Consider the following 111,791-nt stretch of genomic DNA (forward strand, 5'->3'; position numbering starts at 1 on the left):
GGAGCTGCTTCTGAACACCCCGCAACACGCCACCCTCGTTCATTGAAACCCAGGGTGTTGCACTTCACTTTTGAACCTTCCGCGGCCAGTCACGTCCTGCCTCCGCAGGCAGCTTACCTCGAACGTTCGCCGTCACAGGGAAACACGGACGCTGCTCGGCGCGTATGATCTTTACTCACTCCCTGGGGGAACGCTATGCCCGATCTGGTTGCCGAACTCGCCGAACAAGCTCGCACTCTCGCGCCGGGAGAACGCTCCCGTCTCGTCGACCTGCTGCTGGAATCACTCCACGAGTCGCCACTCGCTGAAATTGAGGCAGCTTGGGCTACAGAAATCGAACGTCGCGTTGCAGCATATGGCCGTGGCGAAGTCGAGACTTTCGCCGCCGAAGACGTCTTCGCCGAAGCTCGTCGTATCGCGCCGTGACGCGGGCTCGCTTCAGCCGAGAAGCTCGTTCGGAGTTGTTGGCGCAGACCGCTTACTACGAAACCATACGCCAGGGCCTTGGCGCTCGGTTCCGGCATGAGGTTGAAGTAGCCGCGAAGTTGGCCGCAGCGTTCCCTCGTCACGGCAAACCCGCTGCAGGTGGTACCCGCCGACGCCTTGTCGTCGACTTCCCGTTCAAGCTGTTCTACACAGAGACCGACTACGGAATCCTAATTCACGCCGTCGCTGGCAATCACCAGTTTCCAGAGTACTGGCTGGGCCGAGTGCCGAGTGACGGCACACCCTTCCACCGAGGGGACGCTTTCCGGCCTACGGCCTCCAAGCGCCCCTCATGTGAAACGTTAGATGTCTACTGACACCAACACTCATCCGCATGATCGAGGCGAGTGAGCTTTGAACTTAAAACAACCCACTTTTACGAATACAAAAAAAACCACGCTGCGCACTTGCATGCGCAGCGTGGTTCAGAGCCGGATCAGATCGGGATCAGATCGGGATCAGTCGCGGTGTGCCACCGCCATGAACTCGTCCACGTTGCCGCGCGTGGAGGTGAACAGGCTGACCAGATACATCGACAAGAAGGCCACCGGCACGCCGTACAGCGCCGGGTTGCCCAGCACCCGGATGCCAAAGATGTCGGGCACGTTGAGGAAGCGGGCGAAGGTGAAGGTCAAAGACACCACCAGGCCGATCACCATGCCGGCGATGATGCCTTCCTTGGTCAGGCCGCGCCACCACAGCGAGAGCAGAATGGCCGGTGCAAAGGTGCTGGCGGCAATGCCGAAGCACATCGCCACCAAAATCGCGACGTTCTGGTCTTTCAGCCAGAGCGAGGCCAGGATGGCGATCACGGTCAGCACGACCGCGCCAATCTTGGCAAACGCCACGCGCTCTTTGTCGCTGCTGTTGGGCCGGAACACACCGGCATAGGCGTCGTGCGACAGGCTGGTGGTCATGGAGATCAGCAGGCCAACGGCGGTGCTGAGCATGGCTGCCATGGCACCGGCGGCAACAACGCCCAGCAAGGGTTCGCCGGCGATCTTTATCGACAGCAGCGGAACCGCCATATTGGTGGCCATGCCGCGTTGGCCTTCGACCAAGTAGCCCACCAGCGCCGGGTACAAGACCATCATGATCGCCAGACCGACGAAGATCACCGCCAAGTAAAAGATCGCCAGACCCCAGATCGTGATTACCGCGCCTTTTTGGGCCGCCCGGGCGTCTTTGACGGTGTAGAAGCGGATCAGGATGTGCGGCAGACCGGCCACACCCAGCAGCAGGCCCAGCACCAGACTGATCTGGCTCCACATGTCAGGCGTTGCAGCGCCAGCCGTCATGCCGGAGGGCGCATCTGGTGCGGCGGCCCGGATTTCAGCCGACTGGGCAAACACCGCTTCATGCGGCTCTGCGCGGGCGGCTTCCAGCGCCACCCGGGTGGCAGCGGCATCGGCGGCCCTGGCGGCGGCTTCCGAATCTGCCGGCGTGCCGGGTGCGGCTTCGGCGGCTGCCAAGGCTTCTGGCGTCAGCTTGCGCTGCTCCCACTGCGCTTTCACGCTGTCTATGCGGGCCGCAGCCGTGGGGGCGACGGTTTCGCCGGCTTGCGAGATGATGTTGAACGGGTTGCCGCCGAAATACATCACCGAAGCGGCGATCATCAGGATGATCATGGCCGCCAGCAGCATGACGCCTTGCACCGCCTGGTTCCAGGTCGTTCCCAGCATGCCGCCAACCACCACCATCAGGCCCATGAAGATGCCCGAGACCAGAACGGTGATCGTGTAGTCCCAGCCCAGCAGCAACTGGAACAGGTGGCCAGCGCCCACCAACTGTGGCACCAGGTACAGCACGCCGAGGACGATGGTGATGGACATGGCCAGCAGTTTGACGCCGCGGCCGCCGACACGGGCGACCAGAATATCACCCACCGTGTATTTGCCGGCATTCTTGAGTGGGCCGGCCATCACCAGCAAGACGGTGATCCAGGCGCCGAAAAAGCCGAGCGCGATCCACCAACTGTCGACGCCGGCCAGCGCAATCGCGCCGGCGACGCCCAGGAAGCTGGCGGCGCTACAGTAGTCGCCGAACATGGCCACCCCATTCAGACGCCACGATACCTTGCCGCCAGCGACATAAAAGTCCTCCGTGGTGGCGGTGGCGTGGCGGGCCATGTAACTGATGACGAACGAGAGCACGATGCTCAGTACGACGATGCCAAAAGCAATTGGATTGTCCATGGTTTATTTACCTCCGCTTTTTTTGTCACTTTGCGCCAGGTGTACGTGCGTGACCACCAGGCCCACGATGAACACCAGCACACCCAGATGAAACGCCAGCGGCAGGCCCAGTATCTGGGTGCCGGCAACGTGTTTGAACTCTGCGGTGTTGATGATCGCCGCGATAAAGTAGACGGCGGCAAAAATGAAGAGCAGCACGAATGACATGATCGACCTTTTGCGCAGGGCGGCGGGGTCAATCTTTGATTTCTGAAGTTCCATATTCAGTCCTTTGGGGAACACAAACGTTGCAATTGGGATGACTCGGTTTAAACGGCATTACTCATCGAAATCAGTCCTTGACGGAGCCTCCAGTTCCGCCTGACGGCCGCGGGACAGATTGCTGACCAGCCTTGTGAGCGAGTCAAAGTTCCACCCGGCGCGCGTGTCAGAATGTAAACTGTAGTGCGCGTCGGGCCATTCTGTCAATCCATCTTACGATTGACTGACAAAATTCAAAATCGGTGCCTGGGTACGATGTAAACCCTATTGGGGTTTACCCTTGTTCATCTTTTTTAGATCGCTAGAATGCATCAAGCCTGTGCATCGTGGATGAAAACATGAGCCCTTCACTCTTTGAGTTGAGCGACCTGCCCGAAGCCTTGCGCCAGCATCGGATTTTTGGTTTGTTGCCGCAGGCGTCGCGGGCGCGGCTGGCAGAGAGCCTGCAGGTGCGCGCGCTGGCGCCGCAGATCGAGGTGTGCTCGGCCGAAGATTTGCAGCAACGCTTGCACTGGCTGCTCGCGGGCGAGGTGGCGCTGCTGGACGGACAGGCGCAGCCGGTGCTGGTGCTGCAGCCGGGCGAATGCTTTGGTCTGGGCTTGGGAGCGCAGGCCGACGTGCAGCACGCCGTGACGCGAACCCAGGCCTGGCTGGCCAGTCTGGATGCGGCAACGCTCGAGTCCTTGCAGCTCGAGCTGCCGGCGCTGGCCTATTTCCTGCCCGCAGTCAAGCGTGCGCCCCGGGGTGTCGAACCTGCGGCCGGTGACGCAGAAGCTGGCCGCAACCTGATGAGCATGCTGGTGCGCCACCTGATCCGGCGCGAGCCCGTCACGCTGGCGCCGCAGGCCAGCATTCGGCAGGCGGCTGAACTCATGAGCAAGCAAGGCGTCTCCTCGGTGTTGCTGGTCGAGCAGGGGCGCTTGCTGGGTCTGATCACCGACCGCGATTTGCGCAACCGCGTGCTCGCTGTTGGCCTGGACAGCGAACGGCCGGTGGCCGACATTGCTACTTTGGCGCCGCTGACGATTGACGTACATAAACCGGTTTTCGACGCCTTGCTGCTGATGGCGCGGCAGCATATTCACCATCTTCCGGTGCTCGACGGCGAGCGCCTGGTCGGCATGATCACCGCCTCCGACCTGAACGAGCAGCACAGCACGTCAGCGGTCTGTCTGAGCGGAGAAATTTACAAGCACAACAGCCTGGCTGGCTTGCAACAGGCCGCTGCCAAAGTGCAGCGCTTGCAGCAAAGCCTGGCTCTAGCCAAAGTGTCGGCCTACAGCAGTGGCCACATCGTCACCTCCATCACCGACGCTATCACCAGCCGCTTGCTGCAACTCGGTCAAGACAAGCTGGGGCCGGCGCCGGTCGACTATGTCTGGGTGGCAGCCGGTTCCCAGGCGCGCAACGAGCAGAGCGCGCGCACCGATCAGGACAACTGCATGGTGCTGGGCGACGCCTACGACCCGCTGCTGCACGGTGCATATTTCAAGGCCCTGTCGCAATTCGTCTGCGATGGCTTGAACGCCTGCGGCTACGTGTATTGCCCGGGGGAAATGATGGCCATGAACGACGCCTGGCGCTTGCCGCGTTGGCGCTGGGCTGAACTCTTTGAGCACTGGGTGCATGAGCCAGATCCGACCGCGCTGATGTTGACCTGCGTATTTTTCGATCAGCGTGCGGTGCATGGAAATGCCGCCCTGCTCGACGAGTTGCGCCGCGGCGTGTTGCAGAAAACCAAGGCCAGCAGCGTTTTTCTGGCCTTCATGGTCGGCAACGCGCTGCAGCACGTGCCGCCGCTGGGCTTGTTTGGCGGCATCTCCACCCTTCGCAAGGGCGAACACCGGGGCTGCGTAGACCTCAAACACAACGGCGTGGTGCCTATCGTAGACCTGGCGCGGGTGTTTGCGCTGGCCGGCGCTTTGCCGGCCGTCAACACCAGCGATCGTTTGCAAGGCGTGGTGGGTAGCCACGTCATCAGCGAACAAAGTGCCCGAGACCTGCGCCATGCGCTGGAGTTTTTGGCCTTCATGCGCTTGCAGCACCAAGGGCGTCAATGCCAGCGCCAGCAGCCACCCGACAATTTTCTGCATCTGGATGAAATTTCCAACTTCGAACGCAGCCAGCTCAAAGACGCCTTCACGGTGGTCAAAGAGGTGCAGCATCTGCTGGGCCAGCGTTACCAGGTCGGCCGGCTTTGAGAAGACGCCTGCCGGGCGCTGAAAGTGGCGTGCAGGATGCGGGCGCAGAGCGGTAAAATCAGCTCCTCTCGCACCCACTGCGCCTGCCGCATCGACCGCCATGTCCATCTTCGCCCGCCCGCACTACAGCTCTGAAGCCACGCAGTTCATCGAGCGGCTCAAGCTCGAGCAGCCGCAACTGGAGCAAGCCCAGCGCGATGGCCGCGCGCGGCTGTGGGATCGTCAGATTGACCGAGCCTTTCAGTGCGAAGCCGACACCGCTTGCGTGCCGCAGCAACCCTACGTGTACCAGACCCGCCCCGAGCAGGTCTGAACCCGTCAGGCCGGCGCGACGCAGCCACTGCGCCGCGCCGGCCCCCTTGCCATGAGCCAACAGGCCGTCACACCGGCTGGCGCCACGCCAGAGCGCAGCGCCTCGGCATCGATCGACCCCGTTGCGCTGGCCCGGCTGTATGGCGAGCCGCTGTTTGCGCTGCCGCGCGACCTCTACATACCGCCCGACGCCTTGCGGATTTTGCTCGAGGCGTTCGAAGGCCCGCTAGACCTGCTGCTCTACCTGATACGCAAGCAAAACTTCAATATTCTCGACATCCCGATGGCGGCACTGACGCGTCAGTACCTGAGTTACGTGGATGACATATGCGCTTGCAATCTGGAGCTGGCCGGCGAATACCTGCTGATGGCGGCCACGCTGATCGAGATCAAGTCGCGCCTGTTGCTGCCGCCCAAAAAAAGCCTGGCGACCACAGAGCAAGTCGAAGACCCACGCGTCGAACTGGTGCGCCGTCTGCTCGAGTACGAGCAACTCAAGCGGGCCGCGCAACGACTGGCCGAGTGCCCGCAGCTCGGGCGCGACTTCTTGCGTGCCCAGGCGCCAGACTTGCCCGCGCCAGCGCCGCGCTGGCCGGCGGTGTGCGGCGCCGATTTGCAAAGCGCCTGGCGCGACATTTGCGCGCGCGCGCGGCTGGTGCAGCACCACAGCATCAGCCGCGAACCGCTCTCGGTGCGTGAGCACATGAGTCGGTTGCTGCGTCGGCTGCGCGATCGGCGTTGCGTTGAATTCGGTGAGTTGTTCGATCCGGTCCAGGGCACAGCGGTGCTGGTGGTGACCTTCATTGCCATGCTGGAATTGGCCAAGGAAACGCTGATCGAGCTGACCCAGGCCGAAGCCTTTGCCCCTATTTACGTGCGGCTGGCCTGCCGGCCGCAATGAACCCCATGAACGACCGCTACGACTTTGACGTGCTGATCATCGGCAGTGGCCTGGCCGGACTGACCGCCGCATTGAACCTGGCGCCCGGCCTGCGCGTGGCGCTGGTGACCAAGCGCAGCTTGAGCGACGGTTCCAGCCACTGGGCCCAGGGCGGCATTGCCGCCGTGCTGTCCGAGCAGGACAGTTTTGCCTCGCACGTGCAGGACACGCTGCAGGCGGGCGCCGGTCTGTGCGACCTGGACGCCACCCGCTTTGCGGTCGAACACGCGCCAGCGGCCATTGCCTGGCTGCAAGAGCTGGGGGTGCCGTTCTCGCAGGAAAACGGCGGCTTGCACCTGACGCGCGAGGGCGGCCACAGCCACCGCCGCATCGTGCACGCCACCGACGCCACCGGCGCAGCGGTACAGAGCACCTTGCTCGATCGGTTGCGGCGCACGCCCAGCATTCAGGTGTTCGAAGACCACATGCTGGTCGACCTGATCACCGACCGCAAGCTGGCGCGCACCCCGGCCCACGCCGCAGCGACGCGCTGCCACGGCGCCTACGTGCTGGACGTGGCGCGCGATCGGGTCGTGACCTTCAGCGCCTCGCACACCGTGCTGGCCACCGGCGGCGCCGGCAAGGTCTACCTCTACACCAGCAACCCCGACACCGCCACCGGAGACGGCATCGCCGCCGCCTGGCGCGCCGGCTGCCGGGTCGGCAACATGGAGTTCATTCAGTTCCACCCCACCTGCCTGTACCACCCGCACGCCAAGAGCTTTCTCATCAGTGAGGCGGTGCGCGGCGAAGGAGGGCGGCTCTTATTGCCGGCGCATCTGGGCCGGCACCGCTTCATGCCCGACCACGACCCGCGCGCCGAACTCGCGCCGCGCGACGTGGTGGCGCGCGCGATCGACTTCGAGATGAAGAAGCACGGCCTGGACTGTGTGCACCTGGACATCTCGCACCAGAGCCCGGCGTTTTTGCAGGAGCACTTTCCCAACATACTGGCCCGTTGCGCCGAGCTCGGCATCGACATCACGCGCGAGCCGATTCCGGTCGTGCCGGCAGCGCACTACACCTGCGGCGGCGTGGTGACCGACTTGGCTGGCCGCACCGACATCGCCGGCCTGTACGCGGTCGGCGAGACCGCCTGCACCGGGCTGCACGGCGCCAACCGCTTGGCCAGCAACTCGCTGGTTGAGTGCATGGTGTTTGCGCAGGGCGCGGTGGCGGCGATCCGCGCTGCGCCGCTGGTGGCTGCGCCGGCCATGCCGCAGTGGGACGAGAGCCGCGTCACCGATGCCGATGAGCAAGTCGTGATCTCGCACAACTGGGCCGAGCTGCGCCGCTGCATGTGGGACTACGTCGGCATCGTGCGCACCAACAAGCGGCTGGAGCGAGCGGCGCACCGCATAGCGCTGCTGCAAGACGAAATTCACGAGTTCTATGCGCTCTTTCACGTCTCGCGCGATCTGCTGGAGCTGCGCAACCTGGTGCAGGTGGCCGATCTGATCGTCATGTCGGCGCTGCTGCGCCACGAGAGCCGCGGCCTGCACTACAGCCGCGACTACCCCGACTTGCTGGCGCAGGCCAGACCGACACTGCTGTCGCCCACCCTGGCTGCCGCATGAGCTACAGCGTCAAGGAAATCTTCTACACCTTGCAAGGTGAGGGCGCGCAAGCGGGCCTGGCGGCGGTGTTTTGCCGCTTGGCCGGCTGCAACCTCTGGAGCGGGCGCGAGGCCGACCGTGCCAGCGCCGTCTGCCGCTTTTGCGACACCGACTTCGTCGGCACCGACGGCAGCCACGGCGGCAAATACACGAGCGCCGACGCCCTGGCCGATGGCATCGAGGCGCACTGGCCGACCCCATCGCACGCGCAGCGCCTGTGCGTGCTGACCGGCGGTGAACCGCTGTTGCAGCTCGATGCGGCCTTGCTCGACGCCTTGCACCGGCGCGGATTCCGCGTCGCTGTCGAGAGCAACGGCACGCTGGCTGCGCCGCCCGGCATTGACTGGCTGTGCATCAGCCCCAAGGCCGGCGCCGACTGGGTGCAGCACAGCGGGCAAGAGCTCAAACTGGTCTGGCCGCAAGCGGGGTTCGATCTGGCACGGCTGGCGCAGACGGGCGACTTTGCGCACCGCTTCCTGCAGCCCATGGACGGGCCGCAACAGGGCGCCCACACCGCCCTGTGCATCGACGCTTGTCTGCGTGACCCGCGCTGGCGCCTGAGCCTGCAAAGCCACAAAATCTGTGGCATTCGCTGAATTTGAAATCCGCTACTGCCATGAAGCTCACCATCAGTCAACGTTTCTTTTTCGACGCCGCGCACACACTCCAACGCGAAATCGAAGCCGAAGGCAGCCGCCGCATCCACGGCCACAGCTACAAGGCCGAAGTCAGCCTCAGTGCCGCACTCGATGCCCGCAGCGGCATGGTGCTGGACCTGGGCCTGCTGCGCCAGCGGCTCGAGCAGGTGCGCTTGCAACTCGATCACCACTTTCTGGACGAAGTGCCCGGGTTGGGACCGGCCACGCTGGAAAACCTCTGCCTGTTCATTGCCCGAGCCTTGCCCGAACTGGCGCCGCAACTCACGCGCGTGCGGGTCTGGCGCGAAGCGGTGGGCGACGCCTGCGTGCTCGATCTGCGGCCGTACGCACCAGCGCCAGCAGATCGGTCGGTCTGAATCCGCGCGACCCATGATGTGCTGCGACACGGCGCTGGCCAGGGGTTGAGCCCGAGCAACGGGGGTGAATCTTCATCTGGGGGCGGTGTGTGCGGGTGGGGCTTCGACAGGCTCAGCCCGAACGGAGGTGAAATCAGCCCGAACGGGGGTGAAATCAACCCGAACGGAGGTGAAATCAGTCTGAACGGATGCGAAATTTCATTCAGGCTTGGCGCCTACGCATTCGGCCGCCAGCCAGCCGCGCAAGCTGTTGATCCAGGCCCAGGCCTGCACGCGCGGCAGATCGTCCAAGTGCACCACCGCTTCGACCAGCCGCCCCTGGCGCAGCCAGTGCGCGCGGCCAACGCCGTCGAGCAAGCCGCAGTGCAGCGCCGGCGTGACCCAACGGCCGTCGATCAGCAGCGCGAGGTTGGCGCGCGTGCATTCGGTCAGTTCGCCGCGCGGGTTCCACAGCACGGTGTCAAACAGCGTCGGGTCGGTTGATGCGGCGGCGGCGTCGTAGTGGGCGCGGCGGGTGGTTTTGAAGCGCACGAATTCGCTGCTCGCTGCCTCGAAAGCGCTGGCCGCCAATTGCAGCCGCACCGGCGTCGGGGTGGCTTCGAGGGGGAACGCCTCGGCGTGCACCTGCGCCTGCGCGTCAAGCCGCAAGCGCAGGCGCCAAGCGCCTTGCGGGTGCTGCACGGCCAAGGCGTGCAGGGCGGCGCGCACAGCGGCGTCGGGCCAGGGGTAGCCGAAATGCGCGGCGGCGCGCGCCATGCGCTCCAGGTGGGCGGGGGCGTGGTCGTATGCGCCGTCCTGCAGCGCCAGGGTTTGCAGCAGCTCGAACGGCGCGCTGGCGCGCTCCAGAAAGGCGCGCTTATGCTGCCATTCGGCCCACTCGCCGCTGGCGCTGGCGTCGGCCGTGATGCCGCTGCCAATGCCGCAGCGCAGCCGTCCGGCGCGCGCACTGACGCTGCGGATGGCGACGTTGAAGGTGGCCGCGCCGCCGGGCCGTAGCACGCCGATGGCGCCGCAGTACACGCCGCGCGGCTGCGGCTCGAGTGCGTGGATCATGCGCATGGCTTGCACCTTGGGCGCGCCGGTGACCGAGCCGCAGGGAAACAGCGCTGCAAACACGTCGGCCAAGGTGGTGCCTGCGCGGGTGCGCGCGCGCACGTCAGAGCTCATCTGCCAGACCGTCGGCAGCGCCGTCAGGCCAAACAGGTGCGGTACCGCCACCGAGTGCGGCAGCGCCAGGCGCGAGACGTCGTTGCGGATCAGGTCGACGATCATCACGTTTTCGGCCCGCTCCTTGGGCGATGCGCGCAAGCGCTCGGCCTGCCTTGCATCGTCGCTCGGGTCTGCGCCGCGCGCAGCCGTGCCCTTGATCGGACGCATCAGCAACTGATTGTCCTGCCAGTGAAAAAACAGCTCGGGCGAAACCGACAGCAATTGCTCGTCGCCGCTGTCGATATAAGCGGCGTAGCCGCCCGGTTGTGCGCGTTGCAGCGCTTGGAACAGCGCCAGCGCGTCGCCTTGCAGCTCGCCGTGCAGCGAGGCGGTGTAATTGACCTGATAGAGCTCGCCGGCTTCGATGGCGCGCGCGATGCGCTCCAGTTGCCGGTCAAAATCGGCGCGCGCCAGGCCGCTGCTCCACTGCGCCCGCGCGGCCGCTCCGGGCTCTATGGCCGGCCAGGGCAGTGCCGCCGCGTAGACGCCAAACCAGGCCAGCGGGCCATCGGGCGCATGCACCTCAAACGCGCTGTCGAACGCCGCCGCCGCTTCATAGCGCAGGTAGCCGACGCACCAGCAGCCCTGCTGTGCGGCCCGCTCAACCTGCGCCAGCAGCGGGCGCACCTGCTCGGGCTGGTGCGCCACCAGCGTGTGCAGCGCCGGCCCGAAGGCGCAGCGCAGGGCGGCGCCGGGGTCGGTGGCGTCGGGGGCGGCAAAGTCGATCAGCGTCGCCACGGTGGCCCACGTCAAGCCGCGCCGATGCGCGGCACCAGCGCGCCCGCGTCCTGCCCGCCGCGCTGCGCGGCGGTGAAGGCCAGCATGCGGTCTATGGGCAGCCGGGCGCGCTCAATCAGTGCCGCATCGACCTCGATCTGGTTCGTTCCCTGCTCCAGCGCCTGGGCCACGCCGGCCAGGCTGTTCATCGCCATCCAGGGGCAGTGCGCGCAGCTTTTGCAGGTGGCGCTGTCGCCGGCGGTGGGTGCTTCCACGAAGCGCTTGCCGGGGTTTTGTTGGCGCAGCATGTGCAACATGCCGCGGTCGGTGGCGACGATGAATTCCCTTGCATCCAGCGTGCGCGCAGCGTGCAACAGGGCCGAGGTCGAGCCGACCGCATCAGCCAGCGCGACCACTTCGGCCGGGCTCTCGGGGTGTACCAGCACTTTGGCAGCCGGACGTTCTTTTTTCAGCGCCGCCAGCTCGTGCGCCTTGAACTCGTCGTGCACGATGCACGAGCCGCCCCACAGCAGCATGTCGGCACCGGTTTCGCGTTGGATATAGCCGCCCAAATGCTTGTCGGGCGCCCACAAGATGGCGTGGCCCCGGTCTTTGAGCGCGCGCACGATGTCGAGTGCGCAGCTCGACGTCACCAGCCAGTCGGCGCGCGCCTTGACCGCCGCGCTGGTGTTGGCGTAGACCACCACCGTGCGCTGCGGGTGGGCGTCGCAAAAGGCGTTGAACTGCTCGATCGGGCAGCCCAGGTCGAGCGAGCAGGTGGCGTCCAGGTCGGGCATCAGCACGGTTTTGTGCGGGCTCAGAATTTTGGCGGTCTCACCCATGAAGCGCACGCCCGAGACCAGCAGCGTCTGCGCGGCGTGGTCGCGGCCAAAGCGCGCCATCTCCAGCGAATCGCTGACGATGCCACCGGTGGCGAGCGCCAGGTCTTGCAAATCGGGGTGTACGTAATAGTGCGACACCATGACCGCGTTGCGCTGCTGCAGCAAGCGGCGAATGCGCGCCATGAGCTCGGTGCGCTGCTGCGGGCTCGGTTCGGGCGGCACACGTGCCCAGGCGTGCTGCGTCGGGCAGCTCGGTCGTTCGTATTCGACGTCGATCATGGTGCTGCGGGGGCTGCTGTTCATGGCGGTCTGACCTGCGGTTGTGGCTGCGGATGCCTGGGGTTTCAGAGCGTATCAAAGCGCATGGAAAAATCGACCGCCTGCACGTCTTTGGTCAGGCTGCCGATCGAGATGCGGTCCACCCCGGTTTGCGCCAGCGCGCGCACCGTTTGCAGCTTGACGCCACCCGAGATTTCCAGCACCGCGCGCCCGGCGTTGCGGCGTACCGCTTCATGCAGCGTGGGCAGGTCCATGTTGTCGAGCAGCACCATGCGCGCGCCGCAGGCCAGCGCCTGTTCGAGCTGCGCCAGTGTTTCGACCTCGATCTCGACAAAACGTGCCTGCGGCGCGGTTTCCTGCACCCGCTGCAACACGGCCGCTACGCCGCCGGCGGCGGCAATGTGATTTTCCTTGATCAGCACCGCGTCGTACAGGCCGATGCGGTGGTTGACGCCGCCGCCGGTCTTGACGGCGTATTTCTGCGCCAGCCGCAGGCCGGGCAGGGTCTTGCGGGTGTCGACGATCTGCGCTTGGGTGCCCGCTACGGCGGCGACGAAGGTCGCTGTTTTGCTGGCTACGGCCGAGAGTAGCTGCAAAAAATTGAGCGCGGTGCGCTCGGCACTCAGCAGCGCTTGCGCCTGGCCTTGCAGCTCCAGCACCACCTGGTTGGCGGCGCAGCGCTGGCCTTCGGCCACCTGCCAGTTCAGGCGCGCGTGCGGATCGCAGGCCAGCAGTGCGGCTTGTACCCACGGGGTGCCGCAAAGCAGCGCCGATTCGCGCGCCACAATAAATGCACGCGCCTGGCGCGAGCCGTCCACCAGCGCCGCCGTCAGGTCGCCGCTGCCGATGTCTTCGGCCAGCGCACGCGCCACGTCGGCGCGCGCCAGTTCGGCCAGATCGGCGGCGCAGAATTCAGAAAAGTGTTTCATGGGGCGCAAGCATAATCTCAGACGCCAGTGGCGCTCATCTTTGCCTGCAGCAGCATGAAACCGCTGCCTTGGCCGGCGCGCCCCAATCGAGCGCCAGATCGAATATAGTGCGCCCCAATCGCAGCTCCCACCGATCGGCAAGTCCCCATGAACCCCAGCACCACCGACACCGGCCACGCCAGCGGAACGCCCTACGGCACGCTGCCGGCGGCTTCTCCGCTGCCGCAGCGCAAGCCGGTGAGTTTGCCGCGCTTGCAGGAAATGCGCGCGCGCAGCGAGAAAATCACCATGCTGACCGCCTACGACGCCACCTTCGCCGCCGTGGCCGACGCCGCCGGCGTGGAATGCATCCTGGTTGGCGACTCGCTAGGCATGGTGTGTCAGGGGCTCTCCAGCACGGTTGGCGTCACGCTGCAGACCATGCGCTACCACACCGAAAGCGTCATGCGCGGCCTGCGGCGGGTCCAGGCCACCGCCTGGGTAATTGCCGACCTGCCGTTCGGCAGCTACCACGAGAGCCGCGAGCAAGCCTTGCAAAGTGCAGCGGTGCTGATGCGAGCGGGCGCCCACATGGTCAAGCTCGAAGGCGGCGGTTGGACTGCCGAGACCGTGCGTTTCCTGGTCGAACGCGGTTTTCCGGTCTGCGCCCACCTGGGCTTGACGCCCCAAACCGTGCACGCGCTCGGCGGCTACCGGGTGCAGGGCCGCGACGACGAAGCCGCCCACGCGCTGCAGCGCCACGCGATCGAACTGCAAGACGCGGGTGCAGCCATGCTGGTGCTGGAGATGGTGCCGGCCGCCCTGGCGAGCGCCATCACGCAGCGGCTGCAGAGCTGCCACACCATCGGCATAGGCGCTGGCAAGGGCACGGCCGGCCAGGTGCTGGTGCTGCACGACATGCTGGGCATCAACCTGGGCAAGAACCCGAAATTCGTGCGCAACTTCATGGATGGCGCGCCCAGCGTGCGCGCGGCTATGGCCGCTTATGTGGCAGCCGTGAAAGACGGCAGCTTTCCCGACGACCACCTGCACGCCTGGTGAGTACGGCCTGCGCCGAATTCTGTATGAAAATCGTTCACAGCATCGAACAGTTGCGCCAGGCCCTGCGGCCTTATGACGCCCCTGCGTTCGTTCCGACCATGGGCAATTTGCACGCCGGCCACCTGGAGCTGGTGCGCCGCGCCAAGCCGCTGGGCGACGTGACGCTGGCCAGCATCTTCGTCAACCGCTTGCAGTTCGCGCCACACGAAGACTTCGACCGCTACCCGCGCACCTTGCAGGCCGACGCCGAGCGGCTGGCCGGTGTCGGCTGCGACCTGCTGTTTGCGCCGTCGGAACAAGACCTGTACCCCGAGCCGCAAGGCTTCAAGGTGCAGCCGCCGGCCGAGCTGGCCGACATCCTGGAAGGCCAGTTCCGCCCCGGCTTCTTCACCGGAGTCTGCACGGTGGTGATGAAGCTGTTTCAGTGCGTCTTTGCGCAGGCCAAAGGCCCGTGCCACGCGGTTTTTGGCCAGAAAGACTATCAGCAGTTGCTGCTGATTCGGTGCCTGGTGCGGCAGTTCGCGCTGCCGATCGAGATCGTTGGCGTGGCTACGCAGCGCACGCCCGACGGTCTGGCGCTGAGTTCGCGCAACGGCTACTTGAGTGCAGCCGAGCGTGCCGAAGCGGTGCAACTGGCGCTGGCGCTGCGCGCGCTGGCGCGCGGCGCGCAAGACAGCGCCGATCTGCCCGCCGAGCGCGAACACTTGGAGGCGCGCGCCATGCAAGCGCTGGCCGCACGCGGCTGGCAACCCGACTACCTGAGCGTGCGCCGCCGCGCCGACCTGCAGCCGCCACAGGGCGGTGAGCCGCTGGTGGTGCTGGGCGCGGCACGCCTGGGCCAGACGCGCCTGATCGACAGCTTTGAGGTCTGAACGTCCACGCCGCTCGGCTACAGCGTTTCTTCTTTCGGGTCGCGCTCCATCAGCGTGGCCAGTGCCTCGGCCGGGCGCAGCCGGCCTTCGAGCAGCGCCAGCACGGCCTGGCTGATCGGCATATCCACCCCCAGTTGCTGCGCCCGCAGCACCACCGTGCGTGCGCTGGTGACGCCTTCGGCCACGTGGCCGAGTGAAGCCACCGCCTGCGGCAGGCTCAGGCCCTGCGCCAGCAACAGGCCCACCGTGCGGTTGCGCGAGAGGTCGCCGGTGGCGGTGAGAACCAGATCGCCCAGGCCGGACAAGCCCATGAAGGTCTCGGCGCGCGCACCCAAGGCCAGCCCCAGGCGCGTCATTTCGGCCAGGCCGCGCGTGATCAGTGCGGCACGCGCGTTCAGACCCAGGTGCAGGCCATCGCACAGGCCGGTGGCTATGGCCAGCACGTTCTTGACCGCGCCGCCGACTTCGACGCCAACCATGTCATCGTTCGCATAGACGCGCAGCGTGGGCCCGTGAAACGCCGCCACCAACAGCTCGCGCACGCAGGCGTGCTCGCTGGCGGCCACCAGCGCGGTCGGCTGACCCTGCGCCACCTCTTGCGCGAAGCTCGGGCCGCTGAGCGCGCCCGCTTGCAGATGCGGTGCAACCTGCGCCAGCACCTCGTGGCCGAGCAGGCCCACGTCTGGCGCGCCCGGGCGCGCTGTCTCAAAACCCTTGCACAGCCAGGCCAGCGTTGCGCGCTGCGCGGCCAGCACCTGCAACATGTCACGCAGGCCAGCCATGGGCGTGGCAACGACCAGCAGATCGGCGCTGTCGAGCAGCGCGGACGCGCCGTGCAGCGCGCCGCTGGCGATCTGCAAGCCCGGTGGCAGCGCCAGGCCCGGCAGGTAGCGCCGGTTTTCGCGTTGCAGGCGCAGTAGGTCGGCCTGCTGCGCATCGCGCGCCCACAGCGTGATGCGGTGCCGAGCGTCGCCGTGGGCGGCGGCGCTGATGGCCAGCGCCGTGCCCCAGGCGCCGGCGCCGAGCACGACCACGTTCAACCCCGAACCGGTGCTTTTGTTTGCTTGCATGAGCACGATTATCCGGGATGGCTGCGGGCACTTCCATAAATTCCCCCGAGTCCTCGGACTGCGAGAACTACAAGTGCGGCGGTAAAAAATCTGCTGTCACCCTGGTAATCAAAACAGTCAAAACAGTCAAAACAGCCTCTTTGACCTGGATGATCACTGCGCCAGTCTGAGCCAGGCGGGGGATCCGCTGGAGCGGCTGAATGCCAGCATCGAATGGGAGATGTTTTGTTCCATCTTGGAGCGCATCGACAACAAAGCACGTAAAAGCACAGCCGCACGCCAGCCGACCTGTCGCGTGCTCATGCGCTTGGTTACCATCAAGTTCGATTTTGGTTGATCAACCTGCCCATGCTGCTGAATGAGCCCTCATTTCTTCGAACAACCCATCCTCAACTCGCCCTACCTGTACCCCAACAGGCACTGGGAGCTGGACTCATCGGGCCAACCCACCCAGCACATAGCCGACGCTCGCCGCACAGCCGAGTTCATCACCCCGATCCCTCAGCCCAAGAAGCGCAAGGGCAAGGCCGAACAGGCTGAACTCGACATCGCCGACGAGGTGTCGGACGAAGAGCAGAAGTACCACTGCGCCATCATCAACGGCGTGCGTGCCGAAGTGGACAAGTGGCGCAGCATCCCCAACCCGAACGACTGGGGCGTCACGCCCGAAACGGCCAGGCTCCTGCAGCACTGGCGCCACCACCACTTCAGTGGTGTGCGCCCCTTCTTCTGTCAGGTCGAAGCGGTTGAAACCGCCATCTGGCTGACCGAGGTGGCCCCAACGCGGGGGCGCATGGCCAAGACTTTTCTGGACCACCTGCAGCGTTCCAACGAAGAAGCCAACCCCGGCCTGATGCGCCTGGCGCTCAAGCTGGCCACCGGTGCGGGAAAAACCACCGTCATGGCCATGCTCATCGCCTGGCAAACCATCAATGCCGTGCGCCACCCCGCCAGCAAGCGCTTCACCCGTGGCTTCCTGCTGGTGGCTCCGGGCCTGACCATCAAAGACCGGCTGCGCGTGCTGCTGCCCAACGACGCCGACAGCTATTACAAAACCCGCGAACTGGTGCCCACCGACATGGTGGCCGAGCTGGATCGCTGCAAGATCGTCATCACCAACTACCACGGCTTCAGGCTGCGCGAGCGGTTGGATGTGGCCAAAGGCACCCGGCTGCTGCTGCAAGGCCGTGGCAACAACGCCTTGGACACGCTGGAAACCGAAGGCCAGATGATCCAGCGCGTCATGCCCGAGCTCATGGGCATGAAGAACGTCATGGTCATCAACGACGAGGCGCACCACTGCTACCAGGAAAAGCCGCTGAAGGTGCAAGACACCGACCTCAAAGGCGACGACAGACAAGAAGCCGAAGAAAACAACGAAGCCGCCCGCTTGTGGATCAACGGCATCAAGGCCGTGCAACGCCAACTGGGCCTGAGCCAGGTGATCGACCTCTCCGCCACACCGTTCTTCCTGCGCGGCTCCGGCTATGCCGAAGGCACCCTCTTTCCCTGGACCATGAGCGACTTCTCGCTCATGGACGCCATCGAATGCGGCATCGTCAAGCTGCCCCGCGTGCCGGTGGCCGACAACATCCCCGGCACCGAGGCCCCCATCTTCCGCAAGCTGTGGGAGAACATCAGCAAAGACATGCCCAAGAAAGGCCGGGGCAAAGCAGAAGGGCTGGACCCGCTCAAGCTGCCCACCAAGCTGCAAACGGCCCTGTCGGCGCTGTACGGCCACTTTGAGAAAACCTACCAGGTCTGGCAAGACGCTGGCATTCACGTGCCGCCCTGCTTCATCGTGGTGTGCAACAACACCTCCACCTCCAAGCTGGTGTACGACTACATCTCCGGCTTCATGCGCCGCAACGTTGACGGCACCGAACAGCTCGAAAACGGCCGCCTCGCCCTGTTCCGCAACTTCGATGAAAACGGCCAGCCCCTGGCCCGCCCGCGCACCCTGTTGATCGACAGCGAGCAGTTGGAAAGCGGCGAAGCGCTGGACGACAACTTCCGCAGCATGGCCGGGCCGGAGATTGAACAGTTTCGCCGCGAGATCATCGAGCGCACGGGCGACCGCCAGGCCGCCGACAAGATCACCGACGCCGAGCTGCTGCGCGAAGTCATGAACACCGTGGGCAAGCCCGGCCGCCTGGGCGAATCCATCCACTGCGTCGTCTCCGTCTCCATGCTCACCGAAGGCTGGGACGCCAACACCGTCACCCACGTGCTGGGCGTGCGCGCCTTCGGCACCCAGTTGCTGTGCGAGCAGGTCATTGGCCGCGCACTGCGCCGCCAGTCGTATGAGCTGAACGCCGATGGCCTGTTCGACGTGGAATACGCCGACGTGCTGGGCATCCCGTTCGACTTCAACGCCGAACCCGCCATTGCCAAACCCCTCAAGCCGCGCGTCAGCGTCACCGTCAAGGCCGTCAAGCCCGAACGCGATGCGCACGAAATCCGCTTTCCCCGCGTGCAGGGCTACCGCGTCGTGCTGCCCGAAGAAGCCATTGGCGCCGAGTTCAACGCCGACTCCAGGCTCGTGCTCACGCCCGAGCTGGTTGGCCCGTCCATCACCCGGCAAGAAGGGATCATTGGCGAGGGCGTCAACCTCACCCTGGCCCACACGCGCGACATGCGCACCTCCACCCTGCTGATGCAACTGACCAAGCACCTGCTGTACAGCAAGTTCCGCGACCCCGGCGAAGAACCCAAGCTGCACCTGTTCGGCCAGCTCAAGCGCATCGTCAAGCAGTGGCTGGACGAGCACCTCGACTGCAAAGGCGAGACCTACCCCGCCCAGCTCTGCTACCTGGAGCTGGCCGACCGCGCCTGCGAACGCATCAAGCAGGCCATCGACCGCGCCAGCATCGAAAAAGGCAGCAGCCAGATACAGGCCGTGCTCGACCCCTACAACCCGGTCGGCACCACCGCCCATGTGAAATTCACCACCACCAAGACCGACCGCTGGGAAGCCAGCAGCGAACACTGCCACCTCAACTGGCTGATCATGGACAGCGACTGGGAAGCCGAGTTCTGCCGCGCGGCCGAATCGCACCCCCAGGTGCGCAGCTACGTGAAGAACCACAACCTCGGCTTTGAGGTGCCCTACCTCGTGGGCGCTGAAACCCGCCGCTACCGGCCCGACTTCATCTTGCGCATCGACGACGGGCGCGGCGCGGACGACCTGCTCAACCTCGTGGTGGAAATCAAGGGCTACCGGGGCGAAGACGCCAAAGACAAAAAGGCCGCCATGCAAACCCGCTGGCTGCCCGGCGTCAATGCCCTGCAGACCCATGGCCGCTGGGCCTTCGCCGAGTTCACCGACGTGTACGCCATGCAGGCCGACTTTGCCGACAAGGTGGCCGAGGTCTTCAAGGCCACGCTCGAAAAAACAACGCAGGAGGAACAGACATGAAGACAGAACAGGTGCAGGTGCTGACCGAGACCTTTGAAGGGCATGCACAGCAAACCGAGAGCGGCGTGGAGTACTGGCTGGCGCGCGATGTGCAGCACCTGCTGGGCTACAGCGAATGGCGCAACTTCGGCCAAGTCATCAGCAAGGCCAAGACCGCTTGTGAAGTCAGTGGCCACCAGGTCGCAGACCATTTTGTTGACGTCAACAAAATGGTCCAGCTCGGCTCCGGCAGCGAGCGCGAGATCGACGACATCATGCTCACGCGCTACGCCTGCTACCTCATCGCCCAGAACGGCGACCCGCGCAAGCCCGAAATCGCCTTCGCACAGACCTACTTCGCGGTCCAGACCCGGCGCGCCGAACTGATCGAACAGCGCCTGCTCGCACTGGAGCGCGTGCAGGCGCGGCGCAAGCTCAGCGAAACCGAAAAAGAACTCTCGCAAGTGATCTACGAACAGAGCGGCGGCAACCAGGACTTTGCCCTGATCCGCAGCAAGGGCGACCACGCCCTGTTTGGCAAAAGCACCCAGGCCATGAAGGCGCAATGGAAGGTGCCCGACAACCGACCGCTGGCCGACTTTGCGCCCACCATCCTGCTCAAGGCCAAAGACTTCGCCACCGAAATCACCATCTTCAACGCCCGCCAGCACCAGATGGACAGCGAACGCGCCATCTCCAGCGAGCACATCAGCAACAACCAAGCCGTGCGCAACACCCTGCTGGAGCGGGGCATTCGCCCCGAAAGCCTGCCGCCGGCAGAAGACGTCAAGAAGGTCGAGCGTCGCCTGGCGTCAGAAGACAAGAAGGCCCTGGACAAGCCCGCCCGGCTGGACGACTGAACGCGGGACACCAGCACCGGTTCAACACATCAGGGAGACAAAATGCGCAGACGATCCACAGCAACATGTACGCTTAAACGGCTATACAATGCGAGTCACATCCGCCCCTTGGCAGTACGCCCTCCCTTCTATCCCGGGAGTGTGCCGACCCCCTGGGGCTTTCTCATTTCTGGCCTTCAACCGCAGGAGGCCCAATGAGCAACGATCAAATTGCTGTCCTGATCGACGGGGGCTTCTTCCTCAAACGCATCCAGCGCTTGTTGCCAGAAGACAAAATCGACTCCCCAGAGAAGATCGCGCGCTGTGTGCGCAACCTGTGTTTCACCCACGTCATGCGACTCAAGGGCGGTAGCGGCAGGTTGTGGCAACAGCACATGTACCGGGCGTTCTTCTACGACGCCAACCCCTACGACGGCAAAGCCCACCACCCGGTGGACAACAAGTCGATCGACTTTGCCAAGTCGGATGTGGCACATCAACGACTGGCCCTGTTCCAGCAGTTGCGCAAGGAACGCAAGCTGGCCCTGCGCCTGGGCAAGGTCAACCGTGATTCGGACTGGACCCTGTCTCCCCGTCTGACCAAGACGGCACTCAAAACACGTCAACAACTGGCGCCGTTGCAAGCTCTGCAAGCCCTGATTCAGGCGGCTGGAGCAGACCCCATCAACCTCACGCTCAGCACGGCACAGGCGCAGCAACTGCAACTGGCCTACAACTTCTGGCAAAGCCTGCAAAGCGGTGACGTGGCCCTGGGTCTGCGCCAGAAGGGCGTAGATATGCGCATCGCCATCGACATTGCCAGTCTCACCCTGAAAAAGCAGGTCAAGACCATTGTTCTCGTGGCTGGCGACAGCGACTTTGTACCCGCCGCCAAGCTGGCCCGCCGCGAAGGCATCGAGTTCATCCTCGACCCGCTGTGGCAGAACGTCAACGACGACCTGTTTGAGCACATCGATGCGCTGCAGTCCGGACTCAAACGTCCGGGCACCAACGGCCAGGAGGCTGCGGGCGACGCAACAGACCCGGTTGCTCTGCCAATTTGACATTTCAAGTCACGCCTCAGATTCATTCCAACATGGCCACCCGCAAAACATCCACCCCCGGCACCAAAGCCCCGCTGCAGGTTGAAACCCTCAAGCACGCTGACGACAAGCGCAAGAACATCCCCACCGCCGAATTCCAGTCGGTGGTGCAGCGCGAACACCAGCAGCCGGTGCAACTGCGCTACCCGCGCGCGGATGCAGACGAAAAAACCACCGTTCGCCCTGAGCCTGTCGAAGGGCCTGCAAACGGCCAAGGCGCTCCCGGCCCGCTGGCGGCCGAGCGCAACGCCCGCCACCGCGATCTGGACCCGCAGCTCGTCTGGCGCGGCAAAGACCAGGCCGACTGGAGCGAGCTCGTCGTCAACGCGCCACCGCTCTACATCCAGGAAAAGCTGCACCCCAAGGTGCTGATCGACGACCTCAAGCGCCAGAGCGACAAGGCCAAGGCCGCTGCTGCGCCCGAGCAGCAAGGCTTTGTGGCGGATTTGTTTGCCGACATGGCCAAGGACTTCAACGGCGTGCCCGAAGGCGACGCCAAGACCGAGTTCTACGCCCACGACCAGCACTGGTCCAACCGCATGATCCTGGGCGACAGCCTGCAGGTCATGGCCAGCCTGGCCGAGCGCGAGGGCCTGCGCGGCAAGGTGCAGTGCATCTACTTTGACCCGCCCTACGGCATCAAATTCAACAGCAACTTCCAGTGGAGCACCACCAGCCGCGACGTGAAAGACGGCAACGCCGAACACATCACGCGCGAGCCGGAAATGGTGAAGGCCTTTCGCGACACCTGGCGCGACGGCCTTCATTCCTACCTGAGCTACATACGCGACCGCCTGACCGTGGCGCGAGACCTGCTGACCGATTCCGGCTCGATCTTTGTGCAGATCGGGGATGAGAACGTGCACCGGGTGCGGTCAGTTATGGATGAAGTTTTTGGAGATGGGAACTTCGTCAGCCAAATCACAGTTCGTAAGACAACCAGTGAAGGAAACGCACTGTTAGGGTCAACATGTGATTTCGTAATTTGGTTTGGAAAAAACTCTCAAGCGACAAAGGTCCGATCCCTCTACACGGCTAGGAGTGAGGACTCCGAGGGAAGGTACAGCTCAACCTACCTCGATGGTTCACTGTACAGACTCGACAACATCACAAGTTCAAGGCCAGCGGGTGAAGGTGATGTGAAGGAGTTTCAATGGTTTGGTAAGTCATTTGATCCCGGCAAGGGAACCTTCAAAACGACAGAGGCTGGGTTGAACGCACTCGCTCGTGCTGATCGCCTTGTCGCTACAAAGAAAGGAAAGCTCAACTACCGTCGTTCACAAACAGACTTTGGCTACGGCGTTTTGGGCAACTTGTGGGCCGACATCAGCGGTGCTGTCCAAAGTCGCGCCGATCCGAAAATATATGTTGTTCAAACATCGACGAGCATTGTTGGGCGCTGTATCCAGCTGTCCACCGATCCGGGAGACCTCGTGCTCGACCCCACCTGCGGCTCCGGCACCACCGCCTATGTCGCCGAGCAATGGGGCCGCCGCTGGATCACCATAGATACCTCTCGCGTGGCCCTGGCCCTGGCCCGCGCCCGCATCATGGGCGCGCGCTACCCCTTCTACCTGCTGGCCGACAGCAAGGAAGGCCAGGCCAAGGAAGGCGAAGTCACCCGCACGGCGCCCAAGAGTCACTCCACTTTCGGCAACATCCGCCAGGGCTTTGTGTACGAGCGGGTGCCGCACATCACGCTCAAGAGCATCGCGAACAACGCAGAGATCGACGTCATCTGGGACGCACACCAGTTGGTGCTGGAGCCGCTGCGCGAGCAGCTCAACGCCGCGCTCAAGAAGGGCTGGCAGGAATGGGAAATTCCCCGCGAGCCAGATGACCAGTGGAGCGACACGGTCAAGAGGTTGCACGCCGACTGGTGGAAGCAGCGCATCGCCCGACAAAAAGAAATCGACGCCTCCATCGCCGCCAAGGCCGACCACGAGTTCCTGTACGACCGGCCCTATGAAGACAAGAAGAAGGTGCGCGTGGCCGGCCCCTTCACGGTGGAAAGCCTGCTGCCCCACCGCGTGCTGGGTGTGGACGAAGACGACAAGCTGATCGACCCGGCCGTATCCGACGTGGGCGAGGGCCGCCTGGCGCGCGACTTCGTGCAGATCATCCTGGACAACCTGCGCACCGCGGGCGTGCAGCAGGCAGACAAGAGCGGCAAGATCGATTTCACCGGGCTCATGCCCTGGCCGGGCGAATACGTGTGCGCTGAAGGGCGCTACATGGAGGGTGCAGATGCCGAAGGCAACGGCGGAACCGAGAAGCGCGCTGGCATCTTCATCGGCCCCGAGTTCGGCACCGTGAGCCGGCCCGACCTGGTGAGCGCCGCGCGCGAGGCGGCCGAAGCGGGTTTTGACGTGCTGATTGCCTGCGCCTTCAACTACGACGCCCACAGCAGCGAGTTCAACAAACTGGGCCGTGTGCCGGTGCTCAAGGCCCGCATGAATGCCGACCTGCACATGGCCGAAGACCTGAAGAACACCGGCAAGGGCAACCTGTTCGTGATCTTCGGCGAGCCCGACATCGACATCCTCGACGCCGCCACCGGCCACAAGCTGGCCAAAGGCGAAACGCCCAGCGGCGAGATTCAAGTGAAGGTGAACGGCGTGGACGTGTTCCACCCCAACACCGGCGAAGTGCGCAGCGACGGCGCCGAAGGCATCGCCTGCTGGTTCATCGACACCGACTACAACGAAGAAAGCTTCTTCGTCCGCCACGCCTACTTCCTGGGCGCCAGCGACCCCTACAAATCCCTCAAGACCACCCTCAAAGCCGAGATCAACGCCGAAGCCTGGGAGTCGCTCAACAGCGACACCTCGCGGCCGTTCGGCAAGCCGGGGTCGGGGAGAATCGCAGTCAAGGTCATCAACCATCTGGGGGATGAGGTGATGAAGGTGTTTAGGGTGTAGGTTTGATGCTTGAACACCCACAAGTAACCATGCGAGACAACCCATGACCGACTCGACCTTCATTCGGCGCGTGATTTTGCGCAGTTACAAGAGCATCGCGCGCTGTGATATCACGCTGCGCCCATTGACCTATTTGGTGGGCCAGAACGGCGCCGGGAAAAGCAATTTCCTGGATGCACTGCACTTTGTGCGCGATGCGCTCACGGGCACTTTGGACAATGCCCTGAGCGAGCGTGGTGGTTTAGACGAAGTGCGGCGGCGCTCCAGTGGCCACCCTAATCATGTGAGCATCCAGCTCGATTTGCGGTTGAACGATGGCCGTACTGCGCTGTACGCCTTCAAGATCGGGGCCCTTCCCAATGGTTCGTATGAGGTGCAGTCAGAGCAATGCGCCATCGGCGGGTTGGGGCAAGGCCCCTACTACAAGATTGAGCGTGGCAACTTGGTGCAGTCGAGTGAGGCAACCTTCCCCGCCGTGACCCCTGATCGACTGGCGCTGGTGGCAGCCTCCGGTTTGACCGTGTTCAGACCCATCTACGACGCCTTAACCGCTATGGGTTTTTACAACCTGAATCCAAAAGTCATGCGCGAGTTGCAAAAGCCGCAAGACGGGCGCCTTCTCAAACCCGTCGGCGAAAACATTGCCAGCGTGGTGCATCATTTGAAACGCAGCGCACCGCAACAGTTGGACCTGATCAATGAGTATCTGCGCACGGTCGTGCCCATGATCCAGAGCATGGAGCGCAAGGCGGTTGGCCCGATGGAAACCTTGGAGTTTCGGCAAGCAGTTGCAGGGGCCAAGCATCCGTGGCGTTTTCTCGCTCAAAACATGTCAGACGGAACTCTCAGGGCATTGGGCGTGTTGACTGCACTTCTGCAAGGCAATGCCGATTACTCGCCGTCCCTGATTGCTATCGAAGAACCTGAAACGGCTTTGCACCCGGCCGCCAGCGGCGCCCTGCGGGAAGTTCTGAATCAGGTGGCCAAAAAAAATCAGGTGTTGGTCACGAGTCACAGTCCTGACCTGCTGGACGATATGGACATTGATGCCGACTCGATCGTTGCCGTCATCTCGGAAGAAGGGGCCACAAAGCTGGCTCCCTTGGACCAAGCATCCAGAGACATGCTCAGACAACACCTGTTTTCTGTCGGAGAGTTGCTGCGCATGAATCAGTTGGCGCCCGACCGCGCGGCTCTCGATGCCCAGCTCAAGCCACAACCTGATTTTTTTTTTGAGGGGGAATGATGGCGGTCATTGCATCCATCGTGGAAGGGGACGGTGAGGTGGCTGCATTGCCCGTTTTGCTGCGCAGGCTGGGTGCTGAGTGTCAACCGCAGGTGAATGTGATGGCGTTGCCTCCAATTCGCGTCAGGCGAGACCGATTTTTGAACAAGGAAGAAGAGTTCAAGCGACAGTTGCTGTTGGCCGCAGCGAAATGCGGCGATGGCGGTTGGATCTTGCTGGTGCTGGACGCTGACGATGACTGTCCGGCGACTCTGAGCAAGAATATTTTGCATAGGGCGCAGCAGTACATCCCGCACCGCAAGTTTTCCGTGGTTTTGGCGAACCGGGAGTTCGAGGCTTGGTTTGTTGCTTCTGCTGCGTCGTTGAACGGTGTGCGTGGTTTTGTATTTCGTGCGGAGCTGCCCACAGATGTCGAACGGCCGCGTGACGCCAAGGGCTGGTTGCAGCGGCAAATGACAGGCGCCTACAGTGAAAAGCTGGATCAACCCGCTTTTTCAGCGCGGTTCGACATGCAGCAAGCGTGGCACCGAAGTCGCTCGTTCAGGAAGTTGTGTAAAGAGTGGCACACCCAAATGGGCGGCCTGTTCCCAGACTGAGACCATGCAATTCCGCCTCTCCGACACCTTCACCGACAGCCTCTCCCGCCTGAGCGCCGACGAACAGAAGGCGATCAAGATCACAGCGTTTGACCTGCAGCAGAACCCGGCCAGCCCGGGGCTGAAGTTCCACCGCATCGACAAGTCCAAGGACAAGCATTTCTGGTCGGTGCGGGTGGGCAGCGCGATCTGCGCTTGATCGTCCACAAGACCGAGAGCAGTTTCCTGCTCTGCTACGCGGACCATCACGACAAGGCCTATCAGTGGGCCAAGCGGCGGCGGTTGGAGACGCACCCCAGCATGGGCGCGGCGCAATGGGTGACCGCTTGCTGGCGCCGCACACCAGCGCCCACTTGCGTGCAATGCTCAGATCCATTTCAGGGCGCTTTGGCTGGGCGCCATCGGAAGACTCGGCGGCCTGCCGCTCAGACGCGCCCAGCGCCTGAGCGCTTGAGCGGACGATACGGGATAATGCGGCCTGTGAAGCGCGCCAGACCGTCGCTGGCACGAGACCCGAAAGGGTGTGCTGGAGGAACGTCCGGACTGCACAGGACAGCGTAGGAGGTAACACCTCTCCACCGATCAGCCTGCCAAGGCCCTAAGGTGAGGATTAGAGCAACAGAGACGAGCCGCTTGAGTGCGGGTGAAACGGGCAATCTCTACGCGCAGCAATACCAAATAGGCCAACGCAGCGGCAACGCTGCCCTGTGGTTCCGCAGGGATCGTTGGCGGGTAGGTAGCACCGAGCCGTCTGGGCAACCAGCGGCCCAGAGGAATGGCGGTCACGTCGGGGGCGACCTCGGCGCACAGAATCCGGCGTAACGGCGCGCTTCACTTTTTTCTGCAGCCGAAGGGCTGCTTGGCCCTGAGCGGCCATCGTTGTCGAACTGCACAAGACGCGGCTGCTCCCGCTGGATGACCTGAGATAAAGCAACATCCGTTCTGTAAATTTCGTTTTTGGTTCTGAGCTTGTTGCGCTGTGAACGGCTGTCGGTTTGCGCGTAAATCTGGTGTCGGCAAGCAGTCGGACGCGGTCACCCGCAACGGTCAGTTGACTGCCTTGAACTTCCTTTGAATCGAAGGGGTGCCCGTTCTGCAGGGCACAGAGGTGTCCCGGGCGTGCCTGCTTTGGCCGGGGCAAGGGATAGACCCTTGGCAGGCAATGTATTCACATGGCTGTCATGCGCATGCGGGATAACAACGGAATCCGCATGAGATTCAGGAGTCCACGGCATGCCCCCAGTCCAGCCTACATCCCGCCGCCGGTTCGTCATTCGCGTGGCATCCGCCAGCGCTGCATTGGGCGTCATCCCCTTGCTCACCGCATGTGGTGGTGGAGATGATGCACCTCCGGAATTTGCCTATGGGGTGGCAAGCGGAGACCCTTTGGCTGACCGTGTGATCCTGTGGACTCACGCTCAATGGCCCGGTTTCAACGACGCCGTGCCCTTGACCTGGCAGGTGGCCACCGATGCCGCGTTCACCACCGTGGTGGCCAGCGGCACGGCGCAGGCCACGGCGGCCACTGGGCATGCCGTCAAGGTCGATGCGCTGAACCTGAGCGCTGGCAATGACTACTTTTTCCGCTTCCGCTACGGCTTGCATGCCTCACCAGTGGGTCGCACGCGCACTTTGCCCGCCCCAGGAGCTGCCAGTTTGAATCTGGCTGTAATGAGTTGCTCCAACTTTCCCGCTGGCTTTTTCAATGCCTATGCGGAAATTGCCCGGAGCCAGGCACAGTTTGCGCTGCACTTGGGTGACTACATCTACGAGTACGCTGCCGATGGCTATGCCAGCGCTGATGCCAGACGCTTGGATCGCGTGTCCCAACCCGCACATGAGTGCCTGACGTTGAGCGACTATCGCCAACGCTACGCACAATACCGATCGGATCCGGACAGCAAGGTTTTTCACGCCAGCATGCCGATCATTGCCGTGTGGGACGACCACGAACTTGCAAACAACACCTACGTGAACGGCGCCGAAAACCACACCGAAGGCGCTGAGGGCACGTTTGTCGCCCGCCGCGCAGCTGCACTGCAGGCCTGGCACGAGTGGATGCCGGTGCGAACACCCGATCACACCGATTTGCGCATGATCTACCGCAGTTTCAACTTTGGCGGACTGGTGGCGCTGCACATGTTGGAGACACGTTTGATCGGACGCGACAGACAAGTCGGGTTTGCCGAGCTGCTCAACCCTGCTACGGCAGCCGCGGCGCAGGCCGCGATGGCGTCCCCAACCCGCAGCATGCTGGGTAGCAGGCAGTTGCAATGGCTGCAAGCTCAAATGGCCCAGTCCAGCGCAGCGTGGCAAGTGCTGGGCCAGCCGGTGCTGATGGCGCGCATGAGCTTTCCGGTCAGCGTGTTGCGGCACCTCAATCCAGCCGACATCTCGCCCGCAGCCGTGGCTGCCGGGCAACAAGCCGTGACCAACTATCTGAGCGCCAAAGCCACCGCAGCCCAGAACCCGGCTTTGCTGAGCGCAGAGCAAAGGGCACTTCTTGACCCCAGTCAGAACCCCCGATTGGGCTACAACCTGGATGCTTGGGATGGCTACCCCGTGGAGCGCGAAGTTCTGCTGTCCAGCGCCGCTCAACTGAGAAAGAGGCTGGTGGTGCTGGCCGGTGACACGCACAACGCTTGGGCCAGCCAGCTCACGCTGAGGGACGGCACAGTGGTGGGCTACGAGTTCGCCGCACCCAGCATCAGCTCTCCGGGACTCGAAGAGGCCCTGCCCACTCTGCTACCCGCACAAACGCAACAGACTTTCCGAGGCATCGTCGACGACTTGCGATACGCTGATACGTCGCGCAGGGGTTTTTTGCTTGTGCGCTTCACGCCTGCCTCGGCCCAAGGCACCTGGCATTTCGTGAGCACGGTGAAGTCGCGCACCTACACGGTTCAGACCAGTGCACCCTTGAGTTACGCAGTCTGATTTTGGGTGTCGCAAAGAGCTGCCTGTGCTCCGTGAAGTGGTACGGGCTGCGCCTGTTGCCAGTGAGCCGCCGGAGCTGCGCGAATGGCTGCTGGCGATTCAGCCACTCGATCAGCAGCCGCAGCAAGGTGATGAAGATCAAGAGCGGCAAGCATCAGCTTGCCCTGCTACTTCACTGGGCTGGATCAAGGGTTTTGCGCGGGTACGGAGAAACGGCAAAATCGTCCCATGCCCAATCCCCAGGCCAGCGCCCGCAAACCGCTTTCCGCGCCGCAAAAGGCGTTGCACAAGCTCGGCCTGGAGCGCGACATCGACCTGGCGCTGCATCTGCCGCTGCGCTTTGAGGACCAGACCCGCTTGCACCGCCTGGCCGACGTGCGCGAGGGTCAGACGGTGCAGTTGGAAGCTGTGGTTACGCACAGCGAAATCAGGTTGCAGCCGCGCCGTCAACTGCTGGTGACGCTGGACGACGGCAGCGGTTCTTGCACGCTGCGATTTTTCAGCTTCTACCCCTCGCACCAGAGGGCACTGGCGGTCGGTGCGCGCGTGCGCGTGCGCGGCGAAATCCGCGGCGGCTTTTTGGGTCGCAGCATCATGCACCCGGCTTTCGAGGCCGCCGGTGGCGCACTGCCGAGCGCGTTGACCCCGGTCTACCCCAGTAGCGCGCAACTGCCGCAGGCCTATTTGCGCAAGGCGGTGGCTGCTGCCCTGGCGCGCTCCGACCTATCGGAGACCTTGCCGCCACCCGTGCTGGAGCGCTTGCAGCGGCTGCAGCACGGGCGCTGTAGCTTGCGCGAGGCCTTGCAGCAGTTGCACCAGCCGGCGCCCGATGCGGCCGGCGCCGCATACGAAGACCGCGGTTCGCCGGCCTGGCAGCGCCTGAAGGCCGAGGAATTGCTGGCGCAGCAACTCTCGCAACTGTGCGCCAAGCGCGAACGCGACGCCCGGCGCGCGCCGCTGTTGTGCGCCGTGCCGGATGGCTTGCAGCAGCAGTTGCTGGGTGCGCTGCCGTTTGCGCTGACCGCCGCGCAGCGCCGCGTCGGGCAAGAGATTGCGCGCGATCTGGCCCGCCCGTTGCCGATGCACCGCCTGCTGCAAGGTGATGTGGGCGCAGGCAAGACGGTGGTGGCCGCGCTGGCGGCCGCGCAGGCCATCGATGCTGGCTGGCAGTGCGCGCTGATGGCGCCAACCGAAATTCTGGCCGAGCAGCATTTTGCCAAGCTGGTGGGCTGGCTCGAACCGCTGCTGGCGCCGCGCGGCCAGTGCGTGGCCTGGCTGACCGGCAGCCAGAAAAAAAAGCAGCGCAACGACATGCTGGCGCTGATTGCCAGCGGCGCGGCGGCGCTGGTGGTGGGTACGCACGCGGTGATTCAGCAGCAGGTGCGGTTTGCGCGCCTGGGGTTGGCCGTGATCGACGAGCAACACCGCTTTGGCGTGGCGCAGCGGCTGGCGCTGCGCAACAAAACAGCCGCCGCTGCGCCGGCACAGCAGGCACAGCAGGCACAGGAGCCGCATGTGCTGATGATGAGCGCAACCCCGATCCCGCGCACGCTGGCCATGAGTTATTACGCCGACTTGGATGTTTCCACCCTCGACGAGTTGCCGCCCGGGCGCACGCCGGTGCTGACCAAGCTGCTGGCCGCGCCGCGCCGCGCCGCGCTGATCGAGCGCGTGCGCGCCCAGCTCGCGCAGGGCCAGCAGGTCTACTGGGTGTGTCCGTTGATCGAGGAAAGCGAGGCGCTAGACCTGAGCAACGCCAGCAGCACGCACGCCGAGCTCAGCGCTGCGTTGCCCGGTGTCACGGTGGGCTTGTTGCACTCGCGCCTGGCACCGACGGAGAAAAAAGCCGTGATGGCACAGTTTGTTGCGGGTCAGATGGGCCTGCTGGTGTCGACCACGGTGATCGAAGTCGGCGTCGACGTGCCGAATGCCACGCTAATGGTGATCGAGCACGCCGAGCGCTTTGGCCTGTCACAACTGCACCAGTTGCGCGGGCGCGTCGGGCGCGGCGCCGCGGCTTCGGTTTGCGTGCTGCTGTACGGCGCGCCCGAGGGTGAACGCCTGAGTGAGCTGGCGCGCGCGCGCCTCAAGGCCATGGTCGAGACCGGCGACGGCTTCGAGATTGCCCGGCGCGACCTGGAACTGCGCGGCCCGGGCGAATTTCTGGGCGCACGCCAGTCGGGTGCGCCGCTGCTGCGTTTTGCCGACCTCGCCAGCGACGCCCACCTGCTCGACTGGGCGCGTTGGGCCGCCACTGAGCTGCTGGAGAAAGACCCTGCAGCGGCGCAAAAACACCTGCAGCGTTGGTTGGGCAGCAAGTCTGACTACCTCAAGGCCTGAGAGGCGGTGCGTATGGCAGCGCTGGGGGCAAAATAGCGCCATGACGCTGACCGAACTCAAATACATCGTCGCCGTGGCGCGCGAAAAGCACTTTGGCAAGGCGGCCGAGGCCTGCTTTGTCTCGCAGCCCACGCTGTCGGTGGCGATCAAGAAGCTCGAAGAAGAGCTGGAGCTGAAGATTTTTGAGCGCAACGCCAGCGAGATCGGCGTCACTGCGCTGGGCGCCGAGATCGTGCGCCAGGCGCAAACCGTGCTGGAGCAGGCGGCCGGCATCAAGGAAATCGCCAAGCGGGGCAAAGACCCGCTGGCCGGGCCGCTGCGCCTGGGGGTGATCTACACCATAGGACCATATTTGCTGCCCGACCTGGTGCGACAGGTGATCGAGCGCACGCCGCAGATGCCGCTGCTGTTGCAAGAGAATTTCACCGTCAGGCTGCTCGAGCAACTGCGCCTGGGCGAGATTGATTGCGCCATTCTGGCCGAACCCTTTCTCGATACCAACCTGGCGCTTGCGCCGCTCTACGACGAGCCCTTTTTGGCCGCGCTGCCGGCGGCCCACCCGCTGGCGCAGCAAGCCAGCGTCAGCATCGCAGCGCTCAAGCGTGAAGCCATGCTGCTGCTGGGCACCGGCCACTGCTTTCGCGACCACGTGCTCGAAGTCTGCCCCGAGTTTGCGCGCTTTTCCAGCGACACCGAGGGCATTCGCAAGAGCTTTGAGGGGTCGTCGCTGGAGACTATCAAACACATGGTGGCCGCCGGCATGGGTGTGACGCTGTTACCGCGCCTGTCGGTGCCCAGCTCGGCGCTGAGCGCAGCGGGTAGCGTCGAGCGTGATTTTGGTGATTCGATTTATTTGCGCTACCTGCCACTCGAAGGTGATACGCCCACGCGCCGGGTGGTGCTGGCCTGGCGGCGCAGCTTTACCCGCTACGCGGCGATTGCAGCCTTGCGCAACGCCATTTATGCCTGCCAGTTGCCGGGCGTCAAGCGCTTGTCCTAAGCGCTTGTTACACATCGTGGCCGGCCCATGGCGCGGCCAGCCGCTGCCACCAAGGAGCTATACGCCATGTTCATGAGTCCGTCTACCGAGCGGCGCAACGCGGTCGATCCCCTGGCTGGGCGCCTGCGCTCGCCCGGCCATGGAATGCTGTGCGTGCCGGTGCTTGGCAACGGGGGCGTGTTGGCATGAGCACCCCTGCGCCCGAGCACCCAAGGCCAGCGCAGCGCGTGCTGACACGGCAGGCCTTGCGCCGTCGGCTCGCTTTGTACCTCGACCTCATTCGCTGGAACCGGCCGGCCGGCTGGTTGCTGCTGCTGTGGCCGTCTTTGTCGGCGCTGTGGGTCGCTGCCGGCGGTTTTCCGGGCTGGCATTTGCTGGCGGTATTCGTGCTCGGCACTATTTTGATGCGCAGCGCCGGTTGCTGCGTCAACGACGTGGCCGACCGCCACTTCGACCGCCACGTCAAGCGCACCGCGCAGCGTCCGCTCACCAGCGGGCGCATCAGCGTGCCAGAGGCACTGGCGCTCGCTGCGCTGCTGGCGCTGGCGGCGTTTGCGCTGGTGCTCAGCACCAACCTGGCCGTGCTGGTCTGGTCCGTGCTGGGAATGGTGCTGACGCTGGCCTACCCTTATGCCAAGCGGCACGTTTGCATGCCGCAGGCGGTGCTGGGCCTGGCGTTCAGTTTCGGCATTGTGCTGGCCTTTGCGGCGGTGCGCGCTGGCCCGGCAGTCGATTCGTTCAGCGCGGCCGCAACCTGGGTCGAACCCGGCTTTTGGGGCGCTGTCTGGCACAGTGTGCCGCCGCTGGCCTGGCTGTTGCTGGCGGGCAACTTGTTTTGGGTGCTGGCCTACGACACCGAATACGCCATGGTGGACCGAGACGACGACTTGCGCATCGGCATCAAGACCTCGGCCATTACCCTGGGCGCGGCCGACGTGCCTGCGATACTGGCGTTTTATCTCATCTTTTTGGTCATCTGGACCGTCGCGCTGGGCCCGCTGCTCAACCCCTGGGTCTGGGGGGCGACGCTGCTGCTGGCGCTGGCGCAGGTGGCCTGGCACTTCAGCCTGATTCGCCAGCGCAGGCGCGAGGCTTGCTTCAAGGCCTTTGTGCTTAACCACTGGCTGGGGTTGACCGTCTTTGCCGGCGTGGTGCTGGGTTTGTGAGCGCTGCTCCCAGGCGCCGAATTCGCGCCCGGGTTCGGCGGCGCGTGGTTGTTTGACCACCAGGGCCGGGTGCGTGCGCTGGCGCGCGCGGGGTTGCGGCAAACCTGTTCTGAGCCTGTCCGAGGGCTCAGAGCACGGCGAGCAGCTTGACGCGGATTCCAGGCAGAATCTTCTTGCCAATGGCGTGTGAGTCCATGGCTTGGGTCCAGCTTGGGTAGAGCGCGCGCAACTCGCTGTGGCTGCGGCAGGCATTGATCGACTCGATCTGCGCGCTGTGGCCGTAGTGGTCGAACACGTAGTCGAGCGCATTCGCCATCAGGCTGCGCGCCATCTCCAGCTCCTGTGCGCTGCGGCTGTCCGGTGCGGGCAGGCCGGCGAGATCGTCCTTTTCTGGCGTTTTGGGTTTGGCCGCAGCCGACGCGGCCGCTGGCGCAGCGCTATCCAGAACGTCGATGCAGCCGCGCGCGAGCAGCTCGCTCAGGAGCGGCGCAACATTGTGGTCGGACACGAAGGCGCTCAAATCATGGCCGCTGCGCTTGCCGTCTACAAGCACCAGCACGCGCCGCGCCAGCGGCAACAGCCCCAGCGAGCGAGATTGAATTTCCTGCTGGCCCAAGGCGGTTTTGGCATAGATGGCTGCCAGCAGGTGGGAAGGTGCGTCTGCCATGGGTCTGGTCCCGGGCTGGTTGCTGCAAAAAATTTAAACAATCCAGCGCAGTGCCTTGCGTCTCGGGCAAGGCCTCACCGCTACACTCTTCTCAAGCATAACGTGTACAAACAACTCTAGGGTTTTCACTTAGACACAGCAGGAGATGCGCCATGGGTTTGTTCGATGCCGTGCTCGGCAACGCGTCCAAGATCGACGCGAAAGCCGTTGAAAGCGAATTCAGCCGCCTACTGGCGCCGGGTGAGGCGGTCGAGCACGCTTACCAACTGCTGCGCGACTCTTTTGTTTTCACCAACCGACGCCTGGTGCTGGTGGACAAACAGGGCTTGAGCGGAAAAAAGGTCGAGTACCACTCGATTCCGTACAAGAGCATCACCCACTTCAGCATCGAAACCGCTGGCACCTTCGATCTGGACGCCGAGCTGAAAATCTGGATCGCTGGCGTTGCTGCGCCGCTATGCAAGCAGTTCAACAAACGCCTGAACATCTACGAGGTGCAGGCAGTGCTGGCCAGCTACGTGCTGCGCTGAGCGACTCGCCCGCTGCTGTGGCCTGCATGCAACGCAGCGGCAGACATTTATTTGCTGCTGGGTGTTGACGGCGAATCAATGCCGGGCCATAATTGGCGGCTTCGCTGTGAAAACAGTGAGGCTATCTGCCCAGCGGCGTTGGCTGGGCTGCTTTTTTTGCTTCATGCAAGACGCAGCCTGACCCACAACGACGGGCCCAAGACTGATCACTTCCGGCCGCGGTGGCTGGGCGGATTCAAGTTGGGACTTAAATCAAATGATTCAAACGCAATCTCGACTCGACGTTGCCGACAACACGGGCGCCAAGTCCGTCATGTGCATCAAGGTGCTGGGTGGCTCCAAGCGTCGCTACGCCAGCGTGGGTGATGTCATCAAGGTCAGCATCAAGGAAGCAGCGCCACGCGGGCGCGTCAAAAAAGGCGAGATATACAGCGCCGTGGTGGTGCGTACCGCCAAGGGCATTCGCCGTCAGGACGGTGCTTTGATCAAGTTCGACGGCAACGCAGCGGTGTTGCTCAACGCCAAGCTAGAGCCTATCGGCACCCGCATCTTCGGCCCGGTCACGCGCGAGCTGCGCACCGAGAAGTTCATGAAGATCGTCTCGCTGGCCCCCGAAGTTCTCTGAGGAAGCAGCATGAACAAGATTCGTAGTGGCGACGAAGTGATCGTGATCGCCGGTCGTGACAAGGGCAAGCGCGGCAAGGTGTTGCAGCGCAGCGACGACAGCCATTTGCTGGTCGAGGGTGTCAACACGGTCAAGAAGCACGCCAAGCCCAATCCCATGAAGGGTGTGACCGGTGGCATCGTAATCAAAAGCATGCCGATCGACCAGTCCAATGTAGCGATTTTCAATCGCTCCAGCGGCAAGGCTGACCGTGTCGGCATCAAGCTGTTGGCGGACGGCAAGAAAATGCGCGTCTTCAAGTCCAGCGGCGAAGAAATCAAAGGGGCATGAATATGTCACGTCTGCAAGCCATTTACCGCGACCAGGTGGCTCCCGCCTTGGTCGAGAAGTTCGGTTACAAGTCCGTCATGCAAGTGCCGCGCATCAGCAAAATCACGCTCAACATGGGTGTGAGCGAGGCGGTGGCTGATAAAAAAGTGATGGACAGCGCGGTGGCCGACCTGAGCAAGATCGCCGGACAAAAGCCGGTGGTGACCAAGGCCAAGAAAGCCATCGCGGGCTTCAAAATCCGTGAGATGCAGCCAATTGGTTGCATGGTCACGCTGCGCGGTGCGCGCATGTATGAATTCCTGGACCGCTTCGTCACCGTGGCATTGCCCCGGGTGCGCGACTTTCGCGGTATTTCAGGCAAGGCGTTTGACGGCCGTGGCAACTACAACATCGGCGTCAAAGAGCAGATCATTTTCCCTGAGATCGAGTACGACAAGGTCGATGCCTTGCGCGGCCTCAACATCAGCATTACGACGACCGCGAAGACCGACGCCGAATGCAAGGCCTTGCTGGTTGGTTTCCGTTTCCCGTTCAAGAACTGAGGTGGCACGTGGCTAAACAAGCACTCCTGCAACGTGAACTCAAGCGCGCCAAACTCGTCGCCCAGTTCGCCAAGAAACACGCCGAGCTCAGGGCTATTGCTAATAGCGCCAAGCAAAGCGACGAGGCGCGCGACGCCGCCCGTCTGGCGCTGCAAAAATTGCCGCGCAACGCCAACCCGACGCGCCAGCGCAACCGCTGCGAGGTCACCGGCCGCCCACGCGGTACTTTTGCCCAGTTCGGGCTGGCGCGTGCCAAGGTGCGCGAAATGGCTTTTGCCGGTGAAATACCCGGCATCACCAAGGCCAGTTGGTAAGCCCCAGGAGAACCACAAATGAGCATGAGTGATCCTATCGCCGACATGTTGACCCGCATTCGCAACGCACAAATGGTCGAAAAAGCCAGCGTTTCCATGCCGGCCTCCAAAGTCAAATCCGCGATTGCCCAGGTGTTGAAAGACGAGGGCTATATCGATGGCTTTCAAGTCAAAAGTGCCGACGGCAAAAGCGAGCTGCAAATCGCGCTCAAGTACTACGCCGGACGCCCGGTGATCGAGCGCATCGAGCGCGTCAGCCGCCCTGGTCTGCGCGTCTACCGCGGCCGCAACGCCATTCCGCAGGTGCAAAACGGCCTGGGTGTGGCCATTGTCACCACGCCCCAGGGCGTGATGACGGACCGCAAGGCACGCGCGGCCGGTGTCGGCGGCGAAGTCCTGTGTTTTGTGGCCTGATGCGGGCATTGAGGAGCAAAGAATGTCACGTATTGGAAAACTGCCGGTCAGCGTCCCTGTTGGGGTCGAGGTGGCTGTGAACGCAGAACAAGTCAGCGTCAAGGGGGCCCTGGGTTCTCTGGTGCTGGCGCAGAACGCACAGGTCAAGATCGAAAACAAGGCTGGCGTGCTCAGTTTTGTACCGCTCGACGCGTCGCGCCAAGCCAGCGCCATGACAGGCACCATGCGCCAACTGGTCAACAACATGGTCAAAGGCGTGAGCAAGGGTTTTGATAAAAAGCTCACGCTGATCGGCGTGGGTTACAAGGCTCAGGCCCAAGGCGACAAACTCAACCTCACGGTGGGCTATTCGCATCCGGTGGTGCTGGACATGCCGGCTGGCATCAAGGTGGAGACGCCAACTCCGACCGAGATTCTGATCAAGGGCGCCGATCGCCAGCGCGTCGGTCAGATCGCTTCCGAAGTGCGTGCCGTGCGTCCGCCCGAGCCCTATAAGGGCAAGGGTATCCGCTACGCGGATGAAAAGGTCGCGATCAAGGAAACCAAGAAGAAATAAGGATCACGATCATGACGACGAAAAAAGAGCAACGTCTGCGCCGCGCCCGCCAGACCCGGATCCGGATTGCCCAGCAAACCGCGCTGCGTCTGTGCGTCAACCGCACCAATCTGCACATTTACGCCCACGTCATCTCGGGCGACGGTACAAAGGTACTGGCTTCAGCCTCGACGGCCGAAGCCGAGGTGCGCGCCCTGATTGGCGGCGCCGGCAAAGGGGGCAACGTCACTGCTGCGGCCCTGATTGGCAAGCGCATTGCGGAAAAAGCCAAGGCAGCCGGAATTGAAAAGGTGGCTTTTGATCGCTCCGGCTTTGCCTACCACGGTCGGGTCAAGGCCCTGGCAGACGCGGCGCGCGAAGCCGGCCTGCAGTTCTGATCTAGCGGAAGATAAAAAATGGCTAAATTCACGGCAAACGTAAAGAACGAAGCGAGCGACGACGGCTTGCGCGAGAAGATGATTGCGATCAACCGAGTGACCAAGGTGGTCAAGGGTGGACGCATTCTCGGCTTTGCCGCGCTGACCGTGGTCGGTGACGGTGACGGCCGCGTCGGCATGGGCAAGGGCAAGGCCAAGGAAGTGCCGGTGGCGGTGCAAAAGGCGATGGAGAAAGCCCGCCGCAATATGATCAAGGTTTCGCTCAAAAGCGGTTCGCTGCACCACAGCGTGCAAGGCGAGCACGGCGCTGCCAACGTCATGATGCTGCCAGCCGCCAAGGGTACCGGCATCATTGCAGGTGGCCCGATGCGCGCGGTGTTCGAGGTGCTGGGCATCACCGACGTGGTCGCCAAGAGCCACGGCTCGAGCAACCCTTACAACCTGGTGCGTGCCACGCTCGACGCCTTGCAGCATTCGACGACCCCGGCCAGTGTGGCAGCCAAGCGCGGCAAATCGGTCGAAGAGATTTTTGCCTGAGGGATAGCAGCATGACAACTACCACCACCGTCAAGGTTCAATTGGTGCGCAGCCCGATTGGCTGCAAGCAGACGCACCGCGACACCGTGCGCGGCCTCGGTCTGCGCAAGCTCAACAGTATCAGCGAGCTGCAGGACACGCCTGCAGTGCGCGGCATGATCGACAAGATCAGCTATCTGGTCAAAGTACTCTGATTGGCGGCAAGCGACATGGAACTCAACTCTATCAAGCCTTCTGAAGGCTCCAAGCACGCACGCCGGCGCGTCGGTCGTGGCATCGGCTCCGGTCTGGGCAAGACCGCAGGCCGGGGTCACAAAGGTCAAAAATCGCGCTCGGGCGGCTACCACAAGGTCGGCTTCGAAGGCGGTCAAATGCCGCTGCAGCGCCGCTTGCCCAAGCGCGGCTTCAAGTCCATTCAGTTGCAATACAACGCCGAGCTCACGCTGGCCCAATTGGCTGCATTGGATCTGCCCGAAGTTGACCTGCTTGGACTCAAACAAGCCGGTCTGGTGAGTCAATTGACCAAGCGGGTCAAGGTCATCAAGACGGGTGAGATCACGCGCGCCGTGACGCTGCGCGGTATTTCTGTGAGCGCAGCGGCCAAGCAGGCGATCGAAGCCGCTGGCGGCGCGCTGGTCTGAATCCATCAAGCAAAGGCGCGCCGTGGTAACTGCATCCGCGACCCTGGCCAAGACGGGCAAGTACGGCGACCTGCGTCGCCGGCTGGTGTTCCTGTTGCTGGCGCTGGTTGTCTATCGCATCGGAACCCATATTCCGGTACCCGGCATCGACCCGGATCAGCTGCAGCAGTTGTTTCAGGGTCAGCAGGGCGGCATCCTGAACCTGTTCAACATGTTCTCGGGTGGCGCGCTGTCGCGCTTTGCCGTGTTCGCTCTGGGGATCATGCCCTACATTTCCGCTTCCATCATCGTGCAGCTCATGACTTACGTGGTTCCCACGTTTGAGCAACTGAAGAAGGAAGGCGAGGCCGGGCGCCGCAAGATCACCCAGTACACCCGCTACGGCACGCTGGGGCTGGCGATTTTCCAGGCGATCGGCATTTCGCTGGCACTGGAAGGCACGGCCGGTCTGGTGATAGAGCCGGGCATGGGTTTCAGGATCACGGCGGTGGTCAGCCTGGTGGCTGGCACCATGTTCCTGATGTGGCTGGGCGAGCAGATCACCGAGCGCGGAATCGGCAACGGCATATCGATCCTGATTTTTGCCGGCATCGTCGCCGGTCTGCCCAGCGCCATCGGTGGCCTGATGGAGCTGGTGCGCACCGGCGCCATGAACATTCTGGCATCGCTGTTCATTATCGCGCTGGTGGTTCTGGTCACCTATTTCGTGGTCTTCGTCGAGCGCGGTCAGCGCAAGATTTTGGTCAACTACGCACGCCGTCAAGTGGGCAACAAGGTATACGGCGGTCAATCGTCGCATTTGCCTCTGAAGCTCAACATGGCGGGCGTGATTCCGCCGATCTTCGCCTCCAGCATCATTTTGCTGCCGACGACCTTGGTGAGTTGGGTCAGCACCGGCGATGCAACGCTGTGGTTGCGTAACCTCGCTGGTGCCTTGTCGCCCGGGCAGCCGATCTACATTGCCCTGTACGCCGCCGCCATCATATTTTTCTGCTTCTTCTACACCGCGCTCGTGTTCAACAGCCGCGAGACGGCGGACAACCTGAAGAAAAGCGGCGCCTTTATCCCGGGCATTCGACCGGGCGATCAGACCGCGCGCTACATCGACCGCATCTTGCTGCGCCTGACCTTCTCCGGTGCGATCTACATCACGGCAGTCTGCTTGTTGCCCGAATTTCTGATCTTGTACTACAACGTGCCGTTCTATTTTGGAGGCACATCGCTGCTGATCATTGTGGTCGTGACGATGGACTTCATGTCGCAGGTGCAAAATTACATGATGTCGCAACAGTACGATTCGCTGCTGAAAAAGGCGAACTTTAAGGCCCCCGTTGGCAATTGAGTTCTGTCATGGCCAGGGACGACGTGAGCGCGATGCGCGCCGAGGTGATTGAAGACCTCTGCCGCATGCAGCTTGGCGGGCCCGGCTGGACAACGCAGACACGTGGTGCTGAATCATATTTGCGGTCGAATGCGCAAGCCCTGCATTCTTTTTCGACCGGGCGATACAGTCATGGCAGAGCCAATACCGTGTGAACTGACGCGGGCGTGGTCTGTGTTTCGTTCCGGGTGAGCGCGCAGATCGGGATAGTTTTTGGATATTTCTAGGAGTGGAATATGAGAGTCTCGGCTTCGGTCAAGAAAATGTGCCGCAATTGCAAAGTCATCAAGCGGCATGGAATCGTGCGGATCATTTGCACCGATCCGCGTCATAAGCAACGGCAAGGCTGAGTGAAGTTCACAGGATCAATATGGCTCGTATTGCAGGCATCAATATTCCGCCGCACAAGCACGCCGAAATCGGCTTGACGGCAATTTTCGGCATTGGCCGCACCCGCGCGCGCAAAATTTGCGTCGCCTGTGGCATTGACTACAGCAAGAAGATCAAGGATCTCAGCGACGCCGAACTGGAGCAGATTCGCGAGCAGGTCGGCAGCTTCACCATTGAAGGTGATCTGCGGCGCGAAACCACCCTGAACATCAAGCGTTTGATGGACATCGGCTGCTACCGGGGTTTTCGTCATCGCCGCGGTCTGCCGGTGCGCGGTCAGCGCACCAAGACCAATGCGCGCACGCGCAAAGGTCCGCGCAAGGCAGCGCAGTCGCTGAAAAAATAATCGGATAGAAGGACATTTATGCCCAAAACCACCTCCCCCAGCGCGGCCGCGCGCGTGCGCAAAAAGGTGCGCAAGAACGTTGCCGATGGCATTGCACACGTCCATGCCTCGTTCAACAACACCATCATCACCATCACCGACCGCCAGGGTAACGCGCTGTCCTGGGCTTCGTCGGGTGGCCAGGGTTTCAAGGGTTCGCGCAAGTCGACGCCTTTTGCCGCCCAGGTGGCTTCTGAGGTGGCCGGGCGTGCCGCGATCGAACAAGGCATCAAGAATCTCGACGTCGAGATCAAGGGCCCCGGACCGGGGCGCGAGTCTTCGGTGCGCGCCCTAGGCGCCCTGGGCATTCGCATCAACTCCATTGCTGACGTCACGCCGGTGCCGCACAACGGTTGCCGTCCACAAAAGCGTCGTCGTATCTGAGCGATTCTGGGCGCTGCCAGCAGCGCCGACTTCATCACCCTCATAAGCCCACCGCCACCTTCGATCTCGACCATCCAGATCACTGAAGGTGGCTCCTGCAATTCATTGCAGCAGTCAAAACAGGAATTTCAACGTGGCACGTTACCTAGGCCCCAAGGCCAAACTCTCCCGCCGTGAAGGCTCTGACTTGTTGCTCAAAAGCGCGCGCCGCTCGATTAGCGACAAGGCCAAGTTCGATTCCAAGCCCGGCCAGCATGGCCGCACCTCGGGTCAGCGCACCTCTGACTACGGCGTGCAACTGCGCGAAAAGCAAAAAGTCAAACGCACCTACGGCGTGCTCGAGCGCCAGTTCCGACGCTACTTTGCACAGGCCGATCGCCGGCGTGGCAACACCGGCTCCAATTTGTTGTCGCTGCTCGAGACGCGTCTGGACAACGTGGTGTTTCGCATGGGCTTTGCATCGACCCGTGCTGAGGCGCGTCAGGTCGTCTCACACAAGGCGATCACCGTCAACGGCGATGCAGTCAACATTCCGTCCTATTCAGTCAAGCCGGGTGATGTGATCGCGGTGCGCGACAAATCGAAAAAACAGGGCCGTGTTCTCGAAGCCCTGGAGCTGGCCAAACAGATCGGTTTTCCCGCCTGGGTCGAGGTCTCCACCGACAAGGTCGAAGGTGTGTTCAAGAAGTCGCCAGACCGTGACGAGTTTGCTGCCGACATCAATGAATCGCTGATCGTCGAACTCTATTCCCGTTGATTTGGGTTTCGCTTTGCACCCCTGTGGTGCGTTTTGGCCCTGTGCCGTCTGCCTTATCGGTGTAACGAGCCGAGGGCATTGAAGGAAGTTTGAATGCTGCACAATCTGCTCAAGCCCAAGACCATCAGCGTCGAACATATTTCGACCCATCGTGCCAAAGTCACGCTCGAGCCGTTCGAGCGTGGTTATGGTCATACGCTGGGCAATGCGCTGCGTCGGGTTTTGCTCTCGTCCATGACCGGTCACGCGCCGACCGAAGTAACGATTGCTGGCGTGGTGCACGAGTATTCGTCGATCGAAGGCGTGCAAGAGGATGTGGTCAGCTTGCTGCTCAATCTCAAGGGTGTGGTGTTCAAGCTGCACAACCGTGACGAAGTGACGCTGAGTTTGCGCAAGGACGGCGAGGGCGTGGTGACGGCGGCTGATATTCAGACCCCGCATGACGTCGAGATCGTCAATCCAGAGCACTTGATTGCCACGCTGTCGGCGGGTGCCAAGCTGGATTTGCAGATCAAGGTCGAAAAGGGCCGGGGTTATGTGCCAGGCAACCTGCGCCGCACCGAGGACTCCTCGCGCTCGATCGGACGGATCGTGCTCGACGCCTCGTTCTCGCCGGTCAAGCGCATCAGTTACACGGTCGAAAGCGCACGGGTCGAGCAGCGCACCGACCTCGACAAGCTGGTGCTGGAGATTGAAACCAATGGATCGATCGGCCCGGAAGAGGCGGTGCGCGCCTCGGCTCGAATCCTGGTAGAGCAACTCGCGGTGTTCGCGCAACTCGAAGGCGAAGAATTCACTACCGGCCCTCAGCCCACGCGCAGTTTGCAGCAGTTCGACCCGATTTTGCTGCGCCCAGTCGACGAACTTGAACTGACCGTGCGCTCGGCGAATTGTCTCAAGGCAGAAAACATCTACTACATTGGCGATCTGATTCAGCGGGCTGAAAACGAATTGCTCAAAACCCCCAATCTGGGTCGGAAATCGCTCAACGAGATTAAGGAAGTGCTGGCCTCGCGCGGTTTGACCCTGGGCATGAAACTTGAAAACTGGCCCCCTGTTGGTCTGGACAAGCACTGAAGAAGTACGGCGTCTGGCGAAACGAGCCGGGCTTCCAAGCAACCCCCAGTACCTGATACGGCTGGGGGCAAAACAACTGAAAGGAACGAATAATGCGTCACGGCAATGGACTTCGCAAACTCAACCGCACCAGCGAGCACCGCCTCGCCATGCTGCGCAACATGATGAATTCGCTGCTTACGCACGAAGTCATAAAAACCACGCTGCCCAAGGCTAAGGAACTGCGCCGCGTCGTCGAACCCATGATTACCCTGGCTAAAGAGTCCAGCCTGGCAAACCGCCGCCTGGTCTTTGACCGCCTGCGAGACCGCGACGTGGTGGTCAAATTGTTCAACGAACTCGGCCCGCGCTTTAAGGCGCGCCCGGGCGGCTACACGCGCATTCTGAAAATGGGCTTTCGTGTCGGCGACAACGCACCGATGGCCTTGGTGGAGTTGGTCGATCGCGCAGAAGATGCTGCTTCTGTGGCAGAAGACGTAAAAGCATGATAGAATAACTCTTTTGACGCGCGGTGGAGCAGCCTGGTAGCTCGTTGGGCTCATAACCCAAAGGTCGCAAGTTCAAATCTTGCCCGCGCAACCAAAGATTCTAAGCCCCGCCAACACGCTTGTGTTTGCGGGGCTTTTTGGTCTTTGCTCAGTCAGTCGGCACGTTCAGCTTCTTGTTTGGTATGGCGCTCCGTCGCAAGCCCCTCAGTGCCTTTAGCTATTGATCCGACCCTGTGCAGTCTTAAACTGCATGGCGAACGTCGCAGCCCTAGATGTCGAGTTCCGTGCCCAAGGCCTGATGGCGCATCGGGTACATGAGCAGCCAGGGGATGGCATTGCACTGGGTCGCAAATTTCGTTGTGACGACAGGACATCCGGAAATCCTGCAAAAAAAAGAGCGGGCTTGTCGGTGGCAGTGCCACCGACAAGCCCGCTCTGGGAGCCGACTGAGTGGCTGCGTCTGCAGACGCAGCCGGGACATTACATGCCCATGTCGCCCATGCCACCCATGCCGCCCATGCCACCACCGCCGCCCATGGCGGGTGCGTCGGTTTTTGGCGACTCGGCCACCATGCACTCGGTGGTCAGCATCAGGCTGGCGACCGAAGCGGCGTTTTGCAGCGCGGTGCGGGTCACCTTGGTCGGGTCCAGAATGCCCATGTCGATCATGTCGCCATAGGTGTCGTTGGCGGCGTTGAAGCCGTAGTTGCCCGTTCCGGCCAGCACCGCGTTGACCACCACCGAGGCTTCGCCGCCGGCGTTGTTGACGATTTCACGCAGCGGCGATTCAACCGCCCGCATCACCAGCTTGATGCCGGCTTCTTGGTCGGCGTTGTCGCCCTTGATGTCACCGCAGGCCTGACGCGCGCGCAGCAGCGCCACGCCACCACCGGCCACAATGCCTTCTTCCACCGCCGCGCGCGTGGCGTGCAGCGCGTCTTCGACGCGGGCTTTCTTTTCCTTCATCTCGACTTCGGTGGCAGCGCCAACCTTGATCACCGCCACACCACCGGCCAGCTTGGCCACGCGCTCTTGCAGCTTTTCGCGGTCATAGTCGCTGGTGGCTTCTTCGATCTGCACGCGAACTTGCTTGACGCGGGCTTCGATGTCAGCGGCAGCACCGGCGCCGTCGATGATGATGGTGTTTTCCTTGCCGATTTCGATCCGTTTGGCTTGGCCCAGGTCGGCCAGCGTGACTTTTTCCAGCGACAGGCCCACTTCTTCGGCGATGACCTTGCCGCCGGTCAGGATGGCGATGTCTTCCAGCATGGCCTTGCGGCGGTCGCCAAAGCCCGGGGCTTTGACCGCCACCACTTTGAGGATGCCGCGAATGGTGTTGACCACCAGCGTGGCGAGCGCTTCGCCTTCGACGTCTTCGGCAATGATCAGCAACGGACGACCGGCCTTGGCCACCCCTTCCAGCGTCGGCAGCAGGTCGCGGATGTTGCTGATTTTCTTGTCGAACAGCAGCACAAAGGGGTTGTCCAACAGCGCGGCTTGTTTTTCCGGGTTGTTGATGAAGTAGGGCGAGAGGTAGCCGCGGTCGAACTGCATGCCTTCGACGATGTCGAGCTCGTTGTCCAGGCTCTTGCCGTCTTCGACCGTGATGACGCCTTCTTTGCCGACCTTGTCCATCGCGTTGGCAATGATGTCGCCGATCGATTCGTCGCTGTTGGCAGAGATCGATCCGACTTGGGCGATTTCTTTCGAAGTGGTGGTGGCTTTGGAGGCTTTCTTGAGTTCAGCAACCAAGGCGATGACGGCCTTGTCGATGCCGCGCTTCAAGTCCATCGGGTTCATGCCGGCGGCCACGTATTTCATGCCTTCGCGCACGATGGCTTGTGCCAGCACGGTGGCGGTGGTGGTGCCGTCACCGGCGTTGTCGCTGGTCTTGGAAGCGACTTCCTTGACCATTTGCGCGCCCATGTTTTGCAGCTTGTCTTTCAGCTCGATCTCTTTGGCCACCGAGACACCGTCCTTGGTGACGGTGGGAGCGCCGAAGGAGCGCTCGAGCACCACGTTGCGACCTTTGGGGCCGAGCGTGATTTTGACCGCGTTGGCCAGGATGTTCACGCCTTCGACCATGCGGGCGCGGGCTTCGCCGCCGAAAACTACGTCTTTTGCTGCCATGTGTATTTCTCCTAGGGTTAATCAGTTGGGGACCGTGCGGTCAGGCGCTTTGCGCATTGACCGATCCGTCCCGAAAATCATTTGGATTCGACGACGGCGAACAGGTCATCTTCTTTCATGACCAGCAGTTCGTTGCCATCGACCTTGATGGTCTGGCCGCTGTATTTGCCAAACAGAACGCGGTCACCGACCTTGACGTTCATGGGGCTGAGTTCGCCTTGCTCGTTTTTCTTGCCGGGGCCGACCGCCAGCACTTCACCCTGGTCAGGCTTCTCAGCGGCGGTGTCGGGGATGACGATGCCAGAGGCGGTCTTGGTTTCGCTGTCAAGGCGCTTGACGATCACGCGATCGGCGAGAGGACGAAGGTTCATTGCATCTCCTGAAATGGAACGGTAGTGGATGGGTGGCGAACGGTCTGATCGGCCGCAGGCGGCGCATCAGACCGAAGATCGACTGAAGCCAGTATGTTAGCACTCGTCTTCAGCGAGTGCTAATGATAAGGGCGTGACGCGTCATTTTCAAGGGCCGACTGGCCGCTGGGTCGAAAAATCGGGTCGACACGGTCAAAAATGCGCCCGATAGCCGCCGTCTGAGGGATGGCGCACTCAGAATGTCAATTCCGGCAGAGCTGTTTCAGACAAAGTCAGGTCCATGCCTTCGAAGGGTAGGGTGAAATAAAAGCAGCAACCCTGGTCGGGCGCGCTCTCGGCCCAGATGCGACCGCCGTGGCGCTCGATGATGCGCTGCGTCAGCGCCAGCCCGGTGCCGGTGCCCTCGAAGTCCATCGAATGGTGTTGACGCTGGAACATCACGAACAGGCTGTGCGCTTTTTCCAGATCGAAGCCGACGCCGTTGTCCTTGATGTGGAAGGTTCGCCCGCCCACCGGGGTGACCCGCCAACCTACCTCGATGCGGGCGACTGCGCGCGCTCGGGTGTATTTGACCGCGTTGTCCAGCAAATTGCCCCAGACCTGCGCCAGCAGCATGGCGTCGCCGCGCACCACCGGCAGATCGTCCTCGATCACCCATTCGATCGTGCGCCCTTGAGTCTGGGGCTGCAAATGGCTGATCACGCCCTGGATCAGCGGCGCCAGCGGCACCGGCTGTGACTCCAGCGCCACCCGGCCCAGCCGGGCGTATTCCAGCAACCCCTCTATCATGCAGCCCATGCGCTTGCTGGCCTTGGCGGTCGACCCCAGGTATTGCAAGACCAGCGGATCGCTGGACGGGCCCAGTTCCTCTTGCAACAGGCTGACAAAACTGCCGATGTGGCGCAGTGGGGCACGCAGGTCGTGCGAGACCATGTGCGAGAACACGTCCAGATCCTTGTTGGCCGCCACCAGTTGCTGGGTGCGCTCGGCGACGCGCTTTTCCAGTTCCCGGTTGAGGTCGTTCATCACGTCTTCCAGGCTTTTGGCGGCGGTCATGTCGCGCGTGATGCAAGACAGGCCCTGCAGCTCGCCGCCCGGGTCGCGCAGCGCCGTCAGCACGGTCAGGGCCCAAAAGCGCGAGCCATCGTCGCGCAGCCTCCAGCCGCGCGACTCCCACTGGCCGTGTGCCTTGGCCAGGCGCAGCACCTGGTCCGGGTCGAGCTCGTCTTCGCCCGCGTTGTCGTTCGAGAGCAGGCAGTGGTACGGGCGGCCCAGCATCTGCTGGCGCGGGTGGCCGTGCAGGCGCTGCGCGCTTTCGGTCCATTCCGTCACCAGGCCGTTGGCGTCGATGAAGTAGATGCAGTAGTCCTGGATCGCGTCGACCATCAGTCGGTAGCGCTGCTCGCTCTGGAACAGCGCGGCGCTGCGCTCGCGCACGCGCTCTTCCAGGTCGCGGTTGGCCTGCAGCACGAATTCTTCCGAGTGGCGGCGCTCGCTGATGTCGTGTACCTCAATGAAAATGCCCTGCACCGCGCCGCATTCCCAGTCCGGGATGTAGTGAACTTCAAAGAACTGGCGTGTGCCATCGGATTGTGTGCGCTCGGCTTCAAACTTCTGGCTGTGGCCGTTGAGCGCGGCCGCCACCCGTTGGAAAATTTCCGGCAATAAATCCGGGCGAACCACCTCGCTCAGGTGCGAGCCCAGCAGGTCACTGGGCAACTTGCCATAGCGCGCGGCCTGGGCGGCGTTTGAGAATTGGCAGTGCAGGTCTTTGTCGTAGTAGGCCAGACGCACCGGAATGCGGTCGGTCAGGGTTTGCAAAAAGCGGGTGTGCGCACCCAGCCGCTGCTCGACCGTCAGCCGTTCGCTGATGTCGCTGAGCGCCGTTTCGCTGTGCACAAAACGACCCTGCTCGTCATGCACGCTGCACGACGTCAACTGCACCGGCAGATGGCTGCCGTCGCGGCGCAGCAACTTGATTTCGATCGGCTGCGCGCAGCCGGTCTCGCGCAGCGCCGTGAGGTGCTGCACCAGCGCGGCACGCGAACAGTCGTCAAGCCGCATGGCTGCCGCGGGTTGCCCGATCACCTCGGCGCGCTGGCAACCCAGCCAGTGCAGCGCAGTTTGGTTGATTTCGATCACGTTCAAATCGGCATCTATCGCCAGCAAGCCGCAGGCGGCGTGTTCGTAGCGCGCACGCGCACGTGCCAACTCGGTTTGCAGTTCTTGTGTGCGCAGCGTCAGCAAGCGTTCGAGCTCGGATGCCGTGGTATCCATGGTGCGGGGCTCCAGGTCGATGAAAGATGCGACAACGATATTGCCTTTGCGTGCATATCGGATGTTGTGGCAAAAAATTCAGGCTGACCGAGCGCCGCAATGGCGGGATCGCTTGCAGCAAAAAAGCGCTGCGCGTGCCCCGGGCTTACAGCCCGGCCGCTGCACGCAGCGTGGCGGCTTTGTGATCTGTCGCCCCAAAGACAGCGGCCCGCTGCGCGTGCCCCGGGCTTACAGCCCGGCCGCTGCACGCAGCGTGGCGGCTTTGTCCGTCTTTTCCCAGGTGAAATCGGGTTCATCGCGGCCGAAGTGGCCGTAGGCGGCGGTTTTTTGGTAGATCGGGCGCAGCAGGTCGAGCATTTGGATGATGCCCTTGGGGCGCAGGTCAAAGTGTTCGGTCACCAGGGCGGCAATTTGCTCGTCCGGGATCACGCCCGTACCTTCGGTGTAGACCGTCACATTCATCGGCCGCGCCACGCCAATGGCGTAGGCGACCTGAATCTGGCACTGGCGTGCCAGGCCGGCGGCGACGATGTTTTTGGCCACGTAGCGTGCGGCGTAGGCGGCTGAGCGATCCACTTTGCTCGGGTCTTTGCCGCTGAAGGCGCCGCCGCCGTGCGGGCAGGCGCCGCCGTAGGTGTCGACGATGATCTTGCGCCCGGTCAGGCCGCAGTCGCCCTGCGGGCCGCCGATGACGAAGCGCCCGGTCGGGTTGATTAGGTACTTGGTGTTTTGCAGCCATTCCTTGGGCAACACCGGCTTGATGATGTCTTCGATCACCGCCTCGTAGAACTCGGGCTTCATTTTGTGGCCCAGGCTCCATTCGGGCGCGTGCTGGGTGCTCAGCACCACGGTGTCTATGCTGTGTGGTTTGCCGTCGACGTAGCGCATCGTCACCTGGCTCTTGGCGTCGGGCCGCAAAAAGGGCATGCGGCCGTCTTTGCGCAACTGCGCCTGGCGCTCGACCAGCCGGTGCGCGTAGTAGATCGGCGCCGGCATCAGCTCGGGCGTTTCGTCGCAGGCGTAGCCGAACATCAGGCCCTGGTCGCCAGCACCGGTGTTGAGGTGGTCGTCGCAGGCGTGGTCTACCCCTTGCGCAATGTCGTTGCTTTGCTTGTCGTAGGCCACCAGCACCGCGCAGCCCTTGTAGTCGATGCCGTAGTCGGAGTTGTCGTAGCCGATGCGCTTGATGGTGTCGCGCGCCACCTGTATGTAGTCGACGTGCGCGTTGGTGGTGATCTCTCCCGCCAGCACCACCAGGCCGGTGTTGGTCAGGGTTTCGGCGGCCACGCGCGAGCGCGGGTCTTGCTGGAAGATCGCGTCGAGAATGGCGTCGGAAATCTGGTCGGCCACCTTGTCGGGGTGGCCTTCGGAGACGGATTCGGAAGTGAAGAGAAAGTCGTTCGCCATATAAACTCCTGGGTTGATGGATCGGCGTTGCCGGTCTGTCAGGGTTCGGCGAACGCTTTAGCGGTATTTTTCAGTCGCCCCGCAATTAGTTCAGTAACTCAGCGACAGGCCGATTTTAGCAGCCTGAATTTTTTCCTCACGCCCCCTTGGTGGGAGCGACTGCCCTGATCGGTTCGTGGACTTTTTTTTTCGTCTCCTCTTCATTGTCTTGAGCAAGCTGCCGTTGCCGCTGCTGCATGCGGGTGGCATGGTGCTCGGCTGGGCCAGTTTTCTGCTCTCGCGCCGCTACCGCCAGCGCCTCTTGAGCCATGCCCGGCAGGCCGGGCAGTCGCGTTGGCTGGCGCTGGCTGCGGTGGGCGAGGCCGGCAAGATGGCGGCCGAGTTGCCGCGCCTGTGGCTGGGGCGGCCGGTGCAAGTGGGTTGGGAAGGCGCGGCCCACATCGAAGCCGCGCTGGCGCACGGCCGCGGCGTGTTGTTTCTGACGCCGCATCTGGGTTGTTTCGAGGTCGCCGGGCAGGCGCTGGCGGCGCGCTTTGGAGATCGCTTGCCGCTGACCGGCTTGTACCGCCCGGCGCAGCAGCCCTGGCTGCGCGAGATCATGCGCAGCGCGCGCAACCGTCCGGGTCTGCACACCGTGCCGACCACGCTGGCCGGTGTGCGGCAGTTGATCCGCGCACTCAAGGCCGCGCAAGCGGTGATCTTGCTGCCTGACCAGGTGCCGCCGCAGGGGCAGGGCGTCTGGGCCGCATTCCACGGCCGTCCGGCCTATACCGTGACCTTGCCGGCCCGGCTGGCGCACAGCAGCGGTGCGCAACTGCTGCTGATCTGGGGCGAGCGCTTGCGCTGGGGGCGCGGCTATCTGGTGCACGTGCGGCCATTTCTTGCGGGCGGCGGCGCGGCGCTGGCGCTGGATGCGCAAGCAGCGGCGCGGCAAATCAACCAGGCCATGGAAGCGCTGGTGCGAGAATGCCCGCAGCAATACCTGTGGTCTTACCACCGCTTCAAGCAACCCGCGCCGCCGGCGCCGGCACACGCAGCGGTGCCGGGGCATGACTGAGCGCCTGCCCGCTGGTTGCGCATGTCGTTAAAAAGCTTGTATCAACACGCTGTGCTGCCTTGGCTGCGGCGCTGTGGCAACCGGTTCGGGCTGGGTTTCATGCGCCTGATGGCGCGGCTGCCCTTGACTTGGGTGCGCGGCATCGGTTGGCTGCTCGGGCGGGTGCTGCACGTTCTGGTGCGGCGGCGCCGGCGCATCGCGCGCGCCAACTGGGCCTTGTGTTTTCCGCACCAGAGCGCGCAGCAGGTGCGGCTGGCTGTGCGGCGGCACTTCGTGTTGTATGCCCAGGCCTGGCTCGATCGCGGCTGGCTCTGGGGTGCCGACGAAGCCACTGTGCGCTCGCGCCTGCACCTGGTGGGGGCGCTGCACGAGTTGCAAGGCAGCGCGCCGACGCTGATTTTTGCCCCGCACTTCCTGGGTATGGACGCTGGCGGCAGCGCGCTGGCGCTGGGGGTGCAGCGGCCGTTTGCCAGCGTCTACACCCGCCAGCGCAACGCGGCGGTCGATCGCTGGCTTCGGGCGGGTCGCCTGCGCTTTGGCCAAGGGCAATTGATTGAGCGCCGCCAAGGCCTGCGTGGCGCGGTGCAGGCCTTGCGCGCGGGTGCTGCGCTCTACATCCTGCCCGATATGGACATGGGGCGACAGGGGTCGGTGTTCGTGCCCTTTTTTGGCATTCCGGCGGCCACCGTGCCGACCTTGGCGCGGCTGGCACGGCTGACTTCGGCCAAGGTGGTGCCCGTCATCAGCCGCCTGACGCCGCAGGGCTACGAGGTGCAGGTGCTGCCGGCCTGGAGTGACTACCCCGGCGTTGACGTGCAGGCCGACACCGCTTTGATGAATCAGCGGCTCGAACACATGATTCTGACCATGCCCGAGCAGTACTACTGGGTACACCGGCGCTTTAAGACGCGGCCGCCGGGTGAGCCGCCGCTGTACCCCACCGGCCTATGAAGGGCAGTTCTGGCAATTCAAAAAATACCTTCAGCGGCAGCGGCCTCGGGCGCGGGCTCTTGGCCCTGCGTCCAGTGCCGCAGCAGCAGGGCGACTTCGTCCAGGCCTTGTTTTTTCAGCGCCGAAAACAGCAGCGCCTGGCCGCCGCCGCACTGCAGGCGCGCAATCGACAGCGCCTTGGCCGCTTCAGCGCGGTTGAGTTTGTCGGCCTTGGTCAGCAGCAGCAGCAGATGCAGGCCTGCTTGCACCCGAGGCCGAATCACGTCGAGCAAAATTTCGTCCAACTCGGTCAGGCCCAGGCGCGGGTCACACAGCAGCACCACGCCGGTGAGGTTTTCGCGCGTCAGCAAGTAGTTGCCCATCACGCGCTGCCAGCGCAGCTTGGCTTCGCGCGGCACCGCTGCGTAGCCGTAGCCCGGCAGGTCGGCAAGCACGGCGTCGGTGACGCCGTGCTTGCCCAGTTCAAACAGGTTGATGCTTTGCGTGCGACCCGGCGTCTTGGAGGCAAAGGCCAGCCTCTTTTGTTGTGTCAGCGTGTTGATGCAGGTCGACTTGCCGGCGTTGGAGCGACCGACGAAGGCAATTTCGGGCAGCGTCAGCGCGGGCAGGTGTTCCAGTTGCGGTGCGCTGGTGAGAAAACGGGCGGTGTGCAACCAGCCGTGCGCGGCCTTGATGTGCTCGCGCACAGGGCTGCCGTCTGTGCGTTCCAGCGTGGGTGGGGAGGCTGGCGTAGTGGATATGTGCATGGAAATTCGCTGAGGTGGTGGGACATTGTAAAATCGGTTGGGCCAAAATCCCACGAACCAGCAGCCCATCAACCCGAACCCGTCGCCATCGGCACCAGATCCGCCATGAAATTGTCTGCCTCACTTCTTTGTGTCGCTGCCGCTGCAGCCTTGTCGCTCAGCGTTCAGGCCCAGCAAGTCGTTCCCGATCTGACCCGGGGTGCGGCACTGTACAACCAAATGTGCATGGTCTGCCACGGAGTGAACGGCAATTCGACCATGCCGGCCAATCCGAGCCTGGCGCAGCAGCACCCAGAATATCTGATCAAGCAGTTGCAAGACTATAAGTCGGGCAAGCGCGAGAGCGCGATCATGAGAGGTTTTGCCGCCGCGCTGTCCGACGCCGATAAGCGCGACATTTCTTTCTGGCTGGCAGCTCAGACCAAGACGCCGGGTTACGCGCAAGCGGACATAGAAAGCGTGCAACTGGGCAAGCGCATCTTCCGCGGCGGCATTGCCGATCGCCGCATCGCTTCCTGCGCGGCCTGCCATGGCCCTGGTGGTGCCGGCATTCCGGCTCAGTTCCCGCGTCTGGCCGGCCAGCATGCCGAGTACACCATCAGCCAGATGAAGGCGTTTCGGGACGGCACGCGCAAGAACAGTCCCATGATGGCGGGCGTGGCCGCACGCATGAACGACCGCGAAATCCGCGCCGTGTCGGACTACATCGCTGGTTTGCGTTAAAGCACGCAGTCCGGGCGGCGCCCCAGCCCCGGTTCAGCGAAAGTGCGCAAAACCGCGCCGCGATGTGCGGATGAAGGCCGCCAGTTGCTGCACCGCCGGGCTGTTTTGGGCTTGCAACTCGTCCAGAATAGACGCCAGCTCGCGCAGCGAGCGCAGAGCCTGGAACGCTCGTTTCAACGCCGCCATCTCGCTGGCCGCCCAGCCGGCGCGGCGCAGCCCGACCACATTGAGAGCGCGCGCGCGGCCCGGGTTGCCGTCGGTGATGGCAAAGGGCAGACAGTCTTGGCTGACGCGGGCGCTGGCGGCCACCAGCGCCAGCGGGCCGACACGGCAGAACTGGTGCAGCGTGACCGCGCCCGAGATGAAGGCGCGCTCGCCGATCTCGACATGGCCGCCCAGCAGCGCGCCGTTGGCCAGCACCACCCGGTCGGCCAGCGTGCAGTCGTGCGCAACGTGGCTGTAGGCCATGAGAAAACAGCCGCTGCCGACGCGGGTGACGCCGCCGGCGTGGTTGCTGCGGTGTACCGTCACACCCTCGCGCAAGCGGTTGTCATCGCCGATTTCAACCCAGCTTTCGCAGGGCTGAAATTTGAAGTCCTGTGGTTCGCCACCCAACACCACGTGCTCGGCCAGGTGGTTGTTGCGCCCGAGCCGGGTGTAGCGCTTGACGACGGCGTGGCTGGCGATCTGGCAGCCGTCGCCGATTTCGGTCTGGGCTTCGATCACCGCGTAGGGGCCCACGCTGACGCCCTGGCCGATGCGGGCGCTGTCGTCGATCAGGGCGGTGTGGTGGATGCTCATGCGTGGTGGGCCGCCAGCACCAGGTCGGCAATGTGGTCGATCTGGTTTGGTTTGAGCAAGGGGGAGATGGGTAGCGAAATGACTTTTTGCACCATGCGCTCGGTCACCGGAAGCTCCAGAGCAGCGTATTGCTGGCCGTACAGTTCTTGCCGGTGCAGCGCAATCGGGTAATAAATGGCATTGCCGACGCCGGCGCCGGTGAGCGCGGCGGCGATCGCGTCGCGTCGCTCGCTTTGCACGGTGTATTGGTGAAACACGTGTCGACCGTGGCCGTCTTCGTGCGGGGTGACGATGCCGCTGCCGGCAAAACGCGCGTTGTAGGCGTGCGCAACGCACCGGCGCAGCCGGTTGAATTCGTCGATGCGCTTGAGCTTGACGCGCAAAACGACGGCTTGCAGTTCGTCGAGCCGGCTGTTGTAGCCCAGCACCTCGTGGTGGTAGCGCACGCGGCTGCCGTGGCTGGCGAGCACGCGCACCTGCGCGGCCAGGCGGTCGTCGTCGGTCACCACCATGCCGCCGTCGCCGAAAGCGCCCAGGTTTTTGCTGGGGTAGAACGAGAAGCAGCCCAAGTCACCGTAGGCGCCTGATTTTTTGCCGCCGTAGTCGGCGCCGAAAGACTGGGCGGCGTCTTCGATCAGGTGCAGGCCGTGCTGGCGGCACAGCGCCGCCAGCGGCTCCAGCCGTGCCGGCTGGCCGTACAGGTGCACCGGCACGATGGCGCGGGTGCGCGGCCCGATGGCGGCGGCAACCTGTGCCGGGTCCAGGTTGTAGCTTAGCGGGTCGATGTCGACGAATACCGGCCGGGCGCCGCACAGCGAAATGGTCGAAGCGCTGGCCAAGAAGGTGAACGCCGTGGTGATGACTTCGTCGCCGGCCTGTATGCCGCAGGCGCGCAGCGCCAGCAACAAGGCGTCGGTGCCCGAGGCGCAGGCAATGGCGTGCCGGCTGCCGCAGTAGGCCGCGACTTCTTGCTCGAAGGCACGCACGTTGGGCCCGCCGATGTACTGGGTGGCAGCGAGTGCGGCCAGCAGCACCGGGTTCAGTTCGTCCTGGAGCAGTTCGTATTCTGCCTTGAGGTCTACCATGGGGATGTTCATGCGCGCAGGTCTTTCGTGCGTTGCTGGGGTTGCTGCATTTGACGGCCGAGTTCGAGCGCCAGCGCCAGTGCACGCCGTCCGGCCACGCCGTCCACCACCGCCGCTGTCTGCTGGCGCACCGCCGCCACAAAGGCGCTGATCTCGCTGTGCAGCGCGTCGCCGGGCGGCACCTCGATGGCCTCGCTTGCCAGCGGCTGCTGCGGGTCCGGGTGGCGGCGCACCGCGCTCAGTTGGCGCGTGCCAAAGTCGATCGAGAGGTATTCGTCTTTCTGGAACAGGCGCATCTTGCGCAGCGTGCTGGTGCTGACACGGCTGGCGCTCAGGTTGGCCACGCAGCCGTTGTCAAACTCGATGCGGGCGTTTCCGATGTCGATGCCATCGGTCAATACCGGCACGCCGCTGGCGCGCAGCTCGCGCACCGGGCTGTTGATCACCGACAAAATCAGATCGAGGTCGTGGATCATCAGGTCGAGCACCACGCTGACGTCGGTGCCGCGCGGCTTAAAGGGTGCCAGTCGGTGCGCCTCGATGAAGATCGGTTTTTGAATGCGCGCGCGCAGCGCCAGCCAGGCCGGGTTGAAGCGCTCCAGGTGGCCGACCTGCAACAGCCGCTGCTGGCGCTCGGCCAGTTGGATCAGGGCGTCGGCCTGCGCTACGGTCTGGGTGATTGGTTTTTCGACCAGCACGTGCACGCCGGCCGCCAGGCAGTCTTGCACCACCTCGAAATGCCGCTCGGTCGGCACCGCCACCGAAACCAGATCGATCTGGCCCAGCAGCATGCGATAGTCGCTCACGCAGGCCACAGCCAGTTCGGCTGCCACTGCGGCGGCACGCCCAGGGTCGGCATCGGCCACGCCGACCAGCTCGACGCCCTCAATGGCGGCGTATTTCTGGGCATGAAAGCGGCCCAGGTGGCCCACGCCGATGACGGCGGCGCGCAGATTTTTCATCGAAAACAAACTCCGGTTGGAAACCCACCCCTTCAGGGGGAATAATCTAACGCAGGATGAGCGCAAGCTCTTCCGTGTTGTTTCGCCCGGCCAGTCCGGGTGCGGATTGAAACATGGCGATGCTTGTGCGGCTGAGCGCCGCAGCAGCTTGTGCAGCGCCCCAATTATGGCGGTATTGCATCGGCGGGCCGGGTCTTTGCGCTGCGTTCGCGCACATGTGGGCGGCAGGCGCATAATGCGCACGCTGCCTTGTCCGTCAGGCAGCGTGCTGTTTTTTTCGGTCAGCCCCCATCTTTCCCCCCCCACTTTTTCCATGAGCGCATCGACCCAAGGTCTGCAACTGCGCACCGGTTCGCGCATTTTGGGCAACTGGGTCGAGTTGCTCTCATCGATGCGGTTTGCCATTTCCTTGCTGGCGGTGATCTGCATCGCCTCGGTGATTGGCACCGTGGTCAAGCAGCACGAGCCGCTGAACAATTACGTCAATAAGTTCGGGCCGTTCTGGGCCGAGGTGTTCGCCAGCGCCCACCTGTTTTCGGTCTACAGCGCCTGGTGGTTCATCCTGATCCTGGCCTTTTTGGTTGCCAGTACCAGTTTGTGCATTGCGCGTCAGACGCCCAAAATTTTTGCCGACTTCAGGGCTTACAAAGAAAACATGCGCGAGCAAAGCCTGCGCGCCTTTGCGAATCGGGCCGAAGCGGCGTTGAACGAAGCGCCGGAGCAGGCCGCGCAGCGCATGGGTCAAACCCTGCTGCGTTCGGGCTGGAGGGTCAAGTTGCAGTCGCGCCCCGGCCCGCAAGGCACCGGCTGGATGGTGGCGGCCAAAAAAGGCCGGGCCAACAAGATCGGCTATCTGGCCGCACACAGCGCCATTGTGCTGATTTGCGTCGGCGCCCTGCTCGACGGCGACCTGATGGTGCGGGCACAGACCTGGTTCAACGGCAAGCAGGTGTATGCCGGCAGCGGCCTGATCGCCAACGTGCCGGCCCAGCACCGCATTTCGGCCAGCAACCCGACCTTCCGGGGCAATCTGCTGGTGACCGAAGGCGCTGGCGCCGACACCGCCATTCTGGTGCGGCCCGACGGCGTGCTGCTGCAAGAGTTGCCGTTTTCTATCGAGCTGAAAAAATTCATCGTCGAGTACCACGCCAGCGGACAACCCAAGCTGTTCGCCAGCGACATCGTGATTCACGATCACGACAGTGGTGCCAAAAGAAGCGCCCGGGTCGAAGTCAACCACCCGGTCAGCCACCGCGGCATCACCATCTACCAGTCCAGCTTCAGCGACGGCGGCTCGCGCGTCAAGTTGCAGGCGCTGCCGCTGTCTGGCGCGCGGGCGCCGTTCGAGGTCGCGGGCGTGATCGGTGGCAGCGCCGAAATCGGTCTCGGCAGCGAGCGCTTCACCCTCGAATTCACCGACTTGCGCGTCCTCAACGTGGAAAACCTGGCGGCGATCGATGGCGCAGCGCTGGCCGCTCCGGCACCGACTGACCTGCGCCGCGCGATCGAGAGCCGCCTGGGCGCCGGCAACAAAACCGTGACCGAGCGCCATTTGCGCAACGTCGGACCGAGCATCACCTACAAGCTGCGCGACGCCGCCGGTCAGGCGCAGGAATTTCACAACTACATGCTGCCGATGGAGGTCGACGGTTTGCGCTTGTTCATGTTCGGCGTGCGCGATGCGAGCGCCGAAGAATTTCGCTACCTGCGCATCCCGGCCGACGCGCAAGACAGTCTGGACGACTTTGTGCGCCTGCGCGTCGCGCTGGCCGATGCGGCGCTGCGTGAGCAGGCCGTGCAGCGTTTCGTCGCTGTGGCCGGGCAAAGCGGCGGCCCGCAGATGGCGGCGGCCTTGCGGGCTTCGGCGGCGCGCACCCTCGGTCTGTTTGCCGGTGCCGAGCAGGTCAACACGAGCTGGCCGCGCGCCGACGGTCAACCGCAGCCGGTGCGCGGCGGCCTGCCGGCGCTGTCGGTTTTTTTGGAGGCCAACGTGCCCGCGTCCGAACGCGAACGCGCCGGCGCCGTATTGGTGCAGGTGTTGCACGGCACGCTGTACGAATTGATGCAACTCAGCCGCGAGCGTGCCGCCTTGCCTGCACTGCCGCGCAGCGAGTTCACCCAGCGCTTCATGGCGGCGGCCGTCATCAGCCTGAGCGACAGCTTTTTTTACCATGCGCCTGTGGCCTTGCAGCTCAAGGATTTCGAGCACGTGCAGGCCAGCGTATTCCAGCTCGCGCGTGCGCCGGGTCAAAACATCGTTTATCTGGGTTGCTTGTTGCTGATCATCGGCATTTTTGCCATGCTCTACGTGCGCGAGCGTCGCGTCTGGGTTTGGCTGGCCCCCCGTGGCGAGCAGGGCGCACAGGCCAGCCTGGCTTTGTCGACGAATCGCAAGACCATGGAGTCTGACCAGGAGTTTGAACTGCTGAAAAGCCAGTTGCTCCACCGATCGGCGGCTGACACCATCGGCGGCTGAGCGCCAGTCCCAACGCAAGCCTTTGCTTTACTCACAGGTGCTTTCATGAACGCCTCCAGCGCCAGCCAAACCATAAAACTCAAGCGCAGCGGCGCTGGCAGCGGCCTGGAGCCGGGCTACTGGCAACGCCGCGACCGCTGGGACTGGCTGTTTGCGCTGCTGACGCTGGCCGCAGGCGCGCTGGCTTTTGTGCGCTACGGCCAGGCAATGGACGTTTATGAAACGGCGATTTTGCTGGGCGCGCTGCCGGCGCTGATCGGGCTCGGTTGGTTCTGGCGGCCGCTGCGCGCGCTGACGCTGGGGGTGGGGGCGCTGGCGCTGCTGGCGATCTGGCTCTATCAGACGCCCGCCGGGGCCGATCTGGCGCGCGCCGACCAGACCTTCTTGCTCAAGTATTTCATCTCCAGTCAGTCGGCCATTTTGTGGATGAGTCTGCTGTTTTTCATGAGCACGGCGTTTTACTGGGTCGGTCTGCTCACGCGCGCGGGCCAGACCTTCGAGCTGCTGGGCTCGCGCCTGGCCTGGGTGGCGGTCAGTCTGGCGCTGGTCGGCAGCCTGGTGCGCTGGTACGAGAGCCACCAGATCGGGCCCGACATCGGTCACATACCGGTCAGCAACCTGTACGAGGTGTTCGTGCTGTTTTGCTGGATGACGGCGCTGTTTTACCTCTACTACGAAGACAAGTACAAAACCCGCTCGCTCGGGGCTTTTGCCCTGCTGGTGGTCAGCGCTGCCGTTGGTTTTTTGCTCTGGTACACGCTGACGCGCGAGGCGCACGAAATCCAGCCGTTGGTGCCGGCCTTGCAGAGTTGGTGGATGAAGGTGCACGTGCCGGCCAATTTTGTCGGCTATGGCACCTTTGCCATTGCCGCCATGGTGGCGTTTGCCTACCTGATCAAGCAAAGCGCGGGCGAGACCCGCTGGTACAAACTCGCCCCCCTGGGGCTGCTGGGCGTGGTGTTGGCGTTTGAGCCGATTGTGTTTCGCCAGCCGCAGCACGCCGGCGGCAGCTTCTGGTTTGTCTACTTTGGCATCGCAGCGCTGGTCGTGACCGGCATCTTGTTGGGCAGGCGCCGCATTGCCCAGCGACTGCCCAGCCTGGAGGTGATGGATGACCTGATGTACAAGGCGATTGCGATTGGCTTTGCCTTCTTCACCGTCGCCACCGTGCTGGGCGCGCTCTGGGCCGCCGAGGCCTGGGGGGGCTACTGGAGCTGGGACCCGAAAGAAACCTGGGCGCTGATCGTCTGGCTCAATTACGCCGCCTGGCTGCACATGCGGCTGATGAAGGGGTTGCGCGGCACCGTGGCGGCCTGGTGGGCGCTGGTGGGCCTGGCCATCACCACTTTTGCCTTCATCGGTGTCAACATGTTCCTTGGCGGTCTGCACAGCTATGGCGAGCTTTGAGCGCGGTGTCCAGGCGATCAGGGGTTTTCAGGGCGCCCCCACTGCTGCACCGGCGCTCCCCCTTCGAACGCGGCAATTGCGCAACTCGCTGCGCTGGCGCTTGTTCGGCTTGCGATAATTGGAATCTGACCCCGATTATCCCCCGATTATCCTGACCCCGATTATCCCTGAGCGCTGGGCAGCAGCGACTCCAGGCGCAACTGGTCGGCGGCGGTTTCGCGCGCTCGAATCAGCGTGGCGCACGCGCCGTCGACCAGCACCTCGGCCGCCCGCCCGCGCGTGTTGTAGTTGCTCGCCATGCTCGTGCAGTAGGCGCCGGCGGAGAGTACCGCCAGCCAGTCTCCGGTTTGTGCTGCCAGCGTGCGCTCGCGGCCCAGCCAGTCGCCGCTTTCGCACACCGGCCCGACCACTTCCCAGTTGCTCGGCGCCTGTTCGCGCGGCGCAAGCGCGACGATTTGGTGAAACGCTTGATACAGCGCCGGACGCGGCAGGTCGTTCATGGCCGCGTCAACGATCAGGAAGTTTTTCGGGTCGCCAGGTTTTTCATACAGCACCTCGGTCACGCATACGCCGGCGTTGCCCACTAGCGAGCGGCCAGGTTCGACCAAAATCTTGCGCCCGCCGTGGCCGCGCGCGTCCATGCGTTGCAGCAGGCGCTGCCACAGCTCGTCGGCCGCCGGCGGCGTCTCGTCGTGGTAGGCGATGCCCAGGCCGCCGCCAAAATTGATCTGCGGCAAGGGGATGCCGGCCGCTTCGATCAGCTCGATCAGGTCGAGCACGCGCTCCAGGGCGTCCAAATAGGGCTCGACCTGGGTGATTTGCGAGCCGATGTGGCAGTCTATGCCCAGCACCCGCAAACCGGCGCAGGCGCTGGCGTGGCGGTAGCTGGCCAGCACCTGCGCTTGCGCAATGCCAAATTTATTGTGCTTCAGCCCGGTGGAAATGTAGGGGTGGGTTTGGGGGTCCACGTTCGGGTTGACGCGCAGGCTGACCGGTGCGCGCAGGCCCATCTCCAGCGCCACTTGATTGAGCACGTCGATCTCGGCGCGGCTCTCGACGTTGAAGCAGTCAATGCCCACGTCGAGCGCGCGCCGCATCTCGGTGCGGGTTTTGCCCACACCGGAAAAAACCACCTTGGCCGGATCGGCGCCGACCGCCAGGGCGCGCTCGAGCTCGCCGCCCGAGACGATGTCCAGGCCGCAGCCGGCTTGCACCAGCGTTTGCACGATCGCCAGGGTCGGGTTGGCCTTCATGGCGTAGCAAATCTGGTATTGCCGGCCCGCCAGCCCGCGCTGGTAGGCCGCCAAGGCGGCCAGCAGCGCCGCCTTGCTGTAGACGAACAGCGGCGTGCCGTGCTGGCGCGCCAGTGTTTGCAGTGGCACATCCTCGACCGTGAGTTGTCCCGCCTGATAAGTGAAAAAAGGGGGCAGACCGGGCGTGGCGGCAAGGCTGGAGAGGGACATGCAGGACTTTGGTTGGATGAGTCGTCAGCCGGGCGCAAGACGGCGCTGCGCTGGCTCAAAAGGGCAAAGGGGGCAAGAGATCAAGGCACGGGTGCAGCCACTGGGGCATTCGGGGTCGCGGGGGCCGCAGCGCCAGCGGGTGTGGCGGTGACGGCCGGAGCCGGCAAAAAAAGCGGGCCACGCTGGCCACAGCCAAGCAGCAGCAACCCAGTGCACAGCAGGGCGGACAAGCGCGGCAGGCGCCGGGTCCGGGTTGCGTCTCCTACAATTTGCCGAACTTCTTTCATGGACGAATTGTAATGACCGACATCGAATACTTGGACCAGGCCGAGGCGCTGCTGCGGGCGGTGGAGCGCTGCTGCGACTGCATCAACGAAAGTTCAGACGCCGACATCGACAACCAGCGCGTCGGCGGCATGGTCACGCTGGGCTTTTCCAATGGCAGCCAAATCGTCATCAACCTGCAAAAGCCCTTGCACGAGGTCTGGCTGGCAGCGCGTGTCGGTGGCTTTCACTACCGGTTTGACGGCGCGGCCTGGATCGACACCAAGGGCCAGGGCGAGTTTTTTGATCGCTTGTCGCAATGCGCCAGCGAGCAAGCCGCCATGCCCTTGCGCTTTAGGGCGCTTCTATAACTACCCGTTCGCCCTGAGCCTGGCCTGTCCTGAGCTGGTCGAAGGGCTCAGCCCGAACGGAGGTTTCACGGATTTATAGAAGTGCCCTTTAGTTCCTGAACAAATCGAGGATGCCGCTGCGGTCGATCGGCTCCGCTGCCGCTGGCGCGTCCTCGCCGGGCAAGGAGTTGACCGCCGGAGCGCCCGGCCAGGGGTCGTTCAGGCCCAGGCCGTGCACCCCATGGCCGGGGCCGTATTCCTCGAAATACCACTCGCCGCCGACCTGAATCACCCCTGCAGGTGGGCTGGGACTGACCACCGCTACGTTTTGCAGGGCGTGCGCCATGAAGGACATCCAGATCGGCAGGCTCAGCCCGCCGCCGGTTTCGCGGCTGCCCAGGTTGCGCGGCGTGTCGAAACCCACCCAGACCGCAGCCACCACGCTGGGCTGGTAGCCGATAAACCAGGCGTCGATGGCGTCGTTGGTGGTGCCGGTCTTGCCGTACAGGTCGGGCCGCTTGAGCGTGGCCTGCGCCCGTGCCGCTGTGCCCGAGCGGGTGATTTCCTGCAGCAAGCTGCCCATGACGAAGGCATTGCGCTCATCGATCACGCGCGGCGCCGGTGCGGCCGGCGCCGGCGCTTCAAACAACACCCGGCCCCGGTACTCGGTCACTCGGGTGATCAGGTGCGGCGTGACCCGGTAGCCACCGTTGGCAAAAACGGCGTAGCCGCTGGCCATTTGTAACGGGGTAACCGAGCCGGCGCCCAGTGCCATGGTCAGAAACGGGGGGTGCCTGGCGGCATCGAAACCAAAGCGCGTCACCCAGTCCTGAGCGCTTTGTGTGCCAACCGCCTCTAGCACCCGGATCGAGGTCATGTTTTTCGACTGCGCCAACGCGCGCCGCACCGACATCGGCCCATCAAAGCGGTTGTCGAAGTTTTTCGGCTGCCAGGGTTGGCTGCCGGTCTGCCTGGCGCTGAAGAACAAGGGTGCGTCGTTGACCACGGTGGCTGGCATCACGCCCTTTTCCAGTGCCGCCGAGTAAATGAAGGGCTTGAAGGCCGATCCCGGCTGGCGCCAGGCGTCGGTCACGCGGTTGAATTTGCTGGTGCCGAAATCGAAGCCGCCCACCAGCGCCCGGATCGCTCCGGTGTGCGGATCGAGCGCCACCAGCGCCGCTTCAACCTGTGGCAACTGGGTGATGCGCCAGCGCATGGGGCCGGTTTGCAAGACCCGAATCACCGCTCCTGGGCGGATTTTGACGTTCGGCCCGGCGCGCTCGGACAGGCCAGACTGGGCTGGACGCAAGCCCTCGCCCGTGATCTCGAACGGCACTCCATCTCGGCGCACCGCCAGCACGCGGCGCGGCTCTGCTTGCAGCACCACGGCCGAGAGCAGGTCGCCGTTGTCCGGCCGGGCGTCGAGCACGGCATCGATCGCATCATCGCGCGCCGCCGGGTCGGCTGGCAGGTCGATGAACAGCTCTGGGCCGCGGTATATCTGGCGCCGCTCGAAGTTCAGCACGCCGTCGCGCAAGGCGCGGTAGGCGGCCTGCTGATCGCTGGCCAACAAGGTGGTGGTGACCACCAGGCCGCGGGTATAGGTTTCCTCGCCGTACTGGGCCAGCATGGCCTGGCGCACCATTTCAGCCACGTGCTCGGCGCCCATCAGGGGTTGACTGCGCGGCGGGCGAAGTTGCAGTTCTTCGGTCCGGGCCTGCTCGGCCTGCGCCTGGGTGATAAAACCGTTTTCCAGCATGCGGTCGATGATGTGCAACTGCCGAATCCGTGCGCGTCTGGGGTTGCTGATGGGGTTGAAAGCGGAAGGCGCTTTGGGCAGGCCCGCCAGCATGGCGGCTTGTGCCAGCGTCACATCAGCCAGCGGCGTGCCAAAGTAAATCTGCGCCGCAGCGGCGAAGCCATGGGCGCGCTGGCCGAGAAAAATCTGGTTCATGTAGATCTCGAGAATTTGCTCCTTGGTCAGCATCCGCTCGAGTTTCAAGGTCAGCAGCAGCTCGTAGAATTTTCGCGTGTAGGTTCTCTCCGAAGTCAGGTAGATGTTGCGCGCCACCTGCATGGTGATGGTCGATGCACCCTGGCTGCGCGCCTGTCCCAGGTTGGCCAGCGCGGCGCGCAGCAGGCCGCGGAAGTCCACGCCGTGGTGTTCAAAAAAACGCACGTCCTCGATCGACAGCACGGCATCTATCATGACCTGCGGGATTTCTGCGATCGGCACCAGTTTGCGCCGCTCCGCGCCAAATTCACCGATCAGCTGGCCATCAGCAGTGAACACGCGCAAGGGCAGCGCCGGCCTGTAGTCGAGCAGATCGGCTACGTCGGGTAGTTTCTGGTATGCCAGCGTCCAGGCAATACCCAGCGCCAGCAACAGGCTGATGCCTGCGGTGGTCAGCAGTGCAGCGGCTGCCGCAGCCAGTTGGGTCGCGCGGCGCAGCGGTGTGCGGCGGGTTGCAGCGGGGTTGGACGTTGATGTGGGCTGGTCGTTGGACATGCAGGTCAATCGCTGTGACAGGGCCGGATGTTGCATTATTCACGCTGCAGCACGACGGCGCAGCGTGCGGCCATTGTGCGTTGCGCTACATGAGCGCGGGTTGGGGTCGATAACAGTACAACTAGTTCATCCTCTTTCGTCTGCTTTTGGCAACGCTTTGCGTCGATTGCCGGGCATTAAATCTTTCTGCACCAGGGGCTTGCTGCTAACATCGAAAACGGTTCTTAGGTCTGGAGCCTGCTTGCACCACATTGTTCTGGGGTCGTCTTGTCTACATTGATGTCCTTCTTCAGCCGGGAGCCGGCGCCGCTGCTTGGCATTGACGTCAGCACGTCGGGTGTCAAACTGGTCGAGCTCGGTCGCAACCGGGCCGGCGCTCTGGCGCTGGAGCGCTGCGCCATCGAGCCCCTGGAGCAGGGCTGCATCATCGACGGCAACATAGAAAAATTCGACGATGTGGCCGAGGCGGTGCGCCGCGCGGTGCGCAAAAGCGGCAGCAAGACCAAAAACGCCGCGCTGGCGCTGCCGGCGGCGGCGGTGATCACCAAAAAGATCATTCTGCCGGGCGGACTGCCTGACAAAGAGCTGCAAGTACAGGTCGAGTCCGAAGCCAATCAGTACATCCCGTTCTCGCTCGACGAAGTCAGCCTGGATTTTTTCGTGCTGGGGCCTTGCTCCAGTTCAGCGGGCGACATCGAGGTGCTGATTGCCGCTGCACGCAAGGAAAAGGTATCGGACCGGCAAGGTCTGGCCGAAGCGGCCGGTCTGAAGGCGGTGGTGATGGACGTCGAGCCCTACGCCGCGCGGCTGGCAGTTGGCCGCGTGATCGAAACCCTGCCGAACCGGGGTATCGATTCAGTGGTGGCATTGCTCGAAGTCGGGGCGCTGACCACCAGCATGCAGATCATGCGCAACGACGACGTGCTGTATGAACGCGACCAGGCTTTCGGAGGTCAGCAGCTCACCCAGTTGATCGTGCGGCGCTACGGTTTTTCATTGGAAGAGGCCGAGGTCAAGAAGCGTTCGGGCGAACTGCCTGAAGACTACGTGGCCACGGTGCTCGGGCCCTTCGTCGAGAGCCTGGCGCAGGAAGTCGGTCGCGCGTTGCAATTTTTCTTCACCAGCACGCCGCACCACAAGGTAGACCACATTTTGCTCGCCGGCGGCAGTGCGGCTTTGCCCGGTCTGAGCGAAGCCATCACGCGCCAGACGTCGTTTGCCTGTATGGTGGTCAACCCGTTCCATGCCATGGAAATGACAGCGACCGTGCAGGCGCGCAAGTCCGCGCGCGAAGCGCCCGCCTACCTCACATCGACCGGCCTGGCTTTGCGCAGGTATCACCCATGATTTTGATCAACCTGTTGCCGCACCGGGAAGCGGCCCGCAAGCGGCAAAAAGACCAGTTTTTTACCCAGCTCGGCTTGTTTGCCTTGCTTGGCGGCGTCATTTGCGGCGCCGTCTTCACCTGGTACCAGCGTGAAATTGCCGCGCAACAAGGGCGCAACGCTTTTTTGCAGACCGAAATAGCCAAGCTCGACCTCGAAATCAAAGACATCGCCGGTTTACAACAGGAAATTTCCGCGCTGCGCGCGCGCCAGAGTGCGGTGGAAAATCTGCAGGGCGATCGCAATCTGCCGGTGCACCTGCTGTCCGAGTTGGTGGCTCAATTGCCAGATGGCGTCTACCTCAGCGGCATCAGGGAAGAGAATCGAGTGGTGTTGCTGACGGGCGTGGCGCAATCGCAGGAACGGGTTTCCGAATTGCTGCGCAACCTGGCCAACCACAGTCCCTGGCTGAGTCGACCCGATCTGGTCGAGATCGTCGCTGCCAACGTCGCGCTCTCAGCCCGTGAACAGCGGCGGGTCTCGAATTTCACCATCCGGGTCACGCTGGTTCATCCCGCCGCCGCTCCCGCGCCGGCTGGCGCAGCGGCGCCGGTCGCGCCCGGCAAAGTCTGAACGAGACGGCACGCACCATGCCCAAGCTGACCAAGCTGCCCAAGCTGCCCCCGATGAAGCTGGATTTGAGGCAAATCCAGGAGCAAGTCAAAACCCAGTTCAGCGGGCTGGACCCAAACGACCCGTCCCAGTGGCCGGACCTGCCGCGCCATTTGCTGTGCGTGGCGGTGTGTCTGGCCGTGATCGTGGGCTTGTGGTTCGCCTGGCTGAGAAACTCCGAACTGACCCTGGCGGCCGAACAGGCGCGCGAACTGCAGTTGCGCCAAGACTACCGCGGCAAGCTGGTGCAGGCGGTCAACCTGGAAGCGCTCAACAAACAGCTCACACAGGTGCGCCAGCACGTCGCCCAGCTCGAACGCCAGTTGCCAAGCAGAGCCGAGATGGACGCCTTGCTGTCCGACATCAACCAGGCCGGCCTGGGGCGCAGCCTGCAGTTCGAGCTGTTTCGCCCCGGCCAGGTGACGGTGCAAGCGTATTACGCCGAGTTGCCGATCGCCTTGCGCGTCAGCGGCAGCTATCACGACATCGGTCGTTTTGCCGCCGATATCGCCCATCTCTCGCGCATCGTCACCTTGAACGATATTTCACTCACCCCGATCAGGGACCGCGACGGTATGCTGACGCTGGACGGTACCGTCAAAACCTTCCGCTACCTCGACCCGGAAGAGATAGCACAACAGCAAAAGTCACCCCAAGGGGGCGCCAGGTGATGCCACCCCGTTTCCACCTCTGGCTGGTCTGCGTCGGCTCGCTGGTCTGGCTGGCCGGCTGCACCGGGCCCGCTCAAGATGAACTCCAGGTCTGGATGCAGGCCGAGCGCAACGCCATTGAGCCGCGCGTGCAGCCGATTCCAGAACCCAGCCGCTTTACGCCGCAGGCCTATGCGGGCACCGAACTGCTAGACCCGTTCAGCAGCGAGAGGCTGGCCGCCGCCATGCGCGGCAGCCCCATCGCGGCGCTTCCCAATGCGGCCCTGATCGAGCCCGAACTGGCGCGCCGCAAGCAGCCGCTGGAGGCGTTTCCGCTCGACACCATGGCGATGGTCGGCAGCATCGAGCGCCAGGGTCAGTTGGTGGCCTTGGTCAAGGTGAACCAACTGCTGTATCAGGTTCGCCCCGGCAACTATCTGGGACAAAACTTCGGGCGCGTGACCCGCATCACCGAATCGGAAGTCACGCTGCGCGAGATCGTGCAAGACGGGGCAGGCGAATGGATCGAGCGCCCGGCGGTGCTGCAACTACAAGAGGAAGCGAGCAAATGACCAAGCCCAACCCGACCCGGCAGCGCCGCACCTGGGGGTCTGCCCTGTGCAAAGCCGGCTTTTTTGCCGCCATGGCACTCAGCTCGGTGTGGGCGCTGGCGCAAAACGCCATCCTGTCTGTCACCGGCACGGTGCAGGGCGGGGTGGAGGTGTTGCGGATCGAGACCACCGAAGCGCTGACGGCCTTGCCGGTGGGTTTTAGCATCCAGTCGCCAGCGCGCATCGCGCTTGACTTCCCCGGTCTGGGCAGTGCGGTAGGCCGCGCTGCCATCGAACTCAACCAGGGCAATCTGCGCTCGGCCCACGTGGTGCAGGCGGGCGAGCGCACGCGCGTGGTGATCAACCTCAAGCAGCCCGCCACCTACCAAGCCCGAATCGACGGCAGGGCTCTCATTGTCGTGCTCGATCGCACCGAAGCCGTGGCTGCGGCGCCCGCCGCCAAGTCGGTTTTTGCCGAGAACCGCAACCGCGATAGGGTTGCGCTGCGCGACATAGACTTTCGCCGCGGCAGCGGCAACGTCGGCCGCGTGGTGGTTGACCTAGCCAATGACCAAGTCGGCGTCGACATCAACCAGCAGGGCCAGAACCTGGTGGTCGAGTTTTTGCAAACCTCGCTGCCCGAAGGCCTGCGCCGGCGCATGGACGTGAGTGATTTCGGTACCCCGGTGCAAACCATATCCACCACCCAAATCGGCGACCGCGTACGCATGGTGGTGAGCCCGAGCGGCAACTGGGAGCACTCGGCCTACCAGAGTGACCGCCAGTTCGTGCTCGAAGTGCGCGAACGCGTGGTCGACCCAAGCCGGCTGACTCCGGGGCCGGGCTATACCGGAGAAAAACTCTCGCTCAATTTCCAGAACATCGAAGTGCGCGCGCTGCTGCAGGTGATCGCCGACTTCACCAACTTCAACGTCGTCACGTCCGACTCGGTCACCGGTTCGCTCACCTTGCGGCTGCAAGACGTGCCCTGGGATCAGGCGCTGAGCATCATCTTGCAGGCCAAGGGCCTGGACAAACGCCGCAGCGGCAACGTGCTGTGGATAGCGCCCAAGGATGAGATTGCCGCGCGTGAACAGCAAGAGCTCGAAGCGCAGGCGTCGGCGCAAAGCCTGGAAGCCGTGCGCACGCAGGGTTTCCAGTTGAACTTTGCCAAGGCGGCTGATGTGGCCAAGCACATCAGCGCCACCCAGGGCGGCGCCGCTGCGGCGGGCGCGGCCGGTGCCGCCGGCGCGCGCGGCATTTTGTCTGAGCGCGGCAGCGTCATGGCCGAGCCGCGCACCAACCAGTTGTTCGTGACCGACATTGCGTCCCGGCTCGAGCAGGTGCAGCAACTCATCGCCCGGCTTGACATACCGGTGCGCCAGGTGCTGATCGAAGCGCGCATCGTCGAGGCCGACGACCGCTTTGGCCGCTCGCTCGGGGTGCGCCTGGGCGGCAGCGACCTGCGCGGCATACGCGGCGGCGACGCCGGCTATTCGGTGGGCGGCGGCAACCGGATCGCCTTTGGCGGCAGCTACAACGCCGTCTCGGCCACCACTCGGGAAACCGCCACCGTGCTCGACACCATCAACACATCGTTCGTCAACCTGCCGTCCATCGGTGCCGGGGGCTTCACACCCGCCGCGCTGGCGGTGTCCCTGTTCAGTTCTGCGGCGAACAGGTTCTTGAACCTGGAACTGTCGGCGCTGGAAGCCGACGGGCGTGGCAAAATCGTCTCCAGCCCGCGCCTGGTCACCACCGATCAGGTCAAGGCCGTGATCGAGCAGGGCACCGAATTCCCGTATCAAACCGCCACCGCCGGCGGTGCAACCGCGATCGCCTTTCGCAAAGCGGTCCTCAAGCTCGAAGTCACGCCACAAATCACCCCGGAAGGCAGCATCATCCTGGACGTCAACGTCAACAAAGACAGCCGCGGCGAAACCACCCCCGCCGGCATTGCCATCAATACCAAGCGGATTCAAACCCAGGTGCTGGTGGAAAACGGCGGCACGGTGGTGATTGGCGGTATTTTTGAGCTGACCGAAACCGAAGACGTGACCCGGGTGCCGGTGCTGGGTGAGATTCCCGTGCTGGGCCATTTGTTCAGGAACCGCAGCACCACTTCCAACAGATCTGAGTTGCTGGTGTTCATCACGCCACGGGTGATCGCCGACCGCGGCATGCTGCGCTGATAAGATTGCACGTCTGCGGCCACCCTTTTTTGATGGAGATTGACAACAATGAAGTTCAATTATCGTTGGAGCCTGGTGTCAGGATTGGCTCTTGCCCTGGCCGCTTGCGGCGGAGGCGGCGGCAGTCCGGGTGTAGCAGTTCCGCCCCTGCGCGTGTCCCCAGAGAGCATTACGATTCCAATGGGTATGGAGGCCCATGTTCAGATCATAGGTGAAGCCCGGCCTTTCACGGTCTCTTTGACCTTTCCCGACGAGCTAGACGTTTCAATCTCTGGCAATAGGATGACGATCAGACCACTACGGGATAGCGGCATCCCTGTGCTGCTGACGGTGACGGATGCAGCGCGCGGACAAACAACGATGAATGTCAGTATCAGTCCGCGGCCAACAGAACGGTGATTGTGCATACCACTGGAAATTTGAGAGTCGACGCAGACCGCAATGTCACCATTACAGTCATCGATGCCGCCGCAAATACTGCCAGTATGAGGTTGACGATAGCAAACAACCCATGACCTGATCGACGGGATGCAGCTTGACCATCTCCCTCATCGGCATGCCCGGTTCGGGCAAGTCCACCGTCGGGCGGCAGCTTGCCCGGCGGCTGGCGCTGCCGTTCACCGACTCAGACCAGGTGATCGAGCAGCGCCTGGGCTGCTCGATTCGCGCGTTTTTCGAGCGCGAGGGTGAGGCGCGGTTTCGGGACATCGAGCAAGAGCTGCTCGATGAATTGACGCAGGGGCCGACTGCCGTGCTGTCAACCGGCGGCGGCTCGGTGTTGCGGCCGCTGAACCGCCAGCGCCTGCGCCAGCGCACGCAGGTGGTTTATTTGCACACCAGTGCGCAGGAGTTGTTTCACCGTCTGCGCAACGACCGCATCCGACCCCTGCTGCAGGTGGATGACCCCTTGCAGCGCTTGCAAGCGTTGTTTGCGCTGCGCGACCCGCTGTACCGCGAGACGGCGCATGTCGTGGTCGAGACCGGCCGGCCGTCGGTGGCCACACTGGTCAACCTGATTCTGATGCAGCTCGAGCTGGCCGCTGGCAGCGACCCCGCGAGCTGAGCTTGGCCGGGATTTTTGTCGGTGGCGCCACCAACAGGAATCGAACCTGTATCTAGCGCTTAGGAGGCGCTCGTTCTGTCCATTGAACTATGGCGGCGCGGGCTGTGCGGATTGTAAGGGGCGACCCTGGGACAGGTGGAACCCAAGACTTCACCGGGCCGGGCCGAGTCGATGGCAGGCGTTTCAGTCGTAGCGCCGGGTGAAGATCAGGTCGACCGCGCTTTCTTCGCCCGCGCGGGCGCGCAGCGTCAGGTGGCGCGAGACGTCGTAGAAAATCGACACCGTGCCCAGGGTGCCGGCCAGCGCGCGTTCGTAGCTCACGTACAGGTCGCGCGAGATGCGCTTGCCCAGCCGCAGCACGGCTGCGCCCAGGCCGGGCGGGCCGTTCGGTGCGGGCTCGCGCAGGCCGATTTCGTCCAGCCCGAGCAGGCCGGCCAGACCGGCGTCGAGCAGGCCGCCGTTGCGCCCCAGCACGGCCAGCGCGGCTTGCTGCAGCACGGCGGCTTGGGCACCGGCGCCGGTGGCTGGGCGGCCCAGCAGCAGCAGGGCGAGCTTTTCGTTATCAGGCAGATCGGGGTTGGCGTACAGCCGCACCAGCGGACGCAGCGCGCTGCCGCTGATCTGCACCCCGACGCGCTGGGCCTGCGCACCGGGGAGCGAACGCAGCGCCAGGATATCGAGCGCCGGGTCGTCGTAGGGCCCGGTAAAACGCAGCCGGCCGGTTTCTATGCCGAGTTGCTGGCCGTAGGCGCGAAAGCTGCCGTCAACCGTGCGCAGTTCGCCGTACACGCGCGGGGTGGGCGCGGCGGCTGTGCTGCGCAGATCGAGCACGCCAGCCAGCCGGGTTTGCAGGCCGCGACCGCGCAGTTCGAATTGTTGACCCAAATCGAGCTCGAGCTGTAAGTCGGTCTGCACCGGTTCGGCGTTCGGGTCGGGTGCTGCGGCGCGGCTGCCGCGGCGCACCACGTCGCGACTCAGGCGGGGGGTGAGTTCGTCGGGTAGCACGAACAGCGCGCTGTCGGCGCTGAGTCTGCCGCGCACGCGCAGTTGCGCGCCGGCGAGCCGGGCGTTCATCTGGCCGCTGAGGCTGAGCCGGCGATCGGGACGGGTGGATACGCGCAACCTGGCGGCTGTGGCCTGCAACTCGATGAAGGGCTGGCGGCGCGCGCCGTCGGCGCTGCGGCGCCAGTGCGCCACGCCGCTGGCTTGCAGGCTGCCGCCGGGCTCTGCGCCGCTTGGCCCTTGCAGGCTCAACTGATCGATGCTGATGCTGTCGCCCACCAGCCGGGCGCGCAAGCGGCCGTCGGAAAATTGAAAACCGTCCAGCAAAGAAACCAGCGTCAAGTGGTCGGCCTGCAGTGTGCCGCTCCAGTCGGGCGCGCCGCGCGTACCGCCGAGCGTGGCTTGCGCCAGCAGCGTGCCGCTCATGCGCCAGCCCGGCGGCGCCAGCACCGACCACGCCGCCAACTGCGGCAGTTGCACGTGAGCGCTACCGCGCAGCGGCGCACTGGCCGGCCAAACCTGCGCGAACGAGAAGCGGCCATCGGTCATGGGTGTGAGGCCAGGCGTGAGTTCGGTGTATAGATCGGCGCTGGCCTGCCCCAGGCGCTGGCTGTCCCAGCGCAGGCGGGCCTGCACCTCTTTGCCCAGCGCGTGTACGCTCAGGCTGGCTTGGCGCACACCGGCCTGCACGCGCTGGCCTTTGGCCGGGTCGGCGTCGGGTGAAAAAATGAGGTCGCCGCTGCGGCGCTGCAGGTGCGCCACCAGGCGCAGTGGGGCGTCTGGCGCCACGGGGAGCAGCACGTCCCAGTGGCCGTCGAACACCAGGTCAGATTGCAGGCCCAGCCGCGCCAGTGTGGCAGCCGGTGCACCGCCCGCGCTGCCCAGGAGCTCAAGCCAAGCCAGCGGCCAAGCGCGCAACTGCCCGCGCGTGTGCAGGGCTTGCGCCTGCCAGCGCAACTGCTCCCAGGACAGGCTGGCAGATTCAGCGGCCGATGCGGTTAATTTGGCGGCCAATTCGGGGTCGGATTCCCATTGCGCCGGTGACAGGGGCGTTTGGCCCCGAATGGCCGGTCGCGGGCGCAGCAGCAACTCGCCGCTGCCGGCGTCGAGCCGCCAGCCGGGCGCCTCGCGGTGCCAGCTCAGCGCCAGTGCGCGCGGGCTTTGCAGGCTCCAGCCGCTGCGGGTTGCGCCGGACAAGGCGCCGTCCAGTTGCAGCAGCAACTGGCTCAGTTCGATCCGGCCGCTGCGCCAGTGCAGGGTGTGCGCGCTGGGCTCATGGCTGGCTTGCACGCGGGCCCGACTGTGCAGCGCGGCGCGCCAGTCGGCCCGCGCGGCGCTGCCGCGCAGATCGAGAGCCAGTTCAGACAGGCTGCCAGCGGCTTGCAGATGCCAGTCACGCAAGGTGATGGCCTCCTGAGCAGCCGTTTGCAGCCGCAGCCGGGGCAGTGTCAGCGTGGCTTGCAGTTGCGGCGCGGCGGGTCGGCGCAGCGCCGCGCGCGGCTGAACGGGCAGCGGGTAGCCCAGCGCACCCAGACCGCCTTGCCACGCCAGCTCGAGTCGGCCGCTGCCCTGGGCGGCCAGGCCGGGTTGGCGCTGCAGCAGCTTGCGCAGCGGCTGGCCCAGCAGCGGCAGGCTTTGCTGGCGCTGCAGCCAGCTCAGCAGGTGTTCGGCCGCGTCGATCTGCACGTGCGCCGTACCGTGGCCGCTGTGGTGCGCCAGCAGGCCCTGCCACTGCGCCTGTGCACCAGGAACTTGCAGCGCGAGGCGGCCGGCAAACTGGCGCGCGGCGCTGTCAAACCGGCCGCTGGCGTCGAGTTGTGCGTCCGTCAGGCGCAGGCGGGCCGAGTGCAAATCAAAGACGCCGTGGCTTGCGGCTTCGGTGGCAGGGCGCCAGCGGCCCAGCAGTTGCAGCTCGCGCAGGCCGGCCAGAGCGGCGCCCCTGGGCTGACGCGCCGCAGGCTGGACGCGGGCGCGCAGATCGACGGCGGGCGGGGTGTCCTTGCCAGCCGCCGCCCTGAGCTGGAAGTGGCCGTCCAAGGCCGCCGGGGCGAGTGTGCTCCAGAGCCGGGCCGGGTTGATGCCCTGGGCCTGGAGTTCGCCCTGCCACTGGCCCAGCGCCCAGGCCGGGCTTGGGTGGGTGGCGGAAAATCGTCCCTCGATCCGCCCAATCAACTGGCCCGCGCCGATCTGCGCTTCGAATTGCGGCACGCGCCAGTGCTCGCCGTGCTGTTCCAGCCTGGCTTGCAGGCTTTGCAGCGGCAGGCGTTGGCGGTCGGCCGGGCCGCTGGCGGCGTTGCTGAGTTGCAGTCGAGCGCGCCAGGCATCGGCTTCGGGTTGCGCGTGCAGCGTGCCCGTGAGTGCCGTGTGAGGCGCTTGCGGCCACAGCGCGGCCAGGTCGAGTTGCTGCGCCGTGGCCTGCACGCGGCGCAGCGGCTGCGCCGCCCAGGGCATGATGTGGGCGCTGGCGAGTAGGGTCGGCGTGCTGGTAGAGGCGTCGCTTTGCGGCCAGACGCGCACGCTGGCTTCTAGCGTGGCGTCCTGCGGGGCCAGTTGACCCGTCAACTGTGCCAGCGCCTGCAGCGCCAGCGTTTGCCCACTGGGGACGTCGGCTTGCAACTGGCCTTGCAGTTCCAGTCGCAGCGGCATGGGCGCGCGTGCGCCCAGGCTGGCTTGCAACTGGTAGCGGCCGGCGGCAACCTGCAGCGACTCCAGCGTCAAGCGGTGTTCGTCGGTCTGGCTGGCCGGGAGGGCGGAGCCGGCGCGCAGATACTGGTAGTGCCCGCGCAGCGCGCGCAGTTGCAGCGCGGTGCTGCGCTCGAGCAGCAGTTCATCGACCGAAAACGGCACACTAAGCGCCAGCGGCAGCAGAAGCGGGGCGGGCGGCTGGCGCGGCTGGGGTGGGCGCTGGTCGATCAGGTGCAGGCGTTCGATGGACAGCCCGTCCAGCCGGGCGTCGCGCCCGAGCACAGCGTCGATCCAAAAATCTGGGCGCAGGCGCAGTTGCAGCGCGCTGGCGCTCAGTTGCAGGCCATTGCGCGACCAGTGCAGCCGCTCTATCGTACCGCCCTGGCGCAGGCTGCCCTGTACGCCTTCAACCGTCAGGGTGCCGCTGTGGGGTGCGTGGTTTTGCATGTAGGCCTGCGTCCACCGCAGGGCCTGCGCCAGCGAGCCGGGCGAAGCGGCCCACAGCCACAGCGCCAGCAGCGCGCTCAGCAGCAGGCCCAGTACAGCGATGGGCAGCCAGATGAGCAGGCGGCACAGAAACAGGGCGAAGGGTTTCAATGGCTGCTCAGGCTGGTCAGGCTGCGGTGGGCGGAGTCAAATTTCAACACAAAAACCGTGTGTTGCAACGGGTTTTCGGCGGCGCGGCGCGCGCGGGTGGGTTCGTGCCCGCTTCGGGCGCTGAGTCGCTGCAAGAGAAATGCCGCATTCCTTGTGGCTTCAGAAGGTGAAGCCGACGTTGAGGTGCAGGCGCAGGCGCCGGGCGTCGGCGCCATAGGCCAGATCGACCTGCAACGGGCCGACCGGGCTGTTGTAGCGCAGGCCGCTGCCCAGACCCCAGCGCGGGCGCAACTGGCCGGGTTGGTTGGCGACCGCGCCGGAATCCAGGAACAGCACGTGTTCCCAGGCGCTGCGCACGCCGTGGCGCCAGATCGGGCGTTGCCACTCCAGGCTGGCCAGCGCGAGGTAGCGGCCTGGGGACACGCTGCCGTCGGCCTGCGGCACGCCGATTTCGCGCAGGCGGTAGCCGCGCACGGTCTGGCCGCCGCCGCTCAGGAACAACTGGGTGGCGGGCACCGGCGCGTCTGGCCGCGCCCACAGCGCACCCGCTTGCAGCCGCAGCACCAGCCGACTGCCGCGCAGCAGCGCGGCAGTCGGCGTTGCGGCGGGGTCCGGGGTGGCGCCAGCCTGATCCAGCGGCCATATCCCCAGCCAGCGCACGTGCGCGCGTACGAAAGGTTTGCGGTCCTGCTGCAGCGTGCTGCCCGCACTCAGTTCGACACCCAGGCCGTCGCCCCGCTCGGGCGCTGGCAGGTCGACAAAGCGGCGGCGGGTCCAGGCGTAATGGGCCGAGAGCGAGAGTTCGGCTGGGGCTGCTGCCGGGCCTATCAGCGCCCGGTTAAGAGTCTGCGCACGGTCGGCTTGCAAAAAGAAGCTGCGCTCTTGGCGGGCGCCATCTTGCGAACGCCCTGCGCGCAGCCGCTGGCTGGTGGTGTTGCTGAACCCGTCGATCTGGCGCTGCGCCTGTGCGGCGACCATCCAGCGCCAACCTCTGGCGTCGACCGGGGCGCTCCATTCGGACGCCAGCGTCTGGTTGCGCTGCTCGAGCTCGATCTTGCTCAGCGCCCGCCAGCCTAGGCCCGGCACCCGGTGGTGCGTGTGTTCGAGCGACAGGCGCGCCCCGTTGTCGGTGCTCAGGCCAGCGCCCAGCACCAGTTTTTGGCGCGGGTGCTCGCGCACCTGCACCAGCACCGGCATGGCCTGCGGGTCGCCGCTCAAGTCCAGTTGGACGAACACGGAGTCAAAGTAGCCGCTGGCGGCCACGCGCTGCTGCGCCGCTTGCATCAGCTCCAGTTGGTATTCGCTGCCTGCGCGCAGGCCGGCCAGCCGCACCAGGTGCTCGACCAGCAGCGGGTCGTAGCGCTGCGCGCCCTGCACCCGCACCGCTCCGATGCGCACCAGCGGCCCGGAGTCGAGTGCGATGTGCAAGTGGGCGCTGTGGCTGGCGGCGTCGATGTCAGCCAGGCTGTTGTCGATGCGCCCGGCAGGAAAGCGCTGTGCGGTCAAGTCGCGCACGGCGGCTATTTTGGCGGCGTCCCAGCCGGCCTGGGTGAACACCGTTCCCGCCGGCAGCGTGGCCTGGCGCACGATCGCTGCGCGTTGCTCGGCCGCTTCGGGCGCGTCAGCAATCGCGCCCATGAAGTAGACCTGGGACGAGGCGATGCGCGTCGGTGGCCCGGCGTCGACCCGAATCGTCACCGTGCCCAGTGGTGCAGCGGCCGGGTCGGCGGCGGCTTGCAGCCCGACTTCGATCTGCGGCGAGAAGTGGCCCAGCGTGCCCAGCAGCTCGCGCAGGTTCTCGGGCGCCAGCGCCAGCAGGCGGGCGAGTTCGGCGCTGTCGAGGTCGGGCAGGGTGCGAAAGTGCTGCAAGGCCAGATGCGGCAGCAAAAACGCGCGCAGCTCGGGTGCGGCTTGCAGTTCGATCTCAAAGCGTGCCGGGGCCGCGGGCTGCGCCAGCGGCTGCGCCAGCGCCCAGGCCGGCAGCAGCCCGGCGCAGGCCAGCCACAGCAGCCGCAAGGTCCGGGTGGTGCCGCGTTGGGTCATGGGTTTGCTTATTTCGACAGCAGTCGCATGGCGTCTTCCAGCCCCTTCAGGCTCAGCGGGACCATGCGCTGCGCCATGAGCCGCTGGACGATGGCTATGCTTTGCCGGTACGGCCAGGCACCCTGGGGTTCTGGGTTGATCCAGGCGAACCGGGGAAAGGCGTGCGTCAGGCGCTGCAGCCACTCGGCGCCGGCTTCTTCGTTGTCGTATTCCACGCTGGCGCCAGGCTGCAAAAGCTCGTACGGGCTCATGGTCGCGTCGCCGACGAAAATCAGCTTGTAGTCCTTGTTGTACGTGCGGATGACGTCCCAGGTCGGAAATTTTTCGGCGTATCGGCGCCGGTTGTTTTTCCACATGAAGTCGTAGACGCAGTTGTGAAAGTAAAAGAACTCCAGGTGCTTGAATTCGCTTTTGACGGCTGAAAACAGCTCCTCGACGCGCTGCACGTGCTCGTCCATGCTGCCGCCCACGTCCATCAGCAGCAGCACTTTAACGTGGTTGTGCCGCTGCGGAATCATTTTGAGGTCTAGCCAGCCGGCGTTGGCGGCACTGGCGCGGATGGTGTCGGGCAGATCGAGTTCGAGTTCGTTGCCCTGGCGCGCAAACTGGCGCAGCCGGCGCAGCGCCACCTTGATCTGGCGCGTGCCGAGTTCTTGCGTGTCGTCGTAGTCGCGGTAGGCGCGTTGCTCCCACACCTTGAGCGCGCTTTTGTTGCGGCTGGCACCGCCCATGCGCACGCCCTGCGGGTTGTGGCCGCTGTGGCCAAAGGGTGAAGTACCGCCGGTGCCGATCCACTTGTTGCCGCCCGCGTGGCGTTCTTTTTGCTCCTCCAGCCGCTTTTGCAGTGTGGCCATCAGCTCGTTCCAGTCCAGCTTGGGCGCGTTGGCTTTTTGTTCATCGGACAAGAGGCGCTGCATCTGCGAGCGCAGCCAGTCGGCCGCAATCGCTTGGCTGAAGTCGGCCCGCAACTCCACGCCCTTGAAGTAGGCGGCAAAGGCGCGGTCGAACTTGTCAAACTGCTTCTCGTCCTTCACCAGCGCGCTGCGCGCCAGGTAATAAAAGTCCTCCATGCTGCAGGCATCGGGGTTGGCCGGGCCGACCACGTCGTGCTGCAAGGCTTCGAGCAAGGTGAGGTATTCCTTCACCGACACCGGCAATTGGGCCGCGCGCAGGGTGTAAAAAAAATCGATCAGCATCGCGATTCTTCTTTTTCTGAACAGGGCGGGGGCGCCATTTCCTGGGGGCGATGGGGGGTGCGCCGTCAGCGGTTGCGCTGATTCATGAACACCAGTCTTTCAAGCAGCGTGCTGTCTTGCTCGTTCTTCAGCAGCGCGCCCACCAGCGGTGCCGTGCCGAGCTGGCCGTCGGCGCTTTGCAGCACCTGCAGCGCAACGTCATCGGCCAGCAGCAGCTTGAGCCAGTCCAGCAGCTCCGAGGTGCTGGGCTTTTTCTTCAGACCGGGCAGGTTGCGCACGTCGTAAAAGGTTTTCAGCGCCACCCTCAGCAGCTCTTGCTTGAGTTGCGGGAAGTGCACCTCGACGATGCGCTGCATGGTCGGCGCATCGGGGAATTTGATGTAGTGAAAAAAGCAGCGGCGCAGAAAAGCGTCGGGCAGCTCTTTTTCGTTGTTGGAGGTGATAAAGACCAGCGGACGGTGCCGTGCGCGCACCAGTTCGCGCGTTTCATAGCAATAGAACTCCATGCGGTCGAGCTCGCGCAGCAAGTCGTTCGGGAACTCGATGTCGGCCTTGTCGATTTCGTCGATCAGCAGGGCGACTGGCTGCTCGGCGGTGAAGGCCTGCCAGAGCACGCCTTTGACGATGTAGTTCCGAATGTCCCGCACTTTTTCTTCGCCCAACTGGCTGTCGCGCAGGCGCGCGACGGCGTCGTATTCGTACAGACCCTGCTGCGCCTTGGTGGTGCTTTTGATGTGCCACTGCAGCAGCGGCAGCTTGAGCGCCTGCGCCACCTCTTCAGCCAGCATGGTTTTGCCGGTGCCGGGTTCGCCCTTGACCAGCAGCGGGCGCTTGAGGGTGACGGCGGCGTTGACCGCCAGCATCAGGTCTGGCGTGGCGACGTAGTTTTCAGAGCCGTGGAATTTCATGGGTCGAAGCGGTGGTGTGGGTGGGAGCGCGCAGCGCAGGCGTTGGGAGTTGGGAGTTGGGCGTTGGGAGTTGGGGAGTTAGGGTAATCGACAGGATGCTGCGAGCAACCCCGTCCATAAAATACCGCACTGATCTTTATCAAACCCGTCTTGATTGTGTCTGCAAAATGAACCTGTCATGGCCCACGATCTTGCGCAGCCTAGCCGCCCTGTGGCTGCTGTCTGGCGCCGCAGGGTTTGCGCAGGCGCAGACCCTCACCGGTGATGTGCGGGCCGGCCAGCAGCGCGCCGAGATGTGCATAGGCTGTCACGGCGTGGTGGGCTACCAGAACAGTTTCCCAGAAATTCACAAAGTACCGAAAATTTCTGGCCAGTCGGCGCCGTACATTGTGAGCTCGCTGCGGGCTTATCAAACCGGTCAGCGCCGACACCCGACCATGCGCGGCATTGCCAGCGCCCTGAGCGAGCAAGAGATGGCCGACTTGGCGGCGTTTTACGCCTCGCACAGCGACAAAAAGGCAGCCGCCGTGCCGCGCAGCGCCAGCGTCGAGGTGGCGGCCCTGCTCGAAAAAGGCGCTTGTATGGTCTGTCATGGGGCCAATTTCAGCCAGCCGATCGAACCCAACACACCCAAGATCGGTGGTCAGCACGCCGATTATCTGTTTGTCGCGCTCAGGGCCTACACCGTCGAGGGCAACCGCGTCGTAGGCCGCGCCAGCCCGGTCATGAGTGGCATTGCCAAACGCTACACGCTGGCCGAGCTGCGCGCCATGGCGGCTTATCTGGCCTCTGTCGAGGGCGAGCTCAGCACCGTGCCGCAGCCGGGTTTTCGCTGATGGGACTTACGCAAAACCGCCATGGCGTTGTTGCAAAGCCTTGTCGTACTGGGTGTACTGTCTGCGGCTTTGCCGCCTAGCCCTGACGGCTTTGCGTAAGTCCTGGCTGATTCGGGCTTTAATCGCGCGTGGCGCGCTGGCGCACCTGCTCAATATAGGCTTGAGCGTCGGGCGGGCGGCCGCTGCGCTGGCTTTGCCACAGCATCTGGCCCAGGCATTCCATCACCTCGTGGTGGGCGGCGTGCAGGTCTTGGCGGCGTGCGCTAAGCAGCTCCACCGCTTGGCGTATACCGGGCGGCTGGTCGATGCTGCATTGTTCGCTGATCGATAAGTGCATCGACAAATGCAGGAAGGGGTTTGGCGCCGTCTCCGGTGTGGTTCCCATGCGCGCCAAGGCGGCATCCAGGTCGGCCAGATCGGCCTGGACCTCGGGGTGCAGGGCGATCCAGTGGCTGGCCAGCGTCTCTAGCGCCTCCATCGGCAGTTGCTGGAGGCTTTTGGCGTAGACGGTGCAGAAAAAGCGCCGCACGTCGGCTTGCGAGGGGTTGAACATGCGTGCATTGTCACGCATACGCATGGGCGCGAGACTGAGCCTTGAGCGAATGCGATCGGTGAATTAGTATGTCTGTTTTCGCTTGGCGCAAAGGAGCCTGATATGCCGGTGGTGGCGGTAGTCAATCCCAAAGGGGGTGTCGGTAAAACCACGCTGTCTACGCAGGTGGCGGGCTATTTTGCCAGCCAGGGCCATGCCGTCATGCTGGGCGATGTCGATCGCCAGCAGTCGGCGCGCCTGTGGCTGCAACTGCGTCCGCCCCAGGCGCGACCGATTCTGTGTTGGGAGGTCGAGCGCGACCACATCGCGCGGCCGCCGCGCCAGGCCACTCACGTGGTGCTCGACACGCCGGCCGGCTTGCGCGGCGGGCGCCTCAAAGACGTGCTGCGCAGCGCCGGCAAGGTGCTGGTGCCCTTGCAGCCGAGTATTTTCGACATGCACGCCACGCGTGCCTTTTTGGATCAGGTGGCCCAATCGCGGCATGCCGACCTGAGCCAGATCGGCATTGTCGGCATGCGGGTCGACGCGCGCACCCTTGCCGCTGACCGCCTGCAAGAATTTGTCGCCGGCCTGGGTTTTCCGGTGCTGGGTTTTTTGCGCGACACGCAAAACTACATTCAACTGGCTGCCCGCGGTCTGACGCTGTTTGACCTCGCGCCCGGGCGGGTCGAAAAAGACTTGCAGCAGTGGCAAGGTCTTTGCGACTGGCTGGAGCGCTGAGGCCAGGCGCGCAGCAGCTGCGCGCCTGGCCGTTCGAGTCCGGCTTGAGCGCTTATTTGGGGCTGGAGCGCGTGATCTGATCGGCTTCGATCCAGCCTTTGAACGCCGGCGTCAGGGAGTCAATGCGCGCGGCGGCGACCGACTGGCTGTGTTGCTGCGAGATCAGTTGATAGGCGTTGCTGCGCAGCAGCCACAGTTCCTGGGGCGAGCGCGCCTGTTCTATCTTCTGGCGCAAACGCTCTGCCTGCGTGTGCGCGCAATCCTCCAGGCAGCGCAGCAAAGCGCTGCGGATGCCGGTCAGCTCCTTCAGGCTTGCAGGCCGGCGCATCACTTGGCGTGTGGCCAGGGTTTTGCGGACAAAGCGTGCCAGGGCGGAAATCAGCATGGGGGCATTCGGATGGGACAACGCAGGTGGCACGGGTGCTGCGGCGGGTCGGATTCAGCTTGCGTTGCTGGCAAAACCGGTTTGTCGCCAGGCCTCGTACACCACCACCGCCACCGCGTTCGACAGGTTCAGGCTGCGCTGGTTGGCCCGCATCGGCAGGCGCAGCCGCTGCGCTGGCGCAAAAAGCGCGTCGAGCTCGGCCGGCAGACCGCGGGTTTCGCAACCGAAAACCAGCCAGTCGCCCGTCCGGAATGAGGCGGCGAAAGCGTTTTCTCGGCCCCGGGTCGTAAAGGCAAACAGCCGCTGCGGGTCCGGCGCCTCGGCGTGCACAAAAGACGTCCAGTCGGCGTGGCGGCGCACGTCGGCGACCTCGTGGTAGTCGAGCCCGGCGCGCCGCAACTGCTTGTCGTCCATGGAAAAGCCCAGCGGTTCGATCAGGTGCAGCGTGCAGCCCGTGTTGGCGCAAAGCCGGATCACGTTGCCGGTGTTGGGCGGGATTTCAGGGGCAACGAGAACGACGTGAAACATGGCGGCAAGGCAGATGCAAGAGGCGCGATGATAGCGCTGCGCAGCCACAGCCACAGCCACAGCCACAGCCACAGCGCACACGCTCAAGGGGTGCGCGCAAACACCAGCGCACTCACGCGCTCGGCGCCGCCTTGGCGCAGCGCCTGGGCCGCGCTGTGCAGCGTCGCTCCGGTGGTGACGACGTCGTCGACCAGCAGCACATGGGCAGCGTGCAGGCGGTCGAGCCGCTGTGGATGGGCAATAAACGCTTGCTGCAGGTTGCGCAGGCGCTGCGCTCGCGGCAACTGGTGCTGATCAGCGGTCTGGCCGACGCGCAGCAGTGCGTCGGCCACCGGCTGGGCCGCTGCGGCGCGCGGTCCAGCGCTGCGCCGGATCGCCTTGACCAGTTCCCAGGCCTGGTTGTAGCCGCGCTGCGCCAGTCGCGCCGGGGTCAGCGGCACGGGCACCAGCAGATTGGCCTGCGCCAGCAGTTGCTGCGCTGGCGGTTGTTGCAGCAGCAGGGCCGCCATCGGCACCGCCCATCCGGCTTCGCCTTGAAACTTGAAGCGGGCGATCAAAGCGTCCCACGGATAGGCGTAATCGACGGCGGCCACGCAGGCGTGCAGTGGCAGTGGGTCCGTTGGGGTCAGGCAAGCGCCACATTGGTCCAGCGCAGCGAACGCCGGTGCATCGGCCAGCGCCAAGGCACAGGTGCGGCAGCGCGGCCGTGGGGCGCCAAAGCGCTGCTCGCAGGCCGGGCAGATGGCTTGCGCCGGCCAGCGGCCGCAGATCTGGCAACTGCTGGGTACGGCGGAGCTCAAACGCTTCCACAACGGGGCAAGAGGCAGGGGGGGCATGGTGTGTCCACGGTATCCTGGGCGGCTGAAATGCGGCAAACTCTACTCTCGAACCCCACACCCCACACCCCACACATGCAAGATCTGATCGGCTACAGCGCCGCTTTCCTGACCACCGTCAGCTTTGTGCCGCAGGCCTGGCAGACTTTCAAGACGCGCGACGTGAGCGGCATCTCACTCGCCATGTACAGCGTCTTCACCGTGGGCGTGGCCTTGTGGCTGGTCTACGGGCTGGTGTTGCAGGCCTGGCCGGTGGTGGCTGCCAATGCGGTCACGCTGACCCTGGCCGCAGCGATATTGCTCATGAAACTGCGTTATCGCAAGCGCTGAATCTCAGGATTGACTCACCAGCTCCAGGTGCTCGACCAGCGGTGCCTGCACGAAAAACGGCCCGACGATGGCGCGCCACTGGGCGAAGGCGGGCGACTGGCGAAAGCCCACTGTGTGGTCTTGCAGCGTGTCCCAGTAGATCAGCAAGAGATAGCGGCCCGGGCTCTCGATGCTGCGCTTGATTTTGTAGCCGTGAAAGCCCTTGGCCTGGGCGATCACGCTGGCTGCGCCGTGGCTGATGGCGGCCTCAAAAGCGCTGGCTTGCGCGGGATCGATGCGGATGTCGGCGTGCTCCAGAATCATGGTCGGGCCTTTGCTTCAGGGTTTGAGGGCGATCCTGCCGGATTTAGGATCATAGGGCCGCTGGCTCGGCGCGCATCGGCAGCGGCGCGTATGCGTTGCCTCCGATCAGGCATGACGCGGGCGTCCAGCACGCGCAGACCGGCTGCACCATGCACCCGCCGGTGCGCCTTTGAGTTCCAGAAAAAAGATGCGATGCTGCCAGAGCCGCGTCACCTGGCTGCGCGACAATCGGGCCTGGAATCGTTTTCAACCTTCAGACCTCGGGAGCGCAAATCACATGAACAACATTCAAACCGTCGGCATCATAGGCTCGGGCACCATGGGCAATGGCATCGCACAGGCCTGTGCTTGCAGCGGCATTCGCGTGGTGTTGGTCGACGTGTCGCAAGCGGCGCTCGACAAAGGACTGGCCACGGTCGCGGCCAGCCTGGAGCGACTGGTCAAGAAAGAAAAAATCAGCGCCACCGAGCGCGCCGCCGCACTGGCGCTGATTCAGGGTTCGACCCAGTACGACGCGCTGAAAAGCGCGCAACTGGTGATTGAGGCAGCGACTGAAAACGAAGCGCTGAAGATCAGCATCTTGCAACAACTCGACGCATTGCTGGCGCCCGAGGTGATCGTGGCGACCAACACCAGCTCGATCAGCATCACCAAGCTGGCCGCTGCCACCCAGCGCGCGGACCGCTTTGTCGGTATGCATTTTTTCAACCCGGTGCCGCTGATGGCGCTGGTGGAAATCATTCGTGGCTTGCAGACCAGCGATGCCACGCATGCCGCTGCCGTGGCGCTGGTCGAAAAGCTGGGTAAAACCCCGATTACGGTGAAGAATGCGCCGGGCTTCGTGGTCAACCGCATCTTGGTGCCCATGATCAACGAGGCCTTCTTTGTGCTGGCCGAGGGCGTTGCCAGCGCCGAAGAGATAGACGCCGGCATGAAGCTGGGCACCAACCAGCCGCTCGGGCCGCTGGCGCTGGCCGACCTGGTCGGGCTCGACGTGTGCCTGGCGGTGATGAATGTCTACATGAGCGAGTTCAACGACGGCAAATACCGCCCCGCCCCGCTGCTCAAGGAGTTGGTGGCGGCCGGCTACCTGGGCCGCAAAACCGGGCGCGGGGTCTACCGCTACTGAGAAGCGCCCCCGGGCTGTTGCGACTCGGATTGCGCCAGATCAAAGCATTCAGGCACCGTCTTTTCACAATGGGTACACGCCTTGTTCAGGAGTACATCATGAGTGCAAGTCCGGTTTCGATCGCCGTTTTTTCTTTTCTCGACGCAGCCCACCGCGAGCTTGGTCAGCAGTTGGTGCAGTTGCGTGCTCTGGTCGATGCCGTCGAGTCCGATGGCATGAGTCTGGCCTCGCGCGCCCAGGCGCAGCGGGTGCTCGACTACTTCAGCGGCGAAGCACGCCAACACCATCTGGACGAGGAGAAGCACATTTTCCCCGCGCTGCTCAGCAGTCAGGATCCAGACATGGTGCAGACCGCCGAGCGTTTGCTGCAAGATCACGGCTGGCTGGAGCAGAACTGGCTGCAAATCGCACCTGCACTCGATGCCGCGAGCAATGGCAGCCAGTGGTTCGACCCGGCGGAGCTGCGCCACGCGCTTGATGTATTCGAGGCGCTCTACCTCGATCACATTTTGCTGGAAGAGACAGTCGCCTTTCCGGAAGCGAAAAAACGCCTGGCTGACCTGAGCACCGTGGGCATGGGGCGCGAAATGGCACGTCGGCGCCTGGGTGTGGTCTGAGAGACGTGCGGCCTATCAGGCCGCATGCTCGTCTTGGCTGTGACGGATATCCGGGGTTTGCAGGTGGTTCAGGTCGCCCCAACTCACCAGGCACAAGCCCTCGGACGACCACAGCAGCCGGTTGATGGCGGCATTGGGCATTTGCCAGCTGCGCGCGGCTTGAATGTCCTGCCGGGTGGCGGCCCGGTACAGGATGTCGAGCACGCCGCCGTGTGCCACCAGCAGCACCTGCTCACCGGGATGACGGGCCGCCAGCGCCGTGACCGTCTGCACCACACGCGCGCGCAGTTGCAGCAGCGATTCGCCTTCGGGGGGCGAAAAGTCGGGTACCCGCTGGCGCCAGGCCAGGGCTTGTTCGGGCCAGCGCAGCTCGAGTTCGGCCCAGGTATGGCCTTCGAAGCGGCCAAAACAGCGTTCGCGCAGGCCTGGGTGTGCGCTGACGCTTTGGCCGCGCAGTTGCGCAACGGCTTGCGCGGTCTGCCTGGCCCGGCTGAGATCGCTGGCGTACAGGGCGGCAATCGGCTCGTCTTGCAGCGCCTGCGCCAGTTGCCGCGCCTGCCATTGGCCGTGTTCATTGAGTTCGACGTCGGTGTGGCCCTGGATGCGGTTGTCGCGGTTCCAGGCGGTTTCGCCGTGACGCACGGCCAGGATGCGGGTAACGTGCATGAAAGACCTCCTTTTTTGCGCCGACGGCGCGCGGCACCGAGCTGATAAAACCACTTTGTGCTTGTGGCTGTGCTTGCTTCTGCCGCTCAATGCTTGGCAGACTGTTTGACGCTGCTCATGCGCCAGCGCGCGCGGGCGCGGCTGGCTTGGTCTATCAGTGCCTGCAGGGCCTCGGGTTGGGTCGCACTGAGCGTCGATTCCAGTTCGTCCAGCGCGGCGCGAAAGCATTTCGACTGCGCCAGCAACTCCTCGCGGTTGGACAGCAAAATGTCGCGCCAGATGCCCGGGTCGCTGGCGGCAATGCGGGTGAAGTCGCGAAACCCGGGGCCCGCCAGCGAGAGAAATTCGTCGCCTTGGCGCTGCCCTTGAATGGCGTTCATGAGAGCAAAAGCGATCAAATGCGGCAGGTGGCTGACGGCGGCGTAAGCTGCGTCGTGTGCCTCGGGCGACATGTGCCTGACCTGGCAACCCAGTGTGCGCCAAAGCTGTTGTGCGCGTTCCAGTTGGGCCGTGAGGGTGCGCTCGATCGGGGTCAGGATGACTTGACGCCCGACAAACAGGTCGGCGTCGGCGTGCTCGACGCCGGCCAGCTCCTTGCCGGCGATCGGGTGCGCCGGCACGAACACGCCGATCTGATCGCGCAGCACGCGCCGCGCGGCATCGACCACCTCGCGCTTGGTCGAACCCACATCCATTACCAGCGTGTTTTTGTTGAGCAGGTGGCGAATCGCCTTCAGACTGGCCTCGGTGGCGGCCACCGGCACCGCCAGCAGCACCAGGTCGGCGCCCGAGACAGCCAGCAAGGCCGACGGCGCTGCAACATCGATCACCCCGAGCAAGCGCGCGCGTTCGGTGGTCGAGGGCGACTTGCTGTAGCCCACCACGCGTTTGACCAGTCCGGCCTTTTTGAGCGCCAGCGCGAAAGAGCCACCCATCAGGCCGCAGCCGATCAGACCGAGTTGATCAAACATAAGACTTTCGCAGTTGCCACGGCGAAGCGCTCATTCGCTCACCGGGTAAGCACCCAGCACCTGGTAGAACGCGCACAGGCTGCGCAATTCTTGCAAGGCAGCAGCGACCTGGGGCTGCGCCGGATGACCGGCGATGTCGATGTAGAAGTAGTATTCCCACTGCCCCGACTTGGCCGGGCGCGATTCAAAGCGCGTCATCGACACGCCGTATTTCTTCAGCGGCACCAGCAGGTCGTGCACCGCGCCAGGCCGGTTCGGCACCGATACCAGCAGGCTGGTGCAGTCTTTGCCGCTGGGCGGCGGCATGGCCAGGGTCTGTGGCAGACAGATGACGGCAAAGCGGGTGCGGTTGTAGGCCTCGTCTTGAATCGCGTGCGCGACGATATGCAGACCGAATTGCGCCGCCGCACGCTCGCTCGCCAGGGCGGCCCAGGCCGGGTGGGTGGTGGCCAGGCGCGCGCCTTCGGCGTTGCTGGAGACGGCGCGGCGTTCGGCCCGCGGCAGGTGCTGCGAGAGCCAGTTCTGGCACTGGGCCAGCGCCTGCGGGTGCGCCAACACCACCTCGATGCCGTCGAGTGCGTTGAGCTGGCGCAGCAGGTTGTGGCGCACCAGCAGGCTGACCTCGCCGACCACGTGCACCGGCGAGCGCAGAAAGAGGTCGAGCGAGCGCGCCACCACGCCTTCGGTGCTGTTTTCCATCCCGACCACGCCGAACTGCGCCGTGCCGGCGGCGGTGGCGTGAAACACCTCGTCGAAATTGGCGCAGTAAATCAGGTTGGCGGCGCTGCCAAAGAATTCGATCGCCGCCTGTTCGCAGAAGGTGCCCTGGGGCCCGAGCACCGCCACGCGCTGCGGCGCTTCCAGCGCCAGACAGGCCGACATGATTTCGCGCCAGATCGAGACCACGTGCTGGTTCTGCAGCGGGCCGGGGTTGGTGCTGGTGATTTTTTCGATCACCTGCGCCACCCGGTCGGGGCGGAAAAACGGCGTGCCTTCGACTCGTTTGAGCGCACCGACTTGCTCGGCCACGCGCGCGCGCTGGTTCAGCAGCGTGAGCAGTTGCGCATCGAGCGCATCGATCTGCACGCGCAGCGCGGCCAGGGCGTCGGACTGGGTGGGTTGGGTCATGCGGCGCTAAAACGGGTTCAGGCCTGCTGGCGTTCGAAGTCGCGCAGATAGTCCACCAGCGCCTGCACGCCTGGCAGCGGCATGGCGTTGTAGAGGCTGGCGCGCATGCCGCCGACCGATTTGTGGCCCTTGAGCTGCAGCAGGCCGCGCGCCTGGGCGCCGGCCAAAAAGGCGGCGTTGCGCGACTCGTCGCGCAGGAAAAAAGGCACGTTCATGCGCGAGCGGCAGCTCTTATCCACCGGGTTGAAGTAAAACTGCGAGCGGTCGATGCAGTCGTACAGCAGCGCAGCTTTGGCGATATTGCGTTGTTCGACGGCAGCTATGCCGCTGAGCGCGCCTTCGCTCTGGCGCTTGAGCCACTGCAAGGTCAGGCCGGCCATGTAGATGCTGTAGGTGGGCGGCGTGTTGTACATGGAGCTGTTGTCGGCCACGGTTTGATAGTCGAAGGCGCTGGGGCAGATCGGTAGCGCGTGGCCGAGCAGGTCTTCACGCACCACGACCAGCGTCAGGCCGGCCGGGCCCAGGTTTTTCTGCGCGCCACCAAAGGCCAGTCCGACCCGGCTCCAGTCCACCGGGCGCGAGGCCACATGCGACGAAAAATCGATCACCAGCGGAGCCTCGCAGCCCAGCGCCTTGAGGTCGGGCAGTTCGTGGAACTCCACCCCGTGGATGGTCTCGTTGCTGCAGATGTGCAGGTACTGCGCGTCGCGGCTCGGTTGCCAGTGGGCGGGCGAAGGCAGGGTGGTGTGGCCGTCGGCCTCGTTGCTGGCGATCACGGTCGGGGTGGCGTACTTGCGCGCCTGCAGGGCCGACTTCTGGCTCCAACTGCCGGTGAGCACGAAGTCGACCACACCGCCGCGCGAGAGGTTCAGCGGCACGATGGCGTTTTGCGCCAAGCCGCCACCCTGCATGAACAGGATGCGGAAATTTGCCGGCACCGCCAGCAGCTCACGCAGGTCCGCTTCGGTCTGCGCGGCGATGGACATGAATGCCTTGCCGCGGTGGCTCATCTCCATCACGCCCATGCCACTGCCGTGCCAGTCCAGCATTTCAGCGGCCGCCTGCTGCAGCACCTCTTCCGGCATGGCGGCTGGGCCGGCCGAGAAGTTGTAGGGGCGCTGCGTCATTCGATGTCGCCAGCCGCTTCGTCCCCGCCTTCGGCGACTTCAGAGGCGCTGGCGTCGATGTTGGCGTCATTTTCTACGATGCGCTGCAGGCCGCAGAGCTCGGTGCCGGCGTCGAGCGCGATCAGCGTGACACCTTGCGTGGCGCGGCTCATCTCTCGGATCTCGGCCACCCGGGTGCGCACCAGCACACCCTTGTCGGTGATCAGCATGATTTCGTCTTCGCTGCGCACCAGCGTGGCGGCCACCACCTTGCCGTTGCGCTCGCTTTGCTGAATCGCGATCATGCCCTTGGTGCCGCGGCCGTGACGGGTGTACTCGGTGATGGGCGTGCGCTTGCCGTAGCCGTTCTGGGTCGCGGTCAGCACGCTTTGCTGCTCGTCTTCGGCCACCAGCATGGCGATCACGCTTTGGCTGTCTTCTATCGTCATGCCGCGCACGCCGCGCGCGTTGCGGCCCATCGGGCGCACGTCGTTCTCGTCGAAGCGCACCGCCTTGCCGCCGTCGGAAAACAGCATCACGTCGTGGCGGCCGTCGGTCAGCGCAGCGCCAATCAAAATATCGCCCGGATCGAGGTCGACAGCGATGATGCCGGCCTTGCGCGGGTGGCTGAACTCGTCCAGCGACGTTTTCTTGACCGTGCCCATGCGGGTCGCCATGAAGACGAAGCGGTTGACCGGAAAGCTGCGGGCCTCACCGGTCAGCGCCAGCACGACGTTGATTTTCTCGCCTTCTTGCAGCGGGAACATGTTGACGATCGGGCGCCCGCGCGAGCCGCGCGACCCGGCGGGCACCTCCCACACCTTGAGCCAGTAGAGGCGGCCGCGGTTGGAAAAGCACAGGATGTAGTCGTGCGTGTTGGCGATAAAGAGCTGGTCTATCCAGTCGTCTTCCTTGGTGGCGGTGGCTTGTTTGCCGCGACCGCCACGCTTTTGGGCCCGGTATTCGGACAGTGGCTGGCTCTTGATGTAGCCGCTGTGGCTGAGCGTGACCACCATGTCGGTCGGCGTTATCAGGTCTTCGGTGCTGAGGTCGTGCGCGCTGTGCTCGATCTGGCTGCGGCGCGCGCCCAGTTTGGTCTGGCCGAACTCGTTCTTCACGGCCACCAGCTCATCGCTGATGATGGTCGAGACGCGCTCGGGCGTGGCCAGAATGTCGAGCAAGTCGTCGATCACGCCCATCACCTCGCGGTATTCGGCGACGATGCGGTCTTGCTCGAGTCCGGTCAGGCGCTGCAGGCGCATTTGCAAAATCTCTTGCGCCTGCGTCTCCGACAGGCGGTAGCGGCCGTCGCCGCCCATGCCAAAAACCTGCTCCAGCCCGGCTGGCCGGTAGTCGTCGGCGTTGATCAGACCCCCGTCGCTGCGCGTGCGCGTGAGCATTTCGCGCACCAGCGCGCTGTCCCAGGCGCGCGCCATCAGTTCGATCTTGGCCAGCGGCGGTGTGGGCGATTCGCGGATGATGCGGATGAATTCGTCGATGTTGGCCAGCGCCACCGCCAGGCCTTCGAGCACGTGGCCGCGCTCGCGCGCCTTGCGCAGCTCGAACACGGTGCGCCGCGTCACCACCTCGCGCCGGTGCTCCAGGAACACCTGGATCAAATCGAGCAGGTTGCACAGCTTGGGCTGACCGTCGATCAGCGCCACCATGTTGATGCCGAAGGTGTCTTGCAACTGGGTCTGCTTGTACAGGTTGTTGAGCACCACCTCGGGCACCTCGCCGCGCTTGAGTTCGATCACCAGCCGCATGCCCGACTTGTCGGATTCATCCTGAATATGGCTGATGCCTTCGATCTTCTTTTCCTGCACCAGCTCGGCCATGCGCTCTTGCAGGGTTTTCTTGTTGACCTGATAGGGCAGCTCGTCGACGATGATGGACTGGCGCTGGCCACGGTCGATGTCTTCGAAGTGGCATTTGGCGCGCATTACCACCCGGCCGCGCCCCGTGCGGTAGCCGTCTTTGACGCCGCTGACGCCGTAGATGATGCCGGCGGTGGGGAAGTCGGGCGCTGGGATGATTTGCATCAGCTCGTCGATGCTGGCCTGCGGGTTTTGCAGCAGGTGCAAGCAGGCGTCGACCACCTCGTTGAGGTTGTGCGGCGGGATATTGGTCGCCATGCCGACGGCAATGCCAGATGAGCCGTTGACCAGCAGGTTGGGCAGTCGGCTGGGCAGCACCAGCGGCTCTTTTTCGCTGCCGTCGTAGTTGGGGCCGAAGTTGACGGTTTCCTTGTCGATGTCGGCCAACATTTCATGCGCGATCTTGGCCAGCCGGATTTCGGTGTAGCGCATCGCCGCTGCGTTGTCGCCGTCAACCGAGCCGAAGTTGCCCTGGCCGTCGACCAGCATGTGGCGCAGCGAAAAGTCTTGCGCCATGCGAACGATGGTGTCGTAGACCGCGCTGTCGCCGTGCGGGTGGTATTTACCGATCACATCGCCGACGATACGGGCCGACTTTTTGTACGGCCGGTTCCAATCGTTGTTGAGCTCGTGCATGGCAAACAGCACGCGCCTGTGCACCGGTTTCAAGCCGTCGCGCGCATCGGGCAAGGCCCGGCCGACGATCACGCTCATGGCGTAATCAAGGTAGCTGCGCCGCATCTCTTCTTCAAGGCTGATGGGCAAGGTCTCTTTGGCAAACGGTGTCATGCGCGGGTGTGTGTGGTGGCCAAAAAATCAGCCTTTCATTTTAAGGCGGGCGCGGCGTGGTCCAGACAAACGCCGCCTGTTGTTTGTCAGCAACGAAAGACTGCGGTTTGCCACCGATGCAGACGCAGGCCTGCAGACCTGGTTTTTTAGACAACTGATATATGGCACAATGATTCCAGCGTTTGGGTGGTGCTCACTTCAGGCGTCTTGTTGCGCAGGCTTCCTGCGGTCTAACCTAAAGGGAAACCATGAAAAAACTGAACAAAGTGGCCGTGCTGTTTGCGGCCGTGGCGCTGGCCGGCCCGGCACTGGCGAGCCATCATGGTGCTGGCGCTGCTGCAGCCGTGACAGTAAACAACTGGCGCGCGACCGACGGCACGGTCTGGAGAAACGGCACCAACGAGCTGTGCTGGCGCAATGCTGGCTGGACCCCGGCCACCGCTGCCGTCGGCTGCGATGGTGCCATCGTTCCCAAGCCCGCTCCGGCACCCGCTCCGGCACCTGCTCCGGCACCGGTGGCAGTGCCTGCACCCGCTCCGGCACCCGCTCCGGTACCAGCGCCAGTGCCAGTGCCAATCAAGGCCACGTTTGATGCCAATGTTTTCTTCGATTTCGACCGCTCGGTTCTCAGGCCCGAAGGTCGGGCCAAGCTCGATGAGCTGGTGGCCAAGGTGGCCGGCATCAACCTGGAAGTCATCATCGCCGTCGGTCACACCGATTCGATCGGCAGCCTAGCCTATAACCAGGCATTGTCGGTGCGCCGCGCCGACGCGGTGCGGTCTTATCTGGTGCGCAGGGGCATCGACAACGCCCGCATCTACACCGAAGGCAGGGGCGAGACCCAGCCGGTGGCCGATAACGCCACCCGCCAGGGTCGCGCGCAAAACCGGCGCGTGGAAATCGAAGTGGTGGGCACGCGCGCTCCCGCTCGTGCTGCCACACCGGCTCCGGCACGCTGAGTTTCGGTTCGGCGACTGGAAACCGCGCTTCGGCGCGGTTTTTTTTGGATTGCACGCGCCAGCCGCGCCGGTGCGGTCTTCGTGCGTCGGATAATCGCGCCATGAATCCACACCTCAATGCCGACCCGGCCGAGTTGGCCAAATTTTCCGATCTGGCGCACCGCTGGTGGGATCCGCAGGGCGAGTTCAGGCCGCTGCACCAGATCAATCCGCTGCGTCTGGACTGGATCAAGGGTCTGGCGGGTCTGGCCGGCAAGACCGTGCTCGACGTCGGTTGCGGCGGTGGCATTTTGTCCGATGCGATGGCGCGCCAGGGCGCCCGGGTCACCGGCATTGATTTGTCCACCAAGGCGCTGAAAGTGGCCAAGCTGCACGCGCTGGAAGCCAATACCCCGAACGTAAATTACCGCGAGATCAGCGCTGAAGCGCTGGCGCTGGAGCAGGCGGCTGGTTTTGACGTCGTCACCTGCATGGAAATGCTCGAACACGTGCCAGACCCGGCTTCGGTGGTGCAGGCCTGCGCCACGCTGGCCAAGCCTGGCGGCTGGGTGTTCTTCTCGACCATCAACCGCAGTCCCAAGTCATTTCTTTTCGCCATCGTGGCAGCCGAATACCTGTTGCAGTTGCTGCCCAAAGGAACGCACGAATACGGCAAGCTGATCCGCCCGAGCGAATTGGCCGCGCATTGCCGCGCGGCGCAGTTGCAATTGATGCAGACCCGTGGCATGGCGTACAACCCGCTCACGCGCCGCTACTGGCTCAGCCACGACGCCAGTGTGAACTACCTGTTTGCGACCTGCAAGCCATGACAGATGGGGTTGAAGAGCTGCGCCCGTCCATCCTTTGGTGCCGCACCCGCCCGCCTGCAGTCAGCTGGAGCGGGCACGCCTGTGCCACCCGAACATGAATGACACCTTGCTGGTCTGGCCCCTGTTGATGTTGGCCTTGCTGCAGACCGGTTTGCTGGTCTGGCTCTTGCTGCGCCGCCGCGCCGCCGATATCGAACAGCAAGCGCAGCAGCAACACGTGTCGGCGTTGTTGCAACTGCACGGCACGCAAATCGTCCAGCGCGTCGAGCGTGTCGAGGGCGAGTTGCGGCGTGAAATCGGTGATTCGGCGCGCAGCGCGCGACAGGAAATGCTGCAAACCCTGGCCAGTTTTCAGGACCTTCTGAGCCGCCAGGCGGGTGAGGCCACGCGCACGCAAAATGCCCATCTCGATGCCTTGGCCCAGCAACTGCTGCAGCTGCGCGGCACGCTGGGCGATACCCTGACGCTGCAGTTGCAGGCCATCAGCCTGGGCATGGGCCAGCAGGCGGCCGAGGCCACGCGCACGCAAAACGCGCAGATCGACGCTTTTGCCCAGCAGTTGTTGCAACTGCGCGGCACACTGGCCGACACGCTGACGCGCCAGTTGCAGGACATGAGCGAGGGCAACGCACGCCGCCTGAGCGAAATTCGCAGCACGCTGGACGGCCAACTGGCGCAGTTGCAGCAGAACAACGCCGCCAAGCTCGATGAAATGCGCGCCACGGTGGACGAAAAGCTGCAAAGCACGCTGCAAACCCGCTTGGGCGAGAGCTTTCGCCAAGTGGCCGAGCGGCTCGAACAGGTGCACAAGGGTCTGGGTGAGATGCAGACGCTGGCGCAGGGTGTGGGCGATTTGAAGCACCTGCTGAGCAACGTCAAAACCCGCGGCATGTTTGGCGAAGCCCAGTTGGCCGCGCTGCTGGAGCAGGTGTTCGCGCCCGAGCAATACGCCGCCCAGGTGGCCACACGCCCAGGCAGCCGCCACGCGGTCGATTTTGCGCTGCGCCTGCCGGGCCGGGGCGACGACGGCGCGCCCTGCTGGTTGCCGATCGACGCCAAGTTTCCGAATGAAGACTACGAACGGCTGCTGGACGCGCAGCAGCGCGCCGACGCCGACGCCGCCGAGCTGGCCGCGCGCGCGCTCGAGCAGCGCATCCGGCTCGAAGCCAAGAGCATGGCCGAAAAATACCTGGCGCCGCCACACACCACCGACTTCGCCATCCTGTTTTTACCCAGCGAGGGCTTGTACGCCGAGGTGCTGCGCCGCCCCGGCCTGATGGAGTTGTTGCAGCGCGAATGCCGCGTCACCCTGGCCGGGCCAACCACGATGATGGCCATGCTCAATGCCTTGCAAATGGGGTTTCGCACGCTGGCGCTGGAGCGCCGCTCCAGCGAGGTCTGGCAGGTGCTGGGCGCAGTGAAAACCGAATTTGGCAAATTCGGCGAGGTGCTGAGCAAGGTCAAGAGCCAGGCCCAGAGCGTGCTCAACACCATCGACAGCGCGCACACCCGCAGCCGCGCCATGGAGCGTGCGCTCAAAAGCGTCGAAGCCTTGCCAGCTGACCAGGCCAGCGCCGTGTTGCCGCTCCATCCCAACGACACCGAAGGGGTCTGAGGACTGCTTTTGCAAGCCCGGCAAGCCCGGCGAGCGGCCGGAGTATTGTCCCATTCAGGTATGAGCCTGAAGATGTATCAACGGACTTCCCGAGTACGGCTGGATCGTGCAGCGGTTCTGGAACAACGCCGACCCGGCCAAGCGCCCGGTGAAGAACCCGTTCGGCCTCGTCAAGTAAGCCACCAAACTCCGCGCGTCTTGTGCGCGCGGGCCGACATCACGGAGCAATCTCATGAAGATTCCTGCCATGTTTGTGTCGCACGGCGCACCCACATTCGCCGTTGAGCCCGGGCGGGCCGGGCCTTTGCTGCATGCCATTGGCGAGCGCGTGCGCGCGCTGCCGGGACTGCGGGTCATGCTGGTGATCTCACCGCATTGGCGCACAAGCGGGTTGCGCGCTAGCACCTTTGTGCGACCAGGGCGTGCTGCTCATGGGCTCGGGCAGCCTCACCCACAATTTGCACGAGTTTCGTCAGTCTGAGACCGTGGTCACCGAAGACTACGTGCACGAATTCGTGCAATGCGCGCGCCACGCGGTGATGGCCCATGACACGGCGGCACTGTCCGACCTCGGTGGCGCTCCGCACGGCCACAGAGCCCATCCTTCGGACGAACACTACCTGCCGCTGCTGATCGCCAGTGGCGCCAGCGCTGCAGGTGAATCGGTCGAGGTCATCGACGGCGGCGTCACCTATGGCGTGCTTTCAATGGAAGGCTATATTTTTGGCAACTTGCCGGCGGTGACGCCCGCCGTCTGGGTATTCGAACGTTTGAAAAACAAAATGACATCGGAATCCATCATCGTTCAACATCCGCAATGAGGGTGGCATCCACGGCCGTGCCGTCCTGAAAGCTCACTCGATGTTCTGGACTTGCTCGCGCATCTGCTCGATCAGCACCTTCATCGCTACCGCGATGCGGCTGAGCTCCAGATGGGATGACTTCGAGCCCAGGGTGTTGGCTTCGCGGTGCAACTCCTGAATCAGAAAGTCCAGCCGCTTGCCCACCTCGCCCCCCTGGCCGAGCAGTTGCTCGATTTCGCTCAGGTGCGAATCCAATCGGGTCAGCTCTTCGGCCACGTCGATGCGGATCGCAAAAGCGGTGGCCTCGGTCAGGGCGCGTTCTTTGGCTGCGTCGCTGCTGACGCTGTGGCCCAGCGCCGACCCGGTCGTGCCCGCCGTGGCGTCCAGTGCCTCATTCCAGCGCGCCACGAAGCGCAGGCGTTGCTGCGCCACCAGTTGCGGAATCAGTGGCTGGGCGTCGCGTGCGAGCTGGCGCAACTGCGTCAGGCGTTCGCGCAGCATGTGGCACAAGCGCTCACCTTCGCGCGCGCGCGCGTGCAGCAAGTCGCTCAGGGTGGTTTGCGCCAGCGCCAGCAGCAGCGCATGCCATTCGCCCGGGTTGCCGGGCTGGCGCGCGCTCAGTTGCAGTATTTCAGCCACCGACAGCGGCGCTGCCGTGGGTAGCCAGGCAAGCACCTGGTTTTGCAGGTTCAGGAGTTTTTGCAGTTCGTGCGCGCCCGGCGCTCTAAGACCGCCCTCGTTGCTCCCTTCCAGCCAGGCGCGCAGTTCAACCTTGCCGCGCCTGAGCCGGGTGCCCAGCAGTTCGCGCAGCGCGGGCTCGGTGCCACGCAGTTCGTCCGGCAGTTTGAACCCGAGGTCGAGAAAACGGCTGTTGACCGAGCGGATTTCAAGTCCGAGTTGTGCCTGAGGCGCGTGCCTGGGCGCACCGATCTCGCCGTCGCCGGGTATGGCGGACTGGGCCGCGGCGTAGCCGGTCATGCTGTAAACTGCCATTGGTCGGCGCCTTATCAGGTGAGTGGTTCAAAACAAGGTGTTTCGCAATCCACCCGGTTCATTATGTCAAAGGTCAAACCCGCCCCACTGCCGCCCGACACCGTGATTGGCGGCTATCGCATTGTGCGCAAGCTCGCCGCCGGCGGTTTTGGCGTGGTCTACCTCGCGCTTGACACCTCGGGTCAGAAAGTGGCCGTGAAAGAATACCTGCCCTCGTCGCTGGCCGCACGCTCACCGGGCGAATTGCTGCCGGTGGTGGCGCCCGAAAAGCTCTCACTCTACCGCCTGGGCCTCAAGAGCTTTTTCGAAGAAGGCCGGGCGCTGGCGCAGATCTCGCATTCGTCGGTGGTCAGCGTGCTCAACTTCTTTCGCGAGAACGAAACCGTCTACATGGTGATGAACTTCCTGGAAGGCGCCTCCTTGCAGGACTTCATCATCACCGCGCGCGAGCAAAAAAAACAGAAAGTGTTTCGCGAGTCGACCATTCAATCGCTGTATGACGAGGTGCTGCGCGGTCTGCGCATCGTGCACCAGCACAAGATGCTGCACCTGGACATCAAGCCGGCCAATATTTTCATCACCAACGACAACCGCGCCGTGCTGATCGACTTCGGCGCTGCGCGCGAGGTGCTGAGCAAGGAGGGCAATTTCATCCGCCCGATGTACACACCCGGCTTTGCCGCGCCTGAAATGTACCGGCGCGACTCCAGCATGGGGCCGTGGACCGATATTTATGCCATTGGCGCCTGCATTTACGCCAGCATGCAGGGCTACCCGCCGAATGACGCGCCGCAACGCCTGGAAAAAGACCGGCTCTCGCTGGCCTTGTCGCGCTTGCGTGGCGTCTATTCCGACAGCCTGATCGAGGTGGTCGAGTGGTGCATGTCGCTCGATCCGCTGTCGCGTCCGCAGTCGGTGTTTGCGTTGCAAAAAGAGCTCAGCCGCGATACCGAGCGCAGCTACACCAAGCTCACCGTGGCCGAGCGCATGCGGCTGCAATTTGACAATCTGATCACGGACGGCAAGAAGGCGGTCGGTCGAACCACGGTCGAAGGCGGCAAGGTCCGCTGATGAAGTTTTCCGTCTACCAGGTCAGTCGCCAGGGTGGTCGGCCGCGCAACGAAGACCGCATGGGCTACGCCTACACCCGGGAGTCGGGGCTGCTGGTGCTGGCCGACGGCATGGGCGGTCATCCCGACGGGGCGATGGCGGCCCAACTGGCCTTGCAGACTTTTTCGGCCTACTTTCAAAAAACCGCCCACCCCACGGTGCGCGAGGTGCCAGAGTTCCTCTCCAGTGCCACCCTGGCCGCGCACCACCAAATCATTCGCTACGCGGCGGAAAAAGGCATGCTCGATACGCCGCGCACCACCTTGGTGGCGGCGGTGGTCGAACGCAAGCACATGCACTGGGTGCATTGCGGCGACTCGCGCCTGTATCTGGTGCGCAGCGGCGAACTGCTCATCCGCACGCGTGACCACTCATACCTGGAGCAGCAAGCGCTGCTGGGTCGCAACACCCAGCAAGTCAACCGCAACATTTTGTTCACCTGCCTGGGCTCACCGGCCAAGCCGGTGCTGGATATCGGCGGTCCGGTGCACTTGCAGCAGGGGGATCGCGTGCTGCTGTGCTCGGATGGTCTTTGGAGCACGGTCAACGACAAAGAAATCGCCTTCGAGCTGGCCTTGCATCCGCTCGAGCACGCCGTGCCTGAACTGGTCGAGCTCGCCCTCAAGCGCGGTGGGCCGCGCTGCGACAACGTCACCGTGTTGGCAATGGACTGGCAAACGCCGGATGAATTCGAGGCCACGGGCGTGGTCCCGCAAGAGATCGACGAAGGTGTTTTTGCCTCCACCATAGAATCGGGCGAGGCCGACCCGAGTATCGAAGACCTGGACGACGCCGCGATTGAACGCTCGATCGCCGAGATCAACGAGGCGATCCGGCGCACCGCCCAGCGCAATGCCTGAATCCTGAGGTTTGCCCATGACAGAATTGACACGACCCGAGCAACGGGCCGCCGATGCCTTGCGTGCGGTGCGCATCACGCGCGGCTATACCGTGCACGCTGAAGGCTCGGTCTTGATCGAGTTTGGGCGCACGCGCGTGCTGTGCACCGCCTCGGTGGAAGAAAAAGTGCCGCCGCACCAGCGCGGCAGCAAAGCGGGCTGGGTGACGGCCGAATACGGCATGTTGCCGCGCTCCACCCACACCCGCAGCGATCGCGAAGCCGCCAAAGGCAAGCAAAGCGGCCGCACGCAGGAAATTCAGCGCCTGATCGGCCGCTCGCTGCGCGCCGTGTTCGACTTGCAGGCGCTGGGCGAGCGCAGCATCGCGCTCGACTGCGACGTGCTGCAAGCCGACGGCGGCACCCGCACCGCCGCCATCACCGGCGCCTTCGTGGCCGCGCACGATGCCGTCAGCACCTTGCTGGCAGCAGGCAAAATCGCCACTTCGCCGATTCGCGGCCAGGTGGCGGCGGTCTCGGTTGGCCTGTGGCGCGGCACGCCGCTGCTCGATCTGGAGTATGTCGAAGACCAGGCCTGCGACACCGACATGAACGTGGTCATGACCGCCAGTGGCCACTTCGTCGAGGTGCAGGGCACCGCCGAAGGCGCGGCCTTCAGCCGGCGCGAAATGGACGCGCTGCTGGCGCTGGCTGAAAAAGGCGTGGGTGAACTGCTGCTGCTGCAACGCCAGGCGCTGGGCCTGGCATGAGGCTGGTGCTGGCTTCCAACAACGCCGGCAAACTCGCCGAGCTGCAAGCGCTGCTGGCGCCGCTGGGCGTTGAACTGGTGCCCCAAGCCACGCTGGGCATTCCCGAGGCCGCCGAGCCGCACCGCACATTTCTTGAGAATGCGCTGGCCAAGGCGCGCCATGCGGCGCGCTACAGCGGCCTGCCGGCGCTGGCCGACGACGCCGGCCTGTGTGTGGCGGCCTTTGACGGCCAGCCCGGCGTCGATACCGCCGACTACGCGACCCGCTATGGCTACCCCAGGGGCGACGCCCACAACCTGCGTGCCCTGCTGGAACAAATGGCCGCCGTGGCCGACCGGCGCGCCGCGCTGGTCAGCACGCTGGTGGCGCTGCGCAGCGCCGACGACCCGGAGCCGCTGGTGGCCAGCGGCCGTGTCGCCGGCCTGATCACCCGTGCGCCGCTGGGTGCACAGGGTTTTGGCTTTGACCCGGTGCTCTACCTGCCCGAATGCGGTCAAACCTTCGCCCAGTTGCCCGCAGAGCAAAAAAACGCCCGCAGCCACCGTGGCCGGGCTGCGCGGCAGATGATCGAGCTCATGCGCGAGCGCTGGTTCGCGCCCGAAACGCAGCCATGAACGACAACGCAGCGAATCGCAGTGCAGGGCTGGCAAGCGGCGAGCAGCCAAGCGCCGCCGACCCGAACGGCGGCAGCGAGCTTCGGCACTGGATGCGTCCGGGCACCTTGCAACTGCCCAGCCTGCCGCCGCTCTCGCTCTACATCCACCTGCCCTGGTGCCTGAAGAAGTGCCCGTATTGCGACTTCAACTCGCACGTCTGGAGCGCTGGCGGACCGGACGTGCCGCAGACGCGCTACCTGGACGCGCTGCGCGCCGACCTGGAGGCTGCCCTGCCCTTGATCTGGGGCCGCCCGGTGCACAGCGTTTTCATCGGTGGCGGCACCCCCAGCCTGTTCTCGCCCGCCGCCATCGAGCGCCTGCTGAGCGACGTGCGCGCGCGGCTGCGGCTGGACGCCGACGCAGAAATCACCTTAGAGGCCAACCCCGGCACGTTCGAGAAAGACCGCTTTCGCGCCTTTGCCCAAGCCGGGGTGACGCGCTTGTCGATCGGCGTGCAAAGCTTTGACGACACGCATCTGCGGGCATTGGGCCGGGTGCACGACCGCGCCCAGGCGCTGGCGGCGGTACACGAAGCGGCGCAGGTGTTTGAGCACTTCAACCTCGACCTCATGTACGCGCTGCCGGGGCAGACCTTGTCGCAGTGCGAAGCCGATCTGCGCCTGGCGCTGGCGTTGCAGCCGCCGCACCTGTCAATCTACCACCTGACGCTGGAGCCCAATACCTATTTCGCCAAACACCCGCCAGCGCTGCCGCCCGACGACGACGCCTACGCCATGCTGGACCGCTGCGTCGAACTCAGCGCTCAGCACGGGCTGCAACGCTACGAGGTCTCGGCCTACGCCAGTGCCGCTCAGCGCTGCGCGCACAACCTGAACTACTGGCAGTTTGGCGACTACCTGGGCATAGGCGCGGGCGCACACAGCAAGCTCAGTTTTGCCCACCGCGTGCTGCGCCAGACGCGCTGGCGCGAGCCCGGCCCCTATATGGAGCGCGCCCTGGCCGGTCAGTCGGTGGCTCGCAACACCGAGCCATCACGCGCCGATCTGGCGTTTGAATTCATGCTCAATGCGTTGCGGCTGCGCGACGGCTTTTCCCTGCGCACGTTTGGCGAGCGCACCGGCTTGCCGCTGTCGAGCATCGCGAGCGCCCTGGAACGCGCGCAGCAGCAAGGCCTGCTGGCGTGCAGCGATGCGGGCTGGGTGCAACCGAGCGCGCGCGGCTATGATTTTTTGAGCGATTTGCAGGGCATGTTCTTACCCGATTGACAAAAATGGGGGTCAGATTCCAATTTCCCCGACGCTGCGCATGGCGTTTGCATGCGGATTGAAAAAACGGAGCTGTGTTTATGGGTCGATTCATTCCACTCGCGGCCGCCGACGGCTGGACTTTTACCGCCTACGAGGCGCTGCCCGCAGGCACGCCCCGTGCCGGGCTGGTCTTGTTGCAAGAGATTTTTGGCGTCAACTCGCACATCCGCTCGGTCGCCGATGCGTACGCCAGCGCCGGCTACCGGGTGCTGGCACCGTCCACCTTTTCCCGCGTGCAGACCGGCGTCGAGCTCGGCTACACAGAGGCCGACATGGGCCTTGGCTTTGGCCTGAAGACAGCGGTCGATGCCTTGCCCGAGCCGGGTGTGCTGGCCGACATTCAGGCCGCCATTGACCACGTCGGGTCGGCGGGCAAGGTGGGGATCATGGGTTTTTGCTGGGGTGGCCTGTTGAGCTGGCGCGCCGCATGCCGCCTGCAAGGCCTGAGTGCGGCGGTGTGCTACTACGGTGCCGGCATGACGGTGGCCCCCGACGCCCAGTGCCAGCCCAAGGTGGCGGTGCTGGCCCACTTTGGCGACCAAGACCCCTGGATCACACCAGCCAGCGTGGCGGCGTTCCAAGCCGCGCAGCCTGCGGTGCAGGTGCAGGTCTACTCGGCTCAGCACGGTTTCAACTGCGATCAGCGTGCATCGTTCGACGCGGGCGCGGCGCAGCTTGCGCGCGAGCGCACGCTGGCCTTCTGGGCGCAGCATCTGCAAGCCTGAATCCGGCGCCCGCCTCATGCACGTCGCGATACTCGGTGCGGGCATCATTGGCGTCAGCACGGCCTGGCATTTGCTGCAACGCGGGCACAGCGTCACCGTGGTCGAGCGCCAGAGCGACGCGGCGCTGGAGACCAGCTTTGCCAATGCCGCGCAGATCTCGGTGGGTTACTGTGAGCCCTGGGCCAACCGCCAAGCGCCGCTCAAGGCGCTGCGCTGGATGCTCAGCAGCACGGCGCCCTTGCTGCTTCGCCCGCAGTTTGATCCGGCCCAGTGGCGCTGGTGCTGGCAGTTTCTGCGCCAGTGCAACGACGCCGCGTTCGAGCGCAACGTGCGGCAACTGGTGGCCCTGGGCGCGTACAGCCACGCCGCGCTGCATGAAATGGTGGCGCAAACCGGCATCGAGTACCACCGGCTGCAGCGCGGCATTGCGCACTACTTTACCGATCAGCAATCGTTTGACGCCGCCGCTGCAGGTGCTGCCCTGATGCGGCGTTTTGGCGTGCAGCGGCAACTGCTCAGCCGCGCTGAACTGCTGCACATTGAACCCGCCCTGCTATCTTTCGGCTCTCATATCGTCGGCGGCAGCTACACCGCCAGCGACGAAACCGGCGATGCGCGCGTGTTCACGCAACAACTGGCCGCTTTGTGCGCCCAGGGTGGTGCGCAACTGCTGTATGGCCACCAGGTGCAGCGGCTGCAGGTCCAGGCGGGTGAGCTCAGGCAGGTGCAGTTGCGCGTGCAGGCCAGCGGCGCGCTTATCAGCCTGCAGGCCGACGCCTTTGTGCTGGCCTGCGGCGCCTACAGCAGCGCCCTGCTGCAATCGGTCGGGCAGCGCGTGCCGATCTACCCTGGCAAAGGCTACAGCGCCACGCTGGCGCTGCGGCGCCCGGAACGCGCGCCCAGCGTCAGCCTGATCGACGATCCATGCAAAATTGCCGTTTCGCGTCTGGGCGATCAATTGCGGGTGGCCGGCACCATAGAGTTGGGCGGCTTTGACCTGGCGCTGCACACGCCACTGGCCAAAAAGCGCTGCGCCTTGCTGCTGCGCCGGATCGAACAGGTCTTTCCGGGCGTGGCCGACACCCGCAGTCCCGAGCAAGGGGGCGAGCCGCAGTTCTGGTGCGGCCTGCGTCCGGCTACCCCGACCAACATACCGCTGATCGGCCGCACCCGCGTCGGCAAGCTCTGGATCAACGCCGGCCACGGCACGCTGGGCTGGACGCATGGCGCGGGCTCAGGCAAGGCACTGGCCGAACTCATCAGCGGGGTAAAACCAGCTTTGAATTTCGAATTCTCCGTCTAGATTTCACCCATGTCGATTGCCCGCTCCAGCAGCCACCAAGCCGGTCCACCCTCTTTTTCGACGCAGGAATTTCGCGCCTCGCTGGGCATGTTTGCCACCGGCGTGACCATCGTTACCGCGCGCAGCGCCAGCGGGGCACCGATCGGCCTGACCGCCAATTCGTTCAACGCGGTTTCGCTGCAGCCGCCGCTGGTGCTCTGGAGCCTGCGGCGCAGCGCCGGTTCGATGGCTGCGTTCTCCAACGGTCTGCACTACGCCATCAACGTGCTGGCGGCCGACCAGCAGGCGCTGGCCGAGCGTTTTGCTGCGCGCGATGGCGAGCGCTGGGCCGGTGTGGACTACCAAGACGGCAGCCACGGCGCGCCGCTGCTCGGCGGCGTGGTCGCCACGTTCGAGTGCTTCAACCGCAGCCAGTACACCGAGGGCGACCACGTCATCTTCGTGGGCGAAGTCGAGCATTGCAGCCACCGCCCCAACGCCTCGCCGCTGCTGTTTCATGGCGGCCGCTTCTACGTCGAGCACCCGCTGTGACCCGGCGCTCAGCAAGCAGCAGCGAAAATCGGCGCATGAAGATTCAGCTCCTGAGTGACTTGCACCTCGAGGCCAACACCCGTTTCGTTGCCACCCCGGCCGCGCAGGCCGATCTGTTGGTGCTGGCGGGCGACATCGGCTCTTACCAGCGGCGCAAAGACGCCAGCGTGATGGCCGAGCCCGATTGGGGTCTGCGACGGTTTTCCCCGCTGCCCCAGTACGCCGGCTGGCCGGTGCCGGTGCTGTACGTGCCGGGCAACCACGAATACGACGCCCTCGATCTGGATTGGGCGCAGCGGCGTCTGCGCCAGACCTGCGAGCGACTGGGCATCCAGTGGCTCGAGCGCCAGACGCTGTGCGTCGGCGGCGTGCGCTTTGTTGGCAGCACGCTCTGGAGCGACTTTGACGCGCTGGCGCAGCGAGCGCCGGCGCGCCCGCGCGCGCGCGCGGCCCGGGCCGCTGCCACAGTGCAAGCGACCGATGCTGCCACGCAGCCGCTGCAGCAACGTGAAAAAGCCATGCGGGCGGCCAATTTCTACCTCGTCAAAATGGCCGCTCAGCGCCACGGCCGCCTGTTTGACGCCCAGGCCATGCGCGTGCTGGCATTGGAGTGCCAGCACTGGTTGCGCGCCACCCTCGCGCAGCCGTTTGACGGTCCGACCGTGGTGGTGACGCATTTTGCCCCGACGCTGCACAGCGCCGACCCACGCTACGCACTGGGCCCCGCAACGGCGGGTTTTTGCAACGCGCTGGACGATTTGTTGCCGCTGGCCGACCTCTGGCTGCACGGCCATTTGCACTGTCCGACCGATCTGCAACTGGGCCGCTGCCACCTGGTGGCCAACCCACTTGGCTTTTCCGACAAGCAAGAGCAGCAGGCTTTTTTGGCGCAGCAGGTGATCGAGCTGCGCGCACCGGAGTTCGAGCGCCGAACCACAGAGACGCCTTGCACAGCGCCGTCGCTGGCGCCTGGGGTGTCTATAATCGAGTCCGAGTTTATAAGGCCTGCATCCGCCGGGCCCGACCCATACAGGCCGGGTTCGGCCACCCCCTGAGGACAACATGAGCGCTCCCAAGCAAGACCCCCATACCGCCCCGGCCAAGACATCCGTCCAGATGATGTGGCTGGCGATCCTTGCCTTCGTGATTCCGCTCTCCATCATCATGGGCCTGGTCTACTTCGTCACCCTGACCGACCGACCGGCCGCCGGCGTCGTGGATGCGGAATTGGCCACGGCACAGCGCATCGCGCCGGTGGCGCGTGTGGCCATGCGCGACGCCCAACGCGTGCTGCAGACCGGAGACTTCGTCTACAGGGCGCAGTGCATGGTCTGCCATGACGCCGGACTGGCCGGGGCACCTAAATTTGGCGACGCCGCCGCCTGGTCTGGTCGCATCGCCACCGGCTTCGAGGCTTTGATGGTCTCGGTGCTGCAGGGCAAAGGTACCATGGGTGCGCAGTCCGGTGGCGCTTTCAGTGACTTCGAGCTCGCCCGTGCGACGGTGTATCTGCTCAACGCCTCTGGCGGCAGCTTCCCAGAGCCGCAGGCGCCGGCTGGTGCGCCGGCGGCAGCGGTGACTGCGCCCGCCGTCGCACCAGCCGCAGCAGCCGCACCTGCAGCGCCCGCTGCCGCAGCAGTGCCCGCAGCGGCAGCCGTCACGGTGGCGTCGGTCGGTGCGGCGGTTTACCAGCAGTCGTGCACCGTGTGCCATGCCGCCGGCATTGCCGGTGCGCCCAAATCGGGCGACCGGACCGCCTGGGCTGGGCGCCTGGGTCTGGGTGTCGAAGGACTGACCGCCAGCGTCCTGCGCGGCAAAGGCATCATGCCGCCCCGAGGGGGCTCGACGGCATCGGACGCCGACATCAAGGCATCGGTGCAGTACATGCTGGACGCCCTCAAGTAAGGCGGCCTGCAGCCAGTCCAAAAGGCCGTCCGAGACGGCCTTTTGTCATTTATCCGCCGCGCCGTTGCTGCTTCGGTCTGCGCGGTCGTCTTGTCTGCTGTGCGGGCTTTTGACGTAGCCAAACAGGGTAGGCAACTCAGCCGCACCAACCGCCTCGGGCCGCCAGCGACCCGCTTGCACCGCATCGGCCGCCAGCGCCATATCGGCGCTGTGGACCAGGCCCAGACCCAGATCGCTCAGCAGATAGAGCCAACCCGCCTCGTCGAGCAAGCATTTGTGCACCGTGGCCACGGCGCCGGTGTGGCTTAGCACGCAGCCATCGGGCTGCAAGCGCCAGATGTAGGGCGTCGCTTCCAGCTCCACGTAGACCCGCTGCGGCCCGTTCTGGAAATACCACTGCCCGGCGGCGTCGGCGGCGTAGTTGCGCTGGATGAACGCAATCAACTTTTCGTGCTGCAGCCGCGTCCCTTTGCTGGCGGGGCTGGCTGCACCCGCTGCGCCGGTGAATGCGCCGCTGGCTTGGGCGTGTGCGTCGCGCAGATACCAGTGGCCGTTGCGATCGAGCCCAAGCCAGCCGCAGCAGTGCGGCACAGCAGGCCATTTGATCAATGCCGCCTTGACGATGTCGTCCATGAAAAACCTCATAACTGCGCCAGCAGCCAGCGGCCCACCGCCTGCGGCATAGCGAGTGTGTGAGCAGGCAAGGCGGGAAAGCCCACGTGTCCGCCCTGATCGGGTTGCCACAGTGTGACGCAAGAGGCTACGTCCTGCGCCCGAGGCAGTGATGCAGCGGGAACAAAAGGGTCATTGCGCGCATTCAGCGCCAGCGCCGGCACCCGAATGCAGGCCAGCAGCGGTTTGGCCGCAGCGCGCGTCCAATAATCCTAAATCCGGCAGTTGACCGCGCAGTTTGCGCTGGAAACGCCCAGGAACACACACTCATTTGACCACGAAGGCACTCACCTGCTGGGTGAGAGCGCTACGCACCCGATTGAGCCGCCCTGGGGCGCGTCCAACTGCCGGATTTAGGATCATCCCGCTCTTGACACGCAATCCAGCGCCTTGATTTTGCTGGATTCCCGTCTTTGCGGGAATGACGAAAACAGGATGTACAGCAGTGCCCATCGGTCTTGTTGCGAGACAATCGGCTGCCATGAAGCTGCGTTCACTGTCCGAACTCAAGTCGCTGCAAAAAGTGCTCGCCAGGCAGGCCGTCGCCCCGTCGCCAGCGCGTGCGCAGCCACAGGGCGCCCAGCCTGAGCCCGTCTCTTTCCCCCAAAGCGTAGGCCCGGTGCAAGCCCTGACGGCGACGCAGCGCGTGCAGCGCGCGCCGCCGCGCCGATCAGCGCTGCCGCTGCCGCGCCCGCGCGACCCCGCCCAGGTGCAAGACGCCGCGCTGTCGGACGCGTTCGAGCCAAAAGCCCTGCTGCACGACGGCGCGTCGCTGGGCTTTGTGCGCCCCGGCCAGAGCCCGGACCTGCTGCGCAAACTGCGCGCCGGGCACTGGAACATTCAGCGCCGTCTGGACTTGCACGGCCTGCACAGCGACGAAGCGCGCCTGGCTCTGCACCAGTTCATCCAGCAGGCGCAGCAACACGGGCTGCGCTGCGTGCAGGTGGTGCATGGCAAAGGTTTGGGCTCGCCCGGTGGCACACCGGTGCTAAAACTGCGGGTGCCGCGCTGGTTGGCGCAGAAAAACGAGGTACTGGCTTTTGCATCGGCGCGCCCGGCACAAGGCGGCAGCGGCGCCGTGCTGGTGCTGCTGCGTTAAGCTTCGACCGTGTGGCGCATCCAGTCAGCGGTCTTGAAAAAGCTCGCGTTGAGTCCGAGCCGCCATTCGTCAGGCACGCCGGTCTCGCCCATGGCCTGATCCATGCAGGCCAGCCACTGATCGCGCTCCCGAATGCCAAAACGGCGTGACGGGCGTGATGGAGGTTTCGCTCCCAGGCATGGGAAAAACCGTTCAGACCGCGGCGCGGCGCAAGGTTTCTATCACCGGCGTGTTGAGCACGCTGCGCAGGCCCCACCAGCCGGCCGCCAGCGCCAGCAGGGCACCCGCCAGACCGCCCGCCAGCGGCACCAGCGGCGAGGGTTTCCAGGCAAATTCAAACACGTAGTGCGCCAGCGCCCAACCCACCCCCATCGCCAGCAGCGAAGCCAGCACACCGGCGAGCAGACCCACACCCAGCAGTTCGATGCGCTGCACCCGGCGCAACAAGGCTGAACTGGCGCCGACGGCGCGCAAAATGGCAAATTCGCGCGCACGCTCGGCGCGCGTGGCGGTGATGGCGGCCAGCAGCACCACCAACCCGGCCGCCAGCGTGAACACAAACAGGAATTCGACCGCTCCTATTACCTGCGCCAGTACACGTTGCACCTGGGCGATGGTCTGGCTGGTATCGACGTGGGTGATGTTGGGAAACTGGCGCACCAGCTCGTTGTCGAACTGCGGCCGATCGGCTGGCGCCCGAAAGGCGCTGATGTAGGTAAACGGCACATCGGGCAGCTGCGTCAGCGGGAAAACGACGAAGAAGTTGACCCGCATCGAACTCCAGTCGACCCGGCGCAGGCTGGTCACGCGCCCGTGCGTGAGCTGCCCGGCAATGTCGAAGCTGAGCCGGTCGCCCAGTTCGAGGCCCAGTTCTTCGGCCAGCCCCTCTTCCACGCTGACCGCGTCGGCCTCGTGGCTGCGCCATTGCCCCGCCAGCACCGGGTTGTGCGGCGGCACGCTGGAGCTGTTGGAGAGGTTGAATTCGCGTGCCACCAGACGCTGGGCGCGGTCGCTGCTGAAGTCTTCGGGCTGAATGGGCCGGTCGTTGATGGCAATCAGTCGACCGCGAAACATGGGATACCAATCAAAGTGCTGTACCCCGGCCTGGCGCAAGGCCTGCTGGAAGTCCGGGCCCTGCTCGGGCTGCACGTTGATGACGAAGCGGTTCGGCGCGTCTGCGGGCGTGGCGCTGCGCCAACTGTCGATCAAGTCGGTGCGCAGCAACACCAGCAGCACCAAGGCAAGCAAGCCCAGCGCCAGCGCGCTGATCTGCAACACCGCGTAGGCCGGACGCGCGGCCAACTGGCGCGTGGCCATGACCAGCGCGGTCGGTGCGCTGACTTCGTTGACGCTGGCACGCAGCAAGCGCACCGCGCCGTAACCGACCAAAGCGAACAGCAAGGCCGCTGCGGCAAACCCGCCGACCGCTATCGCACCCAGCACCAGGTCGCGACTGACCAGCAGCAGCAGCGCGGCAAAACCGAGCAGGCCCAGACCGAGCACCGCCAGCGTGGCCGGCTTGATCTGCCCCAGGTCGCGCCGGATCACGCGCAGCGGCGGCACCCGCGCCAACTGCAACACCGGCGGCAGTCCAAAAGCCAGCAGCAGCGTCAGCCCCATGCCCAAGCCCAGCGCCAGCGGCGCCAGGCCGGGCGGGGGTAGCGCGGTTTGCACCAACCCGGCGAGCAAGAGCACGAATACATGGTGCGCCAGATAGCCCAGCAGCAGCCCGAGCGCGCTGGCAAACAGGCCGGCCAGCGCAAATTCAAAGGTGTAGGCGCGCGCCATGGTGGCCTGTGACAGACCGAGCACGCGCAGCATGGCGCAGTCGTCCAGGTGGCGCTGGGCAAAGCCGCGCGCGGCGATCGCCACCGCTACTGCGCTCAATAGTGCGGCCAGCAAGGCCACCAGATTGAGAAATTTTTCTGCCCGCTCGAACGTCTGCTGCATCTCGGGCCGCCCGCTCTCGAGCGACTCCAGCCGCATGCCACGCACAGCGCCTGACTCGATTTCGGTCTGCGCCCACTGAACGAAACGCGCCACCGCCGCCGCGTCTCCCGCTACCGCCAGCCGGTGATTCAGGCGGCTGGCCGGCTGCACCAGGCCGGTGCTCGGCAGGTCGGCGGTGTTTATCATGACGCGCGGCGCAAAGCTCATGAAACCACCGCCGCGGTCGGGCTCGAGCACGATGACGCGCTCGATCGTCAGCGTCGCATCGCCCAGCAGCAGCGGCTGGCCCATGCGCAGCTCCAGTGCCTGCAGCAGCGCGGCGTCGACCCAGACACTGCCGGGCGCAGGCACATCGCGCGTCTGGACATCGGGCGCCTGCGCCGATGCCGCCACGCGCAGGTTGCCGCGCAAGGGGTAGCCCGCCTCCACCGCCTTGAGCGCCACCAGGCGCGCCGCACCACCGGCTTCGTCCGGTGCCCGGCCCATGGTCGGAAAGGTCAGCGTCTGCGCGGTTTGCAAGCCAAGCGCCTGCGCCTGTTGCACAAATGAGGCCGGCGGCGCATGGTCGCTGCCCAGCACGGCGTCGCCGCCCAGCAGCGCACTGGCGTCGCGGCTGAGGCCGGCGTGCAGCCGGTCAGCAAAAAATCCGACCGCCGTCAGGGCCGCCACTGCCAGCGTCACCGCCAACAGCAGCAGGTGCAGCTCACCGGCCCGCCAGTCGCGCCGCAGCGAGCGCCAGCCCAGGGTCCAGAATCGAATCGGCAAGGCGGCGGCGGAAAACGCGGCCGGGGTGGATACGGGTTCGAGAGTCATGGTTGCCGCATTGGAGCAGAAAATTGCGGCTTCGGTTCGTCAAGGGCCGCGCAGTTGTCATCCCGCACAGCGCATTCGCTGCGGCTGACATATTCGTAATGCAGGCGACAGCTGCGCGTCGACCCGGGAGCCGCAGAATGCTGCCACCCCAACCGGCAACCGCAGGAGCCACCCGTGACAACCCGAACTTTCAGCTCGACCGCCTGGCGCGCACTCATCGCGTGCCTGCTGGCTGCGCCGCTGGCCTTGCAAGCGCAAGACAGCGCCACGCAACCCGCAGTCGACTGGCGCAGCGCCAACGACACGGTTGGCCAGTTCAAGCGCGGCCATGCCGACGTGCTGCGCTGGGAACTGGCCCATCTGCCACCTCCAGCGGTGGCCGCCCAAACACCCGCCGAGCTGCGCTTGCT

General features: G+C 64.3%; 107 protein-coding genes, 2 tRNA genes, 1 other RNA gene and 4 pseudogenes (1 of these 114 running past the window's edge). 75 read left to right on the forward strand and 39 right to left on the reverse strand.

Annotated features, from left to right (window positions below; all coding sequences use genetic code 11):
- The first annotated feature begins 195 nt into the window (after positions 1-195).
- Positions 196-426, forward strand: a complete 231-nt coding sequence (locus EST26_RS05835; protein ID WP_291066093.1) for an addiction module protein — start codon at positions 196-198, stop codon at positions 424-426.
- A gap of 518 nt (positions 427-944) precedes the next feature.
- Here EST26_RS05835 and EST26_RS05840 read toward each other — a convergent pair.
- Together EST26_RS05840 and EST26_RS05845 are read right to left on the reverse strand one after the other, a co-directional pair.
- Entirely contained in the window at positions 945-2,681 is a 1,737-nt protein-coding gene (locus tag EST26_RS05840) for a cation acetate symporter (RefSeq protein WP_291066095.1), read from the reverse strand.
- A 3-nt stretch (positions 2,682-2,684) separates the two neighbouring features.
- Positions 2,685-2,888: a hypothetical protein gene (locus EST26_RS05845; RefSeq protein ID WP_291066097.1), complete on the reverse strand. Its 204-nt coding sequence runs from the start codon at positions 2,886-2,888 to the stop codon at positions 2,685-2,687.
- A 392-nt stretch (positions 2,889-3,280) separates the two neighbouring features.
- Between EST26_RS05845 and EST26_RS05850 the strand changes: the two genes are divergently transcribed.
- The 6 genes from EST26_RS05850 (at position 3,281) to EST26_RS05875 (ending at position 9,026) form a co-directional block, all read left to right on the forward strand.
- Positions 3,281-5,143 (forward strand): putative nucleotidyltransferase substrate binding domain-containing protein, encoded by a 1,863-nt coding sequence (locus tag EST26_RS05850; protein WP_291066099.1) that lies wholly within the window; start codon positions 3,281-3,283, stop codon positions 5,141-5,143.
- A gap of 100 nt (positions 5,144-5,243) precedes the next feature.
- Positions 5,244-5,456 (forward strand): DUF3460 family protein, encoded by a 213-nt coding sequence (locus EST26_RS05855; RefSeq protein ID WP_291066101.1) that lies wholly within the window; start codon positions 5,244-5,246, stop codon positions 5,454-5,456.
- Between the two features lie 51 nt (positions 5,457-5,507).
- Positions 5,508-6,356 carry a ScpA family protein gene (locus EST26_RS05860; RefSeq protein ID WP_291066103.1) on the forward strand — a complete coding sequence of 283 codons (849 nt, stop codon included), beginning with the start codon at positions 5,508-5,510 and terminating at the stop codon, positions 6,354-6,356.
- A 5-nt stretch (positions 6,357-6,361) separates the two neighbouring features.
- On the forward strand, positions 6,362-7,972 hold the full coding sequence (gene nadB, locus EST26_RS05865; RefSeq protein WP_291066104.1) for an L-aspartate oxidase: 1,611 nt from the start codon (positions 6,362-6,364) through the stop codon (positions 7,970-7,972).
- The gene (gene queE, locus EST26_RS05870; RefSeq protein WP_291066106.1) at positions 7,969-8,607 is read left to right on the forward strand and encodes a 7-carboxy-7-deazaguanine synthase; all 639 of its coding nucleotides are present in this window, start codon (positions 7,969-7,971) and stop codon (positions 8,605-8,607) included. The genes nadB and queE overlap by 4 nt, the downstream gene beginning before the upstream one ends.
- 20 nt (positions 8,608-8,627) lie before the next feature.
- Entirely contained in the window at positions 8,628-9,026 is a 399-nt protein-coding gene (locus EST26_RS05875; RefSeq protein WP_291066108.1) for a 6-carboxytetrahydropterin synthase, read from the forward strand.
- A 198-nt stretch (positions 9,027-9,224) separates the two neighbouring features.
- Here EST26_RS05875 and pabB read toward each other — a convergent pair whose 3' ends face one another.
- Genes pabB through nadC form a run of 3 tightly spaced genes read right to left on the reverse strand, consistent with a single transcriptional unit; the run spans position 9,225 to position 13,002 of the window.
- The gene (gene pabB, locus EST26_RS05880; protein WP_291066110.1) at positions 9,225-10,988 is read right to left on the reverse strand and encodes an aminodeoxychorismate synthase component I; all 1,764 of its coding nucleotides are present in this window, start codon (positions 10,986-10,988) and stop codon (positions 9,225-9,227) included.
- Positions 10,985-12,097: a quinolinate synthase NadA gene (nadA, locus tag EST26_RS05885; protein ID WP_291066112.1), complete on the reverse strand. Its 1,113-nt coding sequence runs from the start codon at positions 12,095-12,097 to the stop codon at positions 10,985-10,987. The genes pabB and nadA overlap by 4 nt, the downstream gene beginning before the upstream one ends.
- Positions 12,098-12,138: 41 nt before the next feature.
- Positions 12,139-13,002: a carboxylating nicotinate-nucleotide diphosphorylase gene (gene nadC, locus EST26_RS05890; RefSeq protein WP_291066114.1), complete on the reverse strand. Its 864-nt coding sequence runs from the start codon at positions 13,000-13,002 to the stop codon at positions 12,139-12,141.
- A 147-nt stretch (positions 13,003-13,149) separates the two neighbouring features.
- Between nadC and panB the strand changes: the two genes are divergently transcribed.
- The gene (gene panB, locus EST26_RS05895; protein WP_291066116.1) at positions 13,150-14,043 is read left to right on the forward strand and encodes a 3-methyl-2-oxobutanoate hydroxymethyltransferase; all 894 of its coding nucleotides are present in this window, start codon (positions 13,150-13,152) and stop codon (positions 14,041-14,043) included.
- Between the two features lie 23 nt (positions 14,044-14,066).
- Positions 14,067-14,915: a pantoate--beta-alanine ligase gene (panC, locus tag EST26_RS05900; protein ID WP_291066118.1), complete on the forward strand. Its 849-nt coding sequence runs from the start codon at positions 14,067-14,069 to the stop codon at positions 14,913-14,915.
- 17 nt (positions 14,916-14,932) lie between these two features.
- Here panC and EST26_RS05905 read toward each other — a convergent pair whose 3' ends face one another.
- Together EST26_RS05905 and EST26_RS05910 are read right to left on the reverse strand one after the other, a co-directional pair.
- Entirely contained in the window at positions 14,933-15,955 is a 1,023-nt protein-coding gene (locus EST26_RS05905; protein ID WP_291066393.1) for an NAD(P)H-dependent glycerol-3-phosphate dehydrogenase, read from the reverse strand.
- Positions 15,956-16,138: 183 nt separating this feature from the next.
- Positions 16,139-16,288, reverse strand: coding sequence for a hypothetical protein (locus EST26_RS05910; protein WP_291066120.1), 150 nt, complete (start codon positions 16,286-16,288; stop codon positions 16,139-16,141).
- 55 nt (positions 16,289-16,343) lie between these two features.
- Between EST26_RS05910 and EST26_RS05915 the strand changes: the two genes are divergently transcribed.
- From EST26_RS05915 to EST26_RS05975, 13 genes and pseudogenes are all read left to right on the forward strand, one after another.
- Entirely contained in the window at positions 16,344-19,403 is a 3,060-nt protein-coding gene (locus tag EST26_RS05915; RefSeq protein ID WP_291066122.1) for a BPTD_3080 family restriction endonuclease, read from the forward strand.
- Positions 19,400-20,242, forward strand: a complete 843-nt coding sequence (gene dinD / locus EST26_RS05920) for a DNA damage-inducible protein D (protein WP_291066124.1) — start codon at positions 19,400-19,402, stop codon at positions 20,240-20,242. Before EST26_RS05915 ends, dinD begins: the two co-directional genes overlap by 4 nt.
- 194 nt (positions 20,243-20,436) lie before the next feature.
- Positions 20,437-21,285: an NYN domain-containing protein gene (locus EST26_RS05925; protein WP_291066126.1), complete on the forward strand. Its 849-nt coding sequence runs from the start codon at positions 20,437-20,439 to the stop codon at positions 21,283-21,285.
- Positions 21,286-21,317: 32 nt separating this feature from the next.
- A complete protein-coding gene (locus EST26_RS05930) occupies positions 21,318-24,245 on the forward strand; it encodes a site-specific DNA-methyltransferase (protein WP_291066128.1) in 2,928 nt (975 codons plus the stop codon).
- Between the two features lie 43 nt (positions 24,246-24,288).
- The gene (locus EST26_RS05935) at positions 24,289-25,491 is read left to right on the forward strand and encodes an AAA family ATPase (RefSeq protein ID WP_291066130.1); all 1,203 of its coding nucleotides are present in this window, start codon (positions 24,289-24,291) and stop codon (positions 25,489-25,491) included.
- Entirely contained in the window at positions 25,491-26,087 is a 597-nt protein-coding gene (locus tag EST26_RS05940) for a DUF4276 family protein (RefSeq protein WP_291066132.1), read from the forward strand. Before EST26_RS05935 ends, EST26_RS05940 begins: the two co-directional genes overlap by 1 nt.
- 4 nt (positions 26,088-26,091) lie before the next feature.
- Positions 26,092-26,402: pseudogene (locus tag EST26_RS10455) on the forward strand (DNA helicase); the annotation flags it as partial.
- A 167-nt stretch (positions 26,403-26,569) separates the two neighbouring features.
- Positions 26,570-26,924, forward strand: an RNA gene (gene rnpB, locus EST26_RS05950) — RNase P RNA component class A.
- Positions 26,925-27,320: 396 nt separating this feature from the next.
- On the forward strand, positions 27,321-29,024 hold the full coding sequence (locus EST26_RS05955) for an alkaline phosphatase D family protein (RefSeq protein WP_291066136.1): 1,704 nt from the start codon (positions 27,321-27,323) through the stop codon (positions 29,022-29,024).
- Between the two features lie 228 nt (positions 29,025-29,252).
- Positions 29,253-31,364, forward strand: a complete 2,112-nt coding sequence (gene recG, locus EST26_RS05960; RefSeq protein ID WP_291066138.1) for an ATP-dependent DNA helicase RecG — start codon at positions 29,253-29,255, stop codon at positions 31,362-31,364.
- A 40-nt stretch (positions 31,365-31,404) separates the two neighbouring features.
- Complete coding sequence (locus EST26_RS05965) at positions 31,405-32,364, forward strand: hydrogen peroxide-inducible genes activator (RefSeq protein ID WP_291066140.1); 960 nt, start codon at positions 31,405-31,407, stop codon at positions 32,362-32,364.
- Positions 32,365-32,391: 27 nt separating this feature from the next.
- The gene (locus tag EST26_RS05970) at positions 32,392-32,553 is read left to right on the forward strand and encodes a hypothetical protein (RefSeq protein WP_291066142.1); all 162 of its coding nucleotides are present in this window, start codon (positions 32,392-32,394) and stop codon (positions 32,551-32,553) included.
- Positions 32,550-33,530, forward strand: coding sequence for a 4-hydroxybenzoate octaprenyltransferase (locus EST26_RS05975; RefSeq protein ID WP_291066144.1), 981 nt, complete (start codon positions 32,550-32,552; stop codon positions 33,528-33,530). The genes EST26_RS05970 and EST26_RS05975 overlap by 4 nt, the downstream gene beginning before the upstream one ends.
- Positions 33,531-33,657: 127 nt before the next feature.
- Here the strand turns inward: EST26_RS05975 and EST26_RS05980 are convergent, their stop codons facing one another.
- On the reverse strand, positions 33,658-34,197 hold the full coding sequence (locus tag EST26_RS05980; protein ID WP_291066145.1) for a hypothetical protein: 540 nt from the start codon (positions 34,195-34,197) through the stop codon (positions 33,658-33,660).
- A gap of 152 nt (positions 34,198-34,349) precedes the next feature.
- On the opposite strand from EST26_RS05980, the gene EST26_RS05985 reads away from it, so the two are divergent.
- The 20 genes and pseudogenes from EST26_RS05985 (at position 34,350) to EST26_RS06080 (ending at position 44,019) form a co-directional block, all read left to right on the forward strand.
- Positions 34,350-34,727, forward strand: coding sequence for a PH domain-containing protein (locus tag EST26_RS05985; protein ID WP_291066147.1), 378 nt, complete (start codon positions 34,350-34,352; stop codon positions 34,725-34,727).
- A gap of 256 nt (positions 34,728-34,983) precedes the next feature.
- Positions 34,984-35,352, forward strand: coding sequence for a 50S ribosomal protein L14 (rplN, locus tag EST26_RS05990; protein ID WP_291066150.1), 369 nt, complete (start codon positions 34,984-34,986; stop codon positions 35,350-35,352).
- Between the two features lie 9 nt (positions 35,353-35,361).
- Entirely contained in the window at positions 35,362-35,682 is a 321-nt protein-coding gene (rplX, locus tag EST26_RS05995; RefSeq protein ID WP_291066152.1) for a 50S ribosomal protein L24, read from the forward strand.
- Positions 35,683-35,684: 2 nt separating this feature from the next.
- Positions 35,685-36,224: a 50S ribosomal protein L5 gene (rplE, locus tag EST26_RS06000; RefSeq protein WP_291066395.1), complete on the forward strand. Its 540-nt coding sequence runs from the start codon at positions 35,685-35,687 to the stop codon at positions 36,222-36,224.
- An 8-nt stretch (positions 36,225-36,232) separates the two neighbouring features.
- Positions 36,233-36,538, forward strand: coding sequence for a 30S ribosomal protein S14 (gene rpsN / locus EST26_RS06005; protein WP_291066154.1), 306 nt, complete (start codon positions 36,233-36,235; stop codon positions 36,536-36,538).
- 18 nt (positions 36,539-36,556) lie between these two features.
- Positions 36,557-36,952, forward strand: a complete 396-nt coding sequence (gene rpsH / locus EST26_RS06010) for a 30S ribosomal protein S8 (RefSeq protein ID WP_291066156.1) — start codon at positions 36,557-36,559, stop codon at positions 36,950-36,952.
- Positions 36,953-36,974: 22 nt separating this feature from the next.
- Entirely contained in the window at positions 36,975-37,508 is a 534-nt protein-coding gene (rplF, locus tag EST26_RS06015) for a 50S ribosomal protein L6 (protein WP_291066158.1), read from the forward strand.
- 11 nt (positions 37,509-37,519) lie between these two features.
- Entirely contained in the window at positions 37,520-37,885 is a 366-nt protein-coding gene (gene rplR / locus EST26_RS06020) for a 50S ribosomal protein L18 (protein ID WP_291066160.1), read from the forward strand.
- Between the two features lie 18 nt (positions 37,886-37,903).
- Positions 37,904-38,422, forward strand: coding sequence for a 30S ribosomal protein S5 (gene rpsE / locus EST26_RS06025; protein ID WP_291066162.1), 519 nt, complete (start codon positions 37,904-37,906; stop codon positions 38,420-38,422).
- A gap of 11 nt (positions 38,423-38,433) precedes the next feature.
- Positions 38,434-38,616: a 50S ribosomal protein L30 gene (gene rpmD / locus EST26_RS06030; RefSeq protein WP_291066164.1), complete on the forward strand. Its 183-nt coding sequence runs from the start codon at positions 38,434-38,436 to the stop codon at positions 38,614-38,616.
- Between the two features lie 15 nt (positions 38,617-38,631).
- Positions 38,632-39,063: a 50S ribosomal protein L15 gene (gene rplO / locus EST26_RS06035; RefSeq protein ID WP_291066166.1), complete on the forward strand. Its 432-nt coding sequence runs from the start codon at positions 38,632-38,634 to the stop codon at positions 39,061-39,063.
- A gap of 22 nt (positions 39,064-39,085) precedes the next feature.
- A complete protein-coding gene (gene secY, locus EST26_RS06040; protein WP_291066169.1) occupies positions 39,086-40,405 on the forward strand; it encodes a preprotein translocase subunit SecY in 1,320 nt (439 codons plus the stop codon).
- Positions 40,406-40,413: 8 nt separating this feature from the next.
- A pseudogene (infA, locus tag EST26_RS06045) lies at positions 40,414-40,636 on the forward strand (translation initiation factor IF-1).
- 44 nt (positions 40,637-40,680) lie between these two features.
- On the forward strand, positions 40,681-40,794 hold the full coding sequence (gene rpmJ, locus EST26_RS06050; RefSeq protein WP_291066171.1) for a 50S ribosomal protein L36: 114 nt from the start codon (positions 40,681-40,683) through the stop codon (positions 40,792-40,794).
- Positions 40,795-40,814: 20 nt separating this feature from the next.
- Complete coding sequence (rpsM, locus tag EST26_RS06055; RefSeq protein ID WP_291066172.1) at positions 40,815-41,180, forward strand: 30S ribosomal protein S13; 366 nt, start codon at positions 40,815-40,817, stop codon at positions 41,178-41,180.
- A gap of 18 nt (positions 41,181-41,198) precedes the next feature.
- Entirely contained in the window at positions 41,199-41,603 is a 405-nt protein-coding gene (rpsK, locus tag EST26_RS06060) for a 30S ribosomal protein S11 (RefSeq protein ID WP_291066175.1), read from the forward strand.
- A gap of 133 nt (positions 41,604-41,736) precedes the next feature.
- On the forward strand, positions 41,737-42,360 hold the full coding sequence (rpsD, locus tag EST26_RS06065; RefSeq protein ID WP_291066177.1) for a 30S ribosomal protein S4: 624 nt from the start codon (positions 41,737-41,739) through the stop codon (positions 42,358-42,360).
- A 93-nt stretch (positions 42,361-42,453) separates the two neighbouring features.
- Complete coding sequence (gene rpoA, locus EST26_RS06070) at positions 42,454-43,437, forward strand: DNA-directed RNA polymerase subunit alpha (RefSeq protein WP_291066179.1); 984 nt, start codon at positions 42,454-42,456, stop codon at positions 43,435-43,437.
- Positions 43,438-43,529: 92 nt separating this feature from the next.
- Positions 43,530-43,925 (forward strand): 50S ribosomal protein L17, encoded by a 396-nt coding sequence (gene rplQ / locus EST26_RS06075; protein ID WP_291066181.1) that lies wholly within the window; start codon positions 43,530-43,532, stop codon positions 43,923-43,925.
- Positions 43,926-43,942: 17 nt separating this feature from the next.
- Positions 43,943-44,019 (forward strand) — tRNA-Met (locus EST26_RS06080).
- A 386-nt stretch (positions 44,020-44,405) separates the two neighbouring features.
- Here the strand turns inward: EST26_RS06080 and groL are convergent.
- From groL to metK, 4 genes are all read right to left on the reverse strand, one after another.
- Entirely contained in the window at positions 44,406-46,055 is a 1,650-nt protein-coding gene (gene groL / locus EST26_RS06085; protein ID WP_291066183.1) for a chaperonin GroEL, read from the reverse strand.
- Between the two features lie 77 nt (positions 46,056-46,132).
- Entirely contained in the window at positions 46,133-46,426 is a 294-nt protein-coding gene (gene groES, locus EST26_RS06090) for a co-chaperone GroES (protein WP_291066185.1), read from the reverse strand.
- A gap of 234 nt (positions 46,427-46,660) precedes the next feature.
- Positions 46,661-48,703 (reverse strand): PAS domain-containing protein, encoded by a 2,043-nt coding sequence (locus tag EST26_RS06095; RefSeq protein ID WP_291066187.1) that lies wholly within the window; start codon positions 48,701-48,703, stop codon positions 46,661-46,663.
- 228 nt (positions 48,704-48,931) lie between these two features.
- Positions 48,932-50,110: a methionine adenosyltransferase gene (gene metK / locus EST26_RS06100; protein ID WP_291066190.1), complete on the reverse strand. Its 1,179-nt coding sequence runs from the start codon at positions 50,108-50,110 to the stop codon at positions 48,932-48,934.
- 175 nt (positions 50,111-50,285) lie between these two features.
- On the opposite strand from metK, the gene EST26_RS06105 reads away from it, so the two are divergent.
- Positions 50,286-51,167: a lysophospholipid acyltransferase family protein gene (locus tag EST26_RS06105; RefSeq protein WP_291066192.1), complete on the forward strand. Its 882-nt coding sequence runs from the start codon at positions 50,286-50,288 to the stop codon at positions 51,165-51,167.
- Positions 51,168-51,188: 21 nt separating this feature from the next.
- On the forward strand, positions 51,189-52,118 hold the full coding sequence (locus EST26_RS06110; RefSeq protein ID WP_291066194.1) for a lipid A biosynthesis acyltransferase: 930 nt from the start codon (positions 51,189-51,191) through the stop codon (positions 52,116-52,118).
- Positions 52,119-52,135: 17 nt separating this feature from the next.
- Here EST26_RS06110 and yihA read toward each other — a convergent pair whose 3' ends face one another.
- A complete protein-coding gene (gene yihA, locus EST26_RS06115; protein ID WP_291066195.1) occupies positions 52,136-52,864 on the reverse strand; it encodes a ribosome biogenesis GTP-binding protein YihA/YsxC in 729 nt (242 codons plus the stop codon).
- Positions 52,865-52,969: 105 nt separating this feature from the next.
- On the opposite strand from yihA, the gene EST26_RS06120 reads away from it, so the two are divergent.
- On the forward strand, positions 52,970-53,587 hold the full coding sequence (locus EST26_RS06120; RefSeq protein ID WP_291066196.1) for a c-type cytochrome: 618 nt from the start codon (positions 52,970-52,972) through the stop codon (positions 53,585-53,587).
- Between the two features lie 33 nt (positions 53,588-53,620).
- Here the strand turns inward: EST26_RS06120 and lpxA are convergent, their stop codons facing one another.
- The 3 genes from lpxA to EST26_RS06135 are packed head-to-tail and all read right to left on the reverse strand — an operon-like array spanning position 53,621 to position 56,435.
- Positions 53,621-54,388, reverse strand: coding sequence for an acyl-ACP--UDP-N-acetylglucosamine O-acyltransferase (gene lpxA / locus EST26_RS06125; protein WP_291066198.1), 768 nt, complete (start codon positions 54,386-54,388; stop codon positions 53,621-53,623).
- Entirely contained in the window at positions 54,385-55,485 is a 1,101-nt protein-coding gene (locus EST26_RS06130; RefSeq protein WP_291066200.1) for a DegT/DnrJ/EryC1/StrS family aminotransferase, read from the reverse strand. The genes lpxA and EST26_RS06130 overlap by 4 nt, the downstream gene beginning before the upstream one ends.
- Positions 55,482-56,435: a Gfo/Idh/MocA family oxidoreductase gene (locus EST26_RS06135; protein WP_291066203.1), complete on the reverse strand. Its 954-nt coding sequence runs from the start codon at positions 56,433-56,435 to the stop codon at positions 55,482-55,484. The genes EST26_RS06130 and EST26_RS06135 overlap by 4 nt, the downstream gene beginning before the upstream one ends.
- A gap of 313 nt (positions 56,436-56,748) precedes the next feature.
- On the opposite strand from EST26_RS06135, the gene EST26_RS06140 reads away from it, so the two are divergent.
- Both EST26_RS06140 and ccsB read left to right on the forward strand, forming a co-directional pair.
- Complete coding sequence (locus EST26_RS06140) at positions 56,749-58,911, forward strand: cytochrome c biogenesis protein ResB (protein WP_291066205.1); 2,163 nt, start codon at positions 56,749-56,751, stop codon at positions 58,909-58,911.
- A 45-nt stretch (positions 58,912-58,956) separates the two neighbouring features.
- On the forward strand, positions 58,957-60,318 hold the full coding sequence (gene ccsB, locus EST26_RS06145) for a c-type cytochrome biogenesis protein CcsB (protein ID WP_291066207.1): 1,362 nt from the start codon (positions 58,957-58,959) through the stop codon (positions 60,316-60,318).
- A gap of 161 nt (positions 60,319-60,479) precedes the next feature.
- Here the strand turns inward: ccsB and lysA are convergent, their stop codons facing one another.
- On the reverse strand, positions 60,480-61,781 hold the full coding sequence (lysA, locus tag EST26_RS06150; protein ID WP_291066209.1) for a diaminopimelate decarboxylase: 1,302 nt from the start codon (positions 61,779-61,781) through the stop codon (positions 60,480-60,482).
- An 80-nt stretch (positions 61,782-61,861) separates the two neighbouring features.
- Positions 61,862-62,068 carry a lipoprotein gene (locus EST26_RS10460; protein ID WP_366474444.1) on the reverse strand — a complete coding sequence of 69 codons (207 nt, stop codon included), beginning with the start codon at positions 62,066-62,068 and terminating at the stop codon, positions 61,862-61,864.
- Positions 62,069-62,080: 12 nt separating this feature from the next.
- Here EST26_RS10460 and cyaY point away from each other — a divergent pair, with 12 nt between their 5' ends.
- A complete protein-coding gene (cyaY, locus tag EST26_RS06155) occupies positions 62,081-62,416 on the forward strand; it encodes an iron donor protein CyaY (RefSeq protein ID WP_291066211.1) in 336 nt (111 codons plus the stop codon).
- Positions 62,417-62,504: 88 nt separating this feature from the next.
- Here the strand turns inward: cyaY and EST26_RS06160 are convergent, their stop codons facing one another.
- Positions 62,505-64,904, reverse strand: a complete 2,400-nt coding sequence (locus tag EST26_RS06160) for a penicillin-binding protein 1A (protein WP_291066213.1) — start codon at positions 64,902-64,904, stop codon at positions 62,505-62,507.
- A 279-nt stretch (positions 64,905-65,183) separates the two neighbouring features.
- Here EST26_RS06160 and EST26_RS06165 point away from each other — a divergent pair, with 279 nt between their 5' ends.
- The 6 genes from EST26_RS06165 (at position 65,184) to EST26_RS06190 (ending at position 71,357) form a co-directional block, all read left to right on the forward strand.
- Positions 65,184-66,251 carry a pilus assembly protein PilM gene (locus EST26_RS06165; RefSeq protein ID WP_291066397.1) on the forward strand — a complete coding sequence of 356 codons (1,068 nt, stop codon included), beginning with the start codon at positions 65,184-65,186 and terminating at the stop codon, positions 66,249-66,251.
- Positions 66,248-66,862: a PilN domain-containing protein gene (locus EST26_RS06170; RefSeq protein ID WP_291066215.1), complete on the forward strand. Its 615-nt coding sequence runs from the start codon at positions 66,248-66,250 to the stop codon at positions 66,860-66,862. The genes EST26_RS06165 and EST26_RS06170 overlap by 4 nt, the downstream gene beginning before the upstream one ends.
- A 53-nt stretch (positions 66,863-66,915) precedes the next feature.
- Positions 66,916-67,572, forward strand: coding sequence for a type 4a pilus biogenesis protein PilO (locus tag EST26_RS06175; protein WP_291066399.1), 657 nt, complete (start codon positions 66,916-66,918; stop codon positions 67,570-67,572).
- Positions 67,572-68,123: a pilus assembly protein PilP gene (locus tag EST26_RS06180; protein WP_291066217.1), complete on the forward strand. Its 552-nt coding sequence runs from the start codon at positions 67,572-67,574 to the stop codon at positions 68,121-68,123. The genes EST26_RS06175 and EST26_RS06180 overlap by 1 nt, the downstream gene beginning before the upstream one ends.
- Positions 68,124-68,194: 71 nt before the next feature.
- Positions 68,195-70,294, forward strand: coding sequence for a type IV pilus secretin PilQ (locus EST26_RS06185; RefSeq protein ID WP_291066401.1), 2,100 nt, complete (start codon positions 68,195-68,197; stop codon positions 70,292-70,294).
- Between the two features lie 535 nt (positions 70,295-70,829).
- Positions 70,830-71,357, forward strand: a complete 528-nt coding sequence (locus EST26_RS06190; protein WP_291066219.1) for a shikimate kinase — start codon at positions 70,830-70,832, stop codon at positions 71,355-71,357.
- Positions 71,358-71,379: 22 nt separating this feature from the next.
- On the opposite strand, the gene EST26_RS06195 is transcribed toward EST26_RS06190, so the two are convergent.
- The 5 genes from EST26_RS06195 to EST26_RS06215 all read right to left on the reverse strand — a co-directional run bounded on the left by EST26_RS06195 (position 71,380) and on the right by EST26_RS06215 (position 79,788).
- Positions 71,380-71,454: transfer RNA gene (locus EST26_RS06195), tRNA-Arg, on the reverse strand.
- An 86-nt stretch (positions 71,455-71,540) separates the two neighbouring features.
- The gene (locus EST26_RS06200) at positions 71,541-75,641 is read right to left on the reverse strand and encodes a translocation/assembly module TamB domain-containing protein (protein ID WP_291066221.1); all 4,101 of its coding nucleotides are present in this window, start codon (positions 75,639-75,641) and stop codon (positions 71,541-71,543) included.
- Positions 75,642-75,800: 159 nt separating this feature from the next.
- Entirely contained in the window at positions 75,801-77,684 is a 1,884-nt protein-coding gene (locus tag EST26_RS06205) for a BamA/TamA family outer membrane protein (protein WP_291066223.1), read from the reverse strand.
- Positions 77,685-77,692: 8 nt separating this feature from the next.
- Positions 77,693-78,880 (reverse strand): VWA domain-containing protein, encoded by a 1,188-nt coding sequence (locus EST26_RS06210; protein WP_291066225.1) that lies wholly within the window; start codon positions 78,878-78,880, stop codon positions 77,693-77,695.
- Between the two features lie 65 nt (positions 78,881-78,945).
- Complete coding sequence (locus EST26_RS06215) at positions 78,946-79,788, reverse strand: MoxR family ATPase (RefSeq protein ID WP_291066227.1); 843 nt, start codon at positions 79,786-79,788, stop codon at positions 78,946-78,948.
- A gap of 188 nt (positions 79,789-79,976) precedes the next feature.
- Between EST26_RS06215 and EST26_RS06220 the strand changes: the two genes are divergently transcribed.
- Entirely contained in the window at positions 79,977-80,624 is a 648-nt protein-coding gene (locus EST26_RS06220) for a c-type cytochrome (RefSeq protein ID WP_291066403.1), read from the forward strand.
- 118 nt (positions 80,625-80,742) lie between these two features.
- Here the strand turns inward: EST26_RS06220 and EST26_RS06225 are convergent, their stop codons facing one another.
- The gene (locus EST26_RS06225; RefSeq protein ID WP_291066229.1) at positions 80,743-81,177 is read right to left on the reverse strand and encodes a DUF1841 family protein; all 435 of its coding nucleotides are present in this window, start codon (positions 81,175-81,177) and stop codon (positions 80,743-80,745) included.
- A 102-nt stretch (positions 81,178-81,279) separates the two neighbouring features.
- Between EST26_RS06225 and EST26_RS06230 the strand changes: the two genes are divergently transcribed.
- Positions 81,280-81,897 carry a ParA family protein gene (locus EST26_RS06230; RefSeq protein ID WP_291066232.1) on the forward strand — a complete coding sequence of 206 codons (618 nt, stop codon included), beginning with the start codon at positions 81,280-81,282 and terminating at the stop codon, positions 81,895-81,897.
- A gap of 52 nt (positions 81,898-81,949) precedes the next feature.
- Here EST26_RS06230 and EST26_RS06235 read toward each other — a convergent pair whose 3' ends face one another.
- From EST26_RS06235 to EST26_RS06245, 3 genes are all read right to left on the reverse strand, one after another.
- On the reverse strand, positions 81,950-82,282 hold the full coding sequence (locus EST26_RS06235; protein ID WP_291066234.1) for a hypothetical protein: 333 nt from the start codon (positions 82,280-82,282) through the stop codon (positions 81,950-81,952).
- A 54-nt stretch (positions 82,283-82,336) separates the two neighbouring features.
- Complete coding sequence (gene trmL, locus EST26_RS06240; RefSeq protein ID WP_291066237.1) at positions 82,337-82,810, reverse strand: tRNA (uridine(34)/cytosine(34)/5-carboxymethylaminomethyluridine(34)-2'-O)-methyltransferase TrmL; 474 nt, start codon at positions 82,808-82,810, stop codon at positions 82,337-82,339.
- An 83-nt stretch (positions 82,811-82,893) separates the two neighbouring features.
- Positions 82,894-83,646, reverse strand: a complete 753-nt coding sequence (locus EST26_RS06245; protein WP_291066239.1) for a ComF family protein — start codon at positions 83,644-83,646, stop codon at positions 82,894-82,896.
- Positions 83,647-83,721: 75 nt separating this feature from the next.
- Here EST26_RS06245 and EST26_RS06250 point away from each other — a divergent pair, with 75 nt between their 5' ends.
- Positions 83,722-83,976, forward strand: a complete 255-nt coding sequence (locus EST26_RS06250) for a SemiSWEET transporter (RefSeq protein ID WP_291066241.1) — start codon at positions 83,722-83,724, stop codon at positions 83,974-83,976.
- Positions 83,977-83,979: 3 nt separating this feature from the next.
- Here the strand turns inward: EST26_RS06250 and EST26_RS06255 are convergent, their stop codons facing one another.
- The gene (locus tag EST26_RS06255; RefSeq protein ID WP_291066242.1) at positions 83,980-84,279 is read right to left on the reverse strand and encodes an antibiotic biosynthesis monooxygenase family protein; all 300 of its coding nucleotides are present in this window, start codon (positions 84,277-84,279) and stop codon (positions 83,980-83,982) included.
- Positions 84,280-84,556: 277 nt separating this feature from the next.
- On the opposite strand from EST26_RS06255, the gene EST26_RS06260 reads away from it, so the two are divergent.
- Positions 84,557-85,408, forward strand: coding sequence for a 3-hydroxybutyryl-CoA dehydrogenase (locus EST26_RS06260; RefSeq protein WP_291066244.1), 852 nt, complete (start codon positions 84,557-84,559; stop codon positions 85,406-85,408).
- A gap of 98 nt (positions 85,409-85,506) precedes the next feature.
- Complete coding sequence (locus EST26_RS06265; RefSeq protein ID WP_291066246.1) at positions 85,507-86,025, forward strand: hemerythrin domain-containing protein; 519 nt, start codon at positions 85,507-85,509, stop codon at positions 86,023-86,025.
- A gap of 15 nt (positions 86,026-86,040) precedes the next feature.
- Here the strand turns inward: EST26_RS06265 and EST26_RS06270 are convergent, their stop codons facing one another.
- The 5 genes from EST26_RS06270 to gyrA form a co-directional block, all read right to left on the reverse strand.
- Positions 86,041-86,691 (reverse strand): histidine phosphatase family protein, encoded by a 651-nt coding sequence (locus tag EST26_RS06270; protein WP_291066247.1) that lies wholly within the window; start codon positions 86,689-86,691, stop codon positions 86,041-86,043.
- A gap of 86 nt (positions 86,692-86,777) precedes the next feature.
- Positions 86,778-87,662 (reverse strand): prephenate dehydrogenase, encoded by an 885-nt coding sequence (locus tag EST26_RS06275; RefSeq protein ID WP_291066249.1) that lies wholly within the window; start codon positions 87,660-87,662, stop codon positions 86,778-86,780.
- A gap of 30 nt (positions 87,663-87,692) precedes the next feature.
- Positions 87,693-88,790 carry a prephenate dehydratase gene (gene pheA / locus EST26_RS06280; protein ID WP_291066251.1) on the reverse strand — a complete coding sequence of 366 codons (1,098 nt, stop codon included), beginning with the start codon at positions 88,788-88,790 and terminating at the stop codon, positions 87,693-87,695.
- Between the two features lie 17 nt (positions 88,791-88,807).
- Positions 88,808-89,917 (reverse strand): 3-phosphoserine/phosphohydroxythreonine transaminase, encoded by a 1,110-nt coding sequence (serC, locus tag EST26_RS06285; protein WP_291066253.1) that lies wholly within the window; start codon positions 89,915-89,917, stop codon positions 88,808-88,810.
- Positions 89,914-92,562 (reverse strand): DNA gyrase subunit A, encoded by a 2,649-nt coding sequence (gene gyrA / locus EST26_RS06290; protein ID WP_291066255.1) that lies wholly within the window; start codon positions 92,560-92,562, stop codon positions 89,914-89,916. The genes serC and gyrA overlap by 4 nt, the downstream gene beginning before the upstream one ends.
- 248 nt (positions 92,563-92,810) lie before the next feature.
- On the opposite strand from gyrA, the gene ompA reads away from it, so the two are divergent.
- The 4 genes from ompA (at position 92,811) to EST26_RS06310 (ending at position 96,766) form a co-directional block, all read left to right on the forward strand.
- On the forward strand, positions 92,811-93,521 hold the full coding sequence (gene ompA / locus EST26_RS06295) for an outer membrane protein OmpA (protein WP_291066257.1): 711 nt from the start codon (positions 92,811-92,813) through the stop codon (positions 93,519-93,521).
- Positions 93,522-93,622: 101 nt separating this feature from the next.
- On the forward strand, positions 93,623-94,330 hold the full coding sequence (gene ubiG / locus EST26_RS06300; RefSeq protein WP_291066260.1) for a bifunctional 2-polyprenyl-6-hydroxyphenol methylase/3-demethylubiquinol 3-O-methyltransferase UbiG: 708 nt from the start codon (positions 93,623-93,625) through the stop codon (positions 94,328-94,330).
- A gap of 94 nt (positions 94,331-94,424) precedes the next feature.
- Complete coding sequence (gene rmuC, locus EST26_RS06305) at positions 94,425-95,945, forward strand: DNA recombination protein RmuC (protein ID WP_291066262.1); 1,521 nt, start codon at positions 94,425-94,427, stop codon at positions 95,943-95,945.
- Positions 95,946-96,376: 431 nt separating this feature from the next.
- Complete coding sequence (locus EST26_RS06310; RefSeq protein ID WP_366474483.1) at positions 96,377-96,766, forward strand: hypothetical protein; 390 nt, start codon at positions 96,377-96,379, stop codon at positions 96,764-96,766.
- A 33-nt stretch (positions 96,767-96,799) separates the two neighbouring features.
- Here EST26_RS06310 and EST26_RS06315 read toward each other — a convergent pair whose 3' ends face one another.
- Complete coding sequence (locus EST26_RS06315) at positions 96,800-97,741, reverse strand: YicC/YloC family endoribonuclease (protein WP_291066264.1); 942 nt, start codon at positions 97,739-97,741, stop codon at positions 96,800-96,802.
- 63 nt (positions 97,742-97,804) lie between these two features.
- Here EST26_RS06315 and EST26_RS06320 point away from each other — a divergent pair, with 63 nt between their 5' ends.
- The 10 genes from EST26_RS06320 to EST26_RS06365 all read left to right on the forward strand — a co-directional run bounded on the left by EST26_RS06320 (position 97,805) and on the right by EST26_RS06365 (position 106,847).
- Positions 97,805-98,812 carry a serine/threonine-protein kinase gene (locus tag EST26_RS06320; RefSeq protein ID WP_291066266.1) on the forward strand — a complete coding sequence of 336 codons (1,008 nt, stop codon included), beginning with the start codon at positions 97,805-97,807 and terminating at the stop codon, positions 98,810-98,812.
- Positions 98,812-99,711, forward strand: coding sequence for a protein phosphatase 2C domain-containing protein (locus EST26_RS06325; protein ID WP_291066268.1), 900 nt, complete (start codon positions 98,812-98,814; stop codon positions 99,709-99,711). Before EST26_RS06320 ends, EST26_RS06325 begins: the two co-directional genes overlap by 1 nt.
- 16 nt (positions 99,712-99,727) lie before the next feature.
- On the forward strand, positions 99,728-100,459 hold the full coding sequence (gene rph / locus EST26_RS06330) for a ribonuclease PH (RefSeq protein ID WP_291066270.1): 732 nt from the start codon (positions 99,728-99,730) through the stop codon (positions 100,457-100,459).
- Positions 100,456-101,073 carry a non-canonical purine NTP pyrophosphatase gene (locus EST26_RS06335; protein WP_291066272.1) on the forward strand — a complete coding sequence of 206 codons (618 nt, stop codon included), beginning with the start codon at positions 100,456-100,458 and terminating at the stop codon, positions 101,071-101,073. The genes rph and EST26_RS06335 overlap by 4 nt, the downstream gene beginning before the upstream one ends.
- A gap of 92 nt (positions 101,074-101,165) precedes the next feature.
- Positions 101,166-102,341 carry a radical SAM family heme chaperone HemW gene (gene hemW / locus EST26_RS06340; RefSeq protein ID WP_291066405.1) on the forward strand — a complete coding sequence of 392 codons (1,176 nt, stop codon included), beginning with the start codon at positions 101,166-101,168 and terminating at the stop codon, positions 102,339-102,341.
- A gap of 80 nt (positions 102,342-102,421) precedes the next feature.
- Positions 102,422-103,108: a dienelactone hydrolase family protein gene (locus EST26_RS06345; protein ID WP_291066274.1), complete on the forward strand. Its 687-nt coding sequence runs from the start codon at positions 102,422-102,424 to the stop codon at positions 103,106-103,108.
- A gap of 16 nt (positions 103,109-103,124) precedes the next feature.
- The gene (locus tag EST26_RS06350) at positions 103,125-104,411 is read left to right on the forward strand and encodes a D-amino acid dehydrogenase (protein ID WP_291066276.1); all 1,287 of its coding nucleotides are present in this window, start codon (positions 103,125-103,127) and stop codon (positions 104,409-104,411) included.
- Between the two features lie 9 nt (positions 104,412-104,420).
- Positions 104,421-104,942 (forward strand): flavin reductase family protein, encoded by a 522-nt coding sequence (locus EST26_RS06355; RefSeq protein ID WP_291066278.1) that lies wholly within the window; start codon positions 104,421-104,423, stop codon positions 104,940-104,942.
- A 35-nt stretch (positions 104,943-104,977) separates the two neighbouring features.
- Positions 104,978-105,997, forward strand: coding sequence for a metallophosphoesterase (locus EST26_RS06360; RefSeq protein ID WP_366474456.1), 1,020 nt, complete (start codon positions 104,978-104,980; stop codon positions 105,995-105,997).
- Between the two features lie 7 nt (positions 105,998-106,004).
- Complete coding sequence (locus tag EST26_RS06365) at positions 106,005-106,847, forward strand: c-type cytochrome (RefSeq protein ID WP_291066280.1); 843 nt, start codon at positions 106,005-106,007, stop codon at positions 106,845-106,847.
- Positions 106,848-106,892: 45 nt separating this feature from the next.
- On the opposite strand, the gene EST26_RS06370 is transcribed toward EST26_RS06365, so the two are convergent.
- The gene (locus tag EST26_RS06370) at positions 106,893-107,480 is read right to left on the reverse strand and encodes a DUF2946 family protein (RefSeq protein ID WP_291066282.1); all 588 of its coding nucleotides are present in this window, start codon (positions 107,478-107,480) and stop codon (positions 106,893-106,895) included.
- An 8-nt stretch (positions 107,481-107,488) separates the two neighbouring features.
- Positions 107,489-107,731 (reverse strand): annotated as a pseudogene (locus EST26_RS06375) (alpha/beta hydrolase); the annotation flags it as partial.
- 269 nt (positions 107,732-108,000) lie between these two features.
- Here EST26_RS06375 and EST26_RS06380 point away from each other — a divergent pair.
- Positions 108,001-108,618 carry a Smr/MutS family protein gene (locus tag EST26_RS06380; protein ID WP_291066284.1) on the forward strand — a complete coding sequence of 206 codons (618 nt, stop codon included), beginning with the start codon at positions 108,001-108,003 and terminating at the stop codon, positions 108,616-108,618.
- Here the strand turns inward: EST26_RS06380 and EST26_RS06385 are convergent.
- Together EST26_RS06385 and EST26_RS06390 are read right to left on the reverse strand one after the other, a co-directional pair.
- Positions 108,615-108,755: pseudogene (locus EST26_RS06385) on the reverse strand (globin); the annotation flags it as partial. The gene EST26_RS06380 and the pseudogene EST26_RS06385 sit on opposite strands and share 4 nt — an antisense overlap.
- Before the next feature lie 55 nt (positions 108,756-108,810).
- Positions 108,811-111,381, reverse strand: a complete 2,571-nt coding sequence (locus EST26_RS06390; RefSeq protein ID WP_291066286.1) for an FtsX-like permease family protein — start codon at positions 111,379-111,381, stop codon at positions 108,811-108,813.
- A 174-nt stretch (positions 111,382-111,555) separates the two neighbouring features.
- Here EST26_RS06390 and EST26_RS06395 point away from each other — a divergent pair, with 174 nt between their 5' ends.
- Positions 111,556-111,791, forward strand: partial view of a hypothetical protein gene (locus EST26_RS06395; protein ID WP_291066288.1) — the 5' end (the start) only. 889 nt of this gene lie beyond the right edge of the window; 236 of the gene's 1,125 nt are visible here — the first part of the coding sequence; its start codon is at positions 111,556-111,558; the stop codon falls past the right edge of the window.

This window comes from Hydrogenophaga sp., from assembly GCF_014773545.1.
GTDB lineage: Bacteria > Pseudomonadota > Gammaproteobacteria > Burkholderiales > Burkholderiaceae_C > Hydrogenophaga.

Coding starts and splice junctions, on each gene's coding strand:
- EST26_RS05835 (WP_291066093.1), top strand. CDS start 196: ATGCCCGATCTGGTTGCCGAACTCGCCGAACAAGCTCGCACTCTCGCG.
- EST26_RS05840 (WP_291066095.1), bottom strand. CDS start 2,681: ATGGACAATCCAATTGCTTTTGGCATCGTCGTACTGAGCATCGTGCTC.
- EST26_RS05845 (WP_291066097.1), bottom strand. CDS start 2,888: ATGTCATTCGTGCTGCTCTTCATTTTTGCCGCCGTCTACTTTATCGCG.
- EST26_RS05850 (WP_291066099.1), top strand. CDS start 3,281: ATGAGCCCTTCACTCTTTGAGTTGAGCGACCTGCCCGAAGCCTTGCGC.
- EST26_RS05855 (WP_291066101.1), top strand. CDS start 5,244: ATGTCCATCTTCGCCCGCCCGCACTACAGCTCTGAAGCCACGCAGTTC.
- EST26_RS05860 (WP_291066103.1), top strand. CDS start 5,508: ATGAGCCAACAGGCCGTCACACCGGCTGGCGCCACGCCAGAGCGCAGC.
- nadB (WP_291066104.1), top strand. CDS start 6,362: ATGAACGACCGCTACGACTTTGACGTGCTGATCATCGGCAGTGGCCTG.
- queE (WP_291066106.1), top strand. CDS start 7,969: ATGAGCTACAGCGTCAAGGAAATCTTCTACACCTTGCAAGGTGAGGGC.
- EST26_RS05875 (WP_291066108.1), top strand. CDS start 8,628: ATGAAGCTCACCATCAGTCAACGTTTCTTTTTCGACGCCGCGCACACA.
- nadA (WP_291066112.1), bottom strand. CDS start 12,097: ATGAACAGCAGCCCCCGCAGCACCATGATCGACGTCGAATACGAACGA.
- nadC (WP_291066114.1), bottom strand. CDS start 13,002: ATGAAACACTTTTCTGAATTCTGCGCCGCCGATCTGGCCGAACTGGCG.
- panB (WP_291066116.1), top strand. CDS start 13,150: ATGAACCCCAGCACCACCGACACCGGCCACGCCAGCGGAACGCCCTAC.
- panC (WP_291066118.1), top strand. CDS start 14,067: ATGAAAATCGTTCACAGCATCGAACAGTTGCGCCAGGCCCTGCGGCCT.
- EST26_RS05910 (WP_291066120.1), bottom strand. CDS start 16,288: ATGAGCACGCGACAGGTCGGCTGGCGTGCGGCTGTGCTTTTACGTGCT.
- EST26_RS05915 (WP_291066122.1), top strand. CDS start 16,344: ATGAGCCCTCATTTCTTCGAACAACCCATCCTCAACTCGCCCTACCTG.
- dinD (WP_291066124.1), top strand. CDS start 19,400: ATGAAGACAGAACAGGTGCAGGTGCTGACCGAGACCTTTGAAGGGCAT.
- EST26_RS05925 (WP_291066126.1), top strand. CDS start 20,437: ATGAGCAACGATCAAATTGCTGTCCTGATCGACGGGGGCTTCTTCCTC.
- EST26_RS05930 (WP_291066128.1), top strand. CDS start 21,318: ATGGCCACCCGCAAAACATCCACCCCCGGCACCAAAGCCCCGCTGCAG.
- EST26_RS05935 (WP_291066130.1), top strand. CDS start 24,289: ATGACCGACTCGACCTTCATTCGGCGCGTGATTTTGCGCAGTTACAAG.
- EST26_RS05940 (WP_291066132.1), top strand. CDS start 25,491: ATGGCGGTCATTGCATCCATCGTGGAAGGGGACGGTGAGGTGGCTGCA.
- EST26_RS05955 (WP_291066136.1), top strand. CDS start 27,321: ATGCCCCCAGTCCAGCCTACATCCCGCCGCCGGTTCGTCATTCGCGTG.
- recG (WP_291066138.1), top strand. CDS start 29,253: ATGCCCAATCCCCAGGCCAGCGCCCGCAAACCGCTTTCCGCGCCGCAA.
- EST26_RS05965 (WP_291066140.1), top strand. CDS start 31,405: ATGACGCTGACCGAACTCAAATACATCGTCGCCGTGGCGCGCGAAAAG.
- EST26_RS05970 (WP_291066142.1), top strand. CDS start 32,392: ATGGCGCGGCCAGCCGCTGCCACCAAGGAGCTATACGCCATGTTCATG.
- EST26_RS05975 (WP_291066144.1), top strand. CDS start 32,550: ATGAGCACCCCTGCGCCCGAGCACCCAAGGCCAGCGCAGCGCGTGCTG.
- EST26_RS05980 (WP_291066145.1), bottom strand. CDS start 34,197: ATGGCAGACGCACCTTCCCACCTGCTGGCAGCCATCTATGCCAAAACC.
- EST26_RS05985 (WP_291066147.1), top strand. CDS start 34,350: ATGGGTTTGTTCGATGCCGTGCTCGGCAACGCGTCCAAGATCGACGCG.
- rplN (WP_291066150.1), top strand. CDS start 34,984: ATGATTCAAACGCAATCTCGACTCGACGTTGCCGACAACACGGGCGCC.
- rplX (WP_291066152.1), top strand. CDS start 35,362: ATGAACAAGATTCGTAGTGGCGACGAAGTGATCGTGATCGCCGGTCGT.
- rplE (WP_291066395.1), top strand. CDS start 35,685: ATGTCACGTCTGCAAGCCATTTACCGCGACCAGGTGGCTCCCGCCTTG.
- rpsH (WP_291066156.1), top strand. CDS start 36,557: ATGAGCATGAGTGATCCTATCGCCGACATGTTGACCCGCATTCGCAAC.
- rplF (WP_291066158.1), top strand. CDS start 36,975: ATGTCACGTATTGGAAAACTGCCGGTCAGCGTCCCTGTTGGGGTCGAG.
- rplR (WP_291066160.1), top strand. CDS start 37,520: ATGACGACGAAAAAAGAGCAACGTCTGCGCCGCGCCCGCCAGACCCGG.
- rpsE (WP_291066162.1), top strand. CDS start 37,904: ATGGCTAAATTCACGGCAAACGTAAAGAACGAAGCGAGCGACGACGGC.
- rpmD (WP_291066164.1), top strand. CDS start 38,434: ATGACAACTACCACCACCGTCAAGGTTCAATTGGTGCGCAGCCCGATT.
- rplO (WP_291066166.1), top strand. CDS start 38,632: ATGGAACTCAACTCTATCAAGCCTTCTGAAGGCTCCAAGCACGCACGC.
- rpmJ (WP_291066171.1), top strand. CDS start 40,681: ATGAGAGTCTCGGCTTCGGTCAAGAAAATGTGCCGCAATTGCAAAGTC.
- rpsM (WP_291066172.1), top strand. CDS start 40,815: ATGGCTCGTATTGCAGGCATCAATATTCCGCCGCACAAGCACGCCGAA.
- rpsK (WP_291066175.1), top strand. CDS start 41,199: ATGCCCAAAACCACCTCCCCCAGCGCGGCCGCGCGCGTGCGCAAAAAG.
- rpoA (WP_291066179.1), top strand. CDS start 42,454: ATGCTGCACAATCTGCTCAAGCCCAAGACCATCAGCGTCGAACATATT.
- rplQ (WP_291066181.1), top strand. CDS start 43,530: ATGCGTCACGGCAATGGACTTCGCAAACTCAACCGCACCAGCGAGCAC.
- groL (WP_291066183.1), bottom strand. CDS start 46,055: ATGGCAGCAAAAGACGTAGTTTTCGGCGGCGAAGCCCGCGCCCGCATG.
- groES (WP_291066185.1), bottom strand. CDS start 46,426: ATGAACCTTCGTCCTCTCGCCGATCGCGTGATCGTCAAGCGCCTTGAC.
- EST26_RS06095 (WP_291066187.1), bottom strand. CDS start 48,703: ATGGATACCACGGCATCCGAGCTCGAACGCTTGCTGACGCTGCGCACA.
- metK (WP_291066190.1), bottom strand. CDS start 50,110: ATGGCGAACGACTTTCTCTTCACTTCCGAATCCGTCTCCGAAGGCCAC.
- EST26_RS06110 (WP_291066194.1), top strand. CDS start 51,189: ATGTCGTTAAAAAGCTTGTATCAACACGCTGTGCTGCCTTGGCTGCGG.
- yihA (WP_291066195.1), bottom strand. CDS start 52,864: ATGCACATATCCACTACGCCAGCCTCCCCACCCACGCTGGAACGCACA.
- EST26_RS06120 (WP_291066196.1), top strand. CDS start 52,970: ATGAAATTGTCTGCCTCACTTCTTTGTGTCGCTGCCGCTGCAGCCTTG.
- lpxA (WP_291066198.1), bottom strand. CDS start 54,388: ATGAGCATCCACCACACCGCCCTGATCGACGACAGCGCCCGCATCGGC.
- EST26_RS06130 (WP_291066200.1), bottom strand. CDS start 55,485: ATGAACATCCCCATGGTAGACCTCAAGGCAGAATACGAACTGCTCCAG.
- EST26_RS06135 (WP_291066203.1), bottom strand. CDS start 56,435: ATGAAAAATCTGCGCGCCGCCGTCATCGGCGTGGGCCACCTGGGCCGC.
- EST26_RS06140 (WP_291066205.1), top strand. CDS start 56,749: ATGAGCGCATCGACCCAAGGTCTGCAACTGCGCACCGGTTCGCGCATT.
- ccsB (WP_291066207.1), top strand. CDS start 58,957: ATGAACGCCTCCAGCGCCAGCCAAACCATAAAACTCAAGCGCAGCGGC.
- lysA (WP_291066209.1), bottom strand. CDS start 61,781: ATGTCCCTCTCCAGCCTTGCCGCCACGCCCGGTCTGCCCCCTTTTTTC.
- EST26_RS10460 (WP_366474444.1), bottom strand. CDS start 62,068: ATGAAAGAAGTTCGGCAAATTGTAGGAGACGCAACCCGGACCCGGCGC.
- cyaY (WP_291066211.1), top strand. CDS start 62,081: ATGACCGACATCGAATACTTGGACCAGGCCGAGGCGCTGCTGCGGGCG.
- EST26_RS06160 (WP_291066213.1), bottom strand. CDS start 64,904: ATGTCCAACGACCAGCCCACATCAACGTCCAACCCCGCTGCAACCCGC.
- EST26_RS06165 (WP_291066397.1), top strand. CDS start 65,184: ATGTCCTTCTTCAGCCGGGAGCCGGCGCCGCTGCTTGGCATTGACGTC.
- EST26_RS06170 (WP_291066215.1), top strand. CDS start 66,248: ATGATTTTGATCAACCTGTTGCCGCACCGGGAAGCGGCCCGCAAGCGG.
- EST26_RS06175 (WP_291066399.1), top strand. CDS start 66,916: ATGAAGCTGGATTTGAGGCAAATCCAGGAGCAAGTCAAAACCCAGTTC.
- EST26_RS06180 (WP_291066217.1), top strand. CDS start 67,572: ATGCCACCCCGTTTCCACCTCTGGCTGGTCTGCGTCGGCTCGCTGGTC.
- EST26_RS06185 (WP_291066401.1), top strand. CDS start 68,195: ATGGCACTCAGCTCGGTGTGGGCGCTGGCGCAAAACGCCATCCTGTCT.
- EST26_RS06205 (WP_291066223.1), bottom strand. CDS start 77,684: ATGACCCAACGCGGCACCACCCGGACCTTGCGGCTGCTGTGGCTGGCC.
- EST26_RS06210 (WP_291066225.1), bottom strand. CDS start 78,880: ATGCTGATCGATTTTTTTTACACCCTGCGCGCGGCCCAATTGCCGGTG.
- EST26_RS06215 (WP_291066227.1), bottom strand. CDS start 79,788: ATGAAATTCCACGGCTCTGAAAACTACGTCGCCACGCCAGACCTGATG.
- EST26_RS06225 (WP_291066229.1), bottom strand. CDS start 81,177: ATGTTCAACCCCTCGCAAGCCGACGTGCGGCGCTTTTTCTGCACCGTC.
- EST26_RS06230 (WP_291066232.1), top strand. CDS start 81,280: ATGCCGGTGGTGGCGGTAGTCAATCCCAAAGGGGGTGTCGGTAAAACC.
- EST26_RS06235 (WP_291066234.1), bottom strand. CDS start 82,282: ATGCTGATTTCCGCCCTGGCACGCTTTGTCCGCAAAACCCTGGCCACA.
- trmL (WP_291066237.1), bottom strand. CDS start 82,810: ATGTTTCACGTCGTTCTCGTTGCCCCTGAAATCCCGCCCAACACCGGC.
- EST26_RS06245 (WP_291066239.1), bottom strand. CDS start 83,646: ATGCCCCCCCTGCCTCTTGCCCCGTTGTGGAAGCGTTTGAGCTCCGCC.
- EST26_RS06250 (WP_291066241.1), top strand. CDS start 83,722: ATGCAAGATCTGATCGGCTACAGCGCCGCTTTCCTGACCACCGTCAGC.
- EST26_RS06255 (WP_291066242.1), bottom strand. CDS start 84,279: ATGATTCTGGAGCACGCCGACATCCGCATCGATCCCGCGCAAGCCAGC.
- EST26_RS06260 (WP_291066244.1), top strand. CDS start 84,557: ATGAACAACATTCAAACCGTCGGCATCATAGGCTCGGGCACCATGGGC.
- EST26_RS06265 (WP_291066246.1), top strand. CDS start 85,507: ATGAGTGCAAGTCCGGTTTCGATCGCCGTTTTTTCTTTTCTCGACGCA.
- EST26_RS06270 (WP_291066247.1), bottom strand. CDS start 86,691: ATGCACGTTACCCGCATCCTGGCCGTGCGTCACGGCGAAACCGCCTGG.
- EST26_RS06275 (WP_291066249.1), bottom strand. CDS start 87,662: ATGTTTGATCAACTCGGTCTGATCGGCTGCGGCCTGATGGGTGGCTCT.
- pheA (WP_291066251.1), bottom strand. CDS start 88,790: ATGACCCAACCCACCCAGTCCGACGCCCTGGCCGCGCTGCGCGTGCAG.
- serC (WP_291066253.1), bottom strand. CDS start 89,917: ATGACGCAGCGCCCCTACAACTTCTCGGCCGGCCCAGCCGCCATGCCG.
- gyrA (WP_291066255.1), bottom strand. CDS start 92,562: ATGACACCGTTTGCCAAAGAGACCTTGCCCATCAGCCTTGAAGAAGAG.
- ompA (WP_291066257.1), top strand. CDS start 92,811: ATGAAAAAACTGAACAAAGTGGCCGTGCTGTTTGCGGCCGTGGCGCTG.
- ubiG (WP_291066260.1), top strand. CDS start 93,623: ATGAATCCACACCTCAATGCCGACCCGGCCGAGTTGGCCAAATTTTCC.
- rmuC (WP_291066262.1), top strand. CDS start 94,425: ATGAATGACACCTTGCTGGTCTGGCCCCTGTTGATGTTGGCCTTGCTG.
- EST26_RS06310 (WP_366474483.1), top strand. CDS start 96,377: ATGGGCTCGGGCAGCCTCACCCACAATTTGCACGAGTTTCGTCAGTCT.
- EST26_RS06315 (WP_291066264.1), bottom strand. CDS start 97,741: ATGGCAGTTTACAGCATGACCGGCTACGCCGCGGCCCAGTCCGCCATA.
- EST26_RS06320 (WP_291066266.1), top strand. CDS start 97,805: ATGTCAAAGGTCAAACCCGCCCCACTGCCGCCCGACACCGTGATTGGC.
- EST26_RS06325 (WP_291066268.1), top strand. CDS start 98,812: ATGAAGTTTTCCGTCTACCAGGTCAGTCGCCAGGGTGGTCGGCCGCGC.
- rph (WP_291066270.1), top strand. CDS start 99,728: ATGACAGAATTGACACGACCCGAGCAACGGGCCGCCGATGCCTTGCGT.
- EST26_RS06335 (WP_291066272.1), top strand. CDS start 100,456: ATGAGGCTGGTGCTGGCTTCCAACAACGCCGGCAAACTCGCCGAGCTG.
- hemW (WP_291066405.1), top strand. CDS start 101,166: ATGCGTCCGGGCACCTTGCAACTGCCCAGCCTGCCGCCGCTCTCGCTC.
- EST26_RS06345 (WP_291066274.1), top strand. CDS start 102,422: ATGGGTCGATTCATTCCACTCGCGGCCGCCGACGGCTGGACTTTTACC.
- EST26_RS06350 (WP_291066276.1), top strand. CDS start 103,125: ATGCACGTCGCGATACTCGGTGCGGGCATCATTGGCGTCAGCACGGCC.
- EST26_RS06355 (WP_291066278.1), top strand. CDS start 104,421: ATGTCGATTGCCCGCTCCAGCAGCCACCAAGCCGGTCCACCCTCTTTT.
- EST26_RS06360 (WP_366474456.1), top strand. CDS start 104,978: ATGAAGATTCAGCTCCTGAGTGACTTGCACCTCGAGGCCAACACCCGT.
- EST26_RS06365 (WP_291066280.1), top strand. CDS start 106,005: ATGAGCGCTCCCAAGCAAGACCCCCATACCGCCCCGGCCAAGACATCC.
- EST26_RS06370 (WP_291066282.1), bottom strand. CDS start 107,480: ATGGACGACATCGTCAAGGCGGCATTGATCAAATGGCCTGCTGTGCCG.
- EST26_RS06380 (WP_291066284.1), top strand. CDS start 108,001: ATGAAGCTGCGTTCACTGTCCGAACTCAAGTCGCTGCAAAAAGTGCTC.
- EST26_RS06390 (WP_291066286.1), bottom strand. CDS start 111,381: ATGACTCTCGAACCCGTATCCACCCCGGCCGCGTTTTCCGCCGCCGCC.